The organism is Plantactinospora sp. KLBMP9567 (assembly GCF_033446045.1).
In the GTDB taxonomy this organism is placed as follows: domain Bacteria; phylum Actinomycetota; class Actinomycetes; order Mycobacteriales; family Micromonosporaceae; genus Plantactinospora.
The window spans coordinates 114,748-223,549 of the sequence record NZ_JAWQRR010000039.1; the positions used below are offsets into that span (position 1 = coordinate 114,748).

Annotated in this window: 101 protein-coding genes, 3 tRNA genes and 2 pseudogenes (1 of these 106 cut by a window edge); 53 read left to right on the forward strand and 53 right to left on the reverse strand. The window is 72.0% G+C overall.

The features are described 5' to 3' along the window. Positions 1–459: the 3' end of a sugar ABC transporter permease gene (locus R6Y94_RS28875; RefSeq protein WP_318398994.1), read on the forward strand. It extends 1,464 nt beyond the left edge of the window; the window shows 459 of its 1,923 coding nt (coding positions 1,465–1,923); its start codon lies beyond the left edge, outside the window; it ends in the stop codon at positions 457–459. Between the two features lie 196 nt (positions 460–655). Here R6Y94_RS28875 and R6Y94_RS28880 read toward each other — a convergent pair whose 3' ends face one another. Continuing rightward, the gene (locus R6Y94_RS28880; RefSeq protein WP_318398995.1) at positions 656–3,079 is read right to left on the reverse strand and encodes a sigma-70 family RNA polymerase sigma factor; all 2,424 of its coding nucleotides are present in this window, start codon (positions 3,077–3,079) and stop codon (positions 656–658) included. Positions 3,080–3,412: 333 nt separating this feature from the next. On the opposite strand from R6Y94_RS28880, the gene R6Y94_RS28885 reads away from it, so the two are divergent. From R6Y94_RS28885 to R6Y94_RS28895, 3 genes are all read left to right on the forward strand, one after another. Further along, entirely contained in the window at positions 3,413–4,336 is a 924-nt protein-coding gene (locus R6Y94_RS28885; protein WP_318398996.1) for a hypothetical protein, read from the forward strand. 82 nt (positions 4,337–4,418) lie between these two features. After that, entirely contained in the window at positions 4,419–5,843 is a 1,425-nt protein-coding gene (gene purB, locus R6Y94_RS28890) for an adenylosuccinate lyase (protein ID WP_318398997.1), read from the forward strand. A gap of 139 nt (positions 5,844–5,982) precedes the next feature. Next, positions 5,983–6,489: a hypothetical protein gene (locus R6Y94_RS28895; protein WP_318398998.1), complete on the forward strand. Its 507-nt coding sequence runs from the start codon at positions 5,983–5,985 to the stop codon at positions 6,487–6,489. A gap of 28 nt (positions 6,490–6,517) precedes the next feature. Here R6Y94_RS28895 and R6Y94_RS28900 read toward each other — a convergent pair whose 3' ends face one another. After that, positions 6,518–6,976, reverse strand: a complete 459-nt coding sequence (locus tag R6Y94_RS28900) for a YbjQ family protein (RefSeq protein ID WP_318398999.1) — start codon at positions 6,974–6,976, stop codon at positions 6,518–6,520. A gap of 219 nt (positions 6,977–7,195) precedes the next feature. Next, the gene (locus tag R6Y94_RS28905; RefSeq protein ID WP_318399000.1) at positions 7,196–7,876 is read right to left on the reverse strand and encodes a S1 family peptidase; all 681 of its coding nucleotides are present in this window, start codon (positions 7,874–7,876) and stop codon (positions 7,196–7,198) included. 357 nt (positions 7,877–8,233) lie between these two features. Here R6Y94_RS28905 and purS point away from each other — a divergent pair, with 357 nt between their 5' ends. The 4 genes from purS to R6Y94_RS28925 are packed head-to-tail and all read left to right on the forward strand — an operon-like array spanning position 8,234 to position 12,853. Further along, positions 8,234–8,497: a phosphoribosylformylglycinamidine synthase subunit PurS gene (gene purS / locus R6Y94_RS28910; RefSeq protein ID WP_318399001.1), complete on the forward strand. Its 264-nt coding sequence runs from the start codon at positions 8,234–8,236 to the stop codon at positions 8,495–8,497. Then, positions 8,494–9,177: a phosphoribosylformylglycinamidine synthase subunit PurQ gene (gene purQ, locus R6Y94_RS28915; protein WP_318399002.1), complete on the forward strand. Its 684-nt coding sequence runs from the start codon at positions 8,494–8,496 to the stop codon at positions 9,175–9,177. Before purS ends, purQ begins: the two co-directional genes overlap by 4 nt. Beyond that, entirely contained in the window at positions 9,174–12,032 is a 2,859-nt protein-coding gene (gene purL, locus R6Y94_RS28920) for a phosphoribosylformylglycinamidine synthase subunit PurL (RefSeq protein ID WP_412102912.1), read from the forward strand. Before purQ ends, purL begins: the two co-directional genes overlap by 4 nt. 47 nt (positions 12,033–12,079) lie before the next feature. Then, the gene (locus R6Y94_RS28925) at positions 12,080–12,853 is read left to right on the forward strand and encodes a 2-phosphosulfolactate phosphatase (RefSeq protein ID WP_318399003.1); all 774 of its coding nucleotides are present in this window, start codon (positions 12,080–12,082) and stop codon (positions 12,851–12,853) included. Positions 12,854–12,973: 120 nt separating this feature from the next. On the opposite strand, the gene R6Y94_RS28930 is transcribed toward R6Y94_RS28925, so the two are convergent. Beyond that, positions 12,974–14,824, reverse strand: a complete 1,851-nt coding sequence (locus R6Y94_RS28930) for a carboxypeptidase regulatory-like domain-containing protein (protein ID WP_318399004.1) — start codon at positions 14,822–14,824, stop codon at positions 12,974–12,976. Between the two features lie 264 nt (positions 14,825–15,088). Between R6Y94_RS28930 and R6Y94_RS28935 the strand changes: the two genes are divergently transcribed. The 5 genes from R6Y94_RS28935 (at position 15,089) to amcA (ending at position 19,989) form a co-directional block, all read left to right on the forward strand. After that, positions 15,089–15,442 carry a sterol carrier family protein gene (locus R6Y94_RS28935; protein WP_318399005.1) on the forward strand — a complete coding sequence of 118 codons (354 nt, stop codon included), beginning with the start codon at positions 15,089–15,091 and terminating at the stop codon, positions 15,440–15,442. A gap of 150 nt (positions 15,443–15,592) precedes the next feature. After that, positions 15,593–17,158, forward strand: coding sequence for an amidophosphoribosyltransferase (purF, locus tag R6Y94_RS28940; RefSeq protein ID WP_318399091.1), 1,566 nt, complete (start codon positions 15,593–15,595; stop codon positions 17,156–17,158). 144 nt (positions 17,159–17,302) lie between these two features. After that, positions 17,303–18,448: a phosphoribosylformylglycinamidine cyclo-ligase gene (gene purM / locus R6Y94_RS28945; protein ID WP_318399006.1), complete on the forward strand. Its 1,146-nt coding sequence runs from the start codon at positions 17,303–17,305 to the stop codon at positions 18,446–18,448. Positions 18,449–18,677: 229 nt separating this feature from the next. Next, on the forward strand, positions 18,678–19,781 hold the full coding sequence (gene amcB / locus R6Y94_RS28950) for a cyclophane-forming radical SAM peptide maturase AmcB (RefSeq protein ID WP_318399092.1): 1,104 nt from the start codon (positions 18,678–18,680) through the stop codon (positions 19,779–19,781). After that, positions 19,750–19,989, forward strand: coding sequence for a multiple cyclophane-containing RiPP AmcA (gene amcA, locus R6Y94_RS28955; RefSeq protein ID WP_318399007.1), 240 nt, complete (start codon positions 19,750–19,752; stop codon positions 19,987–19,989). The genes amcB and amcA overlap by 32 nt, the downstream gene beginning before the upstream one ends. Positions 19,990–20,269: 280 nt before the next feature. On the opposite strand, the gene R6Y94_RS28960 is transcribed toward amcA, so the two are convergent. Together R6Y94_RS28960 and R6Y94_RS28965 are read right to left on the reverse strand one after the other, a co-directional pair. Continuing rightward, entirely contained in the window at positions 20,270–20,485 is a 216-nt protein-coding gene (locus R6Y94_RS28960; RefSeq protein ID WP_203867382.1) for a DUF3073 domain-containing protein, read from the reverse strand. A 341-nt stretch (positions 20,486–20,826) separates the two neighbouring features. Then, on the reverse strand, positions 20,827–21,909 hold the full coding sequence (locus R6Y94_RS28965; protein WP_318399008.1) for a Glu/Leu/Phe/Val family dehydrogenase: 1,083 nt from the start codon (positions 21,907–21,909) through the stop codon (positions 20,827–20,829). A 194-nt stretch (positions 21,910–22,103) separates the two neighbouring features. On the opposite strand from R6Y94_RS28965, the gene R6Y94_RS28970 reads away from it, so the two are divergent. Continuing rightward, the gene (locus tag R6Y94_RS28970) at positions 22,104–22,943 is read left to right on the forward strand and encodes a hypothetical protein (protein ID WP_318399009.1); all 840 of its coding nucleotides are present in this window, start codon (positions 22,104–22,106) and stop codon (positions 22,941–22,943) included. A gap of 265 nt (positions 22,944–23,208) precedes the next feature. After that, a complete protein-coding gene (locus R6Y94_RS28975) occupies positions 23,209–23,418 on the forward strand; it encodes a BldC family transcriptional regulator (RefSeq protein WP_007073996.1) in 210 nt (69 codons plus the stop codon). Positions 23,419–23,496: 78 nt separating this feature from the next. Here R6Y94_RS28975 and R6Y94_RS28980 read toward each other — a convergent pair whose 3' ends face one another. The 4 genes from R6Y94_RS28980 to R6Y94_RS28995 all read right to left on the reverse strand — a co-directional run bounded on the left by R6Y94_RS28980 (position 23,497) and on the right by R6Y94_RS28995 (position 29,519). Next, the gene (locus R6Y94_RS28980) at positions 23,497–24,210 is read right to left on the reverse strand and encodes an ABC transporter ATP-binding protein (protein WP_318399010.1); all 714 of its coding nucleotides are present in this window, start codon (positions 24,208–24,210) and stop codon (positions 23,497–23,499) included. Between the two features lie 62 nt (positions 24,211–24,272). Beyond that, positions 24,273–25,253 carry an ABC transporter ATP-binding protein gene (locus tag R6Y94_RS28985; RefSeq protein WP_318399011.1) on the reverse strand — a complete coding sequence of 327 codons (981 nt, stop codon included), beginning with the start codon at positions 25,251–25,253 and terminating at the stop codon, positions 24,273–24,275. A gap of 25 nt (positions 25,254–25,278) precedes the next feature. Then, a complete protein-coding gene (locus R6Y94_RS28990; RefSeq protein WP_318399102.1) occupies positions 25,279–28,089 on the reverse strand; it encodes an FtsX-like permease family protein in 2,811 nt (936 codons plus the stop codon). After that, positions 28,086–29,519 (reverse strand): FtsX-like permease family protein, encoded by a 1,434-nt coding sequence (locus tag R6Y94_RS28995; RefSeq protein WP_318399093.1) that lies wholly within the window; start codon positions 29,517–29,519, stop codon positions 28,086–28,088. Before R6Y94_RS28995 ends, R6Y94_RS28990 begins: the two co-directional genes overlap by 4 nt. Before the next feature lie 89 nt (positions 29,520–29,608). On the opposite strand from R6Y94_RS28995, the gene R6Y94_RS29000 reads away from it, so the two are divergent. Next, positions 29,609–30,004, forward strand: coding sequence for a hypothetical protein (locus R6Y94_RS29000; protein ID WP_318399103.1), 396 nt, complete (start codon positions 29,609–29,611; stop codon positions 30,002–30,004). Between the two features lie 71 nt (positions 30,005–30,075). Here the strand turns inward: R6Y94_RS29000 and R6Y94_RS29005 are convergent. The 4 genes and pseudogenes from R6Y94_RS29005 to R6Y94_RS29020 all read right to left on the reverse strand — a co-directional run. Next, positions 30,076–31,308 (reverse strand): annotated as a pseudogene (locus R6Y94_RS29005) (ABC transporter permease); the annotation flags it as partial. 256 nt (positions 31,309–31,564) lie between these two features. Further along, entirely contained in the window at positions 31,565–31,813 is a 249-nt protein-coding gene (locus tag R6Y94_RS29010; protein ID WP_318399012.1) for a hypothetical protein, read from the reverse strand. A 239-nt stretch (positions 31,814–32,052) separates the two neighbouring features. After that, positions 32,053–32,700, reverse strand: a complete 648-nt coding sequence (locus R6Y94_RS29015) for a hypothetical protein (protein ID WP_318399013.1) — start codon at positions 32,698–32,700, stop codon at positions 32,053–32,055. 139 nt (positions 32,701–32,839) lie between these two features. Further along, on the reverse strand, positions 32,840–34,210 hold the full coding sequence (locus tag R6Y94_RS29020) for an ABC transporter substrate-binding protein (protein WP_318399014.1): 1,371 nt from the start codon (positions 34,208–34,210) through the stop codon (positions 32,840–32,842). 169 nt (positions 34,211–34,379) lie between these two features. On the opposite strand from R6Y94_RS29020, the gene R6Y94_RS29025 reads away from it, so the two are divergent. The 3 genes from R6Y94_RS29025 to R6Y94_RS29035 all read left to right on the forward strand — a co-directional run bounded on the left by R6Y94_RS29025 (position 34,380) and on the right by R6Y94_RS29035 (position 38,000). Then, the gene (locus R6Y94_RS29025) at positions 34,380–34,769 is read left to right on the forward strand and encodes a hypothetical protein (RefSeq protein ID WP_318399015.1); all 390 of its coding nucleotides are present in this window, start codon (positions 34,380–34,382) and stop codon (positions 34,767–34,769) included. Positions 34,770–34,854: 85 nt separating this feature from the next. Beyond that, on the forward strand, positions 34,855–35,565 hold the full coding sequence (locus tag R6Y94_RS29030; protein ID WP_318399016.1) for a DUF2786 domain-containing protein: 711 nt from the start codon (positions 34,855–34,857) through the stop codon (positions 35,563–35,565). 239 nt (positions 35,566–35,804) lie between these two features. Beyond that, positions 35,805–38,000, forward strand: coding sequence for an FUSC family protein (locus tag R6Y94_RS29035; protein ID WP_318399017.1), 2,196 nt, complete (start codon positions 35,805–35,807; stop codon positions 37,998–38,000). Positions 38,001–38,020: 20 nt separating this feature from the next. Here R6Y94_RS29035 and R6Y94_RS29040 read toward each other — a convergent pair whose 3' ends face one another. Further along, on the reverse strand, positions 38,021–38,542 hold the full coding sequence (locus R6Y94_RS29040) for an SRPBCC family protein (protein WP_318399018.1): 522 nt from the start codon (positions 38,540–38,542) through the stop codon (positions 38,021–38,023). 283 nt (positions 38,543–38,825) lie between these two features. On the opposite strand from R6Y94_RS29040, the gene R6Y94_RS29045 reads away from it, so the two are divergent. Continuing rightward, positions 38,826–39,188 carry a hypothetical protein gene (locus R6Y94_RS29045; protein ID WP_318399019.1) on the forward strand — a complete coding sequence of 121 codons (363 nt, stop codon included), beginning with the start codon at positions 38,826–38,828 and terminating at the stop codon, positions 39,186–39,188. A 44-nt stretch (positions 39,189–39,232) separates the two neighbouring features. Here R6Y94_RS29045 and R6Y94_RS29050 read toward each other — a convergent pair whose 3' ends face one another. Then, the gene (locus R6Y94_RS29050; RefSeq protein ID WP_318399020.1) at positions 39,233–39,910 is read right to left on the reverse strand and encodes an excalibur calcium-binding domain-containing protein; all 678 of its coding nucleotides are present in this window, start codon (positions 39,908–39,910) and stop codon (positions 39,233–39,235) included. A gap of 766 nt (positions 39,911–40,676) precedes the next feature. Here R6Y94_RS29050 and R6Y94_RS29055 point away from each other — a divergent pair. The 8 genes from R6Y94_RS29055 to R6Y94_RS29090 all read left to right on the forward strand — a co-directional run bounded on the left by R6Y94_RS29055 (position 40,677) and on the right by R6Y94_RS29090 (position 49,743). Beyond that, positions 40,677–43,586 (forward strand): SUMF1/EgtB/PvdO family nonheme iron enzyme, encoded by a 2,910-nt coding sequence (locus R6Y94_RS29055; RefSeq protein WP_318399021.1) that lies wholly within the window; start codon positions 40,677–40,679, stop codon positions 43,584–43,586. A gap of 13 nt (positions 43,587–43,599) precedes the next feature. Next, positions 43,600–44,364 carry a hypothetical protein gene (locus tag R6Y94_RS29060; RefSeq protein WP_318399022.1) on the forward strand — a complete coding sequence of 255 codons (765 nt, stop codon included), beginning with the start codon at positions 43,600–43,602 and terminating at the stop codon, positions 44,362–44,364. Then, positions 44,361–45,110, forward strand: a complete 750-nt coding sequence (locus tag R6Y94_RS29065; RefSeq protein WP_318399023.1) for an SDR family NAD(P)-dependent oxidoreductase — start codon at positions 44,361–44,363, stop codon at positions 45,108–45,110. The genes R6Y94_RS29060 and R6Y94_RS29065 overlap by 4 nt, the downstream gene beginning before the upstream one ends. A 43-nt stretch (positions 45,111–45,153) precedes the next feature. Continuing rightward, complete coding sequence (locus R6Y94_RS29070) at positions 45,154–46,053, forward strand: M24 family metallopeptidase (RefSeq protein WP_318399024.1); 900 nt, start codon at positions 45,154–45,156, stop codon at positions 46,051–46,053. 58 nt (positions 46,054–46,111) lie between these two features. Then, a complete protein-coding gene (locus tag R6Y94_RS29075) occupies positions 46,112–47,005 on the forward strand; it encodes a hypothetical protein (protein ID WP_318399025.1) in 894 nt (297 codons plus the stop codon). Positions 47,006–47,013: 8 nt separating this feature from the next. Continuing rightward, positions 47,014–48,732, forward strand: coding sequence for a carbamoyltransferase (locus tag R6Y94_RS29080; RefSeq protein WP_318399026.1), 1,719 nt, complete (start codon positions 47,014–47,016; stop codon positions 48,730–48,732). After that, complete coding sequence (locus R6Y94_RS29085) at positions 48,725–49,276, forward strand: peptide deformylase (protein WP_412102913.1); 552 nt, start codon at positions 48,725–48,727, stop codon at positions 49,274–49,276. The genes R6Y94_RS29080 and R6Y94_RS29085 overlap by 8 nt, the downstream gene beginning before the upstream one ends. Before the next feature lie 167 nt (positions 49,277–49,443). Continuing rightward, the gene (locus tag R6Y94_RS29090; RefSeq protein WP_318399028.1) at positions 49,444–49,743 is read left to right on the forward strand and encodes a hypothetical protein; all 300 of its coding nucleotides are present in this window, start codon (positions 49,444–49,446) and stop codon (positions 49,741–49,743) included. A 144-nt stretch (positions 49,744–49,887) separates the two neighbouring features. Here R6Y94_RS29090 and R6Y94_RS29095 read toward each other — a convergent pair. The 7 genes from R6Y94_RS29095 to crtI form a co-directional block, all read right to left on the reverse strand. Next, a tRNA-Phe gene (locus R6Y94_RS29095) sits at positions 49,888–49,961 on the reverse strand. 105 nt (positions 49,962–50,066) lie between these two features. Beyond that, positions 50,067–50,143 (reverse strand) — tRNA-Asp (locus tag R6Y94_RS29100). 35 nt (positions 50,144–50,178) lie between these two features. Continuing rightward, positions 50,179–50,251: transfer RNA gene (locus R6Y94_RS29105), tRNA-Glu, on the reverse strand. 138 nt (positions 50,252–50,389) lie between these two features. Beyond that, complete coding sequence (locus R6Y94_RS29110; protein ID WP_318399029.1) at positions 50,390–51,181, reverse strand: polysaccharide deacetylase family protein; 792 nt, start codon at positions 51,179–51,181, stop codon at positions 50,390–50,392. Between the two features lie 90 nt (positions 51,182–51,271). Beyond that, positions 51,272–52,192 carry a MerR family transcriptional regulator gene (locus R6Y94_RS29115; protein WP_318399030.1) on the reverse strand — a complete coding sequence of 307 codons (921 nt, stop codon included), beginning with the start codon at positions 52,190–52,192 and terminating at the stop codon, positions 51,272–51,274. Beyond that, entirely contained in the window at positions 52,182–52,829 is a 648-nt protein-coding gene (idi, locus tag R6Y94_RS29120; protein ID WP_318399094.1) for an isopentenyl-diphosphate Delta-isomerase, read from the reverse strand. The genes R6Y94_RS29115 and idi overlap by 11 nt, the downstream gene beginning before the upstream one ends. Before the next feature lie 146 nt (positions 52,830–52,975). Beyond that, on the reverse strand, positions 52,976–54,463 hold the full coding sequence (gene crtI / locus R6Y94_RS29125; RefSeq protein ID WP_318399031.1) for a phytoene desaturase family protein: 1,488 nt from the start codon (positions 54,461–54,463) through the stop codon (positions 52,976–52,978). A 217-nt stretch (positions 54,464–54,680) separates the two neighbouring features. Here crtI and R6Y94_RS29130 point away from each other — a divergent pair, with 217 nt between their 5' ends. Continuing rightward, a complete protein-coding gene (locus tag R6Y94_RS29130; protein WP_318399032.1) occupies positions 54,681–55,628 on the forward strand; it encodes a phytoene/squalene synthase family protein in 948 nt (315 codons plus the stop codon). On the opposite strand, the gene R6Y94_RS29135 is transcribed toward R6Y94_RS29130, so the two are convergent. From R6Y94_RS29135 to R6Y94_RS29145, 3 genes are all read right to left on the reverse strand, one after another. After that, the gene (locus R6Y94_RS29135) at positions 55,618–56,505 is read right to left on the reverse strand and encodes a carbohydrate ABC transporter permease (protein WP_318399033.1); all 888 of its coding nucleotides are present in this window, start codon (positions 56,503–56,505) and stop codon (positions 55,618–55,620) included. The two genes, R6Y94_RS29130 and R6Y94_RS29135, sit on opposite strands and share 11 nt — an antisense overlap. Before the next feature lie 12 nt (positions 56,506–56,517). Then, complete coding sequence (locus tag R6Y94_RS29140) at positions 56,518–57,474, reverse strand: sugar ABC transporter permease (protein ID WP_318399034.1); 957 nt, start codon at positions 57,472–57,474, stop codon at positions 56,518–56,520. An 84-nt stretch (positions 57,475–57,558) separates the two neighbouring features. After that, a complete protein-coding gene (locus R6Y94_RS29145) occupies positions 57,559–58,935 on the reverse strand; it encodes an ABC transporter substrate-binding protein (RefSeq protein ID WP_318399035.1) in 1,377 nt (458 codons plus the stop codon). Positions 58,936–59,627: 692 nt separating this feature from the next. Between R6Y94_RS29145 and R6Y94_RS29150 the strand changes: the two genes are divergently transcribed. From R6Y94_RS29150 to R6Y94_RS29170, 5 genes are all read left to right on the forward strand, one after another. Next, on the forward strand, positions 59,628–61,067 hold the full coding sequence (locus R6Y94_RS29150; RefSeq protein ID WP_318399036.1) for an NAD(P)/FAD-dependent oxidoreductase: 1,440 nt from the start codon (positions 59,628–59,630) through the stop codon (positions 61,065–61,067). 70 nt (positions 61,068–61,137) lie between these two features. Beyond that, positions 61,138–62,139 (forward strand): LacI family DNA-binding transcriptional regulator, encoded by a 1,002-nt coding sequence (locus R6Y94_RS29155; RefSeq protein ID WP_107262679.1) that lies wholly within the window; start codon positions 61,138–61,140, stop codon positions 62,137–62,139. A gap of 409 nt (positions 62,140–62,548) precedes the next feature. Further along, a complete protein-coding gene (locus R6Y94_RS29160; RefSeq protein ID WP_318399037.1) occupies positions 62,549–64,186 on the forward strand; it encodes a glycoside hydrolase family 13 protein in 1,638 nt (545 codons plus the stop codon). A 2-nt stretch (positions 64,187–64,188) separates the two neighbouring features. Beyond that, a complete protein-coding gene (locus R6Y94_RS29165) occupies positions 64,189–64,386 on the forward strand; it encodes a hypothetical protein (protein ID WP_318399038.1) in 198 nt (65 codons plus the stop codon). Between the two features lie 17 nt (positions 64,387–64,403). Then, the gene (locus tag R6Y94_RS29170) at positions 64,404–64,988 is read left to right on the forward strand and encodes a pyridoxamine 5'-phosphate oxidase family protein (RefSeq protein ID WP_318399039.1); all 585 of its coding nucleotides are present in this window, start codon (positions 64,404–64,406) and stop codon (positions 64,986–64,988) included. A gap of 49 nt (positions 64,989–65,037) precedes the next feature. Here the strand turns inward: R6Y94_RS29170 and R6Y94_RS29175 are convergent, their stop codons facing one another. The 5 genes from R6Y94_RS29175 to R6Y94_RS29195 form a co-directional block, all read right to left on the reverse strand. Beyond that, positions 65,038–65,805: a crotonase/enoyl-CoA hydratase family protein gene (locus R6Y94_RS29175; protein WP_318399040.1), complete on the reverse strand. Its 768-nt coding sequence runs from the start codon at positions 65,803–65,805 to the stop codon at positions 65,038–65,040. Between the two features lie 61 nt (positions 65,806–65,866). Further along, positions 65,867–66,265: an EamA family transporter gene (locus R6Y94_RS29180; RefSeq protein ID WP_318399095.1), complete on the reverse strand. Its 399-nt coding sequence runs from the start codon at positions 66,263–66,265 to the stop codon at positions 65,867–65,869. 393 nt (positions 66,266–66,658) lie between these two features. Then, the gene (locus tag R6Y94_RS29185) at positions 66,659–67,186 is read right to left on the reverse strand and encodes a DUF402 domain-containing protein (protein WP_318399041.1); all 528 of its coding nucleotides are present in this window, start codon (positions 67,184–67,186) and stop codon (positions 66,659–66,661) included. Between the two features lie 101 nt (positions 67,187–67,287). Further along, the gene (locus tag R6Y94_RS29190) at positions 67,288–67,647 is read right to left on the reverse strand and encodes a nuclear transport factor 2 family protein (RefSeq protein ID WP_318399042.1); all 360 of its coding nucleotides are present in this window, start codon (positions 67,645–67,647) and stop codon (positions 67,288–67,290) included. Between the two features lie 112 nt (positions 67,648–67,759). Then, the gene (locus R6Y94_RS29195) at positions 67,760–68,803 is read right to left on the reverse strand and encodes an NAD-dependent epimerase/dehydratase family protein (RefSeq protein ID WP_318399043.1); all 1,044 of its coding nucleotides are present in this window, start codon (positions 68,801–68,803) and stop codon (positions 67,760–67,762) included. 106 nt (positions 68,804–68,909) lie between these two features. On the opposite strand from R6Y94_RS29195, the gene R6Y94_RS29200 reads away from it, so the two are divergent. Beyond that, entirely contained in the window at positions 68,910–69,758 is an 849-nt protein-coding gene (locus R6Y94_RS29200) for a Rieske 2Fe-2S domain-containing protein (protein ID WP_318399044.1), read from the forward strand. A gap of 55 nt (positions 69,759–69,813) precedes the next feature. Here R6Y94_RS29200 and R6Y94_RS29205 read toward each other — a convergent pair whose 3' ends face one another. Together R6Y94_RS29205 and R6Y94_RS29210 are read right to left on the reverse strand one after the other, a co-directional pair. Continuing rightward, on the reverse strand, positions 69,814–70,512 hold the full coding sequence (locus tag R6Y94_RS29205) for a response regulator transcription factor (RefSeq protein WP_318399045.1): 699 nt from the start codon (positions 70,510–70,512) through the stop codon (positions 69,814–69,816). Continuing rightward, positions 70,509–71,636: a sensor histidine kinase gene (locus R6Y94_RS29210; protein WP_318399046.1), complete on the reverse strand. Its 1,128-nt coding sequence runs from the start codon at positions 71,634–71,636 to the stop codon at positions 70,509–70,511. The genes R6Y94_RS29205 and R6Y94_RS29210 overlap by 4 nt, the downstream gene beginning before the upstream one ends. 260 nt (positions 71,637–71,896) lie before the next feature. Between R6Y94_RS29210 and R6Y94_RS29215 the strand changes: the two genes are divergently transcribed. Then, on the forward strand, positions 71,897–72,136 hold the full coding sequence (locus R6Y94_RS29215) for a hypothetical protein (protein WP_318399047.1): 240 nt from the start codon (positions 71,897–71,899) through the stop codon (positions 72,134–72,136). Between the two features lie 68 nt (positions 72,137–72,204). Beyond that, on the forward strand, positions 72,205–72,498 hold the full coding sequence (locus R6Y94_RS29220) for a hypothetical protein (RefSeq protein ID WP_318399048.1): 294 nt from the start codon (positions 72,205–72,207) through the stop codon (positions 72,496–72,498). A 111-nt stretch (positions 72,499–72,609) separates the two neighbouring features. Here the strand turns inward: R6Y94_RS29220 and R6Y94_RS29225 are convergent, their stop codons facing one another. The 12 genes from R6Y94_RS29225 to R6Y94_RS29280 all read right to left on the reverse strand — a co-directional run bounded on the left by R6Y94_RS29225 (position 72,610) and on the right by R6Y94_RS29280 (position 81,873). Beyond that, on the reverse strand, positions 72,610–73,785 hold the full coding sequence (locus R6Y94_RS29225) for a LysM domain-containing protein (protein WP_318399049.1): 1,176 nt from the start codon (positions 73,783–73,785) through the stop codon (positions 72,610–72,612). A 15-nt stretch (positions 73,786–73,800) separates the two neighbouring features. Beyond that, on the reverse strand, positions 73,801–74,274 hold the full coding sequence (locus R6Y94_RS29230) for a pilus assembly protein TadG-related protein (protein WP_318399050.1): 474 nt from the start codon (positions 74,272–74,274) through the stop codon (positions 73,801–73,803). Further along, entirely contained in the window at positions 74,271–74,753 is a 483-nt protein-coding gene (locus R6Y94_RS29235; protein ID WP_318399096.1) for a TadE/TadG family type IV pilus assembly protein, read from the reverse strand. Before R6Y94_RS29235 ends, R6Y94_RS29230 begins: the two co-directional genes overlap by 4 nt. 11 nt (positions 74,754–74,764) lie before the next feature. Continuing rightward, positions 74,765–75,163 carry a TadE family protein gene (locus R6Y94_RS29240; protein WP_318399097.1) on the reverse strand — a complete coding sequence of 133 codons (399 nt, stop codon included), beginning with the start codon at positions 75,161–75,163 and terminating at the stop codon, positions 74,765–74,767. A gap of 90 nt (positions 75,164–75,253) precedes the next feature. Beyond that, positions 75,254–75,499, reverse strand: a complete 246-nt coding sequence (locus R6Y94_RS29245) for a hypothetical protein (protein WP_318399051.1) — start codon at positions 75,497–75,499, stop codon at positions 75,254–75,256. A 34-nt stretch (positions 75,500–75,533) separates the two neighbouring features. After that, positions 75,534–76,403, reverse strand: coding sequence for a type II secretion system F family protein (locus tag R6Y94_RS29250; RefSeq protein ID WP_318399098.1), 870 nt, complete (start codon positions 76,401–76,403; stop codon positions 75,534–75,536). Next, positions 76,403–77,299: a type II secretion system F family protein gene (locus tag R6Y94_RS29255; protein WP_318399099.1), complete on the reverse strand. Its 897-nt coding sequence runs from the start codon at positions 77,297–77,299 to the stop codon at positions 76,403–76,405. Before R6Y94_RS29255 ends, R6Y94_RS29250 begins: the two co-directional genes overlap by 1 nt. Positions 77,300–77,390: 91 nt before the next feature. Further along, positions 77,391–78,956: a CpaF/VirB11 family protein gene (locus R6Y94_RS29260; RefSeq protein WP_318399052.1), complete on the reverse strand. Its 1,566-nt coding sequence runs from the start codon at positions 78,954–78,956 to the stop codon at positions 77,391–77,393. Beyond that, positions 78,946–79,749 (reverse strand): ParA family protein, encoded by an 804-nt coding sequence (locus tag R6Y94_RS29265; protein ID WP_318399053.1) that lies wholly within the window; start codon positions 79,747–79,749, stop codon positions 78,946–78,948. Before R6Y94_RS29265 ends, R6Y94_RS29260 begins: the two co-directional genes overlap by 11 nt. Positions 79,750–79,751: 2 nt before the next feature. Then, positions 79,752–80,408 carry an SAF domain-containing protein gene (locus R6Y94_RS29270; protein WP_318399054.1) on the reverse strand — a complete coding sequence of 219 codons (657 nt, stop codon included), beginning with the start codon at positions 80,406–80,408 and terminating at the stop codon, positions 79,752–79,754. Further along, positions 80,405–81,319 (reverse strand): hypothetical protein, encoded by a 915-nt coding sequence (locus tag R6Y94_RS29275; protein ID WP_318399055.1) that lies wholly within the window; start codon positions 81,317–81,319, stop codon positions 80,405–80,407. Before R6Y94_RS29275 ends, R6Y94_RS29270 begins: the two co-directional genes overlap by 4 nt. Continuing rightward, complete coding sequence (locus R6Y94_RS29280) at positions 81,313–81,873, reverse strand: hypothetical protein (RefSeq protein ID WP_318399056.1); 561 nt, start codon at positions 81,871–81,873, stop codon at positions 81,313–81,315. The genes R6Y94_RS29275 and R6Y94_RS29280 overlap by 7 nt, the downstream gene beginning before the upstream one ends. 432 nt (positions 81,874–82,305) lie before the next feature. Between R6Y94_RS29280 and R6Y94_RS29285 the strand changes: the two genes are divergently transcribed. Beyond that, a complete protein-coding gene (locus tag R6Y94_RS29285; RefSeq protein ID WP_318399057.1) occupies positions 82,306–83,214 on the forward strand; it encodes an A24 family peptidase in 909 nt (302 codons plus the stop codon). A 32-nt stretch (positions 83,215–83,246) separates the two neighbouring features. Here R6Y94_RS29285 and R6Y94_RS29290 read toward each other — a convergent pair whose 3' ends face one another. From R6Y94_RS29290 to R6Y94_RS29310, 5 genes are all read right to left on the reverse strand, one after another. After that, a complete protein-coding gene (locus R6Y94_RS29290) occupies positions 83,247–83,819 on the reverse strand; it encodes a CGNR zinc finger domain-containing protein (protein ID WP_318399058.1) in 573 nt (190 codons plus the stop codon). An 87-nt stretch (positions 83,820–83,906) separates the two neighbouring features. After that, positions 83,907–86,351 (reverse strand): sigma-70 family RNA polymerase sigma factor, encoded by a 2,445-nt coding sequence (locus R6Y94_RS29295; RefSeq protein ID WP_318399059.1) that lies wholly within the window; start codon positions 86,349–86,351, stop codon positions 83,907–83,909. Then, complete coding sequence (locus R6Y94_RS29300) at positions 86,332–87,186, reverse strand: trypsin-like serine protease (RefSeq protein WP_318399060.1); 855 nt, start codon at positions 87,184–87,186, stop codon at positions 86,332–86,334. The genes R6Y94_RS29295 and R6Y94_RS29300 overlap by 20 nt, the downstream gene beginning before the upstream one ends. A 6-nt stretch (positions 87,187–87,192) precedes the next feature. Then, positions 87,193–87,498 (reverse strand): CU044_2847 family protein, encoded by a 306-nt coding sequence (locus R6Y94_RS29305; protein WP_318399061.1) that lies wholly within the window; start codon positions 87,496–87,498, stop codon positions 87,193–87,195. Positions 87,499–87,668: 170 nt separating this feature from the next. Continuing rightward, the gene (locus tag R6Y94_RS29310; RefSeq protein WP_318399100.1) at positions 87,669–89,879 is read right to left on the reverse strand and encodes an ATP-dependent RecD-like DNA helicase; all 2,211 of its coding nucleotides are present in this window, start codon (positions 89,877–89,879) and stop codon (positions 87,669–87,671) included. Positions 89,880–90,083: 204 nt separating this feature from the next. On the opposite strand from R6Y94_RS29310, the gene R6Y94_RS29315 reads away from it, so the two are divergent. The 10 genes from R6Y94_RS29315 (at position 90,084) to R6Y94_RS29360 (ending at position 101,835) form a co-directional block, all read left to right on the forward strand. Continuing rightward, positions 90,084–90,386, forward strand: a complete 303-nt coding sequence (locus R6Y94_RS29315) for a hypothetical protein (protein ID WP_318399062.1) — start codon at positions 90,084–90,086, stop codon at positions 90,384–90,386. 81 nt (positions 90,387–90,467) lie between these two features. After that, positions 90,468–91,346, forward strand: a complete 879-nt coding sequence (locus tag R6Y94_RS29320; RefSeq protein ID WP_318399063.1) for an ABC transporter ATP-binding protein — start codon at positions 90,468–90,470, stop codon at positions 91,344–91,346. After that, the gene (locus R6Y94_RS29325; RefSeq protein ID WP_318399064.1) at positions 91,343–91,945 is read left to right on the forward strand and encodes a hypothetical protein; all 603 of its coding nucleotides are present in this window, start codon (positions 91,343–91,345) and stop codon (positions 91,943–91,945) included. Before R6Y94_RS29320 ends, R6Y94_RS29325 begins: the two co-directional genes overlap by 4 nt. A 127-nt stretch (positions 91,946–92,072) precedes the next feature. Further along, complete coding sequence (locus R6Y94_RS29330; RefSeq protein WP_318399065.1) at positions 92,073–92,852, forward strand: fibronectin type III domain-containing protein; 780 nt, start codon at positions 92,073–92,075, stop codon at positions 92,850–92,852. 264 nt (positions 92,853–93,116) lie between these two features. After that, complete coding sequence (locus R6Y94_RS29335) at positions 93,117–94,148, forward strand: LuxR C-terminal-related transcriptional regulator (protein WP_318399066.1); 1,032 nt, start codon at positions 93,117–93,119, stop codon at positions 94,146–94,148. Next, positions 94,145–95,206, forward strand: coding sequence for a hypothetical protein (locus R6Y94_RS29340; protein ID WP_318399067.1), 1,062 nt, complete (start codon positions 94,145–94,147; stop codon positions 95,204–95,206). Before R6Y94_RS29335 ends, R6Y94_RS29340 begins: the two co-directional genes overlap by 4 nt. A gap of 150 nt (positions 95,207–95,356) precedes the next feature. After that, positions 95,357–96,388 (forward strand): helix-turn-helix transcriptional regulator, encoded by a 1,032-nt coding sequence (locus R6Y94_RS29345; protein WP_318399068.1) that lies wholly within the window; start codon positions 95,357–95,359, stop codon positions 96,386–96,388. A 258-nt stretch (positions 96,389–96,646) separates the two neighbouring features. Next, on the forward strand, positions 96,647–98,989 hold the full coding sequence (lon, locus tag R6Y94_RS29350; protein WP_318399069.1) for an endopeptidase La: 2,343 nt from the start codon (positions 96,647–96,649) through the stop codon (positions 98,987–98,989). Between the two features lie 306 nt (positions 98,990–99,295). Beyond that, on the forward strand, positions 99,296–101,197 hold the full coding sequence (locus tag R6Y94_RS29355; RefSeq protein ID WP_318399070.1) for an ABC transporter ATP-binding protein: 1,902 nt from the start codon (positions 99,296–99,298) through the stop codon (positions 101,195–101,197). A 131-nt stretch (positions 101,198–101,328) separates the two neighbouring features. Beyond that, positions 101,329–101,835: a hypothetical protein gene (locus R6Y94_RS29360; protein ID WP_318399071.1), complete on the forward strand. Its 507-nt coding sequence runs from the start codon at positions 101,329–101,331 to the stop codon at positions 101,833–101,835. 17 nt (positions 101,836–101,852) lie between these two features. Here R6Y94_RS29360 and R6Y94_RS29365 read toward each other — a convergent pair whose 3' ends face one another. After that, positions 101,853–102,023: a hypothetical protein gene (locus R6Y94_RS29365; protein WP_318399072.1), complete on the reverse strand. Its 171-nt coding sequence runs from the start codon at positions 102,021–102,023 to the stop codon at positions 101,853–101,855. Positions 102,024–102,282: 259 nt separating this feature from the next. On the opposite strand from R6Y94_RS29365, the gene R6Y94_RS29370 reads away from it, so the two are divergent. Next, positions 102,283–102,612 (forward strand): Scr1 family TA system antitoxin-like transcriptional regulator, encoded by a 330-nt coding sequence (locus R6Y94_RS29370; RefSeq protein WP_318399073.1) that lies wholly within the window; start codon positions 102,283–102,285, stop codon positions 102,610–102,612. Beyond that, a pseudogene (locus R6Y94_RS29375) lies at positions 102,603–102,750 on the forward strand (DUF397 domain-containing protein); the annotation flags it as partial. The gene R6Y94_RS29370 and the pseudogene R6Y94_RS29375, both read left to right, overlap by 10 nt. A 72-nt stretch (positions 102,751–102,822) precedes the next feature. Here the strand turns inward: R6Y94_RS29375 and R6Y94_RS29380 are convergent. Beyond that, complete coding sequence (locus R6Y94_RS29380) at positions 102,823–104,010, reverse strand: low temperature requirement protein A (RefSeq protein WP_318399074.1); 1,188 nt, start codon at positions 104,008–104,010, stop codon at positions 102,823–102,825. Between the two features lie 104 nt (positions 104,011–104,114). Here R6Y94_RS29380 and R6Y94_RS29385 point away from each other — a divergent pair, with 104 nt between their 5' ends. Beyond that, positions 104,115–105,284 (forward strand): MalY/PatB family protein, encoded by a 1,170-nt coding sequence (locus tag R6Y94_RS29385; RefSeq protein WP_318399075.1) that lies wholly within the window; start codon positions 104,115–104,117, stop codon positions 105,282–105,284. Positions 105,285–105,300: 16 nt separating this feature from the next. Here the strand turns inward: R6Y94_RS29385 and R6Y94_RS29390 are convergent, their stop codons facing one another. Beyond that, positions 105,301–106,821: a hypothetical protein gene (locus R6Y94_RS29390; RefSeq protein ID WP_318399076.1), complete on the reverse strand. Its 1,521-nt coding sequence runs from the start codon at positions 106,819–106,821 to the stop codon at positions 105,301–105,303. Positions 106,822–106,873: 52 nt separating this feature from the next. Here R6Y94_RS29390 and R6Y94_RS29395 point away from each other — a divergent pair, with 52 nt between their 5' ends. Both R6Y94_RS29395 and R6Y94_RS29400 read left to right on the forward strand, forming a co-directional pair. Beyond that, positions 106,874–107,686: an alpha/beta hydrolase gene (locus R6Y94_RS29395; protein WP_318399077.1), complete on the forward strand. Its 813-nt coding sequence runs from the start codon at positions 106,874–106,876 to the stop codon at positions 107,684–107,686. A gap of 331 nt (positions 107,687–108,017) precedes the next feature. Beyond that, positions 108,018–108,716, forward strand: a complete 699-nt coding sequence (locus R6Y94_RS29400) for a C39 family peptidase (RefSeq protein ID WP_318394154.1) — start codon at positions 108,018–108,020, stop codon at positions 108,714–108,716. Positions 108,717–108,802 lie beyond the last annotated feature (86 nt).

Consider the following 108,802-nt stretch of genomic DNA (forward strand, 5'->3'; position numbering starts at 1 on the left):
CTGGCCGAGATGCTGATGGCCGAGTTCGGCAACCGGGGCACCGGCTTCCTGGGTCTGGTCCTGCCGCTGCCGTTGCTAGTGTTGTTCCTGCTGGCGTTCGCCGGGCTCCAGGTCGGTTACCTGGACCGGCTGGCGATCCGGGTGGGCCGGTCAGCCGTCGAGCCGGCGCCGCAGCCCGGTCCGCCGCCGCACATCGGGTTCGGCGGCCAGCCGGTGCCCGCACAGCCGTACGGGCCCCCGACCCAGCCGTACCCGGCCTCGTCGTACGGGGTGCCGCCGTCGCCGTACCCGCCCCAGCCGCTCCAGCCCGGCCCGTACGGCGGACCGCCGGTGCCGCCCCAGCCGTACGGCCCACCGCCTGAACCGGGCCAGCCGCCCCAGTCGGCACAGCCGTCACAGTCATCCCAGTCGCCCTGGGCCTCGCAAACCGAGCCGCCGTCGACGGGAAGGGCGGAGTAGCGCCGCGCCCGACCGCCACCCGTGTTGCCCCACCCGTGCCGCCCCGGGCAGTGACCTGGACGTGGAAGGCGCTACCCGGCCCGGTAACGCCTTTGGCGTACAGGTGAAGGTCGGCCCGCGACGGTGGCGGGCGCAGAGGCGGGGCAGCTCTACAGTCCGCATCCGTGCGGATGCGCGGCGGTCGAGGCGTTCGCGGCTAGCCGGCCGGCGCCCTGGCGCTGATCGCGAGCGTGCCGAGCAGCCAGGCGTCCCGGCCGGTCCGCGCGGTGACGACGGCGGGTCGGTCGCTGGGCAGGCGGGTCTGGAGCACTCGTGCGTCCGTACCGAACGTGTTCCAACCGGCGGCCGTTCCGTCGGCCCGGCTGGCGCCGGTGTTGTTCGGGTTCTGCCGGTCGACCGGGCCGGCGTTGATGTCGAGCCGGTCGCCGACGCTCGCCCGGTCGGTCTCCCAGCCGACGAACCCGATCTGGGCGTCGGCGCCCGGGGCACCCGGCAACGGAACGGTCACCGCGCCGCCGGGCCGGAGCGCGAGGGCGCCGTCGAGTACCGCGACGGCCCGCGATGGGCCTCCGTCGGCGACGACGGCGACCAGGCTCCAGCCGCCGAACGCGCCGATCCCGCCGAGGAAGGCACTCCGGTGTAGCCCGACCCACCAGGTGCCGGAGCTGGCGCTACGGGCGAGCCGGGTCACGTCGGCGAACGCCTGGTAGCCGCGCCGCCCCTCAAGGGTGGTCGGGAAGTCGTCGACCCGGGAAGCCCGGACGGGGGTGTAGCGGGTGCCGCCCGGTGCCCGGACGTACGCCGTCGGGCTGGCCGGCGAGTGCCCGGTGCCGGCCCAGTAGAGGCCGGCCCAGAGGACCCGGCCGGTCAGTCTCACGGTGGCGCCGCTGACCATTCCACCGCCGGGCGCGCCGGCCGGTGCGCCCGGCGCCGAGTACCGGGTCATCAGGTAGTGGCCGTTGTCGACGCGACCGAGGGCGGGGCGACCCGACCGGGCCGCCCGGCAGGTGAGGTCGAGGTCCGGGCAGGACAGCAGCGAGTTGCCGGCGGTGGTGAGCCGCGCCGGCACCGTACCGGCGAAGACCGCGGAGAGTCCGGTGCCGGCGACCGCGAGCTGGGCCGACGCGCTGTGGGTCGGCAGGCCCGGCGTGTCGAGGGTGATCCGCACGGCGCCGCCCCGAGCGGTGCCCGCGACCGTGACCGGCAGGTACGCCGTACTCGACGACGCCGGGCCCAGCGGCCCACGCCGACAGGTGCCGGAGGTGCCGGCGGTGCAGGTCCAGCCGTCCCCGGCAGCGCCGGCGCGCAGCCGGATCCCGCTCGGCAGCGTCAGTCGGGCGCTGAGCGGACCCGTCGCGGCGAGTCCGGCCCGGAACGTCCCGGGCAGCCGTCCTCCGCCGCTGTTCGCCCCGGCCCTGCTGGTGACGGTCATGGACAGCACTGCGGACCGGCCCCGGACCAGCGTGCCGACCGGCGCCAGCGCGACGGCCACCGCTCCGGGGCGGGCCGGGCCGGTGGCGCCTGGTGGGCCCCCGTCGGTCGCGCCCGCCGCACCCGGCCCGCCCGGCGGGTGGCCGCCGACGGTGCCGGGCTCGGTGGGGCCCGGCGGGTCGGGGGTGGGCTCGGAGGTCTGTCCCGGATCCTGCGGTCCGGTCGGGGGGACCGGGGCCGGCTGTTCCGGCCCGGCGACCGGCCCCGGGTTGCCGGTGAGGGTCAGCGCGACCGCCGCCAGGGCGACGAGTACCAGGCCGGCCGCGACGAGTTGGGTTACCCGGCGGCGGGCCACCCGCCGGACCCGGTTCCACAGGGCGCCCGGAGCCGCCGTTCCGGTGCTCACGTAGCCGGCGGCCGCGGTCGCGCCGATCACGGCGGGAGCCAGCACGGCGCCGAGGCCGGTGTTGAGGTCGCCGAGTTCGACGAAGAGCAGGTGGCAGGCCCGGCATCCGGAGAGGTGGCTCTCCACGTCGGCCGCCTCCCGCCGGGACAGTCCGCTCCGGACGTACGCGCCGAGCCGCTCGGCGACCCAGCGGCAGGTGTCGTCGGTGCGAGCGGCGGCATGCTCACGCAGATAGTTCTGGCGTAGGCGTTCCCGGGCCCGGTAGGCGAGCGCCGAGATCGTGTTGGGGCGGACGCCGAGCAGGCGCGCGACCGTCGCCGGCGGATCGCCCTCCACCTCGGTGTGCCAGAGCACCAGGCGCCACCGTTCGGGCAGCGCGGCGAACGCCCGGGCGACCATCGCCTGTTCCAGGTTCCGCACGGCGGGGTCGGTGAAGGGTTCGCCGGCATCGTGGCGGGCCATGTCGTCGACGAGTTCGACCCGGCGAGTACGGCGGGCCTCGTCGTAGAAGACGTTGCGCACGGCGGTGAGCAGGTAGGTGCGGAAGGCGGCATTGGGCCCGTGCCCGCCGCGCAGTACGGCGAGGACCCGGGTGAAGGCCTCCGCCACCAGCTCGTCCACTTCGGAGGGACGAGGATCCAGCGTACGGGCCAGTCGCCGGGCCGCCGTTTCGTGTCGGCTGTAGAGGGTGGCGTAGGCGTCGGTGTCACCGGCCCGAACGGCCCGGATCAGTTGTAGGTCGCTCCGCACGTCGACGGCAGCGCTGTCGTGGTCGTCCGCCATGTCCTGCCAAGTCCTGAGGTGTGGTCGGTCCGTCGTGGGCAGTGCGGGCGCTCGTGGCTCGGCCGGGTTCCTGGGCCTGGCCCGCGTTCCTGCGGCTCGGCCGGGCTCCTGGGCTGGTCCGCTGCTGGCTCGGCCGTCTCGTCGGGCTGAAGGCTCGTCGGGCGGGACCAAACTACCAACAGCAAGTGGCCAAGGGCAGAAGGTGAGGGAGCGTTGTTGAGCTGCCTACACCATTAATCCGTTTTGTTGTTTTTATTCCGGGCGCCGTCACGGTGCTCGGCAATCTCCGTCTAGACGAGAGGAACTGCCGCGACGGATGGAGTACTGACCCGGATGGACGACGAACGCCGACTGACACCGACGGCGGCGCACCGCCGCGCACGCGCCATCACCCGCTTCCGCACCGAGGCGGTCGTCCTGCGCGAGGCGTGGCGGGCGGCGGCGCTGCGCCGCTGCCCGGAGCGGACCGGCGGGTGGTGGACGCCTGCGGTCGACAGCCTGACCAGAGCCATCGCGGAGACGCGTGATCCACGGCCGGCCTGCGCCCGGCTGGGCCGGGCCAGGGCCGCCGCCGGGATGGGCGTCGACGACACCCTCGCCGACCTCACCGCGCTGTACCGCCAGCTCCCGGCCGGCGAACCCCCCGCCCACCTGGTACGAACACTCTGCGACTCGTGGACCGCAGCGACCCTCGTCCCGGACCACGCGGCGGCCTGTGTCGGCGCGCTGCCCCGGCTCGGCAGTGTCGGCCAGCTCCGGGTGGTGCTGAAGGAGATCGCCCGGCGCGCCTGCCGAGCCGGTGTCCCGCTCGGCAACCGGCACGTGCTGCTGGTCGCCGACCTCGCCGTCCCACCACCGGCGGCCGGTTCCGTTCCGTCACCGATGGCAGGTCCCGCCTCGTCACCGATGACCGGTCCGGTCCCACCACCGGAGGCCGGGCCTGCCACCCCACGGACGGAGTGCGGAGAAGACCAGGCGATCGCCGAGGAGTCCGTGCTCCGGGCCCGGGTCGCCACCCGGTTCCGGGCCAGTTTTCCCGACGGCGAGCCGATCATCCGGCTCTGGCCCGGTGGATACGTCGTGCCGACGACCGCCTCGGCCGAGCTGGCGCACCGTACGGTCGTGCTCTCCCGTGGGCTGGCCCGGATCGGGCTGGCCACCGCCCGGCTGTGGTGTCAGGACCTCCCCGACGACATCCCCGCCACCCAGACGCTCTTCCGGCACCTCGCCGACTTCCGGCACCGCACGGAGGGCTGAGCCGGCGGCCCCTGGGCGAGACGGTTCCGCCCGGCCGGTGGCCGGTAGGCCGGTCGGTCGCGGGATGGTCGAGAATGGCGGGGTGACCAGCATTCCCAACGTCCTCGCCAACCGCTACGCCTCGGCCGAGCTGGCCGCCCTCTGGTCCCCGGAGGAGAAGATCCGGATGGAGCGCCGGCTCTGGCTGGCCGTACTCCGGGCACAGCGCGATCTCGGCGTGCCGGTGCCGGACGGGGCGGTCGAGGCGTACGAGCGGGTGCTGGACCAGGTCGACCTGGCCTCGATCGCGGCCCGGGAGCGGGTGACCCGGCACGACGTGAAGGCACGGATCGAGGAGTTCAGCGCGCTGGCCGGACACGAGCAGCTGCACAAGGGGATGACCTCCCGGGACCTGACCGAGAACGTCGAGCAGCTCCAGATCCGCGCCTCGCTGGAACTGGTCCGGGACCGGGTGGTCGCCACCCTGGCCCGGCTGGCCCGGCTCGCCGTCGAGCACGCCGACCTGGTGATGACCGGCCGATCGCACAACGTCGCCGCCCAGGCGACCACGCTGGGCAAGCGGTTCGGCAGCGCCGCCGAGGAGCTGCTGATCGGGTACGAGCGGCTGACCGAGCTGATCGGGCGCTATCCGCTGCGCGGCGTGAAGGGTCCGGTCGGCACCGCCGCCGACCAGCTCGACCTCTTCGACGGGGACGCGGCGAAGGTGGCCGAGCTGGAGCGCCGGGTCGCCCAGCACCTCGGGTTCCGCCGCGTGCTGGACAGCGTCGGCCAGGTCTATCCGCGTTCGCTGGACTTCGACGTGATCTCCGCGCTGGCCCAGGCCGCCGCCGCGCCGAGCAGCCTGGCCACAACGATCCGGCTGATGGTCGGCCAGGAGCTGGCCACCGAGGGCTTCCGCCCGGGTCAGGTCGGCTCCAGCGCGATGCCGCACAAGATGAACACCCGGTCCAGCGAGCGGGTCAACGGCTTCGCGGTGATCATCCGGGGCTACCTGTCGATGGTCGGCGAGCTGGCCGGCGACCAGTGGAACGAGGGCGACGTCTCCTGCTCGGTGGTACGCCGGGTCGCGCTGCCGGACGCGTTCTTCGCCACCGACGGGCTGTTCCAGACCTTCCTGACCGTGCTGGACGAGTTCGGCGCGTACCCGGCGGTGATCGCCCGGGAGCTGGACCGCTACCTGCCGTTCCTGGCCACCACCAAGCTCCTGGTGGCGGCGGTGCGGCGCGGGGTCGGTCGGGAGACCGCGCACGAGGTGATCAAGGAGCACGCGGTCGCCGTGGCGCTGGCGATGCGGGAGAAGGGTGCCGCCGAGAACGACCTCTTCGACCGGCTCGCCGCCGACGGCCGGCTCGGGCTGACCCGGCCCGAGATCGACGAGCTGGTCGCCGACCGTGCCGGCTTCGCCGGGGCGGCGTCCGCACAGGTCCGGGCCGTGGTCGACCGGATCGCCACGGTGGTCGCGGCGCACCCCGAGGCCGCCGCCTACGACCCGGCGCCGATCCTCTGAGCCGCCGGCCCTGACCGCCGATCCGCCGGGCCGCCCGCCGATCCGCCGGCCCTGACCGCCGACCCGCCGGGCCGCCCGCCGAGCGGGTCCAGCCGTCGACCCGCCGGGCCCGTTGGCGGCCGGGTCGCACACTGGGGCCATGCTCGACGACCTGGCCGACCGGGTGTCCCGGCTGGACCGTGCGATCGCGCCGATCGCCAACCGCCCCGTCGACCTGGCCGACCCGGAGTGGGCGGACCGGCTGCGGGCGGCACCGCCCGCAGTCGAGCAGGCCGGTGTGGCCGACGAGGCGGCCGTGGTCCTGGCCGCGCTCCTCACCCTGTACGCCGAAGGGGACGAGTCGACGCGTACGGCGATCCGGGGGCTGTTCCGGAAGCACCGGTCGTTCCAGTGGGGCGTCGGGCTGCCGTTTCCGGCCGACACGGCGGAGCGGTTCCGGCGCCAACTGCTGCTGCTCTCCGCCCGCGACCAGGGCCTCGACACCCGGGATGAGCTGCTGACACTCACCGAGCTGATCCGGGAGGCGAGGGCGGCCGGGGTGCCGCTCGGGCCGGTACTCCGCGAGGTCGCGGAACTCTCCAGCGACGTCGACTGGTACGGCATGGGCTCGATGCGGCAGATCCTGCTCCGCTGCGTACCCGAATGACGCCTGCCTCGGCGGCAGCTTCCTCCGGTCAGTTGCGCGGTGTCGGGGTGCCGGCGGCGCTGCCCAGGTCCGGTGCGCTGGGCGCCTCGGCGATCGCCCCGGAGTCCAGCGGCTCCGCCAGGTGCGCCGTCTCGGCCGCCACCTTCGGTTGGTCGCTGGGTGGATTCTCCGGTGGCTGCCGGACCGCCACCACCGCCGTGCCGTACGCGCACAGCTCCATCCACATCTCGCCGACCTCGCGGTGGTCGAACCGCATCCCGATCACGGCGTTCGCGCCGAGTCGGGTCGCTTCCTCACCCAACTTCTGTACGGCGTCGGTACGCCAGCGGGTGAGGTTCTCGGGCGCCTTGGGGTCATAGGCGCCACCACGGAGGTTCTTCACGCCCTCCCGGTACGGGTTCCGGGTTCGGGCCTGGGAAGATACGACCTCGCCGAGTACTGCGCGGATCTCGTACCCCGGTAGATGATCCGTCGTCACGACCAGCACACCTTGATGCTGGCAGAGCAGGGGCCGCCCGCTTTGCGAGGGCTGTTCACATCGCTCCAGTTTGCGAAACGGCGCGGCTGCCGCGAAAGGGCCCCGGGAGCCCGACACCTGCACCCACGCCGCCAAACGGCGTGGAGTTGACGGAAACGGCGCGGCGCGGACGTCCCAACGCAGCCGGAACGTCCGCGCCATACCCCTGAGGAGGGCGTGGAGTGGTGCCTAGACGCCGGAGACGGAGGTGATCCAGGAACGGTTGTAGGCGACGCTGCCGTAGTTCTGGATGCTCTGCCCGTCGGCGGTGGACGCGACACCCACCTGGGCGCCGTTGTAGACCTGCGGGCCGCCGGAGTCACCGCGCCAGGCGTTGCCGTTGATCCGGGTGCTGCGGATCGCCCGGCCGCCGTACGCGTCGGTGACGTTCGTGCTGGTCACCCGGACCGTGGCGGTCTTCAGGGTGGTGGACGCCGAGCAGCCGCTGTAGCAGGTCATCCCCCACCCGTAGATCGAGTTGGTGGAGTTGACCGGCGGGTACGCGCTGGACAGCGGCATGTAGCTGGTGTTGATCGAGGTGGACAGGTTCATCAGCGCCAGGTCGTAGCGGGCGTAACTGGCGGTCACGCTGCTGGTGGTGCCGCCGGAGGACCGGTTGACGCTGCCGACCCGCACCGACATCGTGCCGCTGACGCAGTGCCGGGCGGTGAGCACCCAGCGGGCCGCGATGATGGTGCCGGAGCAGGTGAACGAGCCGTTGCTGAACACGGCCGCGGCCCACGGGGCCGACGAGACGGTGCCGCCACCGATGATGAACGGGCTGACCGGGGCGGCTGAGGCGACGGACGGCGCGACGAGCGCGCCGGCCAGGGCGGTGGCGAGCATCACCAGGGTTCGGCGAAGACGCACGGGAGGCTCCTTCCGGGGGGTTTACCCGGGGTCACCGGGTCGGTTTGAGCCGCCGTAGGCGGGAGGATGTCCGCCATACGGGTCTGGACACTCAACGTTCGGTGCTAGCAACCGGACGTTTGACGCCACACGCTAAGCCGTTCGTCACCTATTCACAAGGGTGAACCTCTGTGGTCGGTTTCCGACCCTCTCCGTCGGGTGACCGGGTCCACCGGAGGCGCCCGGCGGGCACCCCCGGTCCGTCGGGGCATCGACGCGCCGGCCCGTGCGTCAACTCGCTGGTCGGCCGGGTACGCTGGCTCCGCTCGCCCCTTTCGTGGGCCGGCACCCAACTGCGTACACAGTCAGGAGTGCCCAGTGCCTCGCGTCGTCGTCGACGTCATGCTCAAGCCGGAGATTCTCGATCCCCAGGGCCAGGCCGTCGCGAATGCGCTGCCGAGGCTCGGAGTCACGGACGTGTCCTCCGTGCGCATCGGTCGGCGGATCGAGATCGAGTTCACCGGCCAGCCGGACCTGGACCGGGCTCGGGAGATCGCGGACAAGTTGCTGGCCAACCCGGTGATCGAGGACTTCTCGGTCCGGGTGGCCGAGGCCGGGGACGCCGAGGAGAGCAATCCATGACCGCCCGGATCGGCGTGGTGACGTTCCCGGGATCGCTGGACGACCGTGACGCCGCCCGGGCCGCCCGGATCGCCGGCGCCGAGGTGGTGTCGCTCTGGCACGACGACCCCGACCTGCACGGCGTCGACGCCGTGGTGCTGCCCGGCGGCTTCTCCTACGGCGACTACCTGCGGTGCGGCGCCATCGCCCGGTTCGCCCCGGTGATGGAGACCATCGCCGCCGGAGCCCGGGACGGCCTGCCGGTACTCGGCATCTGCAACGGGTTCCAGATCCTCTGCGAGGCACACCTGCTGCCCGGCGCGCTCACCCGCAACCAGCACCTGCACTTCCGCAACCGCGACCAGGTGCTGCGGATCGAGTCGGCGGGCACCGCCTGGACCAACGCGTTCCAGCCCGGGCAGGAGATCCTGATCCCGGTGAAGAACGGTGAGGGCTGCTACGTCGCCGACGAGCGCACCCTCGACGAGCTGGAGGCGACCGGCCGGGTGGTGGCTCGCTACCTGGGCGGCAACCCGAACGGATCGCTACGGGATATCGCCGGCATCCGCAACGAGGCCGGCAACGTGGTCGGGCTGATGCCGCACCCGGAGCACGCCGTGGAGGCGCTGACCGGCCCATCCCTCGACGGGCTCGGCTTCTTCACGTCGGTCCTCAAGCACCTCGCGGGAGTACCCGCATGATCGAACGGAGTGAGGTCATGGGCCAGGAGCCCGCCCTCGCCGACCACCCCTCGGCATCCGGCCCCGCCGCGCGGCCCGGCCCGGCCGTCGACCCGGTGCGTCAGCCGGCTCCGGCGGAGCAGCCCGTGCCGGGCCAGGCGGTGCCGGTGAGCGTCGCCGCGGAGCTGCCGGTGAACGGCTACCCGGGCGGCGTGGACACCGTCTCGAACGCGGCGGCCACCCCCGGCGACCTCCAGCCCTACGCCGAGCTGGGTCTGCGCGACGACGAGTACGACCAGATCCGGCAGATCCTCGGCCGCCGCCCCACCCAGTCCGAGCTGGCGATGTACTCGATCATGTGGAGCGAGCACTGCTCCTACAAGTCGAGCAAGGTGCACCTGCGGCAGTTCGGCGAGAAGGCCCCGCCGAGCGACCGGCTGCTGGCCGGCATCGGCGAGAACGCCGGGGTGATCCAGATCTCCGACCAGCTCGCGGTGACCTTCAAGGTCGAGTCGCACAACCACCCCAGCTTCGTCGAGCCGCACCAGGGCGCGGCGACGGGTGTCGGCGGGATCGTCCGGGACATCCTGGCGATGGGTGCCCGGCCGGTCGCGGTGATGGACCCGCTGCGGTTCGGTGCCGCCGACCACCCCGACACCGCCCGGGTACTGCCCGGCGTGGTCGCCGGGATCGGCACGTACGGCAACTCGCTCGGGCTGCCCAACATCGGCGGCGAGGTCGTGTTCGACGCCTCCTACCAGGGCAACCCACTGGTCAACGCGCTCTGCCTCGGTGTGCTGCCGGTGCAGCGGTTGCAGAACAAGGCCGCGGCCGGCCCCGGCAACGTCGTGGTGCTGCTCGGCGCCAAGACCGGGCGGGACGGCATCGGCGGGGTCTCCGTACTGGCCAGCGCCACCTTCGACGACGGCAGCGCGCAGCGCCGCCCGTCGGTCCAGGTCGGCGACCCGTTCATGGAGAAGCTGCTGATCGAGGCGTGCCTGGAGCTGTACGACGCCGGACTCGTCGTCGGCATCCAGGACCTCGGCGGCGCCGGACTGACCTGCGCGCTCACCGAGACCACCGCCGCGGCCGGCACCGGCATGCGGGTCTTGTTGGAGCGGGTACCGCTGCGCGAGGCGTCCATGCAGCCGCACGAGATCCTGGCCAGCGAGTCGCAGGAGCGGATGCTGCTGATCGTCGCCCCGGAGAAGCTCGACGCGGTGCTCCGGATCGCCGAGAAGTGGGGTGTACCGGCCAGCGCGATCGGTGAGGTGACCGGCGCCCCGGAGGGCTCCGGTCCGGGGCGGCTGCTGGTCACCTGGCAGGGGCACACCGTGGTCGACGTGCCACCAGGGTCGCTGGTGGACGACGGTCCGGTCTACGCCCGCCCGATGCGGGAGCCGGCCGACCTGATCCTGCTCCAGGCGGACCGGGCCGAGACGCTGCCCCGGCCGGCCACCGCCGAGGCGCTCCGGGAGACCCTGCTCCGGATGATCGCCTCACCGAACCTCTGCGACAAGACCTGGGTCACCGAGCAGTACGACCGGTACGTGCTCGGCAACACCGTGCTGGCGCAGCCGGAGGACGCCGGGGTCATCCGGATCGACGAGCGGTCCGGGCTGGGCGTCGCCATCTCGGTCGACGGCAACGGCCGGTACGCCCGGCTCGACCCGTACCACGGGGCGAAGCTGGCGCTTGCCGAGGCGTACCGGAACGTGGCGGTGACCGGTGCGAAGCCGGTGGCGGTGACCGACTGCCTGAACTTCGGCTCGCCGGAGGACCCGGGCGTGATGTGGCAGTTCGCCGAGGCCGTACGCGGGCTCGCCGACGGCTGCGCCGAGCTGGGCATCCCGGTCACCGGGGGCAACGTCAGCTTCTACAACCAGACGGGTGCGGCGGCGATCCACCCCACCCCGGTCGTCGGGGTGCTGGGCGTGCTGGACGACGTGGCGCAGCGGGTGCCGATGGGCTTCGCCCGGACCACCGGGGCCGACCACGACCTGATCTTCGTGCTCGGCGAGACCCGGCTGGAACTCTCCGGTTCCGAGTGGGCCTGGGTCACCCACGAGCATCTCGGCGGGGTACCGCCGAAGGTCGACCTGGCGGCCGAGCGGGCGCTCGCCGAGCTGATCGCCGAGGCGGCCCGGGTCGGGCACCTGCGCTCCGCCCACGACCTCTCCGACGGCGGCCTCGCCCAGGCGCTGGTCGAGTCGAGCCTCCGGCACGGCGTCGGCGCCAGGATCGCCCTGCCGGATGGCTTCACCGCCGGCTCGATGCCGTTCGTCTTCCTGTTCAGCGAGTCGGCCGGCCGGGCAATGGTGGCGGTGCCGCGTGGGCACGAGAAGGCGTTCACCGCGCTCTGCGTCGAGCGGGGCGTGCCGTGGACCCTGATCGGGGTCACCGACACCGCCGGAAACGAACTGGAGATCCGGGACCAGTTCACGATCGGCCTGCCGGAGCTGCGCACGGCCCACAGCGCGACCCTGCCGAGCCTGTTCGGCGAGGGCGCGGCGACGCTGGCCGAAGCCGTCGCCACCGGGACGAGCACGCCGGACCCGGCGCCGATCGGCGCCGACCGGGGCGCCGCTGAGCCGGTCGTCGACACCGACCCGGCCGATCCGGACGCCGCCGACGGGAGCGAGCCGGTGCAATCCGACGCTGCCGCCTCCGCGCCGGCCGTCGGCCCGGAGGCCGCCGCAGGTCCCGCCGCCGTTGCCGCCCCGGACGACACCGCCGGCCCCAGTCCGGACGACACCGCCGGTGCCGGTGAGGCCACTCCCGCGGCTTCGGCTCCGGTGGACGTCGCCCCGAGCACCGCTGCCGCGGACCAGGAGGCGACGACCCGGACCGACGCCGGAGATCGCCCGACGGATTGATCCGACCGCGCGGCGGTCGGATCTTCCGGTGGCGAGGGAACTGCATCGTGACGGAACCAACAGGACCGGTCGAGTCGGTTTACGCCCAGCCCGGTACCGGCGCCAGGCTGGACTGGGGGCTGGCCGGCGCGTCCGAGTTGAGTCGGGTCTGCGCGGTGCTGGTGGTGGTGGACGTGCTCTCCTTCACCACGTCGGTCGAGGTGGCGGTCGCCCGGGGGACGCGGGTGCACCCGTTCCCCTGGGGCGCCCAGGCCGCCGAGTACGCTACCCGGGTCGGCGCGGTCGCCGCCGTCGGCCGCCGGGCGGTGACGCCGGAGCATCCCTGGTCGCTCTCTCCGGCGGCCCTGTACACCGCTCCGGTCGTACCGGACCTGGTGCTGCCGTCCCCGAACGGCTCGGCGATCAGCGCCGCCGCCAGCGCCACCGGGCTGCCAGTGGTGGCGGCCTGCCTGCGTAACGCCACCGCCGTCGGGCGCTGGCTCCTCGCCCAGGGGTACGGCTCGACCACGGCACCGATCGGTGTCGTCGCGGCGGGGGAACGCTGGCCGGACGACAGTCTCCGGCCGGCTGTCGAGGACCAGCTCGGCGCGGCTGCCGTGCTGGACGCACTCTCCACAGTGTCCGGCGGACTCTCCGTCGAGGCGGCGCTGGCACTGGCCGCGCTGAACAGCCTCCCGGACATATCGGCGGCAGTCCGGGGCAGCGTCTCGGGGCGGGAACTCGCCACCCGGGGATTCGGCCGGGACGTCGAGATCGCGGTCCAGGTCGGCGTCTCCGACGTGGTGCCGGTACTCCGCAACGGTGTCTACTCGCCGGCCTGACCCAGGTCCTCCCCGTCGCCGTCCCGGGTGTCGGACCCGTGCGCTGATGAGAACCGGCAGGGGCCCGGCTCGCCGTCGCGAACCGGGCCCCTGCCGGTCATCTCGTGCCTGCCGTCTCGGTCAGTCGTCCAACCAGTCGAGCGACCGGCGCTCCGAACGGCTCGACTGCTGCGGCGCGGCGGACCGGCTGTGCCCGGCCCGTGGCGCCTCGTCGTAGTAGCCGCCGCCAGCCTGCTGCTGGTCGTAGCCGCCCCGGTCGTCGTAACCGTTCTGCTCGTCGTAGCCACCACGCGGCTGGTCGTAGCCGCCACCGGTGGTCGGCTGGCCGTAGCCGGCCCGGTCGGCGTCGTAACCCTGCTGGTCGTAGCCGGCCCGGTTGTCGTAGCCCGGCTGGCCGTAACCGTCGTCGGCGCGGTCGTATCCGGCACCGGTACGCGGCTCGTCGCCGTAGCCGCCCTGGCCCGCGCCGTAGCCCCCGGCCTCGTAGCCGTCGTCGTCCCGGCCGTACTGCTGGGTGGGCTCGTAGCCACCCTGGCCGGCACCCGAGGACGGACGGTAGGCGTTGGTCTCGTACGGGTCGGCCGCCGGGCCGTACTCGTCGGCACCGCCCCGGCCACCGGTGTAGCGCCCCGTCGGCTCGTCGTACCCGTCGTCGTAGCCGGCGGCACCGTTGGCGGAGTATCCACCGCCGGAGACGGGCGCACCGTAGCCGGCACCCGAGCCGGGAGCGTTGCCGTAGCCGGCCCCGGAGGCGGGAGCGCCGTAGCCGGCACCCGAGCCAGGTGCGTTGCCGTACGCGCCGGCACCCGAGCCGGGGCGGTCACCATAGCCGTTGGCGTTGCCGCCCCAGCCCTGCTGTCCGGCGGCGTAGCCCGGCGTCTGCGGCCCGGGCAGCGGCGCGCCGTACGGGTCCGGGAACTCGTCGTCGACCAGTGGGGCACTGTGCATCATGGTCGGCGCGTCGGCCAGGTTGCCGCCCCGGTTGACCATCGTCGGGTCGGCACCGGCCCGGTTGGTGACCCGGGTGGCGTCGTCGTCGTAGCCGCCCCGGCCGGCCCCCGCGCCCGAGCGTGGCCCTGGCCCGCCCGGCCGGACCGGACCGTCCTCGTCGTCATCGCCGCCGTCTTCCTTGCGGCGCATCAACAGCAGCACGATCGCGCCGACACCGAGCGCGACCAGCAGGCCGCCGGCCAGGATCAGTACCCACGAGCCGAGCCCGCCGGGCTCCTCGTTGGCGGCCTGGTCCGCCGCGCCGGCCTCCTGGCTCTCCTCCGCGCCGGCCTCCTCGGTCGGCTCCTCATCGGCGGCGGCGTCCTCGGTCGGCTCGGCCGAGGTCTCCGGCGTTGCGCTCGGCGTACCGGCCAGGGCGAGTTGGATGCCCTGGTTGTTGATCCGGGCGCCGGCGGCCCCGTTCACGTCCTTGGTGTCGGTGATGCCGTCCTTGGTGGCCCGGATCTGGAGCCGTCCCGGCGCGATCGGCCGTTCCCGCGAACCGGTGAACCGGTAGCTGCCGCTGCTGCTCGTGTTGGTCGTGTGGGTACGACCCTGCCCGTCGGTCAGCCGGACGCTGGCGTCGCGAACCCCGTCTCCGGTGGCCTCGTTGGTGATCCGCCCCGACACCTCGGCAACGGTCTGCACCTCCGGCGGCGCCTCCGGCCCCCGCACCGTGATGTTCCGCTGGGCCGAAGCACTGTCGTCACCGACCTCGGCGCTGATCCGGACATTGCCGGACCGGTTCTGGCCCGCCGCGACGTTTCCGGCGCGGAGCGTGACGCTGTACGACTTCGTACTGTTCGCCCCGATCGTGTCCGTGAAGTCGCAGTTGCCTTGGCACTGCAGCTCGTTGAAGCTGGTAGTCACGGCGATGTCGAAGGAGTCGGCGACCAGGCCACCGTTGTTGTTCCTGACGGTGAAGCTGAGCGTGGTCGTCTGCCCGGCGTTGAGGCTGGCGTTCACTCCCGTGATGGTCACTGTCGGCTCGTCGGCCCATGCTGGTGTGGTGGGTAGAGCGAATACAGCGCTGGCTGCCAGCGCTACGACCACACCGGCCCGGGAGATCCAGGCTCGTCGGTGTGCTGTCACGTCCACCGCCTTCCGGGGCTCCACCGCCGACCCGTCGTCGGCCGGGGATCAACCCATACGACTACACCGTCGGCAACTATGCCTTGTCTGACCGGATGAGCGCGACCCAGGGGCGGCGAAAAATGCCACGAAGCCGGGTCGTATCGTCCCGACGTGTCCTCTCCGCACAATAAGTCCGCAGCGGTCGCAGCCGCACTGGCGGACCTCGACGCCGGCCGTACGCCGGACCGGACGACGCTGCGGGACGCGGTTCGTGCCCTGCTGAGCGACCTGGCCCGGGCCGCACCAGGCCGGGCGGTAGAGGTCCGGGTGCCACCCTATGGGGCGATCCAGTGTTGCGCGGGGCCCCGACACACCCGTGGCACGCCGCCGAACGTGGTGGAGATGCCACCGGAGACCTGGCTCCGGCTGGCGACCGGGCGGATGTCGTGGTCGGCGGCGGTCGCCGAGGGGCTGGTGCAGACGAGTGGTAATCGTGCTGATATCTCCCCATTTCTTCCTGTCTAGTCATAATTATCCATCACCATCCGTCACTTATGGGGACCGTAACGTGGCTCTCTGTATCGGCTGCGGTTCGCGTACACTGTCTGGGTCGACGGAATCCGAAATCACCCGGTGACAGGCGAGTCCGAGCAGATCAGCAAGAGGGAGCGGCAGGTGCCCCGAGGCGACGGCCGGTTGAGCCATGACCTCGACCCCCAACGACCCGGCCCACAGGACGCGTGCGGCGTTTTCGGAGTCTGGGCTCCGGGCGAAGAGGTGGCGAAGCTCACCTACTTCGGTCTCTACGCACTCCAGCACCGTGGCCAGGAGGCCGCCGGCATCGCCGTCAGCGACGGGTCGGGCGTGGTGGTCTACAAGGATCTCGGCCTCGTCGCTCAGGTCTTCGACGAGCCGACGCTGGCGAGCCTGCGCGGCCACCTGGCGATCGGCCACACCCGATACTCCACGACCGGCGGTTCGACCTGGGAAAACGCCCAACCGACGATCCGGGCCAACACGGCGGGCACGACGATCGCGCTGGCACACAACGGCAATCTGGTCAACACCGCAGAGCTTGCCCGGGACGCGGTCGAGCGCGGCATGGACTCCGACGGGTCGACCTCCGACACCGCGCTGGTGACCACGCTGCTGGCCAGTCGCCCCGATCTGTCGGTCGAGGCCGCCGCGCTGGAGGTGCTGCCGACGCTGCGTGGCGCGTTCAGCTTCGTCTTCATGGACGAGACCACCCTCTACGCCGCCCGTGACGCGTACGGGGTCCGTCCACTGGTGCTCGGCCGGCTGGAGCGCGGCTGGGTGGTGGCGAGCGAGACCGCCGCGCTGGACATCGTCGGGGCGAGCGTGGTTCGCGAGGTCGAGCCCGGCGAGCTGATCGCCATCGACGAGCACGGCCTGCGGTCGGCCCGGTTCGCGGCACCGGAGCCAAAGGGCTGCCTCTTCGAATACGTCTACATCGCCCGGCCGGACACCACGATCGCCGGCCGCAACATCCACGCCGCCCGGGTCAGCATCGGCCGGCAGCTCGCCCGGGAGCACCCGGTCGAGGCAGACCTGGTGATCCCGGTCCCGGAGTCCGGCACTCCGGCCGCGATCGGCTACGCGGAGGAGTCCGGCATCACCTACGGCGCCGGCCTGATGAAGAACCCGTACGTCGGGCGCACCTTCATCCAGCCGTCGCAGACGCTCCGTCAGCTCGGCATCCGGCTCAAGCTCAACCCGCTCCGGGAGAACGTCCGGGGCAAGCGGGTGGTCGTGGTGGACGACTCGATCGTGCGGGGCAACACCCAGCGGGCGATCGTCCGGATGCTGCGCGAGGCCGGCGCCCTGGAGGTGCACGTCAGGATCTCCTCGCCGCCGGTCAACTGGCCCTGCTTCTACGGCATCGACTTCGCCACCCGGGCGGAGTTGCTCGCCAACGGGCTGGACAACGAGGGCATCCGGCGGTCGATCGGGGCCGACAGCCTCGGGTACGTCTCCCTGGCCGGTCTCATCGCGTCCACCGAGCAGCCGAAGACCCGGCTCTGCCGGGCCTGCTTCGACGGGGAATACCCGATCGAGCTGCCAGCCGGGAACCTGATCGGCAAGCACGTACTCGAAGGAGTTGACCGCCGGGTCGCCGGCGCCGGGGCGGAGGAGGCGGTCCCGGACGGGGCCGCCCGCGGTCCGGGCGGTCAGCCGTTCGTGAGCAGTTCCAGTGGCGGCGAGGTGTCGTCGCACGCGTAGGCACCACGCCGGGCGGGCTCATGGGCACGACGCCCGGCGACAGGACCGGCCCGACCGGACACATCCGACCGGGCAGCACGAAAGTCGAGCGATCCTCGACCGCTACCGACGCGGCCAGCCGCGAGAACCACAAAGGGGAGAACCGTGACGCACGTGACCGAGCGCAGTGGTGCAGGAAGCGGCCCGGGCGGCACCCATCAGCCCTGGACGGCGGGGATGGGCCGGTCCGGCCGCAAGCGCACCGTGTCGTACGCGGACGCCGGCGTCTCGATCCACGCGGGTGAGCGGGCGGTCGAACTGCTCCGGCCGAAGGTACAGGGCACCCGGCGCCCCGAGGTGATGGGCGACATCGGCGGCTTCGCCGGTCTGTTCCGGTTGGACACCCAGAAGTACCGCAACCCGATCCTCGCCTCGTCGACCGACGGCGTCGGCACCAAGCTGGTCATCGCGCAGCAGATGGACATCCACGACACGGTCGGCATCGACCTGGTGGCGATGGTGGTGGACGACCTGGTCGCCTGCGGTGCCGAGCCACTCTTCCTGCTCGACTACATCGCCTGCGGCGAGGTCGTCCCGGACAAGGTCGCCGAGATCGGCGCCGGGATCGCCGACGGCTGCCGGTACGCCGGCTGCGCGCTGCTCGGCGGCGAGACCGCCGAGCACCCCGGGGTGCTCCGTCCGGACGAGTACGACGTCTCGGCCACCGGCGTGGGCGTGGTGGAGGAGAGCGAGATCCTCCGCCCGGAGCGGGTCGAGGTCGGCGACGTCGTGATCGCGATGGGTTCGTCCGGCCTGCACTCCAACGGCTACTCCCTGGTCCGGCACGTGCTGCTCGGCGCCGGCCGGATGCGGCTGGACAGCGTGATCGAGGACTTCGGCCGGCAGCGCACCCTGGGTGAGGAGCTGCTGACCCCGACCAAGATCTACGCGCAGGACTGCCTGAAGCTGATCGCCGAGGCCGAGGTACGCGCCCTGGCGCATGTCACCGGCGGCGGCATCCCCGGCAACCTGGTCCGGGTGCTCCCCGACAACGTCGACGCGGTGGTCAACCGGGCCACCTGGCGGCCGCAGCCGATCTTCGACCTGGTCCAGGCCAAGGGCCGGATCGAGGACCAGGACATGGAGTCCACCTTCAACATGGGTGTGGGCATGTTCGCGATCGTGTCGGCCGAGGACGCCGACCGGGCGCTGGCCTGCCTGACCGGCCGGGGTGTCGAGGCCTGGCAGGCGGGTGAGATCATCGAGGGCACCGGCGAGGTGCACATGATCGGCCAGCACACTCGGGGCTGACCCGGCGCACGATCCGGCGGCCGCCCAGCCGGGGCAACCCTGCCACTCGGGCCGCGACGCCGGGCCGAGCACAACAAAAACGCCAAAACCCGCATCCGCGATATTTGCCCGTGATTCTCGGCATACCTGGTCAGGACTTCACCGGGGTGGCTACCGCCACCTAGCCTGAGGGGCACCTCAGAGGCGGGGGAGGAGGGCCATGGCTGTCCGTGGACAGGAGTTTTCCGGCATGCGGGGGATCGCCGCGGTCCCCAGCTATGTGGTCATGCAGCCGACCACGCTCTGCAACCTCGACTGCGCGTACTGCTATCTCCCGCTGCGGGCGGCGGACCGCCGGATGACGGTACCGGTGGCGGCCGCGGTGGCCGGGCCGGTCAACGACTGGGCCCGGCACGGGCGGTTCTCGGTGGTCTGGCACGGGGGTGAGCCGCTCGCCGCCGGACGGGAACACCTGGCGGCCCTGCTGGCGCCCTTCGACTCCTCGGTCGAGCACCACGTGCAGACCAACGCGACGCTGATCGACGACGCCTGGTGCGAGTTCTTCGCCGCGCACCGGATCCGGGTCAGCGTCAGCATCGACGGACCCCGGGACCGCAACCGGGAACGGGTCGGCCGGGGCGGCCAACCGTCGTACGACCGGATCATGGCGGGCATCGAGGCGCTGCGCCGGCACGGGATCCCGTACTCGGCGCTCTGTGTGGTGAGCCGGCCCGAGCCGGGGCTCGCCACCGAGCTGTACGACTACTTCCTCGACCTCGGCTGTGACGTGCTCGGGATCAACATCGAGGAGACCGAGGGGGTCAACACCCGGCGCAACGCCCATCCGGCCGAGCTGGTCAGCGGCTTCTGGGCGGAACTGGTCGCCGCCTGGCGCCGGGACCCCCGGATCCACCTCCGGGAGATCGAGTGGTCGCTGCGGTACGCGGCGGCCGTCCTCGACGGGGCCGAGGACGACGTGCTGCCCCGCCAGCTCGACCCCATCCCGACCATCGGGTACGACGGCTCGGTGGTGCTGCTCTCCCCGGAGCTGGCCGGCTTCTCCGACCCGGACTACGGCGACTTCACCAGTGGAAACGTCTTGGAGACCCCGCTGGGTGAGATTCTCGGCACAGCGGCACAGACACCGTGGGTGACGGAGTTCCTGACCGGCGTGGAGGCCTGCCGCGCCCGCTGCCCGTACTTCGGATTCTGCGGGGGCGGACACGCCGCCAACCGCTACTTCGAGCACGGGCGTTTCGATGGTACGGAGACCGACCACTGCCGCAACAGCAAGATCCGTCTACTAGAGGGAGTGTTGGACCATGCCCGAGACCACGAGCCAACGGCCGCCTGAGCCCGTCGAGGCCGGACCGCACGATCCGCTGGCCGCCCGGGTCCTGGGTGCTCGGGCCGGGCTCACCACGCTGCTGCGGGAGGCGGCGGAGGCGCGACGGCTCCGGGCCGAGGTGGCGACCGGCGGGGACGGCGCGGCTGCGGTCTGCGCCTGGAACCACTTCGAGAACATCCCGACGTTCTACAACTGGAACAACCGCCCACGCTGAGCCCGAGGACGGCCGGTCCGCCCGAATGTCCGGTCCGTCCGCTGAGAGGCCGGACGTCCGGTGCTGCGGCGTACGACGGGTATGCGAAGGGTGGCGGGGCCTTCCCGGTGTCGGGGAGGACGGGCCACGGCCAGCGGTAAGGACCTGCCGGCGGGGTTGGAGCCAGGCTCCGTCCCCGGCAGGTCCTTACCGGTTGGCGTCCCGATCGGCGGTACGGCCCGCAGGCACTCGGACACGCGTGAGCACGCGGTGTTACCGCGTGCTCAGATGTGACCGGAGGTCAGCGGGTTGACGCCCAGTTGCCCGGGTCGTCGTCCGCGTCGTGATCCTCGTCATCGTCGTCGACATACTCTTTGTAGTCGTCGTCGAAGTCGTGATCCGACTTGCGGCTGCCGCCGAGTTCTCGCTGCAAGGCGGCGAGGTCGGTGTTCGGGGAGTGGTACTTCAACTCCCGGGCGACCTTAGTCTGCTTGGCCTTAGCACGGCCGCGCCCCATGGCTCGACCCCCTCGCACAGAATTCGGGGCAGCCCGAAGGCGGGCCCCGATGACGTCAGGCATCTCTCGTGGCTCTTACGGTACATGGGGATGCCCCGGTTCGGCACCTCGGGTTACCACCGCCCGTGCCCGCGCGTCGCGCGGACATCGACGGGCGGTCCCATTCTACTCAGTAAGGAGCGCCCGCCGGCCTGGCCGTGACTCGTTTGAGGCCTCCAGACCCATCAGTCCAGTACAGCGTACTTTCTGCCTGATTAACCGGCAATCCACCGGACGTCCGTCCGGAGGTGGGGCGCCGAACCGGTACCCGCATCGGCCCCACCCTCCGGGACGGGGACCGGTCAGCGCAGGTGGATGGTGCGCAGCCGGCCGACCTCGGCCATCCGGCGCTCGGCGAGCCGGTCCGCGGCGACCGCCGGTGGCACCCCCTCGGCGTCGGCCAGCCGCAGGATCTCCCGGGTGGTGTCGAAGATCCGGGTGGCCCGCAGCTTGGCCCGCTCGAAGTTGAAGCCGTCGATCTCGTCGGCGACCTGGATCACCCCGCCGGCGTTCACCACGTAGTCGGGGGCGTACAGCACGCCCCGGTCGGCGAGCAGCTTCTCGATGCCCGGGTGCGCGAGCTGGTTGTTGGCCGCGCCGACCACCACCGAGGCGCGCAGCGCCGGCACGGTGTCGTCGTCCAGGGCGCCGCCGAGGGCGCACGGGGCGTACACGTCGATGTCGGAGGTGATCAGGGCCTGGGTGTCGGCGACCACGTCGACCTGCGGATAGGCCTGCCGGACCCAGGAGAGCGCCTTGGAGTTCACGTCGGTCGCCACCACCGAGGCGCCGTCGTCGATCAGGTGACCGGTCAGGTGCTTGCCGACCTTGCCGAGCCCGGACACCCCGACCCGGCGCCCGGCCAGGGTCGGCGAGCCCCAGGTGTGCTCGGCGGCGGCCCGCATCCCCTGGAAGACGCCCCAGGCGGTCAGCACCGACGAGTCACCGGCTCCGCCGTGCTCGACGCTGCGGCCGGTCACGAAGCGGGTCTCCCGGGCCACCAGGTCCATGTCGGCGACGTAGGTGCCGACGTCGCAGGCGGTGTAGTAGCGGCCGTTCAACGACTCCACGAAGCGGCCGTACGCCCGCAGCAGCGGCTCGGTCTTGATCCGCTCCGGGTCGCCCCAGATGACCGCCTTGCCGCCGCCCAGGTCCAGCCCGGCGAGCGCGTTCTTGTACGCCATGCCCCGGGACAGGTCGAGCACGTCGTGCAGCGCCTCGGCCTCGGTGGCGTACGGGTAGAACCGGGTGCCGCCGAGCGCCGGGCCGAGCGTGGTCGAGTAGATGGCGATGATCGCCTTGAGTCCGGTCTGCTTGTCCTGGCAGAACACGACCTGCTCGTGGCCGTCGGATTCTGGACCGTCGGTACTGGCGAATACGTCCATGTCTGGCTCCTGATCGCAGGTGGGCATCCTTGTGGGATGCGGCGGGAGGGGGCTCCCGGTGCCGGCGGGGGATGTTGCCGGCCTGCTCCGAGCCTAATCGCGATCGGGCCCAGGGTGGATCGCGGCCGGCACGCCCGAGACTGATTGGAGATGCTGGAGACTCCTCCGCTCTCGTTTCGTGGGAGGATCGCGCCGTGCCGTCGCTCTTCGCTTCCTACCTGCGGGTGTACGAGCCGTTGACCGCCTTCGATCGGGACCGGCAGCTCTTCTGGCGTCGCTACGTCAAGGAGGGCAGGGCGGTGGCTCCGCTGGAGGGGCCGGTACGGCAGCGGACGGCGGTGATCGAGGCGCTCGGTGCCGGCTGGACCCGGCTGCCCGACCTGCCCGAGGAGGCGTACGTCCTGGAAGCCGACGACACGCTGCTGGTCTGCCCCTGGAACCTGCGGGTACGGGTCGCCGAGGCGGCGCTGAGCGCCCGGGACGGCGTGCCTCCGGTGCTGGCCGACGCGTTCGTCCCGCCGGTGCTGGCCGGCCAGGCGAAGGCCGTGGTGGAGGACTGGCGCAGCGGGGCCCGGGTGCTGGAGCACGGGGTGCCGAGGCTGCACGAGCAGATCGCCACCTGGGGAGTGCCGCTGCGGTGGTTCGTCTTCGTCGACCCGGAGGAACGCGAGCTGACCACCCGGCCGGACCGGCGGGTGCTGCGCTACCGCACCGAGATCTCCAAGGCCCGGCGGCGAGCCTCCCGGGGCCTGTCGGTGCTGCGTAAGTCGGTCGGGGACGCACCGATCACCGAGGCCGTCGAGGAGGGGGCCCGGTGGCTGGAGGAGTTCCATCCCCGGTCGGTGGTGGAGCTGGACTACGGCGGGCTGGTCGACCTGCTCCCGGACGAGGCGCTGGCTGCGGACGACTCCCCGGAGCTGGTCGCGGCCGGGCTGGCCGGGCTGTCCCGGGGCGACGCGGACGCGGCCACCGAGGCGTACGAGAAGCTTGTGGCGCGCTGGCGGGCGGTCCAGTTACTGGAGCGTTGCAATTAGCGAACAATGCGGCTCAGAGCCCATTGGGAGCGCACACAGGTGAATGCCCCTCGTAACATCGACGTCACGAGGGGCAATCGGCCGTCCGGTTAAGTCTTTTTCTGGCATAAAAAAGGGCCATATATCGGTCATTGTTCATCCGTCCATCCAGGGACCTTCGGCCGTTCGGCCCATGTCGGACATCGGGGACTAGCCGGACCATGGGAGACGCGTCGGCCGGCGGGACCCCGGCCGATGTCTATAGGCACCTGTGGAGGAGTGACCGATGGCATCGCGTACGCATGAACCTGAGCCGCTACTCACGCCGGCAGAGGTCGCGTCGATGTTCCGTGTCGACCCGAAGACCGTGACCCGGTGGGCTAAGGCGGGGAAGCTCAGCGCGATCAGAACGCTGGGCGGGCACCGCCGTTACCGCGAGTCGGAGGTTCGTGCCCTGCTGCAGGGCCAGATCCCCCAGCAGCGGCAGGGCGACTGAGACTCGAAACCGAACGTCGAAACAGGGGTGGGGCTCGTACGAGCGTACGAATCCCACCCCTGAGTCGTGTCCGGACAGTCAGCTCCCGGTCAGCACCGCGTCTTCCCGCTCCGCCCCGTCCACCAGCCGGCCGTCCCGCAGCGTCAGGACCCGGTCCGCCAGGTCGATCAGGGTCGGATCGTGCGTGGCCACCAGCGCGGTCATCCCTCGGGCGTGCACCAGCGCGCGGAGCAGGTCCATGATCGAACGACCGGTCTCCGAGTCGAGCTGGCCGGTCGGCTCGTCCGCGATCAGCAGCGCCGGATCGTTCGCCAGCGCCCGGGCCACCGCGACCCGCTGCTGCTGGCCGCCGGAGAGTTCGTACGGGCGCTGTGCCGCCTGACCGCCCAGCCCGACCAGTTCGAGCAGCATCGTCACCCGCTCCTCCCGCTCCGCCCGGCGCCGCTTCGCCAGCCGCAGCGGCACCCCGACGTTCTCCGCTGCGGAGAGGATCGGGATCAGCCCGAAGGACTGGAAGACGAAGCCGATGGTGGAGCGGCGCAGCTCCAGCAGTTCGCTGCTCCCGGCGGCGGTGACCTCGTGCCCGGCGACGTGTATCCGCCCGTAGCTCGGCCGGTCCAGGCCGCCGATCAGGTTCAGCAGGGTGGTCTTGCCCGCGCCGGACCGGCCCCGGATCGCCACCAGCTCGCCCCGGGCGGCGCTGAACGAGACGTCCCGGACCGCGTGCACCACCCGGTCCCCGGCGGCGTAGTCCCGGCCCACCCCCTCGACCCGGACCAGTTCCTCACCCATCAGCGGCCCTCTCTCCCCGTCTGCGTCCACTTTCGGTCCCCGGTGCCGCTCTGCTCCGCCGGTCACGACCCCTCACCGTCCCGGCCCGGCCGGACCTGCACGTGGTCCGGCGCCAGGTTGAGCCGGACCCGGTCGCGCAGGCTCAGCGCCTCCACAAAGGCGGAGGGCAACTGCATCCGGCCCGACCGGTCCAGCAGTGCGTACTCCTCGGTGACCAGCTCCTCCACCCCGTCGGCGCCGAGCCGGGTGGAGCGGCGTACCTCGGAGGCGGTCCGCCCGTCGCGGATCGCGACCGTCCGGCGGACCTGGGACGAGACGGTGTGGTCGTGCGTGACCACCACGATGGTGACGCCGAGTTCGGCGTTGATGGTGCGCAGCGCGCCGAAGACGTCGGCCGCGGTCGCCTCGTCCAGCTCACCGGTCGGCTCGTCGGCGAAGAGCACCTCCGGGTCGTTCGCCACCGCGACCGCCACCGCACAGCGCTGCTGCTCGCCGCCGCTCATCTGGTCCGGCCGCCGGTCGGCGCAGTAGCCGACGCCGACCATCTCCAGCAGTTCGGTCGCGCGCCTGCGGGCCGCCCGGCCCCGCAGCCCCCGGGCCATCCGCATCGGCAGCTCCACGTTCTCCCGGGCGGTCAGGTACGGCAGCAGGTTGCGGGCGGTCTGCTGCCAGACGAAGCCGACGGTGTGCCGGCGGTACCGCAGCCGGCGCTTCGGCGACATCGTCAGCAGGTCGAAGTCGGCCACCCGGGCGATACCGGCGGTCGGCACGTCCAGTCCGGAGAGGATGTTGAGCACCGTCGACTTGCCCGAGCCGGAGGCGCCGACGATGGCGAGCAGCTCGCCCCGGTCGACCACCAGGTCAAGCCCCTGTAGCGCGACCACCTCCACGCCCTCGGTCTTGAAGATCCGGACCAGCCCGTCGCAGACGATGTGTCCCCGCAGCCGGTCCTCGCCGCCGGCCCGGGCCGCCGCCCGCTCCGCGGCCCTGCGCTGGAGTACGGCGAGATCGGGCACCGCAGCGGCAGTCGTCGGACTCGCCATCAGTTCTCGTCCCCTCTCCGAGCCATCAGTTCTCCTCTCCGAGCCGGAGCACCTCGCCGAGGCGCATCCGGCGGTTGATCAGATTCTCGACACCGAGGGCGGCGACCAGCGCCACCACCACCAGCAGCAGTACGCCGACCACCAGCAGCGGATCCAGGTGGATCCGGGCCGGCAGGCCGCCGGTGAACCCGGACAGCCCCAGCGCCGGCCCGAGCAGCCAGGGCAGGGCCACCCCGACCAGCCCACCGGCCAGCACCGCGACGCCGAGCAGCGGCACCAGCTCGTAGACGAGCAGTCCCCGGCCCTGCCCTCCGGAGAGCCCCATCGTGCGCAGCCGGGACAGCATCCGGCCCCGCCCCGGCGCCTGGGCGAGTACGGCGAAACCGACCGCCAGCAGCGCCAGTGCGGTCGCCCCGGCCACCCCGGTGCCGAAGGTGAAGCTGAGCAGCCGGTTCACACCGCTGCGCTCCAGTGCCTCCCGGTGCTGCGCCCAGGTGGTGACGGTGACCGCCGTCTGCGGGCGTACCTGCTCGACCGGCTGTCCCAGCACCTCCGCCAGGTACTCCCGCTGGGCGGTGTCCACCGTCGCGATCAGTTCGGCGGCGGCGAAGCCGTCACCGGCCACCAGGAACTGGTTGGGCCGGATCGGCTGGAACTGCGGCACCGGCAGCGCCTGCCAGGGCAGTACGACGAACCGGCGGACGTCGGCCGCCAGCCCCGGGAATCCGGACGCCACCCGGTCGACCCGGAACTCGTACCGCCGGCCCTGCACCTCGGTCACCGCACCGGCGCCGACCGCCTCGGCCACCTCCGGCGAGACCAGCGCCGGCACCGGACCGTCGATCCGCCCCGGCGCGGCCAGCCCGGCCGGTACGTCGACGTCGACGCCGCTCGCCGCCAGCACCCGCGCCAGCGACGGGCCGTCCACCACGAGTACCTGGACCTGGCCGAGGTCACGCCCGCCGAGCAGGTTCGGGGTGGGCGACCGCAACGGCTGGCCCACCCCGACCGCCAGCGGGCTGACCGCGCGCACCCCGGGCAGCGCGGCGATCCGGTCGGCGGTGGCCTGGTCGGAGTAGGAGCCGACGATCCGGGCGGCGGCGCCGATCTCCTGGTCGGTGACCCGGTCCCGGGCCTCGGCGACGGTGCTGGTCACCACGCTGGTGAAGACCCCGGTGGCGATCGCGACGACGAGTACGGCCAGCGGCCCGACGGTCACCGGCGCGCCCCGGCCGGCCCGGGCCAGGCCGACGAACGGCACCACCGTACGAGCCCGGGCGGCGATCCGGCCCACCTGGCGCAGCGGCCACGGCACCAACCGCAGCGCCACCAGGGCGGCGGCCACGGCCAGCAGCACCGGCACCGAGACCAGGTACGGGTCGACCCCGGTGTCCTGGCTCAGCCCGCGCCGGTGCAGAAGTACGACGCCGAGCACCGCGAGCAGCAGCACGAAGAGTTCGGCGGTCAGCCGGCGTACCGACGGGCGGTGGCGCATCAGGTCCCGGCGCCGGCCCACGAAGCTCGCCCGGCGCTGGCTCAGCATCGCCAGCAGCGGAATGGCCAGGGTGGTGCCGACGGCGACCAGCGCGACCCCGAGCGGCTCGGGCCCGGCCGGGCGACCCGGCGCCAGCCGGCCGAGCAGCCAGCCGGCGAGTACCGCGACCGGTAGCACGGCGACGGTCTCCCGCAGGGTACGAGCACCGATCTCCACCGCCGCCGCCCCTCTGGCCCGGAGCAGGGTGAACTCCTCCCGGCGGCGCTGCGCCGCCAGCCCGGCGGCGAGGGCGACCAGCCCGAGCAGCGTGGCCAGGATGCCGGCCTGCACCACGGCGAGCAGTGCCCGCACCGCGCGCAGTTGGCCGTCGAACCGGGTCAGGCTGTTGTCCAGGCCGGTGGCCAGCACCAGTCCACGCTCCGGCGGGGTACGCCGGGTCGCCGCGATCGCGGTCAGCACCTCCGGGATGTCGGCGGTGGTCACCCGCTCCTCGTCGACCCGGTAGCGCCACTCGTAGGTGAGCCCGAGCCGTCCACCGGCGGCGGTCATCCCGGACAGGTCGGTCAGCAGGGCGGCCCGGTGGGTGGTGCCGGCCGCCGGGTCCGAACAGGGCACCTCGGCGAGCCGGATCGCGTCCCAGGCGGGCGCGGCCGGGTCGATCGGGTCGTACAGCCCGACGATCCGGACCGGGACGGAGCCCTGGTTGAACCCCTCGCCGCTGAGCACGACGGCGGTGCCGACCCGCAGCCCGAGGATGCCGGCGGCCTCCCGGGACAGCGCCGCCTCGACCCCGTCCCGGGAGGCCGGCCAGCGCCCCTCGACGACCCGCAGCTCCCGTTCGACACCGGTCTGGCCGCGTAGTTGCAGCTCCGGCCGGCAGCTTCCGCGCAGCGACGGCGCGTCGCCCGCCACGCCCAGGTCCTTCGGGCCGATCCGGCCGGCGAACCACTGCTGACCGACCAGCGACGGCAGCGGCCCGGGCAGCTTCTGCCGGTACCGGTCGAGCCGCTCCGCCGCCACGGCGGCGTCCGGGCCGTCGACGGCGTTCAGCGACGTCGTGTAGGTCAGGTCCCGGACCTGGTACGGCAGTCCGCGTACGTCGTGCCGCATCCCGTCGTCGGCGAACTCGTTCGCCAGCCGGGGCGCCCCGGTGACCAGCAGCGCCGCCACCAGCCCGAGTACGCCGAGCAGCCCCAGGTAGCCGGCGAAGATCCGGGCCCGGCGCAACGGCCCCGGCAGTCGCCCCCCGGCCCGCCTCGGCACCGATCGACCGTGCACCGCGTCCTGCCCCTCCACCGGTCCCGCCTCCACTGGTCCCGCGTTCACTGGTCCCGCGTTCACCGGTCCTCCCCGATCCGTAGCTGGGCCGCGGCCAGCCGTTGCCGCATGGTGGCGGCGGTCAGCCCGCTCAGCGCGAGGGCGAGCAGCAGCAGTACGGCACCGGTCCCGGTCGCCGGCAGCCAGGCGACGTCCAGCAGCGGCACCGGTACCGGCCGCTGCGCCGACGGGGTGAGGATGACCAGCGGGGCCATCGTGGCCGCCACGCCGACTCCCACCCCCAGTCCGACCAGCACGCCGATGCCGGCGAGGAACGCCTGCTCGACCAGGAGCGACCGGGCCAGCAGCCGGGGGCCGGCGCCCAGGGTGTGCAGCACGGCCAGCTCGGTGACCCGGCGCCGGGCGGTGGCCCGGACGTCCACCGTGATGCCGACCGCCGCGAGCAGGATGGCGCCGAGCGCGGCGGCGAAGAGGGCGGCCCGGGCGCCGACACCGTACGGGTCGTCGCCCGAGCGGCTGGCCACCTCCAGCCGGTCGGCGACCTGGAGCCCGCCGAGCCCGGCCACCGCCCGGGCCGCCTCGGCGTGCTGGTCGGGACGGGTGGCCAGCCACCACTCCTCGGGCGCGGCGAGGATGCCCCGCTCGTGGAAGAGCGCCGTGGCAAGCGACGGCAGGTCGACCAGGAGCGCGGCCGACTCCGGTACGCCGGGCAGTGCGGCAACCGTACCGGTGATCCGGACGTCGACGGCTCCGCCGGCCAGCACCAGTACGGTCTGGTCGCCGACTCCGAGCCGCAGCGCCGCCAGCGCCTCCGGGGTGGCCACCAGCGGCACCTGCCCCGGGCCGGGCGCGACGGTCACGGCGAACGAGACCGACGAGCTGACGCCCGCCCAGCCCCCCGACGGGGACGCCTGGTACTGGGCGGTCAGCCCGCGTGGTCCCGCCGTCGCGGGTCCGGTCTCGCCGGAGCGGTGCACCGCCTGCCACTGCCGGCCGTCGGCGAGCGGCACGGCGGTCGCGGTGCCGCCGGCCGGGGCGGCGCGCAGGTCGGTGAGCTGCCAGTCGACGACGTACCCGGGAGGTCCGTGGGTGTCCACCGCGAAGCCGGCCAGCCTCGGCGGGGTGTCCCCGCTCGCCGGTAGCTGCACGCTGAACCACAGCGGCTCGTCGTCGTAGCTCGCGCCGAGCGGGATCCGGAGGTGCCCGCCGTGCGGCTCGGTGAAGACCGCCGTGGTGCGGACCGGAACCCGGGCGGAGCCGCCCGTGCCGGTGGTGGTGATCTGACCGGTCAGCCGAGTGGTCCCCGGCGGAAGCTCCACGACCGGGGCGGTCACCCGGGCCCCGGCCATCCCGGTGAAGAGCCCGGCGGTACCGCCGTCGACCAGGTCGTCCCGGAGCCGGACGACCGGTCCGGCCTCGGCGACGTCCAGCGCGACCATTCCGGCCGGCACGCCGTCGGTGCCGAGCCGGGGAGTGTCCCGCCAGGCCGGCACGGACCGGCGGCGCGACCCCGCTCGACTCGACCAGCCGCAGGTCGGCGCCGACCTGGTGGTTGGCCTGGTCGGTCAGGGACCGTTCCGAGGTGGCGGCCAGGCACCAGGCGAGGGTGCCGACCGCCACCGCCAGGGCGAGCAGCAGCACCGGACCGGCGTGCGGCCGGCGACCGGCCTGCCACATCCCGAGCATGGTGCCGGTCCAGGACCTGCGGTCGACCCACCGCTCGGCGAGCCGGGCCATCGGCGGCAGGCCGCGCAGCGCGAGGACCGCCCCGGCGAGTACGCCCACCGTGGGGGTCGCGGCCAGCAGCGGGTCGATCCCGAGGGCGCCGTCCGGGCGGGCGCCGGCCAGCGGCGAGGAGTACTGCCGCAGTTGCAGCCAACCCAGCACCGCCAGGGCGACCAGCGCGACGTCCAGCCCGGCCCGCTGCGCGATCGTCCGCCGGCTCGGCCGGGACCGGCTGGCCAGCTCGCCGACGTAACTGCCGCCGCGGCGCAGGGCCGGGCCGAGCATCGCCAGCGCGCAGCCGAGCGCGGCCAGCGCGGCGATCAGCCAGGCCCGGGTGTCGAGCCGGGGATCCAGCCGTAGCGCGGCGGCGGCCAGCACCGGGGTACGGTCGGCCAACCGGACCAGCTCGGTGGCGAGTACGGGCGAGATCACGGCGGCCGGCAGGACGACGAGCAACGACTCCCGGGCGGCCAGCCCGGCCAACTGGCCCCGCCCGGCGCCCCGGGCCCGGAGCAGCGCCGCCTCGCCCCGGCGCTGTTCGGTGAGGAGCAGCGCGACCAGCAGCAGCGCGTACCCGCCGAGGACCACCACCAGCAGCATCGGGGTGACCAGCGCCGACCGACCGACCAGCCCGGCCCGGTCGAGCCGCTGCACGAGCTGGTCGAGCTGGGTGGTGACCAGCCCGGAACTGCCGAGCCCGGTCTCGGCGGGCAGGCTGGCGGTGGTCTGGCCGGCGGCCTCGCCCAGCCGGCCCAGCGAGCTCATGGTGGCCCCGGCGAGGTCGGGTTCGACCAGCCAGCCGGCGGAGGCGTTGGTGATGAAGTGGTCGAGGAAGTCGGCCCGGTCGACGGCCAGCGGCCCGTACGTGGCGGACCCGGTCGCAACCCCGTCCGCCACCTCGGGCACGAGCCGCCAGTACGGGTCCCGGACGTCGCGTGGTTTCCAGACGCCGGTTACGGTCACCTCGGTCACCCGGTCGGTGACCCGGTCGCTGATCGGGATCCGGTCGCCGACCCGGGCTCCGAGGATCTTCGCGACCGGTTCGGCGAGCGCGGTCTGCACCGGTCGCCGGCCGGGGCTCGGCCACGCGCCGTCGGTCAGCAGGGCGTGCCCGGGAAGGTCGTCGAGGAAGACCACCCGGGCGAAGACCAGGCCCTGAGCGTCCGGTACGGCGTTCCCGGTACGCCCGGCGAACTGCCGTCCGGCGGCGTAGCCGGCCCCGGAGATGTCGGCCGGTACTCCGCCGAAGCCGTCGGCGAACCGGGAGCGTACCGCCTCGTCCCGCTCGGCGAGGCTCTCCGGGGTGCTGCCGGCGGTGCCGCGTACCAGGATCGACCGCTCCTCCTGGGAGGCCGACGCGACCGCGCGCTCGGTGCCGGAGTCGACCACCTCCCGGCTGTACCCGGCGAGCCCGGTGAGCAGGGCGGTGGCGATCAGGGTCGCCCCGGTCGCCGCGAGGAGCAGACTCTTCGCACCGCGGGCACGCCGAAACACCAGCCTCATCGTTCTGCTTCTCCCCCATGGGCGAGGCGGGCGGCGTCGGTCGTCGCCCCTCATGGCTGCGAAGCGCCCGAGGGCGAGCGAAAGGTTGGCGTACGGGGGAGTGAATTGGCCGACAGGCGACTTCGTGACCCGATCATGACGGAACTGAGATCGAGTCGTTGTCGATCACCACTGGCCCGGGCGGTGCCGGGCCCGCACCGTCCGAGACGATTTCGGGTACGACAAAGGCCGTGGCCGCGGCTCCCCGGATCCGTCGTACCCGGAGAGCCGCCGCCACGGCCACGGTCGGTCTGGCGCCCGGCGGCGTCGGTCAGGTGGTCGGCGGAAGGCCGCCGTCCCCGTCCACCACCTCGTCCGGCTTGCCGTCCTCGTCGGCGTCGACCATGGTGATGTCCACTTTGCCGTCGCCGTCGGTGTCGAACTGGAAGAGGTCCGCCTTGCCGTCGCCGTCGGTGTCCACCACCCAGACGTCGGTCTTGCCGTCCTGGTTGGCGTCCGCCCGGAGCAGTTCGATCCGTTCGTCACCTCGGGTGTCGACGGTCTCCTGCGACTCGCTCATCTGTTGCCCTTCCGTCAGCTAGAAGTTCTGGCCACGCCGGAACCCTCGATCTGCGTGCCGCCCGACACCCACGAGAAACTCCCCGACACGACTACCGCACTGTGCCACCTCGCACTACCCCCGTGGGGCCCCCGCCATGCCGACCGGGGCACGGCGAGACCCGGGCACAGGCGGCCGAGCTGGACGGATCGGGCAGCACGACGGCCGCCGTACGCGTCCGGCGGCGTTCGCCGCCGCGATCAGTTCGTGACGTACGGGTTGGTCTGCCGGTCCTGGTAGTTGACCTGGTCGACGGTGCCGTCGTGGTCGGTGTCGACCATCAGCCGGTCGGCCTGGCCGTCCTCGTCGAGGTCGACCCGGATCTCGTCCGGGCGCCCGTTGAAGTCGCTGTCGGTCATCCAGGTGTCCGGCCGACCGTCGAAGTCGGCGTCCGCGACCACCCGGTCCACCACGCCGTCCCGGTTCGTGTCGGTGACCACCGAGTCGACCCGGCCGTCGCCGTCGTTGTCCTCCAGCACCTGGTCGACGTGGCCGTCCAGGTTGGAGTCCCGCTCGACGCTGTCCAGCCGACCGTCCCAGTCGGTGTCCTGGTAGCGGACGTCGGCCACCCGGTCGCCGTTGACGTCGAACTCGAGCAGCTCGGCGTAGCCGTCGCCGTCGAGGTCGGTGGCGACCTCGGTGATGCCGCCCGCGTAGTGCGTGACCACGGAGGTGACCGGCGGGGGCTCCTCGGCGATCTCCAGCGGGTCCAGCCCGAGCGGATCCGAGGAAAGCGGGTCCGAGCCGGGGTCCGCCGCCGGTCCGAGGCCCTGCTGGTCGTCGACGCCGGGCAGTTCGTGCTCCGGAAGGGCGTCGCCCAGCACGCTGGGGTCACCGTCGTAGCTCATGTCGTACCTCCCCGGTCTCCCTGTGCCCGGCGGGACCGCCGGGCACAGGGGTAACGCTAGGCCGACCAGCCCACCCGGCGACTCCCGGAAGTGTGCCACTCCCATCGAGTACCGGCGGACCGCCGCCCGGCGGGTGAGGTTACTGCTGCTGGATGCTCACCCCGGCGGCGGCGAGCGCCTCGATGACCCTCGCCGACTCGCCGAAGCCGATCACCAGGATGGCGTCGGCGCCGAACTGCTTGATCTCCTGAGCGCCCTCGGTGAAGTCCACCGGAGGCGCGTCGGGGCCGTCCTTCACCTCGTAGTTGAACAGCCGTACCTGGTCCGAGCCGTGTCCGGCCCGCTCCAACTCGGCCCGGACGTTGCCCTGGAGGCCCTCGCCGTACGAGTCCTGCCGGGCCACCAGCGCGATCCGGCTCGGCCCGTCCCGCAGGATCATGTCGGCGAGCGCCCGCCCCTGGAGGATGTCCGACGGGGCGGTACGGAAGTAGAGCCCCCGGTCGTCCACGGTGCTGAGCCCGGCGTCGGTGTTGCTCGGCGAGAACAGCACCAGTCCGGCGGCCATCACGTCCGGCAGTACCGCCCGGGAGATGCCGGAGGCACCGGCCCCGATGATCACGTGCACTCCGGCGCGTACGTGCTGCGCCACGGTCGCCTTCGCGGTGTTCGGGTTGGTGCCGTCGTCGCCGTCGACCCAGACCACCGGCTTGCCGAGTACGCCCTCGGCGGCGTTGACCTCGTCGACCGCCAGCGCCACTGCCGCGGCCATCGGCGGATAGGCGAGCGCCAGGTCACCGGTGCGCGGCAGCAGGCCGCCGAGCTTCAGCGGTGCACCGCTGTTCTCCTCGAGCGCCTCGGTCTGCCTCTTGCCGGCCGGCGGCTTCTTGACGCTGGCGGTGGACTCGTCACCGGCGCCGAGGAACTCGGTCTTGCCGTCGTCGAGCTGCTCGTCGCTGCCGAAGTGCAGGGTTGCATAACTCGCCGTGGAGGGCTCGCCGGCGTCGGTGAAGCCACCCCGGTTCAGCGAGACGCCCCGGTAGGCGACGTCGGTGCCGGCCCGGGCGAGTTGCAGGCAGGCCGCGATCGAGTCGCAGCGCTCCCCGCCGGTGGTGACCCCGACGATCTGCCTTGCGATCTGGGCCGGGTCGGTCGAGCCGGCGAGCTGCGCCGCGATCGCACTGATCGCGACGGCGTCGTACGACTCGGCGGCGTAGAGGAAGTCGGAGAGCTTCGGGTCCTTGCGCCGCAGTCGGTTCTTGAAGTCCTCGGAGAGCGGGGTGAGTGGCGTGGTGCCCTTCATGCCCTTGAGCAGACCGGTCTGCTGGTCGAACTCCGCCTTGAAGGAGTTCTGCATGTTGCCGTCCGTGCCGTACAGGCGGACCTGGGTCGGCCGGGACTGCTCGGCCTGCCCGGCCTCACCGTCGCCATCCGAACCGCAGCCAGCCAGCAGCAGCGCCGCACAGGCAGCGGTGGACAGTGCGGCGCGGCGGGTGCCGCGGAATACGAGCATGGGTCGTCCTTCCTCCCCGGAGATCCGTTGCGCAGATTAGCGCGCCTGCTTCCGACGCGCGCCCGCGGTCGACCGCCAATTGGCGACCGTGGGGCTCTATCATCCTGGATAGGTATCGTTCATGCCGTTTGTCGGACGCTGCTTGACCTGGCGGCATACCCTTCCGCACGTGACGGACGTTCCGCAGGAGACGCTGGATGACGCCACCGCCGTGCTCACCTCCGCGCTGGCCGGTGACAGCGACGGCGTGGTCGGCACGTTCGACGCGGTGGTCGACCGGTCCGGCGTCGCCGGTGCGTACGAGGTGGCCTGGTGCCTCGCCGCCACGATGGTCGGCGACGGTGTGCCCCGGGGCCCGTGGACCCTCGACTTCCCCGGGATCGACGAGGCGGGTTACGACGCGCGCTGGGTGGCCCGGTTCGTCAGCGCGTACGCGAACGCCGACGGCGACACGGGTGCCGCGCTCTTCGGCGCCGCACTCGCGGACGGACAGTTGCCGGAGTGCCTGCTCACCCTCGCCGGGTCGGCCGTCGCGACGCTGCGGCACCGCGCCGGTTAGCTGTCTCATCGACGCCCATCTTTGCATGCTCCTCATCCGGTTTGTCCAGGGGCACCCACCGACGCCGATGTGATAGCTCTGGTGCATGTCCGACGCGATGCTCAGCAAGGTCCGCAAGTTGCTGGCCAAGGCGGAGGACCCGGCCTGCACACCGGCCGAGGCTGAGGCGTTCACCGCCAAGGCGACCGAGCTGATCGCGCGGTACGGGGTGGACCGGGCGCTGCTCGCCGCCCGTGATCCCGGCACGGATCCGGTCGGCGACCGGATCGTCGACATCCCCGCCCCGTACGCCCTGGACAAGGTGGGCCTGCTGGCCGGGGTCGCCGACGCGTTGCGCTGCCGGTCGGTACGCCGGCGCGGCGGTAGCGGGTTCGTCATGCACCTGTTCGGCTTCGCCAGCGACCTGGAACGGGTGGAGCTGCTCTTCACCTCGCTGCTGGTGCAGGCCGCGCACGGCATCTCGGTCGCGCCGGTCCCGCCGGGCGACCATCCGGCCGCGTTCCGCCGCTCCTGGCTGGCCGGCTTCGCCGCGGCGGTCGCCGGGCGGTTGCGCCGGGCCGAGGCGGCCGCCGCCTCGACGGCTCCGTCCGGCGCCCCCTCGGTGGCCCTGGTCCTCGCCGACCGGTCCGACCGGGTCGACCGGCGCCTCGCCGAGGCCTACCCACGACTGCGCGCGGCCGCACCCCGCCGGCTGCTCGGCGGTGGCCTGGAGCAGGGCGCCGCAGCGGGCCGTCGAGCCGACCTCGGCGGCACCAAACTCCGCTCCGGCCGCCCCACCCCGCTCTCCCCGGCCTGACCGGCCGGAGTCGGCCCGTCGCCCCACCCTCCCACCCTCCCGACTGAGCGGCCGGAGCCGGCCCGCCGCCGGTCGGCAGTGGGAGCCGGACGCCGGTTGGCCGGTGCAAAGCGTCGGCGGGGCGTCGACGGAGGTGAGAGGGTGAGGCGGGCGGCCACGGGGGCCGCGTAGCGCCGCTGCCCTGATCTCCGCCGCGCCTGGCGGGCCGGCCGGTCGGGTGGGAGCGGCAGAGGGCACCCATGACCAGGATCGGCGTCGTGCAGTGGCTGCGTCGGCGGGACCCGGACTACCGGGTACTCCGCCGGGGTCTCCGGCTGGCGCTGGTCGCCGGCGCCGGCCTCTTCGGCGGCAGGTACGGCCTGGGCAACCCGCTGCTCGGGCTCTACACCCTCTTCGGGGCGATTGCCCTCGGCTTCATCTCGCAGGTACCCGGTGGCCCCACCCAGCGGGCCCGTACGCTGCTCGCCGCGCTTCCGGCCGCCTGGCTCCTGGTGACCGTCGGGTCGCTCCTCGCGGTAAACACCTGGGTCGCGGCGGCCGGCATGCTGGTGGTGGGATTCGCCATCCCGTTCTCCGGAGTCGGCGGGCCACGGATCCTCGGCCTCGCCACCGGATTGCAGCTCTTCTACATCGCGGCGTCGTTCCCGCCGTACCAGCCGGAGACCCTGCCGTCCCGGCTCGGCGGGGTGACGCTCGGGGTGGGCCTGCTGATCGCCGCCGAACTGCTGCTCTGGCCTGACCCGGCGCCGCCCGGCTACCGGCAGCGGCTCGGCGAGGCGGCCGGTTCGGCGTCCCGCTTCCTCGACCTGCTGGCCGGGCTACCCGTCGGTGCGCCGGTCGACCGCGTCGAACTGTCCCGGCGGGAGGAGGAGGCGGCGGGGGCGATGGAAAGGGTCTGGCTGGCCCGGATCCCGCCTACTCAGCGGCCGGCCTCGGCCGGTCCCCGCGACCGCGCGCTGCGGCACGGCGACCGGCTGCTGCGCCAACTGCTCTATCACGCGTGCCGGATCGCCGGCGACCTCGGCGACGTCCGCGACGACGAGCTGGCCGGGCTGCTGCGGCAGTCGGCCGGCGTCCTGCACGACGCCGGCCAGACACTGCGCGGCGGGGCGGAACCGGTCGAGATGACCCGGCTGACCGAGCTGGAGGCCCGGATCAAAGACCTCTACGACCAGCCGCCGACCATATCGACGCAGGAGTCCGGCCCGGCACAACTGCGCTGGGAGGCGATCTGCCTGCGGGCCGCCGACCACGCCCACGCGTTCGGCGTCGCCGCCCGGATCGCCGCGGGGTCGCGCCCACCGGCCCGGCCGCCCGGCGGACCGGGCCCGGACGAGTTCTGGTACGCCCACCGCTCGCCGTTCGTGCTCTACTGGCAACAGTTCCGGTTCCATCTGACGACCCGCTCGGTCTATCTCCAGGGGGCGATACGGGTCTCCCTGGCCCTGGCCACCGCCCGGGTGGTCGCGGGCTTCCTGCACCTCAACCACGGGTTCTGGGTACTGCTGGCGATCCTCACCCTGATGCGGACCTCGGCGGTCGACACCCGCAGCACGCTGCGCCCGGTGCTGCTGGGCACGCTGCTCGGCGCCGCCGCCGGCAGCCTGCTGCTGTTCGGCGCGGGCGAGGTCCCGGAGGTACTGCTGGTGGTCCTGCCGGTCGCCATGGTGCTGACCTTCGCGATCGGACCGCTGCTGCCACAGCTCTGGGGGCAGTCGCTGTTCACCGTGCTGTTCGTGATGGTCTTCGCCCAAGCCGGCCCGGCGAACCTGCAGATCGCCGGTGCCCGGCTGCTCGACGTGGCGATCGGTGCCGTGCTCGGGGTGCTGGCCGGCCTGCTGCTCTGGCCGAAGGGCGGCAGCGGGGAGCTGCGCCGCTCCATCGCCCGCTATCTGTCGGTGAGCGCCGCCGCGGCCGAGGAGGTGACCCGGACGCTGTCCGGCCGGCCGTCCCGGCAGGACGCGGTCGGTGCGGCCCGGCAGGCGTGGATCCTCGCCGAGGCGTCGTTCCTGCAATACCAGATGGAGCGGGACGATCCCCGGTTGCCGCCGGTCAACTGGCAGGCGGCGCTCGCCGCCGGCCAGCACCTGCACCTCGGCGCGGAGTCCCGGCTGCGCCGGGGCGCGCACGCCCGGCTGACCCGGGTGCAGGACGCCGCCGGCCCGCTCGACGACCTCGCCGGGCGGCTCCGCCGCCGCTACGCCGACCTCGCCGAGCAGGTGTCCACCGGCCGGCTCAGCCGTCCGGTGACCCCGCCCCGGCCACCGGAGGACTTCCCCGCCCGGGTACGCGGTGTGCTGGCGGCGGGTGAGTCCCGGGCCGCCGCGTTGAACCTGGTGGACGTCGAGCTGTGGCTAACCGGCGCCGGGGCCGAACTGGAACGGATCCAACCGGAGAGGACGAAGACGACCGTCGGCCACGGCCAGCCCGGCTGAGCCGGTATGCGGCCGGAGGTTCAGCCCTGGTGGCTGACGCTTTCGACGGCCGCCGCGTAGCGGGAGAGCAGCTCGTACCAGCCGGCGGTGAGCGCCTCACGGTAGCCCTCGGCGGCCTCGCCGTGCCGGTCGAAGTCGCGGTGTTCCACCTCGACCAGGGTGGTTCCGTCGGCCTGCGGCGCGAACCGGGCATCCACCACACTGCTGCGGGCCGGATCCGGCACCGGGGCCCGGTCCGGGCCGATCTGCCAGTTGAACACCAGGCGCCGGGGCGGCTGCCAGTCCAGCACCCGGCCCCAGTCGGCGCGGAATCCGTGCGGGCCGATTTCGTACAACATGCCGCCGCTGCCGGGCTCGATGCCGAGCTTGGCCAGCTTCTGCGGGCCGGACCAGGTGTATTCCTTCACCCACCAGTCGGCGAGACGCTCGGTGAAGACGGTGAAGGCCCGGTCGGCCGGGCCCGGGACACGGAGGCTGCTGCGCACCGAGTACGTGGTGGTGGCCTGCTGGATATCGGAGGCGTTCGTAGTCTCCTGTCCCATAGGCCGGGACCATACCGGCTGCTGCTGAGCTGTGCAGCTTCTACATCGACGGGCGGTCGATCCCTGCGCCGAGCGGTAGATCATCAATGAACCTTTTCAACCTGGACCGCGCGGCGCTTACGCACCGCGTCCGACCCTGCGGTCCCTCGGACCGCAAGGGGAGGTTGAAAAAGGTTCAATGGCCGGTCAGACCGGGCCGCGCGACTACCATCGACCGGGAGCACTGGCCGCGCGACTCGACCCGGCCGCACGCGGGGCGACGGCGGTGGGAAGGAGAGCCGGCGTGCCCGACGATCCCGCCGCGTACCGCCTGGGCGGTCGTCGGGCTGGCCGGGATGCTCGGCGCCGGCACCCTCACCGCCGCCGCCTGGTACGCCCGCCGTGGCCTCGGCACCGGCCTGCCGATCCGACCCGGCTGGCCCGGGCGGTACTGCTGGCCCGGGTCGGCCGGATCGGGATGGTGCTGGTCGCGGTGATCGCGGCGGTACTCGGGGTGGTGCTGGCGCCGGACGGGGCCGAGCGTGATTTCGCCATCCTGGCCAGTACCGGCCTCGCCGCCCTGCTCGCCCTCTTCGCCGTACTCGCCAGCGACCTCACCCGGCTCCTGCGCCATTCCGCCCCGGTTCCTGACCGAGGCAGCGGGTAGCGTCTGGCCCGCTACAGGCGGCCAGATGCTCCGTTGATCAGCGGTCACTCGCAGCCGACGCCGTCTCCGTCGCGGTCGAGGTGGCGGCCGTAGCCGGGGTCGCCCCTGCGGATCGGGTCGGCACCGGCGGCCCGGACGGCGGTGCAGTTCTTGTAGTAGACCGACGACGACCCGCCGTCGTCGCCGTCGTCGTTGTCGCCTGGTGCCGGGCCCTCCGACGACTCGCACGCCCGGCCGTCGCCGTCCCGGTCCAGCCCTGCCCGGTAGCCGGGCTGGCCCTTGCGCAGCGGCGCCTTGCCGGCGTCGTGCACGGCGGAGCAGTTCCGGTAGTAGACCGGCTTCGGCGGGGCCTTACTGGTGGGCTTCGGTGGTGGAGGTGCGGCGGCGGTGGTGGCCGGCGGGGTGGGTTCGGGTGCGCTGGTCACCACCACCGGCGCAGGCGTCGTCGGTTGGCTGGTGGCCTGGGCCGCCGCCGGCTCCCGGTCGGGGTCTGCGTCGTCCGGGGAGAGCGCGGAGATGACCGAGGTGCCGCAGCAGGCGAGGACGGAGAGACCGAAGATGCCGAGTACGGCGACACCGAGCTGCTGCGCGGTGGTGAGCTTCCGGGGTTGCCGAACCGGCCTAGGTGAGTGTGCTTGCTGGCCCGGGATGGGTTGCTGGCCCCGGATGGCTGGTGGAGGTTGCCGGTCCCAGGGGTCTTGCGGTGGCGGTGGATACGACATTGTCGCAGTGTTGCGCCGCGCCTACGCTCCGGATAGCGCTTGATCGGGTCGGACCGGCGGCTGACCGTCGTCGAGGCGTGCGGAGTCGGCCTCGTTCGCCCGGCCATCCGTCCGGCGTCCCGGATCGTCCTGCCCGGTCGGCGCTCCGGCCAGCCACCCGTGGCTCGCCCGGTGCCGGCCGTAGGGTGGCGGTCAGGCCGAGCGGAGACCGACGTACTGGCAGTGCTCGCATCTGTTCGGTCCACGCAGCGAAGGCGAACGAACTGGCGCCTCGTGCCTGGACCCCAGCAGGCTGACGCGGGGTCGCGGCAGGAGATGCCTTCTTGCCCCGACTGCCTCGCCCCGGGGTTGTCCTGGCTGGGGGTGTGGGTGACGCCCACGGTCGTGTGTAGAACCAGGCTGACCAGCTCAGCTGCGCGTCCACCTCGGGCGGGTCAAGAGTGGGATAGTGCCGGACCAAATCGATTTATGGATAGCCGGAAACGGCGATGTTGGCTGGCAATATCAGGTGATCGATTGATGGCCTTGCGTCAATAGTGGCCGAATTATCGTGAAATGGAGCTGCGACGCGATCGGTAAACCCGGCAGCGGGCGAACGATGTGTTTCTGGCAAGCGCCGACGCGCCACTCTCTTGCTTCGTCTCGAAATCCGAAGATATTATTAGATCGGGCTAAATGTGGGCATAGTGCTCGTTGGATATCCACATTCCGTGTAGGTATTGCGTACGATCGGTTAAATCGTCCGTCATCACCGGGGGAGGTAGCGATGCCGGCGCAGGCCGCTGACGAGCTGAGCGTATATATCTCATCGACGGCACGGGACCTCGGTCCCTATCGCAGCGCCGTGCTCGGCGCGCTCCGGCGGCTCGGATGCCGCTGCGTGGCGATGGAGGACTATGGCGCCGATTCCGTCCCTCCCCTTGACCGCTGCATTGCCGACGTCCTCTCCTGCGACGTCTACGTCGGAATCGTGGCGTGGTCCTACGGGTTCACCCCGCCCGGCGGCGGGCAGTCCTTCGTCATGGCCGAGTACGACGCGGCCAAGCGCGGCAAAATCCCGGCGCTGATCTTCCTCGTGAAGGAGGACCACCCCTGGTCCCCGGCGTACATCGACCGCGGCTCGGACGGCGACAAGCTCGACGCGTTCCGCGAGAGGCTCAAGAACACCGAGCTGGTGGACTTCTTCACCACTCCGGACGATCTCGCCGTCCGGGTGTCGGCCGCGGTGGGACGGCTCGCGCTCCGCAGGAGGCTGACGTCCGCGCTGCCGGAGATGGGGCTGACCACCGAACTGCTCGAGGCGTACCAGGAATGGGTGATCGACCGGTACGGGTACGTCGAGCTGGTCGGAGTGGGCGCCAAAGAGATCTTTCTGCTGCTCTCCGACATCTTCGTGACCCCGGAGCTACGACGGTTCCACACCCGGCAGTCGTCGCCCGCACAGAGCGAGGCCCGCACCACGATGAACGATCTGCTGGCGGACGCGGCCGGTACCCAGGGCGTGGTGGTCGTTGGCGAACCAGGATCCGGAAAGACCACGCTGCTGCTCCACCTGCTGGAGTCGATTCTCCAGGTTGGCGGGGCGTCCCTCGGGCTGGACACCGACACCCTGCCGATCTTCGCCTCCCTCCGGAAGCTCAGCACGGCCGGACTCCACCAGCCCCTGCCGGTCGTCCTCCAGAACGAGTTGGCCGCGTCGGCGCCCGGCCGGTTTCCCGACGACTTCGTCCAGCGGCTCTGGCGTCGTGGCCGGATCGTCCTGCTACTGGACGGGCTGGACGAGGTCGGCCAGTCGGCGGACCGTGCCGCGGTGGTGGACTACCTGCGCGGTCAGGCCCAGGGCCTGCGTACGCGCGGGATCAAGCTCGTGCTGTCCTGCCGCTCGGCGGCGTACTCGGAAGCGGTGCAACTCGGTTCCCGGTTCTCCTTCGTCGAGGTTCTGCCCCTGGACGCGGTCCGGACGGAGCACTTCGTGGAGCGGTGGTTCGACGCCGCCGACCGCCTGATCGGCTCCGCCGACGGGCAGCCCGGAACCGGCAACCAGGCGCTGAGGGACGAGCTGATCGGCAGCCTGCGGCCGCGCGCCGCGGCCAGCCAGAACCTTGCGGTCCTCACCTCGTCCCCGCTCATGCTCAGCCTGCTCTGCGTGATCGCGCTGCGTGGTGGCGAGGTCCCGCAGGATGCCGTGGACTTCTACCGCGAATGCCTGCGTACCCTGCTCGGTCGCTGGTCGCGGACCAAGGGCATCGAGCCACCGCTTTCCGCGTCGAACGCCACTGAGGTGCTGCGGTACGTCGCGTTCAACGTACACAACGCGAAGCGGCGTGACTTCGACTCCGCCGAGTTCGTCAGCATGCTCGCCGAGCCGCTACGCGAGCTGATGGCCGCCGGCGAGGACCGGGTCAACCCACATGAGCTGCTCGAATGGTTCTGGCTCGGAGCCGGCGTGCTGACCCGGCTGGCTCCGGACACGTACGGCTTCACGCACCTGACCCTTCAGGAGTTCTTGACCGCCTCCTACCTGGCCGACGACGTGGAGGCGCTCCGGCGGGTCGCGTTCAACATCGGTAACAAGTGGTGGCGCGAGGTCTTCATCTTCACCGTCCAGCTGGCGTCGCGGGACACGGCTGCGGAGTTCTTCACCGCGGTCCTCCGGCCCGACCTGCTGAGCACGGCGAGCACGATGATCCGGGATTGCGTGAACCACGTCGACTTCATCCAGCCCAAGCCGTTCGTCCGATTCCTGGAGGATCCGGCCACCCCTGCCGGGCCGAAGGCCGACGTGCTCCGGATGTTCGTCAACCGGCGGGACAGCGAGGTCATCCGGGTGGCCCGCTCGCTCGCGCATCACCGTGACCCCCAGGTCGCCTCGCTGGCGGCGCGGATCGTGGAACGGTCGGCGGGTGGGGCCACCGCAGCCGGTCAGGTGCAGCTCGTGGCGGACCAACCGGTGATCGACGAGCTGACCGGGATCGTCATGCTGCCGATCCCGCCAGGCGAGTTCACCATGGGCTCGCTGGAGGTCAGCAGGGCGGAGCGGCCGCCGCACACCGTCCGGCTCTCCCGGTTCTGGCTGGCCGAGACGTCGGTGACGAATCGCCAGTACGAGATCTTCCTGCAGGAGACGCATCACGCCGAGCCGGCCTTCTGGCGGGAGCCGCGATTCGCCGGGCCGGAATTGCCCATCGTCGGGGTCAACTGGTACGACGCCTTGGAGTTCTGCCGCTGGCTCTCCACACGCACCGGCCTGCCGTACACGCTGCCCAGCGAGGCCCAGTGGGAGTACGCGGCGAGGTCGACGGACGGCCGACGTTATCCGTGGGGCAACGAGAAGCCCGACCGCACCCGGGCCTGCTACTACGACGGCGACGTGGACAGCCGCCCGGAACCGGTGGGCTCCTTCCCGCTCGGCCGGGGTCCTTTCGGTTGCCTCGACCAGGCCGGGAACGTCTGGGAGTGGTGCCTCGACGTCTGGGATCCGGATGTCTACAGCCGCCGCGTCGGCGAGACCCCGATCGACCCCATCGCGAGCACTGGCCTGGTGGCCATGCGCGTGCTGCGCGGCGGCAACTGGTGGTTCACGGTCGAAGGGCTCGACGCGTCTTACCGCTTTCGTAATCCCGTGGATAATCGAAATGATGACATTGGATTCAGAGTGGCATTGAACCAACTTTAGGTCGGAGGCGATATTGCGCGTCGGAACGTTCCGTGACCTTTCCTTCTTCGCGATCAGCCGCCGCCGTCTGCTGGTTTCCGCCTGCGACGCCGCCGGTGGTATCGGTGCGAAGCCGGACGACTTCGAGCAAGCCTCTCCGGTCAGCGTCGGTTATTTCTGTATGCGCGTAGCGTTGTTCGAGCTATTGACGGTCAACGCTGCTCCTTGTAGTGTCTCATGCACGTTGAGTGTCGAGCGCGAGCCTACCGCCCGACGCCTGCTGGATGGGATCAATCAGCAACTTCGTGAGGAGAACCTGATTGATTCGATCGCCTATGTGATCAGTTCGGAAAACAATTTCCCCACGCTCCAGACATCGCTGGGAGTCACGGCGACTGGGCTGGCCAGGCGACGTGGCTTCTTCCGGGAACGCATCAGGGAAGGAGATCAGGTGGTGCAACTGGGCGAATGTCTTGTCGGGGGCGATGCCCGGGTGGATCATCCCCAAATGATCGATCTGCGGACCGTCCGGTTCTTGATGCGTGATCGGTTCGTGCATGAGGTGATCCCCATCGGATCCGGCGGCGTCGAGGGCGAGACCGCCCAGTTGGCCGCTCGCGGGGTCAGCGTAGCCATGGAACGCGGCCCGGAACTTCGCCGCAGCGGTGGCCCGGCGACGGCCGCGCTGGTCGTGGCGTCACCTCGGCTGGACGTCGCGCGGTTCGCGGCTCAGCCCCGTGGGGTGCTCCACGTCCGGTCGATCGGCCGGGTGACATCGATGGAACGGGGCCGGCGTTGACCGCCGAACCCGGCCCCGTCGCGCTGGTCACCGGCGGTGCGACCGGCATCGGCCGGGCCACGGCGCTCAACCTCGCCGAGTCCGGTGCGCGAGTTGTCGTGGGCTATCTGAACAGTGTCGACGCGGCGAAGGACCTGGTCGGTCAGATCGGTCCGGACAACAGCCTGGCGGTCGTCGCCGACCTGGCCGAGGAGAGCGGCGCGGATTACCTCGTCAACCGGGCGATGGACAAATTCGGGCGTCTCGACCTCATCGTGAACAACGCGGGTGCCACCGTGGCCCGCGTACCGGTCGAGTCGTTGCCGACGGCAACCTGGAACCGCGCGCTCGCCATTAATCTCACCAGTGCCTTCGCCGTCTGCCGAGCCGCGATACCGCACCTGCGGCCGGGTAGTTCCGCCATTGTGAATGTGACATCGTCGTCCGCGTTCAGCGGAGGCAGCAACGGCGCCGTGCACTATGCCGCGGCCAAAGCCGGACTCGTCGGATTCACCCGCGGACTGGCCGCCGAACTGGCCAGCCGTCGTATCCGGGTGAACGCGGTGGCGCCCGCCTCGATCGAGACCGAATTTCACGTCCGGTGGCCGTCGGCCACCTCTCCGGACTCGTGGGTGAAGAACATACCACTGAGCAGGCTCGGATCGTCGCAGGACGTCGCCGGCACGATATGTTTCCTGCTGTCCGAGGCCGCCTCGTTCATAACCGGACAGACCATTCACGTCAACGGCGGTTCCCGGATGTACTAAAGGCACTGTTCGGATGGTTATATCGAGAGTCGGGAAGGTTGACATGACCAACGAATCCGCACCGGATCCGCGGATCGCCGCCGTTGTCTACGCGCGAAAAGCGGCGGCCGTGACCTTGGCGGAGGCCATCAGAGCGGGTGACTCCCAGGTCACCGAGAAGGGCGTCTGCGACCGATGGTCGGCTCTGCTCGCGGCGGATCCGAGGCTCCTGGCGGAAGGCTGGTACCAGCCGCCACCGAATGGAGTGAGCGCGCTCATCGGCGAGGGGCCGGACTGGGCCCGGATGAGCTACGTGTCTCTCCGTCACCAGCAGACGTGGCCACGGGACGACATCCAGCTCAAGCCCGGCTCGCTCATGTACGCGTACGCGTCACCAGTGGTCGCGGACAGCTTCATGATCGGCGACCTCGGAGTCACGGTGTACGGCGGCGAGGACGAGCAGATCTGGGAACACCTGAGCACCTGCTTCGAGATCACCGCCGCCGTCGCCGCGTACGCCGAGGTCGGCATGGAACTGCGGGAGCTCTACAACTTCGCGGCCGGACTGATGGAGAAGGCCGCACTGGTCAACGAGACGTACAGCACCACCGACGTCTCCGGCGGTGTCGACATCGGCCACACACTGCCGTGGACGTACGAGGAGCCGACCACGGAGCAGCTGGGCGAGCTGCGCAGCGGTGATTTCCGCCGGATGGCGAAGGCGATCAGCATGGCGCGGCTCTTCCACAACGCGGAGGAGCGGCAGAAGATCGAGCCCACGATGGCGTTCACCGTGGAACCTCGCATGGCGGGGCCCGACCGGCCGCTGGCCAGCTTCCACGTCCTGGTCTCGTTCGACCAGGGGGTCAAGCGGATCCACTGCGACTTCGCGGAGATCTTCTCGCTCTTCGGCATGAATTCCCGGCTGCCGCAGCAGGCACTGACGACGCTGGGCTGCCTCTAAGCGCCAACTGCCTTACCGCCTCGGCCGGTGGGCCGTCCGAACTCGGGAAGGACGAAAGATGGATCACGCTAAGTACCTGCTGGACCGAGGCGGCAAGGTGGTCGTTTCGCTGGGGGGCGCGCGTTGTCCCATCAACTGCGCGCACTGCTACGTCTTCGCGCCAGGCTTCCAGTTTTTCCCATCCCGGGAGCCTGAGCACATCGTTCGCGATCTGGAGAGCTTCGGGTCCGCCCTCACCGCCGTGTACCTGTCCGGCGACATCGAACCGTTCCTCGAGCCGCAGGCGGCGGTGACGTTTCTCGCCGAGGCGTCCCAGAAGCTGGACTGCGACCTCCTCTTCACCACCCGGCTGATCATCGAGCACCGCTGGTTCCCGCCACTGCGGGAGATCGCCGACCGGCAGTTCGCCAAGGGCCGTCTGCTGGTGGGCTGCGTCTCGATCCCCGCCTGGGACAGCTACCGGCGCATCGAACGCAGCAGGAGGGTCGCGGCGCCGGCCGAACGGGTCCAGCAACTCGGCCGCTTCCTGACCGACCTGCGCATACCCACGATGCTGGCGGCCCGGCCGATCCTTCCGGCGGAGGTGGTCAGCCCCGCCGAGTACGGCCGGCTGATCCGGGCCGCCGCACCGCACAGCACCGTGGTGCTCGGTGAAACGCTGTTCCTGGACACCGACGGCGTGCTGGAGCGACGGCTCGGGATCTCGGTCGAGGATTCGCCCGAGATTGCCAAAATGAGCTTTTTCGACCAGGAACGCGAGTGGAAGGTCGTCGACCTCCGAGAGCAGGTGGACACCGTGGCGTCCCTCTGCCAGAAGCTCGACAAGCCGTTCTATCTGCGGAGCATGCCAGGAATCGAACTGATCCGTGGATATTGGGACCGGGACCGGCTGGACCTGAACCTCGCCAGCACTTACCCCTTGCCGGTGCCCGACTTCGAGATGAAGCACTAGGGGGCGACGTGAGGATTCTCGGACTCAACATGGGAGTCACCCGCGACGGTAGCGTGCAACTCAAGGACGGAGCGGCTGCGCTCGTGGAGGACGGCCGTGTGGTGGTCGCCGTCGCCGAGGAACGCCTGTCCCGCTCGAAGCACATGGGCGGCGCCGATCTGGCGTTCCGGTACTGCCTGGACACCGTGGGCCTGGCGCCGGACGACCTCGACATGCTGGTCATCAGCACGTGCAGCGAACCCGCCGCCGAGGACGGATACGGCGCCGCACACTTCGGAGTGGCCGCGGAGAAGGTACGCGCGATGCCGTCACACCACCTGTCGCACGCCGCGTCCGCGTTCTTCCTCTCGCCCTTCGAAGGCGCGGCGATTGCGGTCCTCGACAACGAAGGCAACCTGCTCGGGGAACCTGCGGCCCGCCGGTGGCACAGCCGGTTCGAGCGGAACTCTTATTACCTGGGCCAGGGACACGACCTGCGTCGGCTGTCGGACGCCGACGACGGACTCGACGAGTCGGAGATCGGCCCCGGCGAGGTGTACCGACACTTCACGTACTACCTCGGCTGGCGGTCGTACGTCTACGCGGGCAAGACGATGGGCCTGGCCGCGTTCGGCCGGCCGGGTGCCTTCGGCGATGTGCCGCTGTTCACGGTGGCCGGCGGCAAACTGCGTACCAAGCTGCCGAACGGCCACGACGAGCCGACGTCGACGGTGCGTCTGTTCTGCGCGTCCCACGGCGTCGACCTCGGACCACCGCGGCGCCCCGATGAGGCGCTGACCCAGCGGCACGCGGACATCGCCCGCCTGGTTCAGGACGCCCTCGAGGAGGCGCTCGTAGCGAAGCTCCGGGCGCTGCGGCAACTCACCGGATCCGACAACCTTTGCCTGGCGGGCGGCGTCGCGCTGAACTGTGTGGCGAACCGCCGGATCCTCGACGAGACCGGCTTCCGGCGGATTTTTGTCTCCTCGGCGCCGGGCGACACCGGACAGAGCATCGGGAACGCGATGTGGGGTTGGCACGTCCTGGCCGGGCAGAAGCGATTCCCGTACGGCGAGTCCGCACCCGCCCAGCTCGGCCGCGTCTACCCGGCGTCGGAGATCCTCGCCGCGGTCCGTTCCCTGCCGTCGTCGTTCGAGGTCGGGCGGTCCGAGAACGTGGCAGCCGAGGCGGCCGCCCTGGTCGCGGCGGGATACGTGATCGGATGGTTCCAGGGCGGAAGCGAACTCGGCCCCCGCGCCCTCGGCGGCCGGTCGATGGTCGCCGATCCGCGCCGGGCGGCCATGCCCGACTACCTCAACCTTGTCGTGAAACGGCGGGAATCGTTCCGGCCGTTCGCCCCCAGCGTCTTGGAACACCAGGCGAGCAAGTTCTTCGACCTGCCGCAGAATGCGCCCTACATGGAGTTCACCGCGGCCGTTCTTCCCGAGGTACGCCCGGTCGTACCGGCGATCGTGCACATCGACGGGACAGCTCGCCTGCAGACGGTGCCGGCCGGATCGGGCATCTACGCGGCCCTTATCGAGGAGTTCGAACGGATCACCGGCGTCCCGATGGTGCTGAACACCTCGTTCAACCTTGGCGGGGAGTCGATCGTGGAGACGCCGGCGGACGCCGTGGACTGTTTCGCCCGGTCCCTTCTCGACCGCCTGGTGATCGGCGACTTTATTGTGCGCCGACAGGGCCCGGCCGACACAACCGGGTTCGACAGGTGGGGCACCGATGGCTGAGCCCATCGATGGCGTACTCGCCCGGCTCGGCGTGAGGAGACGCGGCGACGCGGTGTTGTCTCATCCAGCGGAGCGGTTCGGCCTGCCTCGCGAACTACCGGCGGCAGCTGAGGTGATCCGCGAACTGACGATGGCCCTGGACCAGATCTGCGCGGCCCGCGACTTCCCGAAGGGGTGCGGCCTAGCGGCGCCGCAGCTGGGAATCGCCCGCGCCGCAGCCGTGGTCCGGATAGCCGGGGCAGCGGATCTGGCACTGATCAACCCCCGGATCGTCTCGACGTCCGGCGAGGACGTCCGCTGGGAGGGCTGCCTGTCCTTCTTCGACGTTCGAGGCCAGGTGGTGCGCCCGGCAGAGCTGGCACTCCAATGGACCGCACCCGACGGCGAAACGATAAGCCGCACTTTCGACGGCGCCACCGCCCGAATGATCGGCCACGAGTGCGATCACTTGGAAGGCATCCTCTACGCCGATCGGCTATCCCCCGGAACCACCCTGGTCGGCCTGGACGAATACCAGGACGGCGACCGAGCCTGGCAGTACTGACCCTGGCGATTCGCAGTACTCGCGGAGGTGGGGCAGCCGTCGGCGTGCAGATAATCGGAAGTGGCTCGACCAGTGGCTCGACGAGTTGACCGCCGCGAACCGTCAATACGGTCAAGAACTACCCGGTCACGTACGGGACCGGAGGAGACCGCGCGGTTCTAGAGCACGTGCTTGAGGACCGGCTTTCGGCGCTCTACGAGCTGGCCGCGTACGCCGGGCTCCGCAGGGCGAAGTTGTGCGGTCGGCGTTGGTCTGACATCGACGCCAACGGTGCTGGCCTGCGCGTGCGGCGGAGGATGGTGGCGGTCACGCGTGACCAGGTAACGCCCGAGCAGGCGGCGTGCCCGGTATGTGGTGAATTTCACGTCGGTCGGCTGTTCAAGGCGCCGAAGTCCCGCCAGCGCCGCCAATGGGTGCCGCTGGCGGTGTCCGCGCAGGAGGCGCTCGGCCGACATCGCGCCGGGTAGCAGGAGGAGCGCGCCTCGTCGGAACACCGATGTGAGCAATCCGTGAGCAGACAGCTCGATCGGAAGGTGCTGGGCGGTCGCAGAAGCAAAGCGCCGACCGGCGTTTCCGCTGGTCGGCGCTGCTTAGCCCGGCGAAAGGCTATGTGGCCAGGGGCGGGGTCGAACCGCCGACCTTCCGATTTTCAGTCGGACGCTCGTACCAACTGAGCTACCTGGCCGGGTTACTCGGCTCATGTTACCTGGGTGACCGACTCGCTGCCGCCCCTGGGTAACCTGCTCCGAAACGCAGAACGCCGCGCGTGTACACGCGCGGCGAGCGGCGCTGGCGGTCCTGACGGGACTTGAACCCGCGACCTCCGCCTTGACAGGGCGGCGAGCACTCCAACTGCTCCACAGGACCTTGCTCTTACTGCTGCCCGGCCGAGACCGGGGTCGTGCCCCCAACGGGATTCGAACCCGTGCTACCGCCTTGAAAGGGCGGCGTCCTGGGCCGCTAGACGATGAGGGCGGCCCCGCCATCATTGCACATGACAACTTCAGCGGCTGTGCTCCCATCCGGCCCCGCCGGAGGCTCCGAAAGCATACGTGATGGCCAGCCGCCCGACCAAACCGGTATTGCCAATCGGACAAGTCACCCCAAACTAACTCACCGGAGCCGGGTTATCCCGTACTTCCGCTTCAGGGAGGTGATCACCTGGGGGCAGGCGCCGAGGGTGCGACTTCGATCACCGCCGCCGTCGTGCAGCAGCACGATCGAACCGGGCCGGGCCTGCTGGGCGACCCGGCGGCGGATCTCCGAGGCGCTGGTGTCGTCCCAGTCCGCCGGGTCGACGTCCCAGTGCAACGACTTCATGCCGAGGGACTTGGCGACCGCGACGATCGACGGGGTCCACTTGCCGCCGGGCTGGCGGTAGTACCGGACCTTGATCCCGGGCACGGCCCGCTGGATCGCCTGGTCGGTCCGGCGCAGGTCGGCCCGGATCTGCGCCGTGTTCTTCTTGCCGAGCTTGAGATCGTGCTGCCAACTGTGGTTGCAGAGCGTGTGGCCCTCGCGCACGATCCGGCGTACCAGCGCGGGATACGCGCGGACCTTCACCCCCACCACGCAGAAGGTGGCCCGGACCCCGGCCCTGCGGAGCTGGTCGAGCACCTTCGGCGTCCACTGCGGGTGCGGGCCGTCGTCGAAGGTGAGTGCGACCCCGCGTACCCCGGTCAGCCGCTGGGTGTTCAGCGGGCCGACGGTACCCCGGGCGACCGGCTTCTTCCGGCTCGGTTTTGTCGGCGGCGCGGTAGGCGCGGCCGACGCCGTCGCGGTCACCTGGGGAATCGGCGGATAGGGCAGCGGTGATCTGGTCGAAAGCGGCTTCTCGTTCGCGCAACCGGTGGACAGCAGCACCAACAGGACGAGACCGGCGGCGAGCGCCGTACGTCGGGTCATCGAGCGGCTCCCGAGGGGGTTTCGGGTTACGGCTGCCCCACGTTAGCGGAGTGCGTACGGTGGCGATGTCCCGAATGCTCGGTAGCCGAGTCAGCGCCCCGAAGATCCGGGTACGTCCCGCAGCATCGTCAGCGCCTCCGCCAGCGTCGCCGGGGTGCGTACCCCGGGAGGCAGCAGCTCGGGCGGCCAGCCGGGACCGGCGGCGACCAGCAGCGGCGGCCGCCAGGGGCCGGCCCGTACGGCGGTGAGCTGGGCCGGGTCGCCGGTCGCCGAACGGTGCGACCAGACCACCACGGCCTGCGGGGCGGTCCGGTCCACGGCGTCGACCAGGGCGGTCACCGGCACCCGTGCGCCGAGCAGCCGGCAGTGCACGCCGACCTCGGCGAGCGCGGCGGCGAGCGCCTCCAGCGGCAGGCTGTGCTGCTCCTCGTCGGCGCAGGAGAGCAGGATCCGGGGTGCCGAGCCGCCGGCCGGCGGTCGGGGTACCGCCGCCAGCGCCTCCGACACGCAGCGGGACAGCAGGTGTTCCACCTCGATGAACGCCGCGCTGGCGGCGTGCCGTTCGCCGATGCCGACCAGCACCGGCCGGAGCATCCGCTCCCAGGTGGCGACCACGCCGCCGGCGTCGATCGCCGCGCCGATGCCTGCGCGCATCGCCAGCGGGTCGAGTCGCATCGCCGCCCGGGCCAGGCCCCGGGCCGCCGGACCGGCCCGACCGACCGCGATCGCCGTGCCTCCGCCGGCCCGCGCCGGCCCGTCCCGGACCGGCGCCTCCGCGGGTACGGCGCCCCGGCGCGCCCAGTCCGCCGCCTCGGCCGGGGCGATCCCCTCGGCGGTGAGCCGGCGCATCACGTCCAGTCGGTCCAGGTCCTCGACGCTGTACCGCCGGTGCTGACCCGGCACGTGCCGGGTCGGGCCCAGCCCGTACCGCTGGTGCCAGCTCCGCAGGGTGGTGACGGCGATGCCGAGCCGCCGCGCGACCGCTCCGGCGCTCAACCCGTCATCGGCCACCCGACCGCTCCGCCGGGTTGTCCTCCTGACCCGTGGGGGCCGGGACCTGCTCCCACCGGCCGCGGTTCTCCGCCCGGCGTGGTGGCCCGGACGAGGACGACGGTGGCCCGGACGGGGACGACGGTGCCGGGCCGGTCAGCCGGTTCAGCACCCCGGCCAGCCACGGGGCGTACGCCTCCGGGTCGGCGTCGAGCCCGGCCCGCAGCTCGTCGGGGTGTACCCAGCGCAGGTCGGCCACCTCGTCCGGGTCGGGCAGCACCGCCCGGTCGGCGTCGAAGTCGCCCCGGAGCACGTGGTCGTACTCGTACTCCACCCGGCCGGTGCCAGGATCCTCGGCCCGGTAGAGGTACACCCCGATCTCGGTCAGCGGCACCGCCTCGATGCCGAGTTCCTCGCGCAGCCGCCGGCCGGCGGCGGTGTCGAGCGCCTGGCCGGGCTCCGGGTGCCCACAGCAGCTGTTGGCCCAGCGCAGCGGGAACCTGGTCTTGGCGGCGGCCCGCTGCTGGAGCAGGATCCGGCCGGCCGGATCGACCAGCAGTACGGAGAAGGCCCGGTGCAACTGGCCGGGCGGCCGGTGCGCCTCGTCGACCGTACGGGCCCCGAGCGGGGTGCCGGCCTCGTCGACCAGCTCCACCAGGTGCCGCTCCCGGTCGGTCGGGCGGCCCCGCTCTCCGGCGTCGTCCCCCCGGTCGTTCCCGCCACGGCTCGCGGCATCGTCGCTCCGGGCTGCCCCGCCCTTCCGGCCGGCGTCGTCGCTCCGGCCCGGCGTGTCGCGGTCGGCTGTCATCTGCCACCTCCAGTCACCCGGGCGGCGGCGAGCTTCCCGGAGATCATCACCATAGGCACGCCCACCCCGGGTTGCGTGCCGGAACCGACGAACACCACGTTGGGCAGGCCGCGGTGCAGGTTGCCCGGCCGGAACGGACCGGTCTGCCACAGGTTGTGCGCGGCCGCGAACGGCGTACCGGCGGCCAACCCCGCGTCGGCCCAGTCGGCCGGGGTGACGATCCGGAGCACCTCGACGCTGCCGGCCAGCCCGACGTAGCCCCGGCGTTCCAGGGTGGCGAGCAGGTCGTCCGCGTACCGGCGGGGCAGCTCGCCGCGCCAGTCCAGCCCGGCACCCCGGTCGAGGTTGGGCACCGGGGCGAGCACGTAGTAGCCGTGTCGGCCGGCGGGCGCGACCGACGGGTCGGTCCGGCTCGGGTTGGTGACCAGCAGGGAGGGGTCCGACATCAGCTCGCCGCGCCGGATCACCTCGTCGAAGGTGCGCCGCCAGGCCCGGCCGAAGTGCATGTTGTGGTGGGCGATGCGCCGGTAGCCCTGCCCGGCGCCGACGTGCAGCACGACACAGGAGGGCGAGTAGCGCAGCCGCCGCGGTGGCGCACCGTCGGGCAGCAGGTCACGGTATGCCACCGGCAGGTCCGGGTTCAGCACCACCACGTCGGCGGGGACGAACTCGCCGTCGGCGGTGCGTACCCCGGTGGCCCGGCCGGCGGAGGTCTCCACCCGGTCGACCGTGCTGCCGTACCGGATCTGCACGCCGTGCTTCTCGGCCGCACCGGCCAGCGCCCGGGGGAGGGCGTGGATGCCGCCGCGCGGGAAGTAGACCCCGGCGACCGAGTCGAGATAGGAGATCACGGTGTAGATGGCGAGCGCGTCGTGCGGGGCGAGGCCGGCGTACATGGCCTGGAAGGAGAAGATCCGCCGGGTACGCGGGTCGGCGAAGAACTGGTCGACCTTGGTCTGCAACCGCCGGAACGCCCCGGCGGCCAGCAGCCGGAACAGGTTGGCGGTGAGCAGGTCGGTCGGGCGGTCCAGGTTGCGGTCGATGAAGTCGGCGCGTTCGAGCTGCCAGAGCCGGCGGGCGTAGTCGACGAACCGCAGATAGCCGTCGGCCTCCCGGGCACCGCAGACCCGGGCGATCTCCGCGGCCATCCGCGCGGTGTCGGTGACGACGTCCAGGGTGGACCCGTCCGGATAGTGCGCCCGGTACGCCGGGTCGAGCGGGACGAGGTCGAGCCAGTCGTCCAGTTCCTCGCCGACCGCCCCGAGCGCCTCCGCGATCAGGTCGGGCATGGTCAGCACGGTCGGTCCGGTGTCGAACTCGTACCCGTCGACGCTGAGCCGGCCGGCCCGCCCGCCCGGGACGGACTCGCGCTCCAGCACGGTCACCTGGCGTCCGGCGCCGGCCAGGTGCAGGGCGCAGGCGAGGCCGCCCAGGCCGGCGCCGACCACCACCACCCGGTCGGTCCGTCCACGTACGGTTCGCACCCGATCACCTCCTGGAACCGACCATCATCCTGGGTCCAAGGTCAGCAGGGCAGCACTCTTCTCGTTTTTGTACCTGAAAGATCCCTTGTTGACCCCTGGACGGGGCCGCGACCGGTACCTGGACAGGCCGCGAACCGCGCGCGCGAGAGCCGGTCGAGCGTACCCTGAAGCCCACGAGTTGCGTCGATTGATGCGTCGATTAGCCCCTGGAGGGTCGGTGGACACCAGTCTCGGCGGGTCCTATGAACGCTGCCGTGAGCTGCACAGACGGCACGGCCGGACCTACTATCTCGCGACCCGGCTGCTGCCCGCCTGGAAACGGCGGCACGTGCACGCGCTCTACGGCTTCACCCGGTACGCCGACGAGATCGTGGACCGGACCGAGGAACTCCCGACCCCGGCCCGGTCCGCTCGGCTCGCCGACTGGTCCGAGCGGTTCCTCGCCGGGCTGCGGGGCGAGCCGGTGACCGACCCGCTGCTGCCGGCCGTGCTGCACACCATCGCCGTCTTCGACCTCGACCGGGCGGACTTCGCCGCCTTCCTGCGCAGCATGGCGATGGACCTGACCGTGACCAGCTACCCCCGCTACGCCGACTTGCTCGACTACATGGCGGGCTCGGCCGCGGCGATCGGCACGATGATGCTGCCGATCCTGGGCAGCACCGACCCGGCCGCCGCCCGCGAGCCCGCCCGGCAACTCGGCTTCGCCTTCCAGCTCACCAACTTCATCCGGGACGTCGCCGAGGACCTGGGCCGGGGCCGGGTCTACCTGCCGGCCGAGGACCTGGCGAGATTCGGGGTCACCCCGGCCGACCTGGTCGCCGCCGCGCGGCGGGGGCGGGCCACCCCGCCGATCCGGCAACTGATCGAGTACGAGGTGAGCCGCGCCCGGGAGCACTACCTCGCCGCGGCACCCGGGGTGACCCTGCTCGCACCCGCCTCGCAGTCCTGCATCCGCACCGCCTACCTGCTCTACGGCGGCATCCTGGACGAGGTGGTCGCCGCCGGGTACGACGTCTTCGCCGGCCGGGCCGTCGTGCCGCGCCGGCGCCGGGCGGCGGTCGTCGCCCGGGCCCTGCTGACCCCGACCGGCACCCCGGTGGCGGTGCCAGGGGCGCCGACCGGAGTGCGGCGCGGGGCCGCCGAGCCGCTCACTATCCCTTGATGCTGCCGGTGGTCAGGCCGGACATGATGTTCCGCTGGAAGATCAGGAAGATCACCACGGTCGGGATCGCGGCGATCACCGAGGCGGCGATCACGACGTTCATCGGCGTACCGCCGGAGAAGGCGTAGATGCCGACGCTGACCGTGCGGGTCTCCGGGGACGGCATCACCAGCTTCGGCCAGAGGAAGTCCTTCCAGACCGCCGTCACCGCGAAGATGGAGACCACCCCGAGGATGGGGCGCGACATCGGCAGGATGATCGACCAGAGCGTGCGCAGCGGCGTCGCCCCGTCCATCACGGCCGCCGCCATCAGGTCCTCCGGGATCGAGTCGAAGAACCGCTTCAGCAGGAAGATGTTGAACGCGTTCGCGACCAGGGGCAGCCAGATCGCGAACGGCGAGTCCAGCAGGTTGATGTGCAGGATCGGCAGGTCGATCACGGTCACGTACTGCGGGACGATCAGGACCATCGCCGGGATCATCAGTGTCGCCAGCATCAGGCCGAGGATCGCGTTGCCGAAGACCGGTCGCAGCTTCGACAGCGAGTACGCCGCGGCGGTGTCCAGGACGAGCTGGAACAGCAGCGCCCCGGCCGCGTAGTAGAACGTGTTGAAGAGCAGCTTCGCCAGGTCGAGGTTGTTCCACGCGTCGGCGTAGTTCTGCGGCTGCGGATCCTGCGGGAAGAGCGTCGGCGGGGTCTGCGCGATCTCCTGTCCGGACTTGAGCGCGCCGGTGACCATCCAGTAGAGCGGACCGAGGAAGACCAGCGTGAACACCACCACGACGGTGGTGAGCAGCACCCAGTAGACGACCTTGCCGCGTCCCCGGCGGAGCTGGGCGGCGGAGATGAGGGTCCGGGTGCCGGAGTCCTGTGCCATTGGTTGCCCGTCCTAGTCCTGTTTCGCGGTCAGCCGCGCGTAGACGGCGGAGAAGCCGGCCAGCACCACGAGCATGATCACGCCGAGCGCCGCCGCGCCGTTGAGGTCGTTCTGGAAGAACCCGTGCTGGTAGATGAGGTACGCCACCGAGGTCGCCGAGTCCTCCGCGCCCGCGCCGTTGGCGAGGATCAGCGGTTCGATGAAGAGCTGCATCGTGGCGACGATCTGGAGCATCGCCAGCAGCAGCAGGATCAGCCGGGTCTGCGGGATGGTCACGTTGAGAATTCGCCGCCAGATCCCGGCACCGTCCAACTCGGCCGCCTCGTAGAGTTCGCCGGGGATGTTCTGCAACGCCGCCAGATAGATCAGCACCGCGCTGCCCATGTTCATCCAGGTCGAGGCGATCACCATCGCCGGCATCGTCATCTCCGGGGACTGCATCCACTCCGACGTCGGCAGGTGCAGCGCCTTGAGGATCGCGTTGAAGAGTCCGGCCTCGCTGGGGTCGTAGGCGTAGTACTTGAAGAGGAAGAGCGCCGAGGCCGGCGGCAGCATCACCGGCAGGTAGACCAGGATCCGCAGGTATCCCTTGGCGTGCCGGAACTCGTTGAGCAGGATCGCCACGAAGAACGGCACCGCGTACCCGAGGACGAGTGCCAGGACCGTGAAGTAGACGGTGTTCTTCCAGGCGGGCCAGAAGCTCGGGTCGTCGAGGATCCGCAGGTAGTTGTCCCAGCCCACCCAGGTGGTCTCGCCCCGCCGGGTGCGCTGGAAGCTCATCACGATGCCGCGGATCATCGGGTACCAGGAGAAGACGACGAAGCATGCCACCGCGCCGATCAGGAACGCGTGTCCGGTGAGGTTGTCCCGGACCTTCCGGCCGAGGCCGGTGCTGCGTCGTGGCCGTTCCGGGTACGGCCGCACGGCGCGACCCGGCCTGGTGGTACCCGGGGCGGTGGTGGTCGCCAAGGCAACTCCTGGAAAGTCGGTGACCCTACGATGCGGCGTGGACGCCGGTGGGGGCCGGTCGCGCCGGCCCCCACCCCAGCGGGATCAGCTCTCGGCGGCCAGGAGCTGGTTGACCTTGTCCTCGGCCGTCTTGAGCAGCGCGTCGACGTTCGCGTTCGGGTTCGTCAGCACCCCGGACATCGCGGCGTCGAGCACCGCGTAGATCGCCTGTGCGTTGCGCGGCTCACCCTTGATCGGTACCGGGTTCGTCTCGAAGATCGCGAAGTTCGCGGTGTCGAGGTTGGCGTTCGCCTTGCGCAGTTCGAGTTCCTGCTTCTGCGCCTCGCTGCCGTTGGCGAAGAGCAGCGGCTGCGGCAGTCCGACCGGGTAGTTCTGCGGCTTGGCCCGTACGTAGTCGAACTGGCCCTTGCCCGGCGTCAGCTTCTGGTACGCGATCCACTTCAGACCGGCCTTGACCTGCTCCGGGGTGAGGCCCTTCTTGAAGAAGTAGCCCTCGCCGCCGCCGAGCGTTCCCTTTGCCGGCCCGTCCTGGCCGGGCATCGGGGCCATCGCCCAGTCCTGGAACTTGCCCTGGAACTGGCTGACGATCGCCTGGGTGGAGTCCGGCGCACCGATGAACATGCCGACCTTGCCGGCGGCGGCGTTGGTCAGCAGGTCGCCCCACTGGAGCAGTTGGCGGGCGCCCATGCTGTCGTCGCCGTACCGCATGTCCTTGAGGTTCTGTAGGACCTGCCGGCCCATCGGGTTGTTGAAGTCGGCCTTCTTGCCGTCCGGGCTGAGGACCTGGCCGCCCTGGGAGTAGAGCAGGGCGGTGAAGTGCCAGCCTCCGGTGTTGCCGGCGCTGTATTCCGAGTAGCCGGCGATGCCGTTGCCGAGCGCCGAGATCTTCTTGGCGGCGGCCCGGACGTCGGCCCAGGTCTTGGGCGGGTTGTTCACGTCCAGTCCGGCCCGCTGGAACAGCACCTTGTTGTAGACCAGGCCCATCGAGTAGTTCTTCGCCGGTACGGCGTAGAGCTTGCCGCCGTCGGTGAAGACCTCCTTGAGTGCCGGGTCGACGCTGTCCCAGGTCGGCACGGTCTCCTTGTTGGCGTACTCGGTGATGTCCATCGCCTGGCCGGAGTCCAGCACCTGCGCCAGGTCGGTCATGTACCCGTAGAAGACGTCGGTCACGGTGCCGCCGGCGAGCCGGGCGGTGAAGTCCGGTGGGTTGTTGCACTGCTCGCCGACGCTCACGCTCTTGATGACGATGTCGGGGTTCTGCCGCTGGAACTCGGCGACATCGGCGTTCCAGTTCTGCAACAGCTCCTTCTGGGAGCCGACCGGCTGGCAGTCGACCGTGATGGTGACCTTGCCGCCGGCGTCGGAGTTGTCGTCGCTCTTCGTGGAGCATGCCGTGAGGCTGAGTCCCAGGCCGGCCACGAGCGCCAGCGCCGCGACCTTCCGGTACTGCGGTACGGACATCTGTCCATCCCTTCGGGAACGGGAGTCTCCATGACCTGTGCTGATCCGCGGGATCGTCACCGTGGCCGTGCCCTGCTGCTGGTCTGCACCCGCCATGTGACCGGCCCTGGAGCTGTATGGCATCGAGTGTGAGTGGGGTCACTGTAGCGAGACGAACTCATTTCAGCAAGATATCGATCGTGCTGTGAAAAGACACGACTTGATTACGGCAAATGAAGACAGCAGGTTGAGGTGTTGTCCGAAATCTTGCTGTTTCAGGGGACTGTTGCGAGAGGTGGGACCCGGACCGATCGGCGGCAGGCGGGGCCGGATCGCTTCGCGGTACGCACTCCGGAGCACCGGAGGACCCCGTGAACCCGACAGAACGCCGGCAGAACCAGGTCCAAAGAAGACAGACAGCGACCGGGACCAACAGGTCGGAACGGGAGCCGGGTGGGGACCGAGCTCCCGCCGAGGCTCCGGATCGCCCCGTCGGGGTCCCGACGGCGCAGCGGTGGCGGCACGACGCCGAGCAGGAACCGATCCGGGCGTACCGCGAGAAGGGTCGTCCCCCGGCCGAGCGCTCCGGCAGCGTGGCGGGTCGGCCCGGGCAGCCAGTCGGCCCGGGCAGCCGCAGCGTACGTCCCTACCCGGGTAGGACGGTGATCCGATCCACCTGGCTGACCGAGGGCGGATCGGGAAAGCTGGCGGGTATGGCTGAACAGGAGCGGACGCAGGTGGAGACCGACGAGATCGCGTCCACGGACGTGACGACGGACGTGGACGTGGTGGTGGTCGGGTTGGGCGTGGGCGGCGAGGAGGCGGCGAACCGGCTCGCCGCCGCCGGCCTCTCGGTCGTCGGCATCGAGCGCAACCTCGTCGGCGGCGAGTGTCCGTTCTGGGGATGCGTACCGAGCAAGATCATGATCCGGGCGGCGAACGCCCTGGCCGAGGCGCGCCGGGTCGACCACCTGGCCGGGCAGGCCCGGGTCGAGCCGGACTGGAGCATCGTGGCCAAGCGGATCCGCGAGGAGGCCACCGCCGGCTGGACCGACGACGCCGGGGTCGAGCGGTTCACCTCGAAGGGCGGCCGGTTCGTCCGGGGCTCCGGCCGGCTGGTCGGCCCCGGTCTGGTGCGGGTCGGCGACGAGACGTTCCGGGCCCGGGTCGGCGTCGTGCTGGGTACCGGCACCACCCCGGTGATCCCGCCGGTGCCGGGACTGGCCGGCACGCCGTACTGGACCAACCGGGAGGCGATGGAACTGGCCGAGCTGCCCGGATCGGTGGTGGTCCTCGGTGGCGGGGCGATCGGCGCGGAGGTGGCGCAGGTCCTCGCCCGGTTCGGCGTACGGGTCGGCATGGTGGAGGCCGGCGAGCGGGTGCTCGCGCAGGAGGAGCCGGAGTCGTCGGAGCGGGTCGCGGCGGCGCTGCGCGCGGACGGGGTGACGCTGCACACCGGGGCCCGGGCGGAGCGGGTGGAGCACGACGGCAGCGGCTTCACCGTGCATCTGGCCGACGGCGACCAACTCCGGGGCGAACGGCTGCTGGTGGCCACCGGCCGGCGGGCCGTACTCGACACGCTCGGCCTGGAGACCGTCGGGCTGGACCCGACGCGGCGGTTCGTGGAGACGGACGACCGGATGCGGGCCGGCGACGGGATCTGGGCGGTCGGTGACCTGACCGGGCACGGCGCCTTCACCCACGTGGCGATGTACCAGGCCGGGATCGCGATCGACGACATCCTGCGCCGGGCCGGCGTGCACGACGGGTCGGCCGGCGAGCGGCGGGCGGACTACCGGGCGCTGCCCCGGGTGACCTTCACCGATCCCGAGGTGGGTGCGGTCGGGCTGACCGAGCGACAGGCCCGGGACCGGGGGCTGGACGTCCGGACCAGCTTCACCCCGCTCTCCGAGTCCAGCCGTGGCTGGATCCATCAGGTTGGCGACGAGGGCTTCATCAAGCTGGTCGCCGACGCCGACCGGGGCGTACTGGTCGGCGCGACCTCGGCCGGTCCGGTCGGGGGCGAGGTGCTGAGCGCGCTGGCGGTGGCCGTGCACGCCGAGGTCCCGGTGAGCACGCTGGCCGGGATGATCTACGCCTATCCGACCTTCCACCGCGCGATCGAGACGGCGGTGCGCGGTTTGTTGCGGTAACGCGGTTTGTTGCGGCAGCCCGGCGAACTTCGGTTCGGTTTTTGCAACTGCCTGTCGTACTATCGCGGCCGTGACCAGAAGACTCACCGAGGTGGCCCGGAAGGCCGGGGTCAGCGAGGCCACGGTGAGCCGGGTGCTCAACGGCCGGGGCGGCGTCTCCGAGAGCACCCGGGTCGCCGTGCTGACCGCGCTGGACGTGCTCGGTTACGAGCGCCCCAGCAAGCTGCGTGGCGAGCGGGCCCGGTTGGTCGGGCTCGTCCTGCCCGAGTTGCAGAACCCGATCTTCCCGGCCCTGGCCGAGGTGGTCACCGGATCACTCGCCCAGCGGGGGCTCACCCCGGCGCTCTGTGCCCGCACCATCGGCGGAATCTCCGAGATGGACTACGTGGAGATGCTGCTGGACCACCAGGTCTCCGGGGTGATCTTCGCCGGTGGCTCGTACGCGCTGGCCGACGCCCCGCACGACCACTACCGGCGGCTCACCGACCGGGGCCTGCCGGTCGTACTGGTCAACGCCGGCGTCGACGAGCTGGGCTTCCCGTGCGTGTCGACCGACGACGCGGTGGCGGTCGAGCAGGCGTACGGGCACCTGCGGTCACTCGGCCACGAGCGGATCGGTCTGGTGCTGGGCCCGGCCGACCACGTGCCGTCGCGCCGGAAGCTCGCCGCGATGGCGAACGTCGCCGGCTGGGCCGACGACGAGGAGTGCGTCGAGCGGTCCAGCTTCTCCATGGAGGGGGCCCGGGTCGCGGCGAGCAAGTTGATCGAGCGCGGCGTGACCGGGATCATCTGCGCCAGTGACGTGATGGCGCTCGGCACCATCCGGGCCGCCCGCCGGCTGGGACGGTCGGTGCCGGCCGACATCTCGGTGGTCGGCTTCGACGACTCGGCGTTGATGACCTGCACCGACCCGCCGCTGACCACCGTCCGGCAGCCGATCGAGATGATGGGCCAGGCCGCGGTGGACCTGCTGGTGAACCAGATCGAGGGTGTCGGGGTGCTCACCGACGAGCTGCTCTTCGAGCCCGAACTGGTGGTACGCGGATCCACGGCGCCGGCGCCCGGACACTGACGGATCCGTTACCTGCACCGAGACCGTCACGCGGCCCGGTGCCCCGCACGTCGTCGGGCCCGCGGCGCGGCCGCCCGGCCGCGCCACCGCATCCCCCCGGGCCACGTCTCCGGCTGACCCGCCTCGACCGGCCCGCCTCGGCTGACCGGGCACTTTCGCGTCCCCGCGCAGGGGTTCCGTCGCGCCCCGGCGCCCTGCTCGGCACGGCTCCACCGCCCGCCGGAAGCCGGACGATCTAAGTCGTCATCTTTCAGAGTTCTGTCGCATTATTGCGGTGCCGCAATCGAGTTTGTATCGTCATCGGCACGAAACGAGGCACATCAGAGGTCCCATCACACTACGACCGCCCGGACCCAGCGTGCAGGTACCGGTGGACAGCTCACCGGACCGATCCAGAGAGCAGGTACTCGTGTCCACATCAGAGCGCCGCCGCCGGTGGTGGCGAGACGCGGTGATCTACCAGGTCTACCCGCGCAGCTTCGCCGACGACAACGGCGACGGCATCGGCGACATCGCCGGCATCCGGAAGCGGCTGGGCTACCTGTCCGGGCTGGGCGTCGACGCCATCTGGTTCGGTCCCTGGTATCCGTCGCCGATGGCCGACGCCGGCTACGACGTCTCCGACTTCCGGGCCGTCGAGCCGGTCTTCGGCACGCTTGCCGAGGTGGAGGAGCTGATCGCCGAGGCGCACGGTCAGGGACTGCGGATCATCGCCGACCTGGTGCCGAACCACTGCTCGGACCGGCATCCGTGGTTCCAGGCCGCGCTGGCCGGTGGTCCGGGTGCGCCGGAGCGGGAGCTGTTCTGGTTCCGTCCCGGCCGCGGCCCGGACGGCGACCAGCCGCCGACCGACTGGGTCGGCGAGTTCGGCGGCCAGACCTGGACCCGGACCACGAACCCGGACGGCACCCCGGGCGACTGGTACCTGCACCTCTTCGCCGCCGAGCAGCCCGACTTCAACTGGGACCATCCCCGGGTACGTGCCGAGTTCGAGGAGATCCTGCGGTTCTGGTTCGACCGGGGTGTGGACGGCATCCGGATCGACTCGGCGGCGCTGCTGCTCAAGGACGCCACCCTGCCCGAGGTGATGGAGGGGGCGCCGCATCCGTTCCACGACCTGGACGGGGTGCACGACATCTACCGGAGCTGGCGGCGGATCGCCGACAGCTACCCGGAGCCACGGGCACTGATCGGCGAGGTGTGGCTGCCGGACCGGCAGCGGTTCACCAACTACCTGCGCCCGGACGAGCTGCACACCGCGTTCAACTTCGACTTCCTCACCTGCGCCTGGGACGCGGCCAAACTGCGGGAGAGCATCGACGGCACGCTGGCCGAGCACGCCCCGATCGGTGCCCCGGCCACCTGGGTGCTCTCCAACCACGACGTGACCCGGGTGGTCACCCGGTACGGCCGGGCCGACACCACGTTCAGCTTCGCCAGCAAGCGCGAGGGGACGTACACCGACCTGGAACTGGGTACGGTGCGGGCCCGGGCCGCCGCGCTGCTCTCGCTCTCCCTGCCCGGCGCCGCGTACGTCTACCAGGGCGAGGAGCTGGGGCTCTGGGAGGTCGAGGACATCCCACCGGCGCTGCGGCAGGACCCGATGTATCCGCGCTCCGGATTCGTCGACCCCGGCCGGGACGGCTGCCGGGTGCCGCTGCCGTGGTCGGGTGACACGGCGCCGTTCGGGTTCAGCCCGGACGACGCGTCGACCTCGCCCTGGCTGCCGCAGCCGGCCGCCTGGAAGGACCAGACCGTGCAGGCGCAGACCGACGACCCGCACTCGATGCTGGAGCTGTACCGCGAGGCGATCCGGATCCGCCGGAGCCTGCCGGCCCTCGGCGACGGCACGCTGCGCTGGCTGCCGGCGCCGGACGGGGTACTGGCCTTCGCCCGTGACCCCGGCTTCGCCTGCGTGGTGAACCTCTCCGAGGCTCCGGTGGAGCTTCCGCCGCATCAGAGCCGCCTGCTGGCCAGCCGGCCGGTGGACGGTGATCTGCTGCCCTCCGACACCGCCGTCTGGCTGCGTACCGCCGACGCGAGTTGACGGTGCGCGGGCCGGCCGTGGCCACCGCCCGCGGTGGCGCTGGCACCGGTGAGTACGCCGACCTCACCGGTGTCGCGGTGGTGCACGCCGGCGGTGGGGACGCCGACCCCGCCGCCGGCGGGCTCACCGGCCCGGTCGCCCCGCCGGCCCTTCCCGGCCGCTGGGAGTTGCCCGGCGCTACTACGGTGGGCCGGAGCTGACCAGGGAGGATGGCCGGATGGGAAAGACGTACGACCGGATCGACGGCAGGCTCCGCAGCTTCATCGAGGCGCAGAAGGTCTTCTTCGTGGCGACCGCGCCGCTCGCCGCCGACGGGCACGTCAACCTCTCGCCCAAGGGGCTCGCCGGGTCGCTGGCGGTGCTCGACGACCAGACCGTGGCATATCTCGACTTCGGCGGCAGCGGGGCGGAGACCGTCGCGCACCTGCGGGAGAACGGGCGGATAACGCTCATGTGGTGCGCTTTCGACGGGCCGCCGAACATCGTCCGGGTGCACGGCCAGGGCGAGGCGGTGTTCCGGGACGACCCCCGGTGGGCGGAGCTGATCCGGCACTTCCCGGCGCAGGCCGGCGCGCCGGGTCTGCGGGCGATCGTGCTGGTCAGCGCGGGGCGGATCAGCGACAGTTGCGGCTACTCCGTCCCGTTCATGGACTATCGCGAGGAGCGGACGCTGCACGCCGACTACTTCGGCCGGAAGACCGACGAGGAGTTCGCCGCGTACTGCGAGCGGAAGGACCACGTCGGCAGCAGTCTAGACGGCCTGCCCGCGCTGCCGCTCCCGCTGCCGCCGCTGTCGGCCTGACCTGCCCCCCGGCCGGGCCTGACGCCGGCTGGGTCTCGCCGGCCGGGCCTCACGTCGGGCGGTACGACCCGTGCCGGCCCTCACCGGAGGTGAACCGGGCCACCCCCTCGGTGGCGTCGGTGGCGAGCGAGTTCATCCCGTACGCCAGCTCGGTGCGCATCGCCTCGTCCTCCGGGCGGCCGGCGGCGGCCAGCGTGGAGAGCCGGTCGTTGCGCAGGCAGGTCTGCGGGAAGCCGGCGATCTCGGCGGCCAGCGCCTCGGCCGCGGCCCGTGCCTCGCCCGGCTCGACAAGCCGGTTGACCAGCCCCATCTCGTACGCCTCCGGCGCCGGCACCGGGCGGCCGGTGAGGATCAGGTCCATCGCCCGGCTCTGCCCGATCAGCCGGGCCAGCCGCACCGTCCCGCCGTCGATCAGCGGTACGCCCCAGCGGCGGCTGAACACCCCGAAGACCGCGTCGGACTCGGCGACCCGCAGGTCGCACCAGAGCGCCAGCTCCAGCCCGCCCGCGACGGCGTACCCCGAGACGGCGGCGATCACCGGCTTGCCGAGTCGCATCCGGGTGGGGCCCATCGGGCCGTCACCCTCCGGCTCGACCCGGTTGCCGCTGGGGGTGGTGATCGCCTTCAGATCGGCACCGGAGCAGAACGTGCCGCCCTCGCCCCAGAGCACCGCCACCGAGGCCCGCGTGTCGGCGTCGAAGCCCCGGAACGCGGCGGCCAACTCCCGCGCGGTCGGGCCGTCCACCGCGTTCCTGGTCTCCGGCCGGGACAGTACGACCGTCCGCACCGGACCGTTCTCCTCGACTCGTACGCCCACCGGACAAGGATGCCCGCACCGGACCCCGCTCCGCATCCCCCGATCTCGTCACCGGCTCCGGTCAGCCGGACCGGTCGGGCCGGCCGGTGATCGCGCCCAGCGAGGCGGCGACGACACCGCCGATGCCGAGCAGGTGCGGCCAGCCCAGCGTCTCGTGCAGCAGGGTGAGCCCGACCAGTGCCGCCACCGCCGGCTCCAGGCTGAGCAGTACCGCGAAGACCCGGGCCGGCATCCGGCGCAGCACCGCCATCTCGGCCGAGTACGGCAGCACCGAGGAGAGCAACGCGACCCCGAGCCCGAGCGTCATGGTCCACGGGTCGAACAGCGCCGCCCCGCTGCCGGCCACCCCGAACGGCAGTACGCAGACCGCCCCGACCGCCATCCCCAGGGCCAGCCCCCGACTCCCGCCCAGCCGGGTGCTGGCCGCCTTGCCGAGCACGACGTAACCGGCCCAGCCCAGCGCGACGAGCCGGCAGCAGAACCGAGGTGGGACTTACGAATCCGTAAGAGGGTCCTGCCCGGAAGCTCAGGCCATGGCCCGGCGGAAGTTGTACGGCTCAGCGGAGCTCCAGGAGCGCCTTGGCGTGTCCCGGGTCCGCGTCGTACAACTCACCAGCCGGCCGGACTTTCCGGAGCCCGTGGACCGCCTGGCCGGCGGTGCCGTCTGGTGGGCGGAGGACGTAGAGCGCTGGATCGAGGAACACCAGCCGCGGAAGGCCAGGGGAGCGGACGAACCCCACCGCCGGAGGACTGAGCGGCCCGCACAGACACGAAACGGCCCGCGCTCTGAGGAGCATACGACGGGTGCGGGCCGTTCTGTCTGCCGCTCAGGCCGCCGCGTCGGGGCGGCGTGTCATCGCCCGGTCAGCGTGTCGAAGCCGGCGGCGGCCAGTTCGGCCAGCTCGTCGAGGGCCTGCCGGGCCCGGGCCGCCGTGACCGGATCCCGCTCGGGCAGGCCGCTGGCGAGGAACTCGTCCTCGTCGAGCCGGAGCACCCGGCTCAGGTCGGCGGAAGCCCACAGGTCGAGATCGAGGTCGGGCACGACGACCAGGCCGTCCCGCACGGTCGCCGGCCGGGTCACGTCGCAGTACCAGCCCTTGAGCGCACCGGCGGCGTCGTGGACCTCCTTGACCGAGTACCACCGGTCCCGCCAGTAGTGCTCGGTCCAGACGTCACCCGGCTCGAACCGGACGAAGCCCATGTCCCGGACCTGGTCGCCGGCCCAGGGCGCCCGCACCACCAAGTGGGTGCCGTCGTCGGAGAGCACCGACGCGGGATAGCTCAGGTCCGGGCGGGGCGCCTTGACCAGGTGGATCGTCACCGGTTGGCCGACCGCCAGGATCTCCGCACCGTCCTGGTCGCTGCCGTCCCGGACCGTCATGCCGTACCGCCCCCCGCCGCTGGTGCCGTCGCGGCCGACGGTACCGGAGCTTCGGGCGGTGGATGCGGGGCCGGGTCAGCACCGGCGGGTGGTGCCACCGGTCAGGAGGGCGGCGAGAAGGGCCACTCCTCGAACGCCGCGCACCGGCCGTCCCCGGCGAAGGTCATGATCCAGAGATCGCGGAACTCCTCGCCGGTGCCGTACCGGACCTCGATCCGGGCCACCCCGACGTCGCCGTCCACCGCGACGACCTCGCTGGTCATCGCGAACTCCTCGTCCGGGCCCTCCCGCTCGGCCTCCCACATCTCGCCGATGTCCCGCAGGCCGACCACCGGCTCCCGGTACGGCCCCGGCAGGTAGCTCGCGTCGGGGGTGAAGAGCGCGGAGAGGGGCTCGGTGCCCGGCGTGCGCCAGGCCCGCTCGTAGCCGGCGATCCAGTCCTGCACCCGAGTCCGGTCCATGGTGGTCCACTGTGCCACCGGTAGCTGCCCGAGGCCCGCTCCTTTGCGGCTCCGTACCCGAAAGGCCCACCGCGGGCTCCGTACCCCCGGAAGACCCATCCCCGCGCGGCGGTCAGGCCGCCTGGCGGCCGGCGATCCGCTCGATCGGCCGCAGCGGCGGGCTGGCCGTCCCCGAGCCGGCGGCGATCCCGGCGAGCAGGTCCCGCAGCGCGTCCCGGGCGTCCCGCCGGGGCCGCCAGCCCAGCTCCCGTTCCGCCCGCGAGCAGTCCAGCAGCGGCACCGCCGCACCCATCTCCAGCCAGCCCTCGTCCACCGGCACCAGCCGGGTCCGCCAGGCGGCCCGGCTCAGCAGCCGGAGCAGGCCCAGCGGCAGCGGCGCCGCCCAGCCGCCCAGTTCCGCCGCGACCAGCGGCCCGTCGACCACCGGCTCGGCGGCGATGTTGAACGCGCCGGTCCGGTCGCTGTGCAACGCCCGCAGGTACGCCTCGGCGGCGTCGTCGGCGTGCACCACCTGGACCCGGAGCCGCCGGTGCCGGGGCACCACCGGCAGCCGGCCCGAGCGGAGCAGCGAGACCGGGGCGAACCGGCCGAGGAAGTACCGGGTGATCTCGGCTCCCGCGTCGTGCTGGAGGACCAGCGCGGTACGCAGCCGGGTGACCCGGAGCACCGGATAGTCCCGCTCGGCGTCGACGAGCATCGCCTCCACGGCCGCCTTGTCGACGCTGTAACCGGACCGCCCGACGCCGGTTACCGGCCAGTTCTCGTCGACCCGCCGGTCCTTCGGCCCCGGCGCGTACGTCCCGATCGAGGAGGCGTACACCAGCTTCGGTACGTCGGCCGCCAGCATCGCGTTGACGACGTGCCGGCTGCCGTTGATGTTGGTCTGGCGCAGCCGCGCCCGCTGGTGACTGGGCTGGATCTGCCAGGCCAGGTGCACCACGGCGTCTGTCCCGGCCAGCCGTTCGGCGAGCGGGTGCAGGCAGGCCGGGTCCCCGAGGTCGGCGGCGTGCCACCGTACCCCGTCGTAGGGCGGCCCGGCATCCGGGGCCGGGCAGCGCCGGGCGATGCCGATCACCTCGACGTCCGGCTCGCGGGCCAGCCGACGCAGCAACGCCGTACCGACGTTGCCGGTGGCTCCGGTGATGGCGATCCGCATGTCGGCCGGTCTACCCCGAGTGCTCCCCGGTAACCCGTCCGGGGGTATCCGGCTGATCCGCGAGTACGCGAGGTTTGTCCGGCCGCGCGGCGGGTAGTCCGGGTCGGTGCGAGCGATTCTGAGACTTGAGCAGGCGACCGGCCTGGACCGGACGGCGGAACGCATGCAGCGGATCGTCGCCGCGGCGATTCGGTCGCAGCGGCTGCGTGACCTCCTGCACGGGGTGCCGATAGGCCATCCGCTGCACCCGGCACTGGTCCAGGTGCCGATCGGCGCCTGGCTGAGTACGGCCGTGCTCGACCTGATGCCCCACCAGCGGCGGGCCGCGACCACCCTGGTGGCGATCGGCACGGCGGCCGCGGTGCCGACCGCGATCTCCGGGTGGAACGACTGGGCGTCGCTCTCCCGGGAGCAGCAGCGGGTCGGACTGGTGCACGCGCTCGCCAACGGCATGGCCATCGCGCTGTACGCCGGCTCGCTGGCCGCCCGACTGACCGGACGGCACGGCCTCGGCCGTACCCTCGGCTACCTCGGCATGGCCGCCGTGGGCAGCGGCGGGTTCCTCGGCGGGCACCTCGCCTACAAGCAGGCGGCGAGTGTCAACCAGGGGGTGCCGGACCTGCGCCGGATCGAGGACGGCTGGCACGCGGTGGCGGACATGTCCGCCCTGCCGCAGAACAAGCTGCTGACCCGCCGGATCGACGACATCGCGGTCGTCGTCTACCGGGACGGCGACGACGTCACGGTGATGCTGGAGCGGTGCGCCCACCAGAGCGGCCCGCTCGGCGCCGGCCAGGTCGTCCAGGAGAACGGGCGTACCTGCGTGAAGTGCCCCTGGCACGGCAGCACGTTCGAGTTGGACGGCGGCGAGGTGGTGCACGGCCCGGCCAGCAGCGACCAGCAGGTCCTGCCCACCCGGGTGGTCGGCGGCGTCCTACAGACCCGTCTTCCCTGAGGATCGCCAACACTCGATCGTTACGGTCTGCCCGGTTCGCATCCGCCAGATCTGCTCACTTGCCCATGTCGACGCGCCACCAGTCCTTCACGTCGGTCACTTCCCCGGACCAGAATTCCAGGAGGTCTCCCGGCGCGAGTCCGAGGGCTCGTTCGATCTCGCCGGGCGTGAGGTTGCGCAGGGAGTCGGAGAGCGACCGGGTCAGGTCGAGCCAGTAGCCACGCAGCGTGGATTCGCTCACGAACAGTTGCTTGGCGATCTGGGCGTAGGTCAGCCCGCGGGCCCGGCCGTGCAGGATCTGGCGCTGGCGCTCGCTGAGCAGGGTGATGCTGTCCCGCCGGACCAGCACCTCGAGTATCCCGACGACCGACTGAGGTATGGCGGTGCCACCGGCGGCGACGTTGAGGAGGAGTCGTTCGGCCCGGCGGGTCGGCAGCGCCTTGGAGACGACCCCGCTCGCACCCGCCGCGATGCACGCCGCAAGGACGAAACGTCGCTCCTCCTGGCTGTAGACGCAGACCCGGTAGCCGCGGTGCGTCAGCGCGCGGATCGCGGCGATGCCCTGCCGGACGTCGGGCTGCTGTTCGAGGTTCGCCAGGTGCAGGTCGAGCAGGACCGCATCCACCACGGGGCGGAGGCGCACCAACTCCTCCACGGTCGCGACCGCGGCGACAACGTTGAGACCCGGCATGAGCAGGCCGAACGACTCGCGTATCAGCGACGCGTCGTCGACGACCGCCACCGGGGGCCTCATGCCGCGTCCGTGCCGGCGTTGCGGTCCCGACCAACGGCTGCGGGCCGAGGGCCGGACGAGATCGTCACTGTCGTCCCTTCACCCACGGCAGACTCGATTTCGACGTCGAGCCCTCGCAGCCGTAGTTCGCCCACGACGACCTCGCGCAGCCCGACCCCGGCGGTCACCGACGCCGGGTCGAAGCCGACACCGTCGTCGCGCACGGTCAGCGTCCAGCTCCCATCCGTGCCCCGGTCGAGGTGGACCACGACTGCCTCTGCCCGGGCGTGCACGCGTACGTTGAGCAACAGGCTCTCGAGCGCGCGTTCGAGAGCCTCGGCCTGCGCGGCGGGGAGTTTCAGGTCGGCGCCGAGGTCGAGCAGGGCATCGACATTCAGCTCGGCGAACCGGTCGCACACCCGCTCGATCATTGCGGCGAGCACCACGGGGGCGTCGGAACCGGCCCCTCCGGCGGGTACGTCTCCGTCCGGGGCCCGGCCACGCAGGTAGGAGCGCATCCGCCGCAGCTCCGCCTCGGCCTGGTCGATGAGCCGGGAGCGCGACTCGTCGGTCCCCGGCTCCGTGAGCAGCCGCATGAGGGCCACCCCGTTGTGCATCATCACCTGGGCGCGTCGTTTCTCCTCGCGCCGCGCCAGCTCTGCCGCGCGAGCACGCGAGGCGTCAGCGTCGTGCGCGATGCGGCGCGTGTATCCGAAGAACATGCGGGCGACCAGCGCGTACACCACGTAGGTGAGGACATTGCCGACGGCGGTCGGGATCATGTCTGCCCCGACTTCGCCGCGGAGATACACCACATAGCAGACGATAACGCCGAGGAGGCCGCCCACCCAGTGGGTGCGGCCGCGGACACCGCCAGCCGTGATGATGATCGACAGCGCGTAGGCCGGCTGGAACGCGACCCAGGTACCCAAGCGTTCCCCCGACGCCAGCACCAGCGGCCCCAGCACGAGCAACAGGCAGGCCAGCGCGAAGTCCGCTGCCGAACCCGGCCCGCCCAGCGGGCGGCGGCGTACCAGCGTCACCACGCTCACCGCGACGGCCGCGCAGGCGGCGGCGAGCCAGCACGCGAGGTAGGCGACGCCATGCGGTGACGTCGCCACTCCGATGTGTACCGCCGGAATCATCTGCGCGACCGTGCCCAGCCGGACCCCCGCGATGAAGTACGAGAACGCCCGCTCGACGCCGGCCCTGGTCGTCGGCAGATCCGCGACCCGCCAGAGCCCGTTCCGTCTGCTCATAGTCCTCCCCGCGTGGCCGCCGGCCCGGGGGGACCGACGAAACCTTGCGGATTCGTTGGGTCACAGCGAACCCGCGAAACGCGATGATCAGCGTACTTCAGCCTACGGAGTTGGATATCACCAGTTTGTCCGAGGGGACGCAGTAGATGCGACGAGTCCTCGCCCTGCTGACCTCGCTGGGGGTCACCGCTGGCCTGACAGTGGTCGCCGGAGCCCCTGCCAGTGGCAACGACACCAAGAACAACGCGGCAACTTTCGTGAACGCGAGCGTGCGGGTGCGGGCCGTGCCGACGTCGGCGGGCACGTTCCGAGTGACCGGGACGGGCCGGTCCGCTCTGGCTCAGACCCCGAACGACGCGAGCGATTTCCAGTTCCACGGACGCTGACCGGGAACGGTCACTCGACGAACAGGCAGTTCCGGGCGACCAACCGAAAGGCAGGCGGAGACCGGACGGTGACGGCCGTCGGCAACGCACCGATGGGCTCGGTCGTGTGCCATTGGGGCCGGAACAGCGGGTACCGCTGCTCCAACGTCGCCGACGCCTGCCGGACGTTGAGCGGCCATCGGTACTGCGGTCTGGATGTCACCCGGGAGGATGTCTCGACGGGCGGTGACAGCGGCGGCCCGTGGTTCTTGGGGAACACCGCCCGGGGCGGCCACAGTGGCGCCTCGGAGGGCGTGGCCAGCTACTTCACCCGGATCAGTCGGGTGCGTGCCCGCCTCGACGCCACGGTACCGCAGACCTAGAGCTGAGCCGGTCAGTCAGGCGCTGCGGTGCTCCGGTAGCGAGGCCTGTCCTCCGAGACATCCTCGACACCGGGGCGCCGCTGTCCGCTCAGACCGTCCTGTCTGGCCCGTTCAGTCGCGGATCCGGTGCCGACCGTTGCCGAAGATGGGGCGGCGGCCCGAGCGGTTCCGGAGCCCGAAGACCGCACCCACCTGCGCGCCGACGATGCTGGCCACGGCGATCACCGCCGAGACGGCGAGCGGGCGGTTCAGCTCCTCCGCCGCGCCGGCCCGGGAGGCGGTGACCGCGTAGCTGGTGCCGTCGCCGTCACCGGCGGACCGCTGGGCGGGCGGCGGGTCGGCGGGCGGCTGCGGACCGGCCGGTGGTTGCGGCGCGTCCGGCTGCCCGGGCTTCGGCGCCGGATCCACGGGTACGGTCTCCGGCCAGCCGCCGGGCGGCGGCGGGGTCGCGACCAGGCCGGTGGCGTGCTGGCGTGCGCCCCGGTCCTCGGCGCTCGGGGGCAGGTGCAGCAGTTGGCCCGGCCGGATTCGGTCCGGATCGCGGATCTCGTTGAGCCGGGCCAGTTCCGGATAGCGGTCGAAGTCGCCGAGGTAGCGGCCGGCGATGTGGCCCAGGTAGTCACCCTTCTCCACCCGGTAGACCGGCTCGGGCTGCTCGGCCCGCTCTTCCGGCTCGCCGGCCAACCACTGCGGCGCGGGTCCCGCCGCCGGCTCCGACGCCAGCCAGTGCGGCGCCGGCCCCGAGGCCGGTCCCTCGCCGCTGACCGGCTGTCCCCCGTTCACCACCTGCCCCACACCGACCGGCTGCCCTGTGCTGCCCAACTGCCCTGCGGCGGCGGGCTGGGCCGCCGTTCCCGGCTGGGCCGCTGCCGCCGCCGTCGTCCCGAGCACCGTACTGGCGGCGGTGGCGGCCGGGCTGACCGCCAGGACCAGCGCCACCGAGCCGACCAGGGTGGCGGCCCAGCGTTGCTGGCGGCCGAGTCCGGGCAGCCGGATCGCCGGCCGGCGTAGCATCCGGGCCGGGATCTCGACGAGGACCGAGAGGGCGAAGGTGGCCCAGCCGGCCCAACCGACGACCGCCAGCGCCCGGAGGAAGAGCTGACCGTCGTCCCGGCTGGTCAGCGCGGTGCCGATCTCGTCCAACCCCGGCACGTGGTCCGGCAGCGGGTTGCCGGCCAGGGCCAGCAGCGCCAGGGGCGCCCCGACCAGCAGTCCGATCAGGACGATCAACGCCGCGAGCCCGGTGCAGAACTGGCCGGCGCGGCGGGCCGCCCGGGATGCAGGCATGACTATGCCCCCTATTCAGCGGTTCGTCGTGGTGAGGAGTGTCGCGGTGGCCGTACCGGGCACCGTGATGTTGTCGGCGAAACCGAACAGGTCGAGAAAGACCGTGTCGTAGTCGAGTTCGAGGTTGACCGTCAGCGTGGAGTTGTCTCCGGCGACCGCGAAGTCCACGTCCCAACGCTCGACGCCGTCCACGCTCGCGAGGTAGTTGCCGACGGCGGTCCTGGCCGCACTCTGGTCCAGCAGGGTGGTGCCGTCGAGGAGTAGCTGCCCCAGGTCGATCGCCTGGCCGCCGGCCCGAGCCGCCTCGGCCGCCAGGTTGTCGGCGCGCTGCATCGTGCGGAGCTGGCCGGCGCCGTCGTACGCCAGCCCGATGATCGTGAGTACCCCGATCAGCGCGACCGCGAGAAACAGGCTGACCCGCCCCGCGTCCGGCCCGATCGGGTGACCCGGCCCGACCGGGTGCCCGGCGGAGCAGCCCCGGGCGGTCACGAGGCGCCCCGGCCACGGTAGCGGTCCAGTGGTGACGCGAAGGTCGCCTCGACGGTGCTGTACGTCCGTACCCCCGGCAGCAGCGGCATCCGCAGGTCCCGGACGGAGACGTCGCAGGTGACCGTGACGACCACCGAGGCGTCGGTGCCGAGGCCGGTGACGTACACCTCGTCGAAGCCGGCCCGCTGGCCGTTGACCGTACCGGCGAAGTCCAACTCGGGCTCGTCCGAGCAGGCGAGCCCCTCCGCGTCGAGCCGGCTCCGCACCGCCGCCCGTGCCGCGTCCCGCCCCTCGCCCGAGGTACGCGAGATCGAGGCGGCCCGGGCGGCGTCGTGCGCGGCGGCATCGATCGCCTCGTGCGCGACGGCGGTCCGGCCGGCGACCCCGGCCAGCGCCACCAGGGCGAGAAAGGCCGGCGTGAGGATTGCGGTCTCCACCGATACCGAACCCCGGTCCCGGCCGCGCGCTCCGCGCGGCATGCCCGCGCCGGTCACGGCGCCTCCTCGTCGGTGAACCGCTCCACCGTGCCGAAGGCGGTCTCGCTGATCGGCGGCAGCGAGATCAGCGGCACCACCCGGAGCGGCTGCCCGGTGACGGTGGCGCTCACCTGCGTGTCGTCCGGCTCGGGGGCGGTCACCGTAACCTCCCAGCCGACCAGCCAGTCACCGGCCCGCTCCAGGAAGTCCTCGGCGCGCTGCTGGCCCACCCCCGGCTCCGCCTGGTAGGTGCGCTGCGCGCTCACCGCCGACTGGGCGGCGTTGAGCGCGGTGGCCCGGGCGATGAACCAGGAGGCGGCCTGGATCGAGGCGAGCAGCAAGATCAGGATGGCCGGCATCAGCACGGCCAGCTCGACCGGGTTGGCACCCCGATCCCGTTCCGCGCCGGCCATCCGGTCCACGGGGACGATCCGGCGCCACCGGGACCCGGCCGTCGTCGCCGGGAGCCGGTACCGGATGCTGCCGCGCGGTCGTGGCACGGATCAGTCCTGCGGCAGTCCAGCGGGGTCGCCGCCGGTGTCCGCCCCGCCGCCCGGCTCCGGAATGGCGTCCATCCAGTCCGCGACGCTGCGCGACACGGCGACGGTCACGGCCAGGGCCGCGGCCACCAGACCAAAGATGATCACCGCGGTCGGGACCGGGCTGTCACCTCGATCCCCCTCACCGGCACGGCGCAGCTCGGCGATCCGCACGACGAACGCAATGTGCAGGTAGTTGACGATCGACATTGCGGTCTCCCTTCAGTGCAACGGTGGGTCGGGGTCAGATGCGGGCCACGAACGGATAGAGGACGAAGCCGACGAGTACGAAGACCAGCAGCGCGCCCGGCACGTCCAACCGGCTGGTCACCGCCTCGGCCCGGGCCAGGTTGTCGGTCCGGATCTGGTCGCGCAGCGAGTCGGCCCGGCCCCGCAGCGAGTCGTGCACCTGTGCGCCCTCGGTGCCGGAGGACTGCATGATCGCCCCCACGTCACCGAGTTCCGGGATGCCGATCTTCTCGGCCAGTTCCCGTAGCTCGTCCCAGGGCGAGTGCATCTGGAGCTGGGCCAGTCGCAGCGCCTCCCGGATCCGCTCGAAGACCCAGCCGTCGCAGACCTCGGCCGCCCGCTCCAGCGCCTGCACCGGACCGTGCGCGGCCGACAGTTGCAGGGCGACCAGGTCGAGATAGGCGCAGACGGCCTGCCGGAACTCGCGCCGGGCCCGTTCCGCCTTCACCAGTACACTCCGGTGCGCCATCAGCACACAGAGCAGCGCGAAGCCGAGCGCGCCGACGGTCGGTACCACGAACGGCATCCGGATCCCGGCGAGGAAGAGGATCGCGGTCGACACCGCCGGAGTCGCCAGCCCGATCAGGCCGGAGAGCAGCAGCGACAGCGTGTACTGCTCGGGCGACTGCCCGATCAGCGCGAGCTGCCGATGCGGTGGACGCAGCCAGCGGGCCGCCCCGGCGAGCCAGTCGAGGTCGCGGTGGGAAGCGCGGCCCGGCCGGCTCAGCCCGGCCGGCTGGTGCAGCCGGCGCAGCGCCGGACCGAGCGCCGGAGCCGCCGGTAACGCCTCCCGGACCAGCAGGAACAGTCCCATCCCGACTGCGGCACCGCCGAGTACCCCGAACGTCAGGTGCCAGTTGAGGATCATTGGAGCGCCTCCTCGCGGTTCGGCGGGGCGAGGAACCGGGCCGGCCGGGGCGGCAGGCTCATCGTCCGTACCCAGGCCAACAGGGCGACGAACGCGGCACCGAGCAGCACCATCACCAACTGCCCGTCCGGGGTGCCGTACGGCTCCATGTAGTCCGGGTTCACCAGCCCGTACGCCAGAACCAGCAGCGTCATCCCGGTCAGGAAGCGCACCGCGAACCGGGGTTGCGCCCGCTTCGCCTCCACCTCCCGCCGGGTGACGACCTCGGCCGCCGCCGCCGAGGCGATCGCCCCGAGTACGTCACCGAGCCGCTCGCCCCGGTCGGTCAGGTGCAGGATCAGCGCGGCCACCACCTGGTCGCAGACCGGGTCACCGATCTCCTCGGCGAACGCCAGCAGTGCGGCCCGCCCCTGCCAGCCGGCCGCCAGCCTGGCGGCGAGCAGGCGTACCTCCTCGTCGATCTGGTCAGGTGCGGTCGCGACCGTACCGATGATCGCCTGCTGGAGGCCCTGGCCGGTGCCGGAGACGTCCTTCAGCCGGCGGGTCCACTCGCCGATCGCCTCGATCCGGTTGATCGCCCGGCGCTCGGCCCGCCCGGTGCCGAGCAGCCACGGCACGCCGGGCACCGCGACGGCGACCAGCAGGCCGACGACCGGCAGCCCGGTGAGCAGGAACGCCACCGCCCCGGCCAGGGTCGCCCCGACCAGCAGCGTCTGGTGCGCCCGCCGTTCCCGGGCACTCGTCCCGTTGCCGAGCCAGAGCTGGTGCAGCACAGAGTCGCGGCGTGGTCCCGCCGGTCGCTTTGTACCGACCAGCGCGGCGACCACCAGCACCAGCCCGGTCGCGCAGGCGATCCCGGAGAGTACGGCGATCAGCTCGATGTTCGACGGCAGCGTCACCACGGCACCCCCGGACCCGCCGGGCAACCCACGGCAGGCCCGGCCCCCGCGCCCCGCGCACCCACGCTGGGGCAGACCAGAAGCCTCATGCCGGCCGTCCGAGCCGACTGTGCCGAGGCCGCCGCCACGCGCCCGTACCCGCCTCGATGTAGCGGGTCAGCAGCCGCGCGTCGTACCCGACCCGGAGCAACTGGTCGCGGACCCGTTCCGGCAGATGGCGGGGGACCGCCCGGCCGTCCGGCCCCGGCCCGAAGACGGTCGTCGTGGTGATCCGGTTGCCCTCGCCGACCCCGATGACCTCCTCGACGTGCGAGACGAACCGGTGCTTGCGGCCACCGATGGCGGTCTCGTCCTCGATGGTGACGTAGACGATCAGATCGAGCGCGTTGCCGGCCATCCGGCGGGCCTGCTCGACGGTCATCTCCCGGCCGTGCGACAGCGCCAGCTCGATGATCCGCTCGCTGACCCCGGCCGGGGTACGGGCGTGGATGGTGCACATCGAACCCCGGCTGGTGGTCATCGCCTGGAGCATCGGCACGATCTCCCGGGACCGGACCTCCCCGACGATGATCCGGAGTACCCCCATCCGCAGCGCCACCGGAATCAGGTCGGCGATGGTCACCTCGCCGGCCGGTCGGCCGTCCGGCCCCCGGTCGCCGTGCCCCTCCCGGGACTCGAAGCTCATCACCGCCCGGTGCTTGCGTCCCCGCCGGGCGGGCAGCAGCTCCCGGCTCTCCTCCAGCAGCACGTAAGGCTCGTCGGCCGGGATCTCGTCCATCAGCCCCCGGACCACCGTGGTCTTGCCCGCCCCGGCCAGCCCGGCGACCATGATGTTCAGCCCGGCCCGCATCGCCGCCCGGAGGAAGTCCCGGATCAGCACGTCGAGCATCTCGTCCAGGTCGGCCCGGCCGCCGGAGATCTCGTCGAGGGTCACCTCGATGGTGTTGTGCTTGCGGATCACCGCGTACGGGCGGTGGCTGACCAGGAAGACCGCCGCCAGCCGGCTGCCGTCCGGCAGTTGCAGGTCCAGGGTCGGCTTCGACGTGGAGAGCGACCGCTCGGTGGCCCCGGCCCGTCGCGCCGCCGCCTGGAGGATCTCCACCATCTCCTCGTCGCTGTCGGCGATCGGCTCGGCCCAGTCAACGCCACCGCCGCGTCGGGTGATCCGCACCGAGTCACAGCCGAGGATGTGCACCTCTTCGATCGAGTTGTCGACCAGCAGGGTCTGCAACCGGCCCAACCCGACCAGTTCCGCGTTGACCTGGTCGAGCAGCATCCGTTCCTCGGCCGCCGACATCGGGGTACCGGCCCGGCGGGTGGAGTCGGCGTACTCGGCGACCACCGCCACGGCGAGCCGGGCCCGCTCGACGTCCTCCTCCGCGGTGCTGAACTCCCGGCCGCGCTGCCAGAGGGTCAACCGTTCGCTCAGTTCGCGCCGGAGTTCCCGAACCACCGCGAAGTCGACCCGGGGCCGGGGCGGGGCGGGCGGCGTCACCGGCTGCGGCACCACCGCGTACGGCGGCACCTCGCCACCGCTCGGCAGCGGTACGGGCCGGTGCCCGTTGTGCGGGACAACCTGCCAGATCGGAGCGGTGGAGGCGGAATTCGGGTCGTGGGGACGCGGGTCGGAGTAGACCGGCTCAAACCGCACCTGGCACCCCCTCGATCGCGGCCGGCCAGCCGAGCCGGGCCCGGCGCCGGTCGAGGACCGCCCGGACCGGCACCTCCAGCGCGCTGGCCGCCCGCATCAGCGGCCGGTTGGCGCGTACGGTCCCGCCGTGGCTGAGCACCTCGGCGGTACGCGGGTCGTCCGGCAACTGCGCGATGACCGGCAGCCGGAGCGCCTTGCCCACCTTGCTGCGGCCGTGCTCGCCGCCGATCAGCAGCAGTCGCAGCGTGTCGGCCGGTACCCGGTGTTCGGCGAAGTCCCGCTCGATCGCCCGGATGGTGGCCTGGGTGCTGGACAGGTGCGGCAGCCGGGCGGTGGTGACGACCAGCACGAGATCGGCGGCCCGGAGCAGCGGCCACGGTGGCCCGGCCACCTGGAGCCGTCCGCAGTCGACCAGCACGTCGTACGCCGGGCGGCCCTTGGCCAACCCGGTGAAGAAGTCGGCGAACCGCTGCCAGAGCGGTACGACGCTGCCGGCCTGCGCCGGGTCGACCACGCCGGGCAGCAGCAGCCGTTCCCGCCTGGGCGCGTCGAGGTCGACGAGCTGCGACCAGAACGCCACTTCCAGGTTGCCGTCCCGCAACTCGCCGACGGCCAGCTCGCCGATGCCCCGGGGCCCGGGCAGCGCCCCGCCGAGATAGCCGGCCAGCACCGATCCGCCGGAGGGGTCGCACTCGGCCAGCACCACCCGGTGGTGCCAGGTGAGCGTGCAGGCGAGCGCGGTGGTGGTGACCCCGGGGGATCCCTTGGCCGAGACGAGGGCGACGATGGCCACGGTCAGGCTGCCGCGTTCAGTACGACCGCGATCCGGTCGCTGGTGGCCAACGCCACCACCGCCGGGACGTCCTTGGCCGCGAGCGCGAGGTAGAGGACCACCGAGTTGCTGGCCGGGGCGGCCATGTCGATGACGGTGGCCTGGAACCGGGTGGCCGGCGCGGCGGCCCGGGCATCGCCGCCGGCCGTGCTGAACAGCAGCACCTTGTCGCCGGGACGGAGCCGCTTCGCGGGTACCTCGCTGGGGCGCAGCCCGACCGAGATCTGCTGCTGCCCGGGGCCGAGCAGCGGCTTGTCGGTGAGTTGCGCCATGGTCAGCAGGGTGCCGGGGGTCAGTGTCACGGTGGCCCGCTTGCCGAGTACCTCGTCGATCCGGTCGGCGGCCACCGGTTCGAGGCCCTGGCCGCCGGCCACCTGTACCGCCACCAGGTCGTCGGCGGTGAGCGCGGTGCCGACCGGTACGGCCCGGGCGACCGCGAGATAGCTGCCGGTGGCGCGTACGGAGGTGATCGCGAACGCGGATCCGAGCCCGCCGAGCGCGATCAGCAGCACGGCGAGGCCGAGCAGCCCGGGGCGCATCCGGCGCTGCCGGACGATCCGGGGCGGGGTGATCGGCGCGTCGATCGGCGCCCCTGTGGTCGGAGTGGTCACCACGGTCACCTCGTTACCACCTGAAGTTCGTCGATCCGGATCGAGGTCGTGGCGTCGCGGCTGGTGGCGAGGGCGTCCTGGTCGCCTTCGCCGGTGCTGCTGCCCCACGGCACCGTCCAGTGCTTGACCGCGGTGATCTCGTACCGCCCACCCTGTTTGGTGCTGCTCGCCCGCGGATAGCCGGGGTACGCGCACGCCTCGCGGGGTGGCTGGCGCGGGTCGTGGGTGCCGGCCTTGAACGGGATGCCCGCCGAGGTGCACTCCAGCGTCTCGCCGTTGCCCATCCGCCAGACGATCTTCGTCGGAATCGCCTCGATCCAGACCGTCACGTCGCCCTCGACGTCCGTTCTCTGCTCGGGTTCCCAACTCGACGCGTCGTAGAGCCACACCGGCACGCCGACCAGCCCGGGCGCACCGCTCGGCGCGGTCCGGATCTCCGGCGGGTCCAGCGTCAGGTTGGCGAAGAGGTCCAGGGCCATCTGCTGGGGGTCCGGCGGTGCGAACCCGGCCGGCGGGTCGGTCAGATGAACTATCTGGGAACTCCCCGCCGCGCTACAGGTCCGCAGGTACGCGGTCTTCCCCGGCTCGACGTTCGCCAGCGGCTCGGCCCGCTTGTAGTAGCAGTCGTCGGCGCTGTTGAACCAGCCGAGCACGTCGTCGTAGCAGGGCACCACCGTGCCGTCGTCCTTCTCGCAGACCCGGTCCCCGCCGCCGGAGCCGCCGCCGTCACCGGAGCCCGAACCGCCGCCGTCGTCGTCGCCCGGCTCGCCGGGCAGCTGCTCCCAGACGTTGCAGTTGCCCTGCCCCGGCGGGCACTCCGCGACCGGGTCGGCTCCGACGGGACCACCGGGCACCACCAGCGCGACGGCCAGCACCAGCCCGGTCACGGCACCGGTCGCCAACGCCCGCCGGGTCAGCACGGCTGGTCCTCGTGCGACGCGCCGACGTTGATCAGCCAGCGGCCGTCGGGATAGCGGGTGGCGGTCGCGGTGGCGAGGTGCCGGCCGCTGGCCGAACCGGGGACCACCTTCTTGTCCTTCTTGTAGACCAGGCGGTAGCCGGTGGCGTCGATGCAGTCCTGGATCGAGACGGTGGCCGGGTCGGAGTCGAGGTCGACCGCGGTGACCGTCGGATTGGAGACGAGCTTTCCGGTACGCATCGCGCCGTGCTCCTTCGCGTCGCGAATGGTGAGCCTGACCCGGGTCAAGAGTGGATCGGCGAGATATTTCCGCAGTTGCGGATCAAGCGGATCGCCGGTCTGCTCCGCTTTGCGGACGGCGGCCAGATAGCCGGCATAGGCGGCGAGGGCGGATTTCTCCGCCTCGGCGGCCCGGGCGTCGGCGCTGGCGGCCGGCTCGGGTCCGGTGTCGCGTGGCGCCGCGCCGCCCGGCCGGTTGCCGCAGCCGGTGCCGACGACGAGCAGCGCCACCGCGAGCAGGGCGCTCCAGAGGTACGCCGGTTGCCGCGTTCGCAACGGTGCCTCCTCCTGCTGCGCCGCTGACCGCCCACCTGAGCGGAGTTGACCGGGTTACTTCCGCCGATCCGACCTGTCGGCTGGTGACGTGGGCACGGCCGCTCCGCCCCGAAGGCCCTCGACCGGGCCCGGCGCCGCTGCATCCACATTCGGGTGAGTCGATCTAGATTCTGGGTGTGGTATTGCCAATCGATCTTTTTGTTGCCTGTTGGTCGACGGTTGCGCGCCGTCCAGATGGCGAGCATAGGCTCACCGCCGACGATGCAACAGGGGCTATTTGAGAGAATACGTACGGTTACGATCTCTGTTGGTGACCGCCGTCTCGATCATAAGATGCCGATCGATGGTGCACATTTGATCAATAGTTGGCGGGCGGGATGGAGCCGCCGCCCCTTCCGTTCCGATTGTGCCGGCCCAGTGGAGCGAAATGCCATGGATGACGATGATCTGACAGCTTCCGTACCGGGGATTCCGGGTGGCCGTGCCGGGGCCGCCGGGCCGCCGCCACGGCGCGATCCGGCCGCCGCCCGCTCGGTGGGTGCCCACTCGCCGGACCAGGGAAGATCCGAAGATTGCGATCATGGAGTTACTCTGCGTACCCAGAGTCGGTCCGGATCCCGCTGGCCGGCCCAGGGCCTCGCGCTGCTCTGTGTCGCCCCGGCGCTGCGCTGGCTCGTCGCCGCCGAGTCGGTGCCGTACGGCCAGCCACGCCGGTCCGGCTGCGACCACTGTGGTACCCCGATCGGCCTGGCCGGTCCGCTGCGCCCGCTCACCCCGTCGGCCCGCTGCGCCGGCTGCGGCGGCAGGGTCGGCGCGGCACCGTTGGCCGTCGAGACCGCCCTGCTCCTCGCGGTGGTCGCGGTGGTCGCGGCGGCCCGGTCGCCGATCGAGTCGATCGCGTTCGGCTGGTGGGCGGCGTGCGCCGTGCCGCTGCTCTTCGTCGACGTCGCCGTACACCGGCTGCCGGACCGGCTCAGCTACGCCGCCGCGGCCGGCACCCTGGGCCTGCTCGGCGCGGCGGCCCTGGTCGCCGGCGACCCGTCGGCCTGGTGGCGGGCCGTACTGGCCGGGCTCGGGGCGGCCCTTTTCCTTGCCGGCACCACCCTGCTGCTCGGCCGCCGGGGCTTCGGGCTCGGCGACGCCAAGCTGGCGCTGAGCGCTGTCGCGGTACTCGGCTGGCTCGGCTGGCCGGCGGTGGTGCTCGGCGCGCTGCTCACCTTCGGCGCCTCGGCGCTGTGCGGGCTGGCCCTGCTCGCCACCCGCCGGATCGGCTGGGGCGGTCACCTTCCGTTCGGCCCGTTCCTGGTCCTCGGCACCCTGAGCACCCTGGCTCTGAGCTGACTCGGCCGTGCGGGTCGACCCGGCCCGCCCGGTCAGCCCGTCGAGCGGGCGGCCGACCGGCCGGCCCGGTAGGCGCGCATCTTGGCCCGGCTGCCGCAGATGCTCATCGTGCACCAGCGGCCCCGGCCGGCCGGGCTGTGGTCGTAGTACACCCACTGGCAGCGGTGTGCCGCGCAGGCTTTCAGCCGCGACCAGGTGCCGGCGGTGGCGGCGTTCAGGATCGCGGCCGCCACGCCGGCGATGAGCGCCGCCGACCCGCCGAGCCCGGCCACCGGGACCGCCCGCGCCGCGCCGGTGCCGTCGATGGTGAGTAGCAGCGGGGACGTGGCGAGGGTGTAGCGCAGCGCGGCGGCGGACGCGGCCGGCACCTCGCTGCCGGCGTGCCCCCGGCAGGCGTCCCGCAACGCCTCCCGGAACCGCCTCGTCTCGGTCACGTCGGAGTCGGTGAAGCTGAGTCCGGTCGTGCCGTGCGCGGCGGCGAAGGCGGTGAGTTCGGCGATCGTACGCAGCCGGTCGCGGCCCGCCTCGATATCGACGGTGTTCAACAGATCCTGCACCAGTGCCAGCGGTCCGGGTGCGGGGGCACGGTCACCGGGCTGCCTCATGGCGCCACCGTACGCATCCGGCGCCAGATACGGAAACGCCTGTCGATATGTTTCGCGCCGTCGAATCCGGGGCGACTCCTTCGGCCGTTATCGCGTGGCGCAGTCGGCGGGCAGTGGACCGAGGGTGTCCACGCCCTCAGGGGCCGCGTCGTCGCAGCTCAACGTCGTACGCAACCGGTCGATCCGGCAGCGTACGGCGTCCAGCAGTCGGACCGACTCGGCCACCCGGTCCCGCTCGGTGGGGCTGGCCCGGACCAGCAGTTCGGCCACCTGCCGGTGCTGCCCGTCGAGAAAGGCGTCCACCGAGTCGAGTGCCGCCGGGTCCCGCCGCCGGACGGCCGAGGTGGTGAGCAGCCGACTGCCCTGCCGGATGTCGTCGTCCACGCCGTCCAGCAGGGCGCCGAGGTCCTCCCCGGTGTCGCGGTGGGCGCTCGCCTCGTCCAGCCGGGAACGCGCGATTCCGAGGAGCAGCCGGCCCCGGTTCGGCTCCGAGGCGGCCGGCTCCGGTTGGACCGGTGCGACGGAGCGGTCCAGCGCGTACGCCGGGCGGGCCGGGCGGGTGCCTCCGTCGCCGGCCGCAAGCGCGGAGACGGCGATCGTGACGACGCCGAGGCCGGCCACGACCGTGTCCCGGCCCCGGGCCCGTCTCCACCGCCGGTCGCGGCGGCCCTCGGCGTTCCGCCCGACCCGCCTCGTCCCGACGACCCGGGACCCGCTCCGTACCGCACCGCCGGGCGTACCCGGTGCGGCGCCGTCGGCTCCGGCCGTCGTGACCGCCGCTTCGCCGACGATCGCCAGCAGCATGCTCCGCAGCCGGGCGTCCGAGTCCGGCGTGAGCAGTGAACCCTGGTCAACCTTCTCCTGCGGTCCGCCGTGGCCGCAGGTGGGAGTCGGGGGTTCGGGTGGAGAGGGGTTCGGCGGTGGCGGGCAGCCGATCGGGTGCTCTGGGCGCGGCGCACCATCGCCGCTGGACCGCGTGGTCGGGATGGCCTGGAGCTGGAGCCCGAGCACGATGAGCCGGTCGGCACCGTGTACGACGCCCCGGCCGGCGGCCGACCCGCTGTCCTCGTCGTCTCCCCGGAAGAGATCGGGCGGGCTGGGGCGGAGCAGCTTGCCCAGCAGGTACCGGGCCCGGTGCACCCGCCGCCGCGTCACGTCCGGCCAGGGCGGTGGCGGGCCGGGCGGCAGCAGCCGGGTGAGCGCGCGGACGGCGCGGTGCTGTACGGCCCGGACCCGGCTCTCGGTCTGCCCCATCGCCCGCGCGGTCTCCGCCACCGAGAGAGCCTGGAGGAACCGGAGGACGAGGCAGTCCCGCTGCTCGGCGTCGAGTCGCCGGACCGCGGCCAGCAGGGGACCGTTCACCAGCTCCGCGCCGCCGTCCCGGGCCGGGTGGTCCGGGTCGTCGACCGGCGGCAGCGGCCGTTCGCCCGCAGGGTGGTCGGCCAACACCTGCCGGGCGGTGCCGATCAGCAAGGCGCCCAGCTCGCGGTCGGGACCGGTGAAGGTGTCGATCCGGTGCAGCACCCGGCGTACGGCGGTCGAGGTCAGCTCGTCGGCGAGCCGCCGGTCGCCGACCCGGTAGTAGACGAACCGGAAGACGGTGTCCAGATACCGGTCGACGACCAGGTGGTACGCCTTCGGCACGCCCACCCGGGCCGGGTCGGGCGGGGGCACCGGTGGCCGGTCCGGGGCGACGGCGACCGGCCGGGCGGCGACCGGGCGCGGGGCGGCGGGGCTCGCCGCGCGCAGGTCGGCGTACCGGTCCTCGGCGGTGGCGAGTTTCTCGCGCAGCCGTACGGCCTCCGGATGGGTCGCGGGCAGCCGGGCGGTCAGGTGCTGGCCGGCCAGCTCCATCACCTCGATTGCCGACTCCACCAGGTCGAGCCGTCGGCGCCGCATCGCCAGCGCGAACTGGGTCTCGGCGAGGTCCCGCAACTCCTCGGCGGTACGCGGCGGATCGGTGGTGGACCGCTCGATCGCCTGGATGGCGCTGGCTTCCGCGCTGGCCAGCAGGTCGGCCGGCCACTCCGCCGGGTGCTCGGTGCTGATCGCGGCGGTCAGCGCGACGGTCGCGTGCCGGGCGGCCCGGCCGGACTCGCCGGTCTCCAGGCAGAGGACGGCCAGGTTGGCGTGGAGTTTCGCGCTGGTCACCGAGAGCCGGTCGGTGGTGCGCAGGGCCAGGTCGAGCAGGAGCGCCGCCCGGTCCCGGTCGCCCCGGGCCGCCGCCAGGATCGCCCGGACGTTCTCGGTGGCCAGCCAGGCGTCGCTGCCCCGGGTGGTCCGCCAGGCCGCCCAGTCGAGCAGCCGCCCGGCCTCGGTGTGCAGGCCGAGCCGGGTGAGCAGCATCGCGAGCCGGTGCACGGCACCCGGGTTCCGCTTCGCGTCGAAGGCGGCCAGCGAGATCACCGTCGGCCGGAGCAGGTCGAGCCCGGCCCGTCCCCGGTTCGGCCGCCGCAACGCCGCCTCGGCCTCCGCGATGGCCCGGGGCAGCAGGTCGTCGAGTACGAGTTCGTCAGGTGCGGATTCGGTCACGGTTGCTCCTGGCGATCCAGTACCGGAGGGTCCGGTCCAGGACCTTGTGCAGAAAACGGCGGGCCTTCCGGCGTCCCAGCAGGCCCCGGCTGATCATGCGGTCGAGTTGGTCGCCCATCACGTTGAGTTCCCGGAGCTCCTGGGTCAGCGCGACCGGTTCGGCGTCGGACGCCCGTTGCAGCGCCCGGGTGTTCTCCTGGGCCAGTCGCCGGGCGTCGGCGAGGACGTCGAGTTCGGCGAGGGCGTACTCGGCCTGCACCGCGATCAGCACGTTGGTGGCGTCTCCGGAACGGTTCCACTTCGGTGCCTGCTCGACGAGCATGCCGAGTACGACCGGCGGGCCGGGCTCGTCGGACGGGCGCGGTACCCGCTCGACCGGACCGCCGCTGTAGCCGTGATAGTCGCCGAGTTCCTGCTCGACCTTGAGTTCGAGGGCGGCGATCTCACCGCCGCCGGCGCACCGGTGCCGAAGGTCGGCGTTGAGCACCGAGCCCGTCAACCGGTGCGGGCTGGCCTCGGGTCGGGCCGGTGCCACCCATCCGTCGTTGTCCGTGGCCCTGGCCAGGACCGGCCGGACCACCTCCCGGGGCGGCGTGCCGGTGACGCAGATCAGGCCGAGGTCGTCCCGCTCGGCGATCCGCACCACCCGCCCGTCGACCGTTTCGCTGCCGGCCAGGGTCATCCGGACCGGCTCGTCCTCGGCCAGCCTGGAGAGGCAGTGCCCGGCGGTGATCACCCAGTGGCTGCTGACCAGGAACCCGACGGTGTATCCCGGTGGTGCGTCGGGCTTGTCGCGCGGGCGGATCCTGACCAGGTACGAGTTCCGCGACTCCACGACGGCTCAGGTGCGTTCGATGGTCAGGGTGACCTCGAACGAGACCTCCGCCGACGCGCGCGTGACCACGACACCGCCGCTGGTGGCGAGGCTGAGCCCGAAGGTCGAGGTCACGCTCGACACCCGGAATCCGGTGTCGTCGGGTTCGGTGTCCACCGACTCGCGCAGCATCCGGGAGATGTCCCGGACGGCGGTGCCGATCTCGTCGGCGCGCTCCTGTAGCAGGGTCGTGAGCCGGCGACTCGGCCCGATCTGGCGGAGATCGGCGTCGTCCGTCGGGAAGACCTCGACTCTGACCGTTGTGTTCGACATGTATTCCGTCCGGTGACAGGGGGACACTCGGGCCGCTGCGGCGGGCGTACGCCGGACGGCAAGAGTCCTAACGAGACATCGATGCGGCGGAGACGCTGTCGAATGGTGTATCAGCGGGTCTTATCGGGATTTTGCAGGTCTATCCGGTGAGACTTGGCGGGTGATTCACGTCACAGGGCGGGTCGGGGCGGGGTCGGGTCGCTCAGCCGGTGGGTGAGCGCGGTGTGCCGGCGACCGGTGCCGGCGGTGCGGACCGCGATGCCCAGCGCCTTGCGCGACCCGGCCAGCACCACCAGCTTCCTGGCCCGGGTCACCGCCGTGTAGAGCAGGTTCCGTTGCAGCATCGGGTAGGAACTCATCGTCACCGGGATCACCACCGCCGGATACTCGCTGCCCTGCGACCGGTGCACCGTGATGGCGTACGCGTGTTGCAGCTCGTCGAGTTCGTCGAAGTCGTACCCGATCTCCTCGGCCTCGTCGGTGCGGACGGTGAGCTTCCGCTCCTCCACCGACAGCTCGGTGACCACCCCGACGGTGCCGTTGAAGACCCCGGCGGCGCCCTTGTCGTAGTTGTTCCTGATCTGGATGACCTTGTCACCGACCCGGAAGACCCGGGCTCCGTGCCGGCGCTCCGGCTGCCCCTCCCGGTACGGCGAGATCGCCTGTTGCAGCGCGGTGTTCAGGCTGCCGGCGCCGGCCGGTCCCCGGTGCATCGGGGTGAGCACCTGGATGTCCCGGGGACGCAGGCCGAACTTGCGCGGCACCCGGCGGGCGACGATGTCCACCACCAGCTCGGCGGTGGCCTCCGGCTCGTCCACCGGAAAGAGGAAGAAGTCGGGATATTCGCCGAGCAGCGGCGCCTGGCCGGCGTTGATCCGGTGCGCGTTGACCACCACTCCGGACTTCTGCGCCTGCCGGAAGATCTTGGTCAACCGGACCCGGGGGATCGACTCGGCGCCCAGTACGTCCCGGAGCACCTCGCCGGCACCGACCGACGGCAACTGGTCGACGTCGCCGACCAGCAGCAGGTGCGCGCCGGGCGCGACCGCCTTGACGAGCTTGTTCGCCAGGATCAGGTCGAGCATCGACGCCTCGTCCACCACCACCAGGTCGGCGTCGATCGGGTTGTCCCGGTCGTGCGTCGGGTCGCCGCCGGGCCGCAGTTGCAGCAGCCGGTGCACGGTCGCGGCCGGATGCCCGGTCAGTTCCGTCATCCGTTTCGCCGCCCGGCCGGTCGGCGCGGCCAGCACGATCTTCGCGCCCTTGGCACCGGCGAGTTTGATCACCGAGGAGACGGTGAACGACTTGCCGCAGCCGGGTCCGCCGGTCAGCACCGCGACCTTCGAGGTCAGGCTGAGCCGGACCGCGGCCTCCTGCTCCGGGGCCAGGTCGGCACCGGTCCGGGTACGCAGCCAGGCCAGCGCCTTCGCCCAGTCGACTCCGGCGAACGCCGGCATCCGGTCGCTGCGGTGCCGCAGCAGCCGGAGCAGACTGGCCGCGAGCGCGGACTCGGCCCGGTGGAACGGCACCAGGTATACCGCCGGAATCGTGCCGCCCTCGCTGCCCGGGTTCGGCACCGCCTCCCGGACCACGCCCTCGTCGGCGGCGAGGTCGGCCAGGCAGTCCCGGACCAGCTCGACGGGGACCCCGAGGATCTCGGCGGCGTCCGCCACCAGGTTCGGTTCGGGCAGGTAGCAGTGCCCGGCGTCGGCGGCCTCGGAGAGGGTGTACTGGATGCCGGCCCGGACCCGCTGCGGGCTGTCGTGCGGGATGCCGACGCCCCGGGCGATGGTGTCGGCGGTCTTGAACCCGATCCCCCAGACGTCGGCGGCCAACCGGTACGGCTCGTTGCGGACGATCGAGATCGACCCGTCGCCGTACTTCTTGTAGATGCGTACGGCCAGCGAGGTGGAGACGCCGACGCCCTGGAGGAAGACCATCACCTCCTTGATGGACTGCTGCTCGACCCAGGCGGCGGCGATCAGCTTCGTCCGCTTCGGGCCGAGCCCGGGGACCTCGACCAGCCGCCCGACATCCTCCTCGATCACCCGCAGCGTGTCGACGCCGAAGTGCGCGACGATCCGTTCGGCCATCTTCGGGCCGATCCCCTTGATCAGCCCCGAGCCGAGGTACCGCTCGATGCCCTGCACCGTCGCCGGCAGCACCGTCGTGTATGACTGCACCTCGAACTGCCGCCCGTACTTCGGGTGCGAACTCCAGCGCCCGACCAGCCGTACGCTCTCGCCGGGCTGCACCCCGAGCAGCGAGCCGACCACGGTGAGCAGGTCGGGCCCGGTCCGCTCGGTGGCGAACCGGGCGATGGTGTAGCCGGTCTCCTCGTTGGCGTAGGTGATCCGTTCGAGTACCGCCTCCAGCACCACCCCGCCCGGCCGGTCGCTGGGGTGGCGCTCGGCGGTCGGCGCCGCTCGTACGGTGGTCGGCGCCTGCTGTCCGGTCACCGCAGCATCATGCAACACAGCCGTCCACCCCGATGCCCACTAGCCACCCTGAGCCCGCTGACCCCGGTGGTCGCCACCTCGGTCGATCCGGGCCCGTTGCGGGGCGACCGGGCTTAGCGTGAGGCCATGGACGACGGGGAGCGGGCCCTGGTTATCGACGGTGAGCTGCACGAACTCCTGGTGATGCTGGCCAACGCCCGGGGCGAGACGGTCGGCGAGACCGCCACCCGCCTCATCGAGGCGGAGTTCGACCGGATCAACCCGGGGATGCTGGACGACATCCGGCGCCCCGGCGCGGCGATCAAGCGCCTGTACGCGGCGACCGGCCGGCCGGTTCCGCCGGCCTTCCAGCAGATGGTCGACCGCGAGTTCGGTGGCGGCACCGGGCTGCGCGAACTCGACGAGACCGGCGAGCTGCAGCGCATGTAGGGCGTTGCGGGGGGGCGCGACAACCGGGGAGGGGGAAGCGCTGCCCCCGGTGGCGCGGCGGACCGGGTAAGAATGGCCGGGATGATCGAGGCCATCGAACTGACGAAGCAGTACCGGCGGGTCCGGGCCGTGGACGGCGTGACGTTCTCCGCCGTACCGGGCCGGGTGACCGGATTTCTCGGGTTGAACGGCTCGGGCAAGACCACCACCCTGCGGATGCTGCTCGGACTGAGCCGGCCGACGTCCGGCCGGGCGCTGGTCAACAAGCGGCGGTTCCGCGATCTGGCGCACCCGCTGCGGCAGGTCGGCGCCGTCCTCGAACAGGGCGTCAGCCATCCCGGCCAGACCGGCCGGGCCCACCTGGTCAGCCAGGCCATCCTGGCCGGTGCCGGCCGGTCCCGGGTCGACCACCTGATCGAGTACGTGGGCTTGGCGCACGCCGCCGACCAGCGCACCGGCGACTATTCGCTCGGCATGCGGCAGCGGCTCGCGGTGGCGACCGCGCTACTGGGCAGCCCGCCGGTGCTGGTGCTGGACGAGCCGGCGAACGGGCTCGACCCGGAGGGGATCGCCTGGCTACGCGAGCTGCTGCGCGAGCACGCCCGGGCCGGCGGCACGGTCCTGATCTCCAGTCACCTGCTCGCCGAGCTGGCCCAGCTCATCGACGACGTGGTGATCATCGCCAACGGCCGGGTCAGGTGCGCCGCCCCGCTCGCCGAGCTGTACGGCGGCACCACCCGCCGGCTGCGGATCCGGGGTCGTGACCCCCGGCGGCTGTGGCAGGCGTTCGAGCGGGCCGGCGGCCGGGTCAGCTCGGACGGGTACGTGCTGGAGGTGGTGGGCCTCTCCCCGGAGGACGCGGGCGAGATCGCCTTCGAGGCGCGGGTGCCGATCTACGAGCTGACCGAGGACGCCCCGAACCTCGAACAGATCTTCCTCAACCTGGCGGCGGCCGCATGATCGCACTGGTCCGCAGCGAGCTGTACCGGGCGGCCACCATCCGGTCGAGCTGGGTCTCGATCGCCGTGTTCGGCGTGCTGGGTGCGCTCTTCGGCGCGGTGAACGTGGACGCCTGGGCGTTGCTGGCCGGGATGGGCGCGTTCGGCCTCGCCGTGTTGGGCGTGACCCAGCACTTCCAGCACCGTACGGCCGTGCTGCTCTATCTGGCCCGACCGGCCCGACTGCTCACCCTGCTCGGCCAGGTGGTGGCCGGCGTGATCGTGGCGGTCGGGTCCGCCGCCGTCAGCGGGGTGACCGTGCTGGCCAAGGGCGACCTGACGCAGTACCGGAACACCCTCACCCTGGTGCCGGTGATGGCGGTCTTCGGCGCCGCCAACGCGGCGGTGGTACGTCGCCCCACCTGGCTGTTCCTCGGGTACGCCGGCTGGTTCGTCTTCGTCGAGGGACTGCTCGGCCGGCTCTCCGCGCCGCTGCCGTTCTCCGCGTTCCTGGGCGCCGGCGGCGGTGACCGGACGAGCCTGCTGATCGCCGCCGGCTGGACGCTCCTGGCCCTGGCCGCCGCGACGATAGCCACCCGCCGCGACCTCACCACCGACTGACCACCACCGCTGCGGCGGACCCCTTCAGTATTGGCCGGGCGGGGGATCCTGGGCGCCTATCCATCGTTCACGATGAATATCCCGACGTCCGGCACCCCGGCGTCGGTAGTCGAGAGCGAGGATTCCCGTGCGCAGTCGTCCGTCCCGACCCGCCCGATTCCGGGCCCGTACCCTGATCCTGCCCCTCCTCGTCGTCACCCTGGCCGGCACCGCCGGCACCGCGTACGCGGCGGAGGACACCGAGCCGCCGAGCGCCCCCGGTCCGATCACCGTCGTCGGCACCACCGCCAACTCCGTCCAGCTCGGCTGGGCAGCCTCGACCGACAACGTCGGGGTGGCCGAGTACCACGTCTCGCAGATCTTCACGGACATCGCGATGCTGCACCGGACCGCCACCAACAGCATCGTGGTCACCGGAATGCTGCCGTCCCGGACGTACACCTTCGGGGTCTGGGCGCTGGACGCGGCGGGCAACCGTTCGACGGCGCCGCCGTCGCTGCGCTTCACCATGCCGCCCGGGGACGGCCAGCCGCCGACCGCGCCCAAGTCGCTCACCGTGGAAGCGGTCGGGGAGACCACCGTGGGCCTGAGCTGGGGCCCGTCCACCGACAACGTGCTGCTCGCCCAGTACGAGGTGCTGTCGTTCACCCTGACCGGCAACACCGTGGTCGGACGGGTCTACCTGCTGCCACCCGCCTATCCCAGCACCAGCATCACCGTCTCGGGGCTGGCGCCCCGCACCACCTACTGGTTGGCGGTGCGGGCGGTGGACGAGGCGGGCAATCCCTCGGCGCTGTCCAACATGGTGACCGTGACGACCGGGCCGGCGCCGACCTGCGCGGCCTGCTACTACCACCGGGGTCCGGAGACCTGGATCGCGGTCCGGAACACAGCCCCGGCCGGATAGCGGCACCCCGGGTAGCCGGCGACCGGCCGTCGGTCCGGTACGGGTGGAGGGCGCGCCGGAGCGTGCGCGCCCTCCACGACCACCGCGCCGGCGGGCCCGCCGTCCGCCCCGGGCCGGTTCCCCGGATCCGGCTGCCGCGTGTCCTGTGGTGTCGACCGGCGTTTACCAAGGTAATCGCACCCGTGCCGGTGCTGTCGATTGACAGGACTGCCGATATGAGAAGGAGCGTCCGACCGCATGTGCCAGGGGTCGGGGCGCTGACCGGTGGGCCAACTGCCACCGTACGCCGCCGAGATCGCCGCTCGGGTCGAGCGGGTGGCGTCGTCGTCAGCCAGCGTCGACGAACAGGTGGCTGAATTCTTCACGGTGCTGCGTCGGCTGGTCCCGTACGAGGCGGGAGCGCTCCAGGTGCTGGATCCGGAGCGGTACGGGCTCGAAACGGTGTGCGCCGTCGGCTACGACGAAGCGATCATGGAGCACCTGCACAGTCCCCAGCACTACCAGGACGTGGAACAGCTCGGACTCGGCCCTGACCGCGGCCTGGTCCTGGTACGGGACGCTCTGGTGACCGCGCCCGAAATCTGCTCTTGGACCGAGCACTTCGCGCCGGCCGGCTTCCAGGACGGCATCGGCGTCGCGTTGTTCAGCCAGGACGGTCGGCAGGTGGGTGCGCTGGGACTGCACACGGAGGCCACCGAGCATCCGACCGACGAGGCCCGCGACTTCCTGGGCCTGCTGGCACCGTTGATCGCCGAGGCGGTCGACCCGGTGCGGTCCGTCGCCGCGCTGTCGACGGTCGTCACCGCCGCGGTCGCGGGGGTGGTGCTGACCCGTGGCGGTGACGTGCTTCCGCTGCCGGGACTGCCGGACCACCCGCAGCTCCGGCCCGGGTCGGCGGTGCTCACCGCCGCGGCGGAGAGCCTGGCCGAGGAGGAGCCGCACGCCGCGTTCCTCTGCCACGGCGACCCGGAGACGGGGGATCGCGGGTTCGCCCGGATCACCGTGCTGGCGTGCCCGTCGCACGTGCCGGCGTACCTGCGTGCCGTGGTGCTGCTCTCGCCCCCCGGTGAGCTGCGCGGGTTGACCCGGCGGGAGCTGGAGATCCTCGGCCTGCTCATCGACGGCTGGTCCAACCGGCGGATAGCGAACACCCTGGTGATCGCCCCGCGCACGGTTGCCGCACACGTCGAACACATCCTGGCCAAGCTGGCGGCCCCCTCCCGGACCCTGGCAGCCGTACGCGCGTTCCGGCAGGGCCTGTACCTGCCACGGTCACTGACTCGGAGCAGAAGATGAGGCGTTACCCCTCACTCACCCACCTCCTCCACCAGGCGGCGGTCGTCGCCGCGAGTCCGGTCGGCGCCGACCGTCCGGGGCAGTGGCTCTCCCTGCTGCGCCGGCTGGTCCCGTACGACGCGGCCTGGATCTCCCTCTTCGACGACCGGGACCAGTTGTTCTCCGAGGTCGCCAGCACCGGGTACGACGACCGGATCCGGAACTACTTCGGCACCCGGGAGGTGGTGCGGCAGGCCGAGCAGGCGGGGTTGACCGAGTCGCCCGTCCCGCAGCGCGGCCGGGACCTCCCGGTGCCGGCGACCGAGTATCCGGTCTGGAGCGACTACTACCTTCCGGCCGGGTTCCGGGAGGGGCTGGCGGTCGGCCTCTTCACCCGGGACCGCCGGCACGTCGGCATGCTCGTGCTCAGTACCGAGGACGCGGACCATCCCACCGACGTGGAGCGGGACCTGGTCGGCGTACTGGCACCGCGGGTCGCCACCACCCTCGACCCGTTGTGGTCGCTGTCGGTACTGGCGAGGGTCGTCCACCAGGCGGTCGCCGGGGTGGTGCTGACCCACGCGGGCGACACGCTGCCGCTCTGCGGCCTGCCCGGGCACCCGCTGCTGGCGGTGGGGTCGACGCTGCTCAGGGTGGTCGCCGAGCACGCGCCCGATGGTGGCGGCTCGATCTCGTTCCTCTGGCCCGCCCGGCCGCCCCGGCGGCCGTCGTCCCGAGCTGGTGGCTCCGGGGTCGCGCGGGACGGGTTGTTCCGGGTCACGGTGCTGGGCTGCGCGACCGCGCCGGCGCCGCTGGTCGGGGTGGTGATGCTCGCTCCGCTGCCGGGAGGGCGGTGCCCGCTGGACCGTCGCGAGCTGGTGGTCCTGGGGCTGCTCCTGGCGGGCTGGACGGACGAGCGCATCGCGGTCGGCCTCGACCTTCCGCTCGCGACGGTCGCCGAGACGGTGGAGCGGAGCCTCGCCGTTCTCCAGGCCCCGGACCGGCACGTCGCCCTGCTCCGGGCGGCCCGCCGGGGTTGGTTCATCCCACACCTGCCGGGGACGGCGCCACCGGGCTGAGCATCGTTCGTGTCCGGTGCCGTTTCCGGCGGCGGCGCTCGCCGTTCTCTTAGGTAACCGCGTCGGTGCCGACGGTGGATTGACAGGACTGCCGATACGGCGAGGAGTGGATCATCATGCGGGCGACGGCTCGGGGTACCGGTACGGGGGATGGTTGACCTGCCACCCGGTGCTGCCGAGGTCGCGGCCGACATGGAGCGGATCGCGGCGCTACCGGGAGATGTGCGGGACCGGGTGCCGGAACTGTTGAAGGTGCTGCACCGGCTGGTGCCGAGCGGCGGCTCCATGGTGCACGTGCTCAACCCCGAGCTTCGGGAGTTCGAGGGGATAGGCGAGTCCGGCTACACGGAGGCGGCCCTCGCCTTCATGCGCGGTTCGGACCACTACCGGGAGATGGAGTTGCTCGGCATGGACCGGGACCGCCCGCCGATGTGCGTACGTGACGCGCCCGTGCCGCCGGGCGAGTTGCAGTCCTGGGCGGAATTTCTCGAGCCGGCGGGCTACCGGGAGGGGGTCGGCCTCACCCTGTTCAGCCGGGACGGGCGCCACCTCGGGTTGATCACGCTGCACACCGACAACCCGGCGCAGCCGACCGACGAGGTCCGGGACTTCCTCGGGCTGCTCACCCCGATGATGGCCGAGGCCGTCGACCCGATGCGGTCGATCGTGACGCTCTCCAGGATCGTCGCCGACGCGGAGTGCGGCGTGGTGCTGACCCGGGCCGGAAATGTACTGCCGCTGCCGGGGCTGCCGGACCACCCGCTGCTCCGGGTCGGGTCGCCGGTGTTGGAGGTGGCGGCGGCGGGGCTGCGCGAGGGGCACGTGTACAACTCCTTCCTGTGCCCGTACCCGGCGGCGGACGATCCCGGCGGCCACGTCCAGGTGGCCGTGCTGCCCTGCCCGACGTCGGCACCGGCACACCTGCGGGCGGTGGTGCTGACCTCTCCCGCCAGGGACCTGCACGGCCTGACCAGGCGGGAGTTGGAGATCCTCGGCCTGCTTGTCGACGGCTGGTCCAACCAGCGGATGGCGAGCGAGTTGGTGATCACCCAACGGACCGTCGCCGCGCACATAGAACACATCCTGGACAAGATGGATGCTCCGACCCGTACCCTGGCCGCCGTCCGCGCGCTGCGCCTGGGCCTGTACGTCCCCAAGCCCCTCGCCCGGACCCGACGCTGACCCCGCCCGCGCCGTGGTACCGGCCTGCTCGCGCGGGTCGTGGTCGGGCTCGACGCCCCGTACCGGCACACCGCGCTGCTCCGGGCAGCCCGGCGCGGCTGGTTCATCCCGCCCTGCGCCGGCCGTCCCACGCTGGGCTGAGCGTCCGGTCCGGTCGAGGACTCCGGATCGTCGTAGTGGCCTGGATCACAAGCCGGAACATGGAGCACCGTTTGTTACTTGAGTCGTACAAGCTCAACTAACGATGGCAGGTGTGTGATGGCAACTCTTCCGGTTCTTCCTCTGACCGACGCTGTCCTGCTGCCCGGCATGGTCATCCCGGTGACCCTGGACGCGACCACCCAGGCAGCGGTGGACGCCGCCCGGGCCACGGGCGACAAGAAGCTTCTGGCCGTGCCCCGGGTCGACGGGGAGTACGGCTCCATCGGCGTCATCGCCACGATCGAGAAGGTCGGCCGGCTGCCCAGCGGCGAACCCGCCGCCGTGGTACGCGGGCTGTCCCGGGCCCGGATCGGCTCCGGTGTGCCCGGCCCCGGCGCGGCCCTCTGGGTCGAGACCGTCGAGGTCACCGAGCCGGCCCCGGCCGGCCGGGCCAAGGAACTCGCCCGGGAGTACCGGGCACTGGTGACGTCGCTGCTGCAACAGCGCGGCGCCTGGCAGGTCATCGACGCGGTCGAGCGGATGACCGACCTGACCGAGCTGGCCGACTCGGCCGGCTACGCGCCGTGGCTCACCCTGGAACAGAAGATCGAACTGTTGGCCGCGCCGGACGTGACCGCCCGGCTCGAACTGCTGGTCGGCTGGGTGAAGGCGTACCTGGCCGAGCAGGAGGTCACCGAGCGGATCAACACCGACGTGCGGGAGGGGCTGGAGAAGTCCCAGCGGGAGTTCCTGCTCCGCCAGCAGCTCGCCGCGATCCGCAAGGAGCTGGGCGAGGACGAGCCGGACGGCTCGGCCGACTACCGCTCCCGGGTCGAGTCCGCCGACCTGCCCGACAAGGTACGCGAGGCGGCACTGCGCGAGGTCGGCAAGCTGGAGCGGGCCAGCGACGCCTCTCCGGAGGCGGGTTGGATCCGTACCTGGCTGGACACGGTGCTGGAGATGCCGTGGAACACGCGTACCGAGGACAACACCGACCTGGTGCAGGCCCGCGAGGTGCTGGACGCCGACCACGCCGGACTGGCCGACGTGAAGGACCGGATCCTGGAGTACCTGGCGGTGCGCAACCGGCGCGCGGCCCGCAACCTGCAGGTCGTCGGCGGCCGTGGCTCGGGCGCCGTGCTGGCCCTGGGCGGCCCGCCCGGAGTCGGCAAGACCAGCCTCGGCGAGTCGGTCGCCCGGGCGCTGGGCCGGAAGTTCGTCCGGGTGTCCCTCGGCGGCATCCGGGACGAGGCCGAGATCCGTGGCCACCGCCGGACGTACGTCGGCGCGCTGCCCGGCCGGATCGTCCGGGCGCTGCGCGAGGCCGGCTCGATGAACCCGGTCGTGCTGCTCGACGAGGTCGACAAGATCTCGGCGGGGTATGCCGGTGACCCGGCCGCCGCCCTGCTGGAGGTGTTGGACCCGGCGCAGAACCACACCTTCCGGGACCACTACCTGGAGGTCGACCTCGACCTGTCCGACGTGCTCTTCCTGGCCACCGCCAACGTGGTGGAGGCGATTCCCGGCCCGCTGCTGGACCGGATGGAGCTGGTCACGCTCGACGGCTACACAGAGGAGGAGAAGGTCGCGATCGCCCGGGACCACCTGCTGCCCCGGCAGATCGAGCGGGCCGGACTGACCGCCGACGAGGTCAGCGTCTCCGACTCCGCGCTGGGCCGGATCGCCGCCGAGCACACCCGCGAGGCGGGGGTACGCCAGCTCGAACGCGCGCTGGCGAAGATCCTGCGCAAGGTCGCGGTCGCGCTGGCCTCGACCGAGGGTCCGGTACGCATCGACACCGACAACCTGGCCAACTACCTGGGGCGGCCGAAGTTCACGCCGGAGTCGGCGGAGCGGACGGCGGTGCCCGGGGTGGCGACCGGGCTGGCGGTGACCGGTGCCGGCGGTGACGTGCTGTTCATCGAGGCGACCAGCATGGAGGGCGAGCCGGGGCTGACCCTGACCGGGCAGCTCGGCGACGTGATGAAGGAGTCGGCGCACATCGCGCTCTCCTACCTCCGGTCGAACGGCCGGGCTCTGGGGCTGGACCCGAACGCGCTGGCCGGCCGGCGGATCCACCTGCACGTGCCGGCGGGTGCGGTGCCCAAGGACGGGCCGAGCGCCGGCATCACCATGGTCACCGCGCTGGCATCGCTGGCCAGCGGTCGGCCGGTACGCCCGGAGTTCGGCATGACCGGCGAGGTCACCCTCTCCGGCCGGGTACTGCCGATCGGCGGGGTGAAGCAGAAGCTGCTCGCCGCGCACCGGGCGGGGCTGACCGAGGTGATCATCCCGGCCAGGAACGAGCCGGACCTGGACGACCTGCCCACCGAGGTGCGGGAGGCACTGACCGTGCACACCCTGGCCGACGTGGCCGACGTACTGGCGCTGGCCCTGCGGCCGGCGGACGACCCGGGGCTGCTCGACACCGCCGACGGCCCGGCGCTGGCCGCCGCCTGACCTGACCCGACCGATGACGGGCCGCCCGCGATGCGCGGGCGGCCCGTCGCCGTCTCCGCCCCCAAGGCTTCAGGCTGCCGGCGGCGGCACCGCCGGGCCTCAGGCTGCCGCGATGGCGCCGGGCTTCAGGCTGCCGGCGGCGGGGCCTGGCCTCGGCCTGCCGGCGGCGGCCAGTACCAGCCAGATCGCCGCCCGAGGGCCGCCCCGACGCCTCGCCTGACGTTGACCTCGACATTGCTTGAGGTCGTACTGTCGGTGGGCGCCGGTAGGGTCCGGGCGACTCGGTGTTCAATGGGGGTGCCAGGGATGGATATGGAAGTCACGGCGTGGAACTCGCTGTACCACGCGATGCATGCCCAGCAGGACAAACGTCCGTTCTCCAAGGCCACACTCCGCCGCATCGCCGGCTTCGCCGGGCCACACCGCCGGCGACTGACCCATTATCTGCTGCTCAGCGTGGTGATGGCGGTGCTCGCGGTGGCCACGCCGGTACTGGCCGGCCGGGTGGTCGACGGGATCGTCGGCGGCGGCAGCACCGAGCTGGTGGTCGGGCTCGCCGCGCTGATCGGGGTCGTCGCGCTGGCCGAGGCCGGTCTCGCGCTGCTGACCCGCTTTCTCTCGGCGAGCATCGGCGAGGGTCTGATCCTCGACCTGCGTACGGCGGTCTTCGACCACGTGCAGAAGATGCCGGTCGCGTTCTTCACCCGGACCCGCACCGGCGCCCTGGTGAGCCGGCTCAACAACGACGTGATCGGTGCGCAGCGGGCGTTCTCCGACACCCTCTCCGGGGTGGTCGGCAACCTGGTCACGCTGCTGCTCACCCTGGTCGTGATGATCGGCATCTCCTGGCGGATCACCCTGCTTGCGCTCGTGCTGCTGCCGGTCTTCGTGCTGCCGGCCCGCCGGATGGGCAGCCGGCTGGCCCGGCTGGAGCGCGAGGCCGCCAACCACAACGCGACGATGAGCACCCAGATGACGGAGCGGTTCTCCGCGCCCGGGGCGACCCTGGTCAAGCTCTTCGGCCGGCCGGCGGAGGAGTCGGCCGAGTTTGCCGACCGAGCCCGCCGGGTCCGTGACATCGGGGTACGCACCGCGATGGTCCAGTCGGTCTTCATCACCGCACTCACCCTGGTCTCGGCGCTGGCGCTCGCCCTGGTGTACGGCCTCGGCGGCTTATACGCGCTGCGCGGCCAACTGGAGCCGGGTGCCGTGGTCGCGCTCGCCCTGCTGCTGACCCGGCTCTACGCCCCGCTGACCGCGCTGGCCAGCGCCCGGGTCGAGGTGATGAGCGCGCTGGTCAGCTTCGAGCGGGTCTTCGAGATCCTCGACCTCAAGCCGCTGATCACCGAGAAGCCCGACGCGGGTCGGGTGCCGGACGGGCCGGTCTCGGTCGAACTGGACGAGGTGACCTTCGGCTACCCCTCGGCGGACAAGGTCTCGCTCGCCTCGCTGGAGGAGGTGGCGACCCTGGACACCCGGGGTGGGGTCGACGTGCTGCACGACGTCTCGTTCCGGGTGGAGCCGGGCCAACTGGTAGCCCTGGTCGGCTCCTCGGGGGCCGGCAAGTCCACCATCGCCCAGCTCGTACCCCGGCTCTACGACACCGACGCCGGTGCCGTACGCCTGGCCGGGCAGGACGTCCGGGATCTCTCCGCCGACTCGATCCGGGACACCCTCGGCCTGGTCACCCAGGACGGCCATCTGTTCCACGACACGATCCGGGCCAACCTGTTGCTGGCCCGGCCGGGGGCGGCCGAGGAGGAGTTGTGGGATGCGCTGCGCCGGGCCCGGCTCGCGGACCTGATCGAAGGACTGCCCGACGGGCTCGACACCGTGGTCGGCGAGCGCGGTTACCGGCTCTCCGGCGGCGAGCGGCAGCGGCTGACCATCGCCCGGCTGCTGCTGGCCCGGCCCCGGGTGGTGATCCTGGACGAGGCGACCGCACACCTCGACTCCACCTCCGAGGCGGCGGTGCAGGCGGCGCTCGGCGAGGCGCTGGCCGACCGTACGGCATTGGTGATCGCGCACCGGCTCTCCACCGTACGGGCCGCCGACCAGATCCTGGTGGTGGAGGAGGGCCGGATCGTGGAGCGCGGCACCCACGACGAACTGCTCGCCGCCGGTGGCCGCTACGAAGAGCTCTACAGGACCCAGTTCGAGCAGGACGAGCGGCCCCGGGCCGAGGAGGAGGCGCTGGTCGCCGGCTGACCGCCGACGTGTGGGCCGACGGCGTGGGGGACCGCTGCTCGACGGCTCGCCGCCGAGGAGGCGGGCCGAGGAGGCGGACAGCACCGGGGGTGGCATGGCAGGCCGGCGCGGCTCGACCCGAGAATGGTGGGGTGACAGCCGAGCCATCCCGACCCGTGTCGTCCGCCGGATCGGTTCCCGCCCAGCCGGCGCCGCCGGAGATCGCTCCGGAGGTCGTGCCGGAGACCTCGCCGACACCCGAGACCTCGCCGCCGGAGGTACCGGCCACTCCCGGTGCGCCGGACGCCCCGGCCACCGCCGAGGCGCCGACTCCGCACCCCGCGACGCCGGCACCTGCGGCGCCCGAGCCGGCGTCGGCCCCGACCGACGAGGGGGCGTCGAGGTCGTCGGGCGAGGGCTCGGCCAGTCCGACCAAGGTCCGGATCGACACCCCCGGCGCCACCATCGAGATCGAGGCGAACGAGTCGCTGGCCGAGGTGGTGGCGACCGCGCTGCGACTGTTCCACGAGGCCGGCGGCTGGCCGCAGGTGAACAGCCGGTCCGCCGGGTTCGCCCAGGCGGAGCGCCGGGAGACCTATCCGGTGCAGCCGAGTTCGATGCCGTACGGGCCGGGGTCATATCCCGTACAGATGCCGTAGTCGCCGGGCGCGGGTGATCAGCAGACGTGCAGGGTGAGCGGGTCGGCCTGGTGCTCGACCGGTAGCAGGGTGCGGGCAGTCGGGCAGGGCCACTCCGCCGCGCAGACCCGGCAGAGCCAGATCGGCCCTGCGGCAGATGCGGTCGGGCCGCTCCCGGCCGGGCGCTGCTCATCGGGCAGTACCGCCACAGCCGACACCAGTCCGCGCGATGTTCTTCCGGGGTACGTCGCAGCCATTTCACGAAACGGACTCCCTCCGATTTGGAAGCGGGGACCGCCCGCTGTGGGTTCGGCCGCAAGAGATGGGGGAAGGCTGTGGGGGACCTGGGAACATCGGCGGCGGAGTTCCTGCTCGACGAATTGCGGCACCTGCGGTTGAGCATGAAACTCAACCAGGACGACACCGAGGCGTATGCCCGCGCTGTGATAGCCGACGACCGACGAGACGGTGCTGCACCGGCCGGTCGGTGGATCGGCAGTCATGCGGGAACAGTTCTTCCACCTGGCCCGGCTTAACGAGGAACGCGGCCGGGTGCGCATCCACGTCGTGCCGTCGACCGTCGGTGAGTATCCTGGGCTCGACGGACCGTTCATCATCGCGACGCTGCCCGACCGCGAAGAGGTCGCCTATCTTGAGAGTCGGCTTCAGGGTCAGGTGATCAGCCGTCCCGACGACGTGGCAGAGGTGCGGAAGCACTGGGAAGACGTTCTCGTCGAGGCGCTGACCCAGCCGCAGTCGACCGAGTTGATAGCGCAGGTGGCCAAGACATGGATCTGACCGGAGCCGACTGGCGCAAGAGCGTTCGCAGCAACTCTCAAGGTGCGTGTGTCGAGGTTGCTTCCCGGGGCGGTCGGGGTTCGGGACAGCAAGGATCGGTCCGGGCCGGTGCTCGTCTTCGCCGCCGAGGCGTGGCGGGTGTTCGTCAGCCGGGAGATTCCGGCTACCACGGGTAGGTGACGGCGGCACCAAGCGCGCAGTTCGGCGGCGTCAGTTGCCCACCACCGGGCCTGCGTCCGCCGTACCCGGGTCGCCACCTATCTCGTCCTCATTCGCTCGGACCCGGGAAGCTGCGGGGTGGCGGTGCAGGATGATCTCCTCCAGCACGCTCACTCCGGCGACCACGGCGAGCAGGATCGCCAGGGCGGCCAGGGCCGGCATCAGCGGAGCTAGTGGCAGCAGAACCAGGCAGAGCACGCCTGCGCTGATCCGCCGCCACGCGACCTGCCGGTGGATCTGCCAGTGGGTCTGGGCGAAGGTGGTGAGGAAGAGTGCGGCGCCGCCGAACAGCATGCTCGCCTCGCCGGCCCCGAGCGGCTCGATGGGGTCCGTCACCACCTCGGCCAGGCCGACGGCGATCATGATGATCGCGAAGCTGAACAGCAGGTGTCCGTAGACCATGACCGAACGGCGGATGTCTGCCTGCTCTGCGGTCCGCTGCACCGCTTGCCGGAAGGTCCGCACACCGTAGATGAAGTACGCCCACCAGAGCGCGCAGACCAGGGCGTACCCGATAATGATGGCGATCAACCGGGCGACGGTCAGCGGCTCGTCGACGGCCACCATCCCGACCTGGATCACCGACTCGCCGAGCACGAGGATGATCAGCAGTCCGTACCGGTGTGTGTAGTGCAGCGGCCGGACCCGGACCTGGGCCAGCGTCCGCCGCGTGACCGTGGTGCCGACCACATCGACGAGGACCGCGATCGACCAGAGCACTATCCGGGTCGTGCCGTGCAGCAGGCCACCCGCGAGTTGCAGCGGCCCGGCCACCAGGCCCGACCCGTAGGCGCGGAGGACTGGGGACCGCCAGCCGTGCGGAGTGCCTAGGGCCAGTGCCGCCAGCAGCACCCGCATCGCCAGGTAGACGCCGGCGAACAGTAGGCCCCGCTCACCGTAGGCGTCGGGAATCATCAGGGCCAGCAGCAGGCTGCCGAGCCCGAGTGCGAAGACTCCCGCCCGGTCCAGCGCGTTGTCGACGTTGCGTTGATCGGTGTAGATCGTGGTGCCGGCCCAGGCCCAGTAGACCGTTACGAACAGGAGTAGCACCCGACCAACGCCCGCCCAACTGTGGTCGCCGTGCAGCATCCGGGAGAACTGGGTGAGCGCGAACACGAAGGCCAGATCGAAGAAGAGCTCTTCCCAGATCACCCCCTTCTCGGGCGGCGAGGGTTGCACCACAACACTGTATCGACCCGTTGGCCGCGAATGTCCTGATTGGCGTTGACGTCCGGGGACCGGCGGGACGCGAGGTGGGGCCGTTGGCCAAGTACCGTTGCCTGGTGGGCAACCCCTTGCAGACCCTCTCCCTGGCCGACCTGCGGCGCCGTACCAGTGAGAAGTGGCGGCGGTACCCGCCGGACGTACTGCCGCTCTGGGTTGCCGAGATGGACGTGCCGCTCGCCGAGCCGGTCGCGCGGGCGCTGACCGAGGCGGTCGCGCTCGGTGACACCGGCTACCCGCCGGGCGGTACGGACTACGCCTCGGCACTCGCCGGGTTCGGCCGGGAACGCTGGGGCTGGGCCCCGAAAACCGAGCACACCCGACTGGTCCCCGACGTGATGCTCGGCGTCGTCGAGATGGTCAAGCTGGTCACCGGGTACGGCGACGCGGTGGTGATCAACCCGCCGGTCTATCCGCCGTTCTACGACTTCCTCCGGGGCGCCGACCGGCGGATCGTCGAGGCACCGCTGAACGCCGAGTACCGGCTCGACCCGGAGGCCCTGGCGGCGGCCTTCGCCGAAGCCGTCGCCGGGGGCCGGCGGGCCGCCTACCTGCTGTGCAGCCCGCACAATCCGACCGGCACCGTGCACACCGCCGACGAACTCGCGATGGTGATCGAGCTGACCGACCGGTACGGCGTACGGGTCGTGGTGGACGAGATCCACGCGCCGCTGATCTTTCCGGGCGTGACGTTCCGGCCGTACCTCTCGATGCCCGGCGGTGAACGCGGCCTCGCGCTCTTTTCCGCGTCGAAGGCGTGGAACCTGGCCGGGGTGAAGGCGGCGCTGGCGGTCGCCGGGCCGGCGGCCGCCGACGACCTGGCCCGGATGCCGAAGGTGGCCGGCGACGGCGCCAGCCATCTGGGCGCGCTAGCGCACACCGCCGCGCTCCGCTACGGCGGCGGATGGCTCGACGAGCTGCTGGCCGGGCTCGACCAGAACCGCCGGCTCCTCGGTGACCTGCTCGCCGAGCACCTGCCGCAGGTGCGGTACCGGCCGCCGGAGGGCACCTATCTCACCTGGCTGGACTGCCGGGACCTGGCCCTGCCGGTCGGCGACTCCGGCGACCCGGCCGACCCCGCGCAGGTGTTCCTGGATCGCGGCCGGGTCGCGCTGGTCTCCGGGCCGCTGTTCGGGACCGGTGGTGCCGGGCACGCCCGGTTCAACCTGGCGACCTCTCCAGACCTGGTCACCGAGGCGGTCCACCGGATGGCCGCCGCATTGCGCTGACCGCCCCGGCGGCGGCTCAGAAGTCGCGCCAGTCGTCGAACCAGGTGTCGGCGAGATCTGCCGGTACGCCGGCCCGGTCGGCCAGGGCGAGGAACGTGTCCCCGGCCTGCTCCCGGTTGACGGTGTCGATGATCTCGTAGCGCTGTTCGATCCGGTTGAGCGCGTCGATGAGGGCCCGCAGGATCGGCTCGGCCGCCTCGACCCGCCCGGCGCCGTCGGCCGGCAGCCGGTCGACGGCCCGCAGCGCGGTCGCGTACGCCCGGCAGGCGGCCGTGCCGCCGCGCGGATCGTCGTCGACCCAGTCCCGGAACGGGTTGCCGAAGTTCGCCTCCAGCCACGCGTCGGACTTCGCACCCCGGAGCAGCAGCTCGACGCGGCTGCCACGGTAACGGGACCGCAGGGGAGCGACCACCGAGCGGCGCAGCCCGTCGACCTCCAGATGGCGCAGGGCCGGCAGCTCGGGCAGGGTGTCGGCGGCGCAGCCGTACCCGTCGAGCAGTTCGACGGCGTACAGCCGGGGCAGCGTCGCCAGCGGGTCGGCGTCGACCAGCAGGCCGGGCGCCTTCTGCCAGCTCAACAGGAGCGTCTCCAGGTCGGCCAGTACGCCGAGCGACGCCGCCGAGATTACCCCGCCGCCGCGCAGCGCCAGGCGGCGTATGCCGCGCAGCCCGGCGGGGACCGGCACCGGAGTGTCGGTGACCTCGACGCTCAGGCTGATCCATCGCCCCCACTCGGCCGCGTCGACGGTGGCCGGCACGCTGCCGGCAAGTCGGCAGCGCAGCAGGGTGGGCGGCAGCCGCAGGGTCCGCACGCCCGAGCCGTGCAGGGTGAGGTCGGTCAGGCTGCTGGCCGCGAGGTCGACCTCGGCCGGGGGATCGTGCCAGGTCAGGCTGGAGACGATCGGCCGGGCCGCGAGCGCCTCGGGCAACCCGCGGGTCGGGCCGCGCCAGGTCAGCGTGGTGCACCGGGGCAGCGCGTCGAGGCCGGCCCAGCGCACGTCGCCGGTCGCCGGCAGCAGGGCCGAGCCGGCGAGGTCGAGGCGCCAGGTGGCCGCGCCCAGGGTCGCCGGCTCTCCGCCGAGGTCGACCTCGACCTGGCCCCGGGTCCGCGCTGCCCGGTATTCCGCCTTCACCCGTTCCGGCAGCCGCAGGTCCCACTCGCGCTGCCGGTAGACCTGGTCGGGTAGGTAGGACCAGCCGGCGTAGCTGGCCGAGGTCTCGGGTGCACCGGGCCCGAGCGGCTGGTCACCGAGCCAGTCGAAGTCGAGCGGGACGGGGCCGTCCCGCCGTATGTTGATCGCTGCCACCCCTCCGTCGTGGCTGTGGTGCCGCAGGCGCAGTGGACCGGCTCCGGCGAGCTGCGCCAGGGTCGGCCGCTGCGCCGAATACCAGTCCAGGGCGTACGCGAGCAGCGTCTCCTCGCCGACGGAGACCACCTGGACGGCACCGTACCCGCCGCGCGGCAGCGTCAACACCGCCACCGCGCCCGGCCGGATCCCCGCCCCGGTGGCAGCTCTGCTGGTGGGAGTGTCCGACATCCGGCCATGCTATGTGGACGGTAGGACATCCGCCGGTGGCAGACTGCTCGGCATGACGGGTGGAGATCCGGCGGCCCGGGACCTGCGGGTGGCGCACGGTGGGGGTACGGGTCAGCCGGTGCTGCTGCTGTTGCACGGGATGGGCGCGACCGGTGCCGTGTGGCGGGGCTGGGCCGAGCCGCTCGCCGATCGCTGGCCGGGCCGCTGGCTGGCGCCGGACCTGCCCGGGCACGGCGGCTCGGCCCCGCTCGACCGGTACTCCTTCGACTCCTTCGCCGCCGGCCTGGCCGGGCTGTTCGCTCCCGGCGACCGGGTGGTGGTGTTCGGGCACTCGCTGGGCGGTGCGGTCGGTCTGGCCCTGGCCGGGCGGGGCTCGGCCGATCCGACCGGTGCCGGCTCCGGCTGGGCGGTCGAGGCGGTGATCGCGCTGGGTGTGAAGGTCGGCTGGACCCCCGACGAACTCGCCAAGGCCGCCGCGCTGGCCGCCCGTCCGGTCGCCTGGTACGACTCCCGGGCCGAGGCGGCCGAGCGATATCTGCGGGTCTCCGGCCTGGTCGGCCTGGTCGAACCGGACGACCCGCTCGTCGGCGCCGGAATCGTCGCAGCCGAGGACTGCCGCTGGCGGCTGGCGATGGATCCGGGCGCGTTCGGCGTCGGGGTCCCGGAGATGGGCGGCTTGCTGTCGGCGGTGTCCGCTCCGGTGCTGCTGGCCCGCGGCGAGCGCGACCCGATGGTCGGCGACGACGAGTTGGCCCGATTGGGCGTACCCTCGCGAACCTTGTCCGGTCTGGGGCACAATGCCCACGTCGAGGACCCGGCCGCGACGCTGGCACTGCTCGAGTCGGTCCTGGACGTCCGGTCTTAGGGCGGGTGTCCGGTTTTTGGTCATGATCGGGTGGGTGGTGGGGGCGGATCGCGGAACACCGGGCCGCCGGCCACGGTTATACCTGGCGTACGTCCGCAGCAGCGGGCCCGGCCTGACCGGCCGGGTGCGTGGGTGGGCGGGCCGGTGACCGACCCCGGCCGTGGGAATGACGGGCCGCCGGCCACGGTTACATCCCCCGGGCACACCCGAGCAGCAGCAATCCGCCGGGCGAGTGCCGATCCCCCGGGAACCTGGTTTTCGGGTTTCTTTCCTTTCGACACGCCAGATCCTCCACGGCGTTGTCGTACCCCCGGAATGGAAGGCGACCATCATGACTTTCGTCAGCCGATGGCTACCGGCCATCACCGAAACCCCGATCCGTAAGACCGCGCTGGGTATCGCCGGGCTCGCCGTCGTCGGCGGCGCGTTCGCCGGCCCCGCGATCGCGATGGACAACACCCCGACCCCGGGCTCGCCGACCGCCGCGTCGGTGACCGCCGACATCCGCGACCTCGACAAGCGGGCACCGTCGAAGGTCCTGGACTACCAGTACAAGGCGCAGGAGAACTTCTACTACTGCGCACCCGCCGCCACCAGGATCGCGCTGTCCGCGCAGGGGCACACCCCCAGCCAGGACGACGTGGCCGGCCAGCTGGGCACGACCGAGGCCGGTACGAACTCGGCCGAGGACACCACCCGGGTGCTGAACAAGGCCGGCGGTAGCGACTACAAGACCGTCGCGATCCCGGACACCACGGCCAAGCCGGCCGAGATGGACCGGCTCCAGGTCGACATCGTCAACGCCATCGACGCCAAGCGTCCGGTCGTGATGAACATCAAGGGCACCGCCACCGACGTCGACGGCACCCCGCACTCCTACGAGGGTGGGCACTACCTGACCGTCGTCGGCTACGACGACCACGGCCGCAAGGTCAAGATCGCCGACCCGGCCAACCCGAACCAGAGCGAGTACTGGATGAGCACCATCACCCTCGCCAACTGGGCCGCCGAACGCGGCTACTCCGCCTGACACGGCAACGGGTAAGCACCACCGACAAGCACCGACACGCGAAAGGGCCAGCCCCACCCGGGGCTGGCCCTTTCGTCGTCTCCGGA

Excerpts from the sequence above, each read along its gene's own strand:
- R6Y94_RS28880 (WP_318398995.1), bottom strand. The coding sequence starts at position 3,079 with ATGGCGGACGACCACGACAGCGCTGCCGTCGACGTGCGGAGCGACCTA.
- R6Y94_RS28885 (WP_318398996.1), top strand. The coding sequence starts at position 3,413 with ATGGACGACGAACGCCGACTGACACCGACGGCGGCGCACCGCCGCGCA.
- R6Y94_RS28895 (WP_318398998.1), top strand. The coding sequence starts at position 5,983 with ATGCTCGACGACCTGGCCGACCGGGTGTCCCGGCTGGACCGTGCGATC.
- purQ (WP_318399002.1), top strand. The coding sequence starts at position 8,494 with ATGACCGCCCGGATCGGCGTGGTGACGTTCCCGGGATCGCTGGACGAC.
- purL (WP_412102912.1), top strand. The coding sequence starts at position 9,174 with ATGATCGAACGGAGTGAGGTCATGGGCCAGGAGCCCGCCCTCGCCGAC.
- amcB (WP_318399092.1), top strand. The coding sequence starts at position 18,678 with ATGCGGGGGATCGCCGCGGTCCCCAGCTATGTGGTCATGCAGCCGACC.
- amcA (WP_318399007.1), top strand. The coding sequence starts at position 19,750 with ATGCCCGAGACCACGAGCCAACGGCCGCCTGAGCCCGTCGAGGCCGGA.
- R6Y94_RS28960 (WP_203867382.1), bottom strand. The coding sequence starts at position 20,485 with ATGGGGCGCGGCCGTGCTAAGGCCAAGCAGACTAAGGTCGCCCGGGAG.
- R6Y94_RS28965 (WP_318399008.1), bottom strand. The coding sequence starts at position 21,909 with ATGGACGTATTCGCCAGTACCGACGGTCCAGAATCCGACGGCCACGAG.
- R6Y94_RS28975 (WP_007073996.1), top strand. The coding sequence starts at position 23,209 with ATGGCATCGCGTACGCATGAACCTGAGCCGCTACTCACGCCGGCAGAG.
- R6Y94_RS28980 (WP_318399010.1), bottom strand. The coding sequence starts at position 24,210 with ATGGGTGAGGAACTGGTCCGGGTCGAGGGGGTGGGCCGGGACTACGCC.
- R6Y94_RS28985 (WP_318399011.1), bottom strand. The coding sequence starts at position 25,253 with ATGGCGAGTCCGACGACTGCCGCTGCGGTGCCCGATCTCGCCGTACTC.
- R6Y94_RS29010 (WP_318399012.1), bottom strand. The coding sequence starts at position 31,813 with ATGAGCGAGTCGCAGGAGACCGTCGACACCCGAGGTGACGAACGGATC.
- R6Y94_RS29015 (WP_318399013.1), bottom strand. The coding sequence starts at position 32,700 with ATGAGCTACGACGGTGACCCCAGCGTGCTGGGCGACGCCCTTCCGGAG.
- R6Y94_RS29020 (WP_318399014.1), bottom strand. The coding sequence starts at position 34,210 with ATGCTCGTATTCCGCGGCACCCGCCGCGCCGCACTGTCCACCGCTGCC.
- R6Y94_RS29030 (WP_318399016.1), top strand. The coding sequence starts at position 34,855 with ATGTCCGACGCGATGCTCAGCAAGGTCCGCAAGTTGCTGGCCAAGGCG.
- R6Y94_RS29035 (WP_318399017.1), top strand. The coding sequence starts at position 35,805 with ATGACCAGGATCGGCGTCGTGCAGTGGCTGCGTCGGCGGGACCCGGAC.
- R6Y94_RS29040 (WP_318399018.1), bottom strand. The coding sequence starts at position 38,542 with ATGGGACAGGAGACTACGAACGCCTCCGATATCCAGCAGGCCACCACC.
- R6Y94_RS29050 (WP_318399020.1), bottom strand. The coding sequence starts at position 39,910 with ATGTCGTATCCACCGCCACCGCAAGACCCCTGGGACCGGCAACCTCCA.
- R6Y94_RS29055 (WP_318399021.1), top strand. The coding sequence starts at position 40,677 with ATGCCGGCGCAGGCCGCTGACGAGCTGAGCGTATATATCTCATCGACG.
- R6Y94_RS29070 (WP_318399024.1), top strand. The coding sequence starts at position 45,154 with ATGACCAACGAATCCGCACCGGATCCGCGGATCGCCGCCGTTGTCTAC.
- R6Y94_RS29075 (WP_318399025.1), top strand. The coding sequence starts at position 46,112 with ATGGATCACGCTAAGTACCTGCTGGACCGAGGCGGCAAGGTGGTCGTT.
- R6Y94_RS29085 (WP_412102913.1), top strand. The coding sequence starts at position 48,725 with ATGGCTGAGCCCATCGATGGCGTACTCGCCCGGCTCGGCGTGAGGAGA.
- R6Y94_RS29110 (WP_318399029.1), bottom strand. The coding sequence starts at position 51,181 with ATGACCCGACGTACGGCGCTCGCCGCCGGTCTCGTCCTGTTGGTGCTG.
- R6Y94_RS29135 (WP_318399033.1), bottom strand. The coding sequence starts at position 56,505 with ATGGCACAGGACTCCGGCACCCGGACCCTCATCTCCGCCGCCCAGCTC.
- R6Y94_RS29145 (WP_318399035.1), bottom strand. The coding sequence starts at position 58,935 with ATGTCCGTACCGCAGTACCGGAAGGTCGCGGCGCTGGCGCTCGTGGCC.
- R6Y94_RS29150 (WP_318399036.1), top strand. The coding sequence starts at position 59,628 with ATGGCTGAACAGGAGCGGACGCAGGTGGAGACCGACGAGATCGCGTCC.
- R6Y94_RS29170 (WP_318399039.1), top strand. The coding sequence starts at position 64,404 with ATGGGAAAGACGTACGACCGGATCGACGGCAGGCTCCGCAGCTTCATC.
- R6Y94_RS29185 (WP_318399041.1), bottom strand. The coding sequence starts at position 67,186 with ATGACGGTCCGGGACGGCAGCGACCAGGACGGTGCGGAGATCCTGGCG.
- R6Y94_RS29190 (WP_318399042.1), bottom strand. The coding sequence starts at position 67,647 with ATGGACCGGACTCGGGTGCAGGACTGGATCGCCGGCTACGAGCGGGCC.
- R6Y94_RS29195 (WP_318399043.1), bottom strand. The coding sequence starts at position 68,803 with ATGCGGATCGCCATCACCGGAGCCACCGGCAACGTCGGTACGGCGTTG.
- R6Y94_RS29205 (WP_318399045.1), bottom strand. The coding sequence starts at position 70,512 with ATGAGGCCCCCGGTGGCGGTCGTCGACGACGCGTCGCTGATACGCGAG.
- R6Y94_RS29210 (WP_318399046.1), bottom strand. The coding sequence starts at position 71,636 with ATGATTCCGGCGGTACACATCGGAGTGGCGACGTCACCGCATGGCGTC.
- R6Y94_RS29215 (WP_318399047.1), top strand. The coding sequence starts at position 71,897 with ATGCGACGAGTCCTCGCCCTGCTGACCTCGCTGGGGGTCACCGCTGGC.
- R6Y94_RS29225 (WP_318399049.1), bottom strand. The coding sequence starts at position 73,785 with ATGCCTGCATCCCGGGCGGCCCGCCGCGCCGGCCAGTTCTGCACCGGG.
- R6Y94_RS29235 (WP_318399096.1), bottom strand. The coding sequence starts at position 74,753 with ATGCCGCGCGGAGCGCGCGGCCGGGACCGGGGTTCGGTATCGGTGGAG.
- R6Y94_RS29240 (WP_318399097.1), bottom strand. The coding sequence starts at position 75,163 with ATGGCCGGCGCGGAACGGGATCGGGGTGCCAACCCGGTCGAGCTGGCC.
- R6Y94_RS29245 (WP_318399051.1), bottom strand. The coding sequence starts at position 75,499 with ATGTCGATCGTCAACTACCTGCACATTGCGTTCGTCGTGCGGATCGCC.
- R6Y94_RS29285 (WP_318399057.1), top strand. The coding sequence starts at position 82,306 with ATGGATGACGATGATCTGACAGCTTCCGTACCGGGGATTCCGGGTGGC.
- R6Y94_RS29290 (WP_318399058.1), bottom strand. The coding sequence starts at position 83,819 with ATGAGGCAGCCCGGTGACCGTGCCCCCGCACCCGGACCGCTGGCACTG.
- R6Y94_RS29305 (WP_318399061.1), bottom strand. The coding sequence starts at position 87,498 with ATGTCGAACACAACGGTCAGAGTCGAGGTCTTCCCGACGGACGACGCC.
- R6Y94_RS29315 (WP_318399062.1), top strand. The coding sequence starts at position 90,084 with ATGGACGACGGGGAGCGGGCCCTGGTTATCGACGGTGAGCTGCACGAA.
- R6Y94_RS29320 (WP_318399063.1), top strand. The coding sequence starts at position 90,468 with ATGATCGAGGCCATCGAACTGACGAAGCAGTACCGGCGGGTCCGGGCC.
- R6Y94_RS29325 (WP_318399064.1), top strand. The coding sequence starts at position 91,343 with ATGATCGCACTGGTCCGCAGCGAGCTGTACCGGGCGGCCACCATCCGG.
- R6Y94_RS29340 (WP_318399067.1), top strand. The coding sequence starts at position 94,145 with ATGAGGCGTTACCCCTCACTCACCCACCTCCTCCACCAGGCGGCGGTC.
- R6Y94_RS29345 (WP_318399068.1), top strand. The coding sequence starts at position 95,357 with ATGGTTGACCTGCCACCCGGTGCTGCCGAGGTCGCGGCCGACATGGAG.
- lon (WP_318399069.1), top strand. The coding sequence starts at position 96,647 with ATGGCAACTCTTCCGGTTCTTCCTCTGACCGACGCTGTCCTGCTGCCC.
- R6Y94_RS29355 (WP_318399070.1), top strand. The coding sequence starts at position 99,296 with ATGGATATGGAAGTCACGGCGTGGAACTCGCTGTACCACGCGATGCAT.
- R6Y94_RS29390 (WP_318399076.1), bottom strand. The coding sequence starts at position 106,821 with ATGTCGGACACTCCCACCAGCAGAGCTGCCACCGGGGCGGGGATCCGG.
- R6Y94_RS29395 (WP_318399077.1), top strand. The coding sequence starts at position 106,874 with ATGACGGGTGGAGATCCGGCGGCCCGGGACCTGCGGGTGGCGCACGGT.
- R6Y94_RS29400 (WP_318394154.1), top strand. The coding sequence starts at position 108,018 with ATGACTTTCGTCAGCCGATGGCTACCGGCCATCACCGAAACCCCGATC.